Source organism: Halomonas garicola, assembly GCF_031935715.1.
Lineage (GTDB): Bacteria > Pseudomonadota > Gammaproteobacteria > Pseudomonadales > Halomonadaceae > Vreelandella > Vreelandella garicola.
Genome location: NZ_JASSZF010000008.1, coordinates 1 through 89622, shown reverse-complemented (window position 1 = coordinate 89622; position 89622 = coordinate 1). Strand labels below are relative to the sequence as shown.

The 89622-nt window shown below is 63.8% G+C and carries 82 protein-coding genes, 2 pseudogenes and 1 riboswitch; of the genes and pseudogenes, 54 read left to right on the top strand and 30 right to left on the bottom strand.

The genetic code is table 11. The features are described 5' to 3' along the window. A pseudogene (locus tag RS027_RS04975) lies at positions 1–105 on the top strand (IS5/IS1182 family transposase); the annotation flags it as partial. A gap of 41 nt (positions 106–146) precedes the next feature. Here the strand turns inward: RS027_RS04975 and waaF are convergent. Both waaF and rfaD read right to left on the bottom strand, forming a co-directional pair. Further along, complete coding sequence (waaF, locus tag RS027_RS04970; protein ID WP_311954822.1) at positions 147–1208, bottom strand: lipopolysaccharide heptosyltransferase II; 1062 nt, start codon at positions 1206–1208, stop codon at positions 147–149. Next, entirely contained in the window at positions 1201–2157 is a 957-nt protein-coding gene (rfaD, locus tag RS027_RS04965; RefSeq protein ID WP_311954821.1) for an ADP-glyceromanno-heptose 6-epimerase, read from the bottom strand. Before rfaD ends, waaF begins: the two co-directional genes overlap by 8 nt. A 292-nt stretch (positions 2158–2449) precedes the next feature. Here rfaD and glyQ point away from each other — a divergent pair, with 292 nt between their 5' ends. From glyQ to gmhB, 3 genes are all read left to right on the top strand, one after another. Continuing rightward, positions 2450–3427 carry a glycine--tRNA ligase subunit alpha gene (glyQ, locus tag RS027_RS04960; protein ID WP_311954820.1) on the top strand — a complete coding sequence of 326 codons (978 nt, stop codon included), beginning with the start codon at positions 2450–2452 and terminating at the stop codon, positions 3425–3427. Further along, on the top strand, positions 3428–5494 hold the full coding sequence (gene glyS / locus RS027_RS04955; RefSeq protein WP_311954819.1) for a glycine--tRNA ligase subunit beta: 2067 nt from the start codon (positions 3428–3430) through the stop codon (positions 5492–5494). Positions 5495–5757: 263 nt separating this feature from the next. After that, positions 5758–6330, top strand: coding sequence for a D-glycero-beta-D-manno-heptose 1,7-bisphosphate 7-phosphatase (gmhB, locus tag RS027_RS04950; RefSeq protein ID WP_311954818.1), 573 nt, complete (start codon positions 5758–5760; stop codon positions 6328–6330). A gap of 973 nt (positions 6331–7303) precedes the next feature. Here the strand turns inward: gmhB and gyrB are convergent. From gyrB to dnaA, 5 genes are all read right to left on the bottom strand, one after another. Next, positions 7304–9724 (bottom strand): DNA topoisomerase (ATP-hydrolyzing) subunit B, encoded by a 2421-nt coding sequence (gene gyrB / locus RS027_RS04945; protein WP_311954817.1) that lies wholly within the window; start codon positions 9722–9724, stop codon positions 7304–7306. 39 nt (positions 9725–9763) lie between these two features. Next, positions 9764–10918 (bottom strand): DNA replication/repair protein RecF, encoded by a 1155-nt coding sequence (gene recF / locus RS027_RS04940; RefSeq protein ID WP_311954816.1) that lies wholly within the window; start codon positions 10916–10918, stop codon positions 9764–9766. A 143-nt stretch (positions 10919–11061) separates the two neighbouring features. After that, positions 11062–12477 (bottom strand): amidase, encoded by a 1416-nt coding sequence (locus RS027_RS04935; RefSeq protein ID WP_311954815.1) that lies wholly within the window; start codon positions 12475–12477, stop codon positions 11062–11064. Between the two features lie 55 nt (positions 12478–12532). Further along, the gene (gene dnaN / locus RS027_RS04930; protein WP_311954814.1) at positions 12533–13636 is read right to left on the bottom strand and encodes a DNA polymerase III subunit beta; all 1104 of its coding nucleotides are present in this window, start codon (positions 13634–13636) and stop codon (positions 12533–12535) included. Positions 13637–13712: 76 nt separating this feature from the next. Further along, positions 13713–15179: a chromosomal replication initiator protein DnaA gene (gene dnaA, locus RS027_RS04925; RefSeq protein ID WP_311954813.1), complete on the bottom strand. Its 1467-nt coding sequence runs from the start codon at positions 15177–15179 to the stop codon at positions 13713–13715. A 521-nt stretch (positions 15180–15700) separates the two neighbouring features. Here dnaA and rpmH point away from each other — a divergent pair. The 6 genes from rpmH to RS027_RS04895 all read left to right on the top strand — a co-directional run bounded on the left by rpmH (position 15701) and on the right by RS027_RS04895 (position 22502). Beyond that, entirely contained in the window at positions 15701–15835 is a 135-nt protein-coding gene (gene rpmH, locus RS027_RS04920) for a 50S ribosomal protein L34 (protein WP_311954812.1), read from the top strand. 13 nt (positions 15836–15848) lie between these two features. Further along, positions 15849–16238 (top strand): ribonuclease P protein component, encoded by a 390-nt coding sequence (gene rnpA / locus RS027_RS04915; RefSeq protein ID WP_311954811.1) that lies wholly within the window; start codon positions 15849–15851, stop codon positions 16236–16238. A 128-nt stretch (positions 16239–16366) separates the two neighbouring features. After that, positions 16367–18046: a membrane protein insertase YidC gene (yidC, locus tag RS027_RS04910; RefSeq protein ID WP_311954810.1), complete on the top strand. Its 1680-nt coding sequence runs from the start codon at positions 16367–16369 to the stop codon at positions 18044–18046. Positions 18047–18140: 94 nt separating this feature from the next. After that, the gene (gene mnmE / locus RS027_RS04905) at positions 18141–19526 is read left to right on the top strand and encodes a tRNA uridine-5-carboxymethylaminomethyl(34) synthesis GTPase MnmE (RefSeq protein ID WP_311954809.1); all 1386 of its coding nucleotides are present in this window, start codon (positions 18141–18143) and stop codon (positions 19524–19526) included. A gap of 7 nt (positions 19527–19533) precedes the next feature. After that, positions 19534–20916, top strand: coding sequence for an amidase (locus tag RS027_RS04900; protein WP_311954808.1), 1383 nt, complete (start codon positions 19534–19536; stop codon positions 20914–20916). A gap of 35 nt (positions 20917–20951) precedes the next feature. Beyond that, positions 20952–22502, top strand: coding sequence for a Na+/H+ antiporter NhaC family protein (locus tag RS027_RS04895; protein WP_311954807.1), 1551 nt, complete (start codon positions 20952–20954; stop codon positions 22500–22502). Positions 22503–22539: 37 nt separating this feature from the next. Here the strand turns inward: RS027_RS04895 and RS027_RS04890 are convergent, their stop codons facing one another. Next, entirely contained in the window at positions 22540–23436 is an 897-nt protein-coding gene (locus RS027_RS04890; RefSeq protein ID WP_311954806.1) for a LysR family transcriptional regulator, read from the bottom strand. Positions 23437–23751: 315 nt separating this feature from the next. On the opposite strand from RS027_RS04890, the gene RS027_RS04885 reads away from it, so the two are divergent. The 4 genes from RS027_RS04885 to RS027_RS04870 are packed head-to-tail and all read left to right on the top strand — an operon-like array spanning position 23752 to position 28839. Beyond that, complete coding sequence (locus tag RS027_RS04885) at positions 23752–25218, top strand: aldehyde dehydrogenase family protein (RefSeq protein WP_311954805.1); 1467 nt, start codon at positions 23752–23754, stop codon at positions 25216–25218. Positions 25219–25255: 37 nt separating this feature from the next. After that, positions 25256–26263: a dipeptidase gene (locus RS027_RS04880; protein WP_311954804.1), complete on the top strand. Its 1008-nt coding sequence runs from the start codon at positions 25256–25258 to the stop codon at positions 26261–26263. 33 nt (positions 26264–26296) lie between these two features. Continuing rightward, positions 26297–28069, top strand: coding sequence for a hypothetical protein (locus tag RS027_RS04875; protein ID WP_311954803.1), 1773 nt, complete (start codon positions 26297–26299; stop codon positions 28067–28069). Continuing rightward, positions 28066–28839, top strand: a complete 774-nt coding sequence (locus RS027_RS04870; RefSeq protein ID WP_311954802.1) for a DUF3726 domain-containing protein — start codon at positions 28066–28068, stop codon at positions 28837–28839. The genes RS027_RS04875 and RS027_RS04870 overlap by 4 nt, the downstream gene beginning before the upstream one ends. 1 nt (position 28840) lies before the next feature. On the opposite strand, the gene RS027_RS04865 is transcribed toward RS027_RS04870, so the two are convergent. The 8 genes from RS027_RS04865 to RS027_RS04830 all read right to left on the bottom strand — a co-directional run bounded on the left by RS027_RS04865 (position 28841) and on the right by RS027_RS04830 (position 37629). Then, entirely contained in the window at positions 28841–30385 is a 1545-nt protein-coding gene (locus RS027_RS04865; RefSeq protein WP_311954801.1) for a phospholipase D family protein, read from the bottom strand. A 110-nt stretch (positions 30386–30495) separates the two neighbouring features. Continuing rightward, positions 30496–31212, bottom strand: a complete 717-nt coding sequence (locus RS027_RS04860; protein WP_311954800.1) for a YiaD family glycine zipper/OmpA-like lipoprotein — start codon at positions 31210–31212, stop codon at positions 30496–30498. 39 nt (positions 31213–31251) lie between these two features. Continuing rightward, complete coding sequence (hemW, locus tag RS027_RS04855; RefSeq protein WP_311954825.1) at positions 31252–32418, bottom strand: radical SAM family heme chaperone HemW; 1167 nt, start codon at positions 32416–32418, stop codon at positions 31252–31254. 11 nt (positions 32419–32429) lie between these two features. After that, entirely contained in the window at positions 32430–33065 is a 636-nt protein-coding gene (rdgB, locus tag RS027_RS04850) for an RdgB/HAM1 family non-canonical purine NTP pyrophosphatase (RefSeq protein WP_311954799.1), read from the bottom strand. A 160-nt stretch (positions 33066–33225) separates the two neighbouring features. After that, positions 33226–34509, bottom strand: a complete 1284-nt coding sequence (hemL, locus tag RS027_RS04845; RefSeq protein WP_311954798.1) for a glutamate-1-semialdehyde 2,1-aminomutase — start codon at positions 34507–34509, stop codon at positions 33226–33228. A 24-nt stretch (positions 34510–34533) separates the two neighbouring features. Beyond that, positions 34534–35340 carry a bifunctional hydroxymethylpyrimidine kinase/phosphomethylpyrimidine kinase gene (gene thiD, locus RS027_RS04840; RefSeq protein ID WP_311954824.1) on the bottom strand — a complete coding sequence of 269 codons (807 nt, stop codon included), beginning with the start codon at positions 35338–35340 and terminating at the stop codon, positions 34534–34536. 14 nt (positions 35341–35354) lie between these two features. Next, entirely contained in the window at positions 35355–35786 is a 432-nt protein-coding gene (gene hemJ, locus RS027_RS04835; RefSeq protein ID WP_311954797.1) for a protoporphyrinogen oxidase HemJ, read from the bottom strand. A gap of 31 nt (positions 35787–35817) precedes the next feature. After that, on the bottom strand, positions 35818–37629 hold the full coding sequence (locus tag RS027_RS04830; protein WP_311954796.1) for a chloride channel protein: 1812 nt from the start codon (positions 37627–37629) through the stop codon (positions 35818–35820). A gap of 132 nt (positions 37630–37761) precedes the next feature. Here RS027_RS04830 and argC point away from each other — a divergent pair, with 132 nt between their 5' ends. From argC to RS027_RS04805, 5 genes are all read left to right on the top strand, one after another. Further along, the gene (gene argC, locus RS027_RS04825) at positions 37762–38799 is read left to right on the top strand and encodes an N-acetyl-gamma-glutamyl-phosphate reductase (RefSeq protein ID WP_311954795.1); all 1038 of its coding nucleotides are present in this window, start codon (positions 37762–37764) and stop codon (positions 38797–38799) included. 137 nt (positions 38800–38936) lie between these two features. After that, positions 38937–39290, top strand: a complete 354-nt coding sequence (gene erpA, locus RS027_RS04820) for an iron-sulfur cluster insertion protein ErpA (protein WP_311954794.1) — start codon at positions 38937–38939, stop codon at positions 39288–39290. 267 nt (positions 39291–39557) lie between these two features. After that, complete coding sequence (locus RS027_RS04815; RefSeq protein WP_311954823.1) at positions 39558–40292, top strand: transporter substrate-binding domain-containing protein; 735 nt, start codon at positions 39558–39560, stop codon at positions 40290–40292. Between the two features lie 154 nt (positions 40293–40446). Further along, positions 40447–41118, top strand: coding sequence for an amino acid ABC transporter permease (locus RS027_RS04810; RefSeq protein WP_311954793.1), 672 nt, complete (start codon positions 40447–40449; stop codon positions 41116–41118). A gap of 9 nt (positions 41119–41127) precedes the next feature. Then, positions 41128–41922 carry an amino acid ABC transporter ATP-binding protein gene (locus RS027_RS04805; protein WP_311954792.1) on the top strand — a complete coding sequence of 265 codons (795 nt, stop codon included), beginning with the start codon at positions 41128–41130 and terminating at the stop codon, positions 41920–41922. Positions 41923–41937: 15 nt separating this feature from the next. Here the strand turns inward: RS027_RS04805 and RS027_RS04800 are convergent, their stop codons facing one another. Further along, positions 41938–42624 (bottom strand): SDR family oxidoreductase, encoded by a 687-nt coding sequence (locus RS027_RS04800; protein WP_311954791.1) that lies wholly within the window; start codon positions 42622–42624, stop codon positions 41938–41940. Between the two features lie 700 nt (positions 42625–43324). Between RS027_RS04800 and mnmG the strand changes: the two genes are divergently transcribed. From mnmG to mgtE, 14 genes are all read left to right on the top strand, one after another. Next, positions 43325–45229: a tRNA uridine-5-carboxymethylaminomethyl(34) synthesis enzyme MnmG gene (mnmG, locus tag RS027_RS04795; RefSeq protein ID WP_311954790.1), complete on the top strand. Its 1905-nt coding sequence runs from the start codon at positions 43325–43327 to the stop codon at positions 45227–45229. Continuing rightward, positions 45226–45906 (top strand): 16S rRNA (guanine(527)-N(7))-methyltransferase RsmG, encoded by a 681-nt coding sequence (gene rsmG / locus RS027_RS04790; protein ID WP_311954789.1) that lies wholly within the window; start codon positions 45226–45228, stop codon positions 45904–45906. Before mnmG ends, rsmG begins: the two co-directional genes overlap by 4 nt. Next, entirely contained in the window at positions 45907–46674 is a 768-nt protein-coding gene (locus RS027_RS04785) for a ParA family protein (protein ID WP_311954788.1), read from the top strand. Positions 46675–46737: 63 nt separating this feature from the next. Then, a complete protein-coding gene (locus tag RS027_RS04780; RefSeq protein ID WP_311954787.1) occupies positions 46738–47697 on the top strand; it encodes a ParB/RepB/Spo0J family partition protein in 960 nt (319 codons plus the stop codon). A gap of 215 nt (positions 47698–47912) precedes the next feature. Next, on the top strand, positions 47913–48320 hold the full coding sequence (locus tag RS027_RS04775; protein ID WP_311954786.1) for an ATP synthase subunit I: 408 nt from the start codon (positions 47913–47915) through the stop codon (positions 48318–48320). A gap of 4 nt (positions 48321–48324) precedes the next feature. Beyond that, on the top strand, positions 48325–49152 hold the full coding sequence (atpB, locus tag RS027_RS04770) for a F0F1 ATP synthase subunit A (protein WP_311954785.1): 828 nt from the start codon (positions 48325–48327) through the stop codon (positions 49150–49152). A gap of 51 nt (positions 49153–49203) precedes the next feature. Beyond that, positions 49204–49431, top strand: coding sequence for a F0F1 ATP synthase subunit C (gene atpE / locus RS027_RS04765; protein WP_017429150.1), 228 nt, complete (start codon positions 49204–49206; stop codon positions 49429–49431). A 75-nt stretch (positions 49432–49506) separates the two neighbouring features. Beyond that, the gene (locus RS027_RS04760; protein ID WP_311954784.1) at positions 49507–49977 is read left to right on the top strand and encodes a F0F1 ATP synthase subunit B; all 471 of its coding nucleotides are present in this window, start codon (positions 49507–49509) and stop codon (positions 49975–49977) included. Between the two features lie 11 nt (positions 49978–49988). Next, on the top strand, positions 49989–50540 hold the full coding sequence (locus RS027_RS04755; RefSeq protein WP_311954783.1) for a F0F1 ATP synthase subunit delta: 552 nt from the start codon (positions 49989–49991) through the stop codon (positions 50538–50540). A 16-nt stretch (positions 50541–50556) separates the two neighbouring features. Then, complete coding sequence (atpA, locus tag RS027_RS04750) at positions 50557–52101, top strand: F0F1 ATP synthase subunit alpha (protein ID WP_311954782.1); 1545 nt, start codon at positions 50557–50559, stop codon at positions 52099–52101. Between the two features lie 83 nt (positions 52102–52184). Further along, on the top strand, positions 52185–53069 hold the full coding sequence (gene atpG / locus RS027_RS04745) for a F0F1 ATP synthase subunit gamma (protein WP_311954781.1): 885 nt from the start codon (positions 52185–52187) through the stop codon (positions 53067–53069). A 64-nt stretch (positions 53070–53133) separates the two neighbouring features. After that, positions 53134–54513 carry a F0F1 ATP synthase subunit beta gene (gene atpD / locus RS027_RS04740; RefSeq protein ID WP_311954780.1) on the top strand — a complete coding sequence of 460 codons (1380 nt, stop codon included), beginning with the start codon at positions 53134–53136 and terminating at the stop codon, positions 54511–54513. Positions 54514–54537: 24 nt separating this feature from the next. After that, on the top strand, positions 54538–54960 hold the full coding sequence (locus tag RS027_RS04735; RefSeq protein ID WP_311954779.1) for a F0F1 ATP synthase subunit epsilon: 423 nt from the start codon (positions 54538–54540) through the stop codon (positions 54958–54960). A 334-nt stretch (positions 54961–55294) separates the two neighbouring features. Beyond that, positions 55295–56617, top strand: a complete 1323-nt coding sequence (gene mgtE, locus RS027_RS04730; protein ID WP_376717579.1) for a magnesium transporter — start codon at positions 55295–55297, stop codon at positions 56615–56617. Here the strand turns inward: mgtE and RS027_RS04725 are convergent. Further along, positions 56614–57795: a cation diffusion facilitator family transporter gene (locus RS027_RS04725; RefSeq protein ID WP_311954777.1), complete on the bottom strand. Its 1182-nt coding sequence runs from the start codon at positions 57793–57795 to the stop codon at positions 56614–56616. The two genes, mgtE and RS027_RS04725, sit on opposite strands and share 4 nt — an antisense overlap. 204 nt (positions 57796–57999) lie before the next feature. Between RS027_RS04725 and RS027_RS04720 the strand changes: the two genes are divergently transcribed. From RS027_RS04720 to glmS, 4 genes are all read left to right on the top strand, one after another. Next, positions 58000–58800 (top strand): undecaprenyl-diphosphate phosphatase, encoded by an 801-nt coding sequence (locus RS027_RS04720; protein ID WP_311954776.1) that lies wholly within the window; start codon positions 58000–58002, stop codon positions 58798–58800. Between the two features lie 64 nt (positions 58801–58864). After that, positions 58865–59968 (top strand): FAD:protein FMN transferase, encoded by a 1104-nt coding sequence (locus tag RS027_RS04715; RefSeq protein ID WP_311954775.1) that lies wholly within the window; start codon positions 58865–58867, stop codon positions 59966–59968. Positions 59969–59972: 4 nt separating this feature from the next. Next, the gene (gene glmU, locus RS027_RS04710; RefSeq protein WP_311954774.1) at positions 59973–61340 is read left to right on the top strand and encodes a bifunctional UDP-N-acetylglucosamine diphosphorylase/glucosamine-1-phosphate N-acetyltransferase GlmU; all 1368 of its coding nucleotides are present in this window, start codon (positions 59973–59975) and stop codon (positions 61338–61340) included. A 33-nt stretch (positions 61341–61373) separates the two neighbouring features. Then, positions 61374–63209 carry a glutamine--fructose-6-phosphate transaminase (isomerizing) gene (gene glmS, locus RS027_RS04705; protein WP_311954773.1) on the top strand — a complete coding sequence of 612 codons (1836 nt, stop codon included), beginning with the start codon at positions 61374–61376 and terminating at the stop codon, positions 63207–63209. A 644-nt stretch (positions 63210–63853) separates the two neighbouring features. Here glmS and RS027_RS13500 read toward each other — a convergent pair. The 6 genes from RS027_RS13500 to RS027_RS04680 all read right to left on the bottom strand — a co-directional run bounded on the left by RS027_RS13500 (position 63854) and on the right by RS027_RS04680 (position 68682). Beyond that, positions 63854–64102, bottom strand: a complete 249-nt coding sequence (locus tag RS027_RS13500; RefSeq protein WP_376717203.1) for an IS3 family transposase — start codon at positions 64100–64102, stop codon at positions 63854–63856. A 185-nt stretch (positions 64103–64287) separates the two neighbouring features. Then, a complete protein-coding gene (locus RS027_RS13495) occupies positions 64288–64545 on the bottom strand; it encodes a transposase (RefSeq protein WP_311949877.1) in 258 nt (85 codons plus the stop codon). 154 nt (positions 64546–64699) lie between these two features. After that, positions 64700–66625, bottom strand: a complete 1926-nt coding sequence (gene thiC / locus RS027_RS04695; protein ID WP_311946655.1) for a phosphomethylpyrimidine synthase ThiC — start codon at positions 66623–66625, stop codon at positions 64700–64702. Positions 66626–66711: 86 nt separating this feature from the next. Further along, positions 66712–66848, bottom strand: a riboswitch (TPP riboswitch). A gap of 214 nt (positions 66849–67062) precedes the next feature. Continuing rightward, the gene (locus RS027_RS04690) at positions 67063–67494 is read right to left on the bottom strand and encodes a transposase (protein WP_311946661.1); all 432 of its coding nucleotides are present in this window, start codon (positions 67492–67494) and stop codon (positions 67063–67065) included. An 86-nt stretch (positions 67495–67580) separates the two neighbouring features. After that, a complete protein-coding gene (gene phoU / locus RS027_RS04685) occupies positions 67581–68327 on the bottom strand; it encodes a phosphate signaling complex protein PhoU (protein ID WP_311946656.1) in 747 nt (248 codons plus the stop codon). Between the two features lie 181 nt (positions 68328–68508). Beyond that, positions 68509–68682 (bottom strand): hypothetical protein, encoded by a 174-nt coding sequence (locus RS027_RS04680; protein WP_311946657.1) that lies wholly within the window; start codon positions 68680–68682, stop codon positions 68509–68511. Here RS027_RS04680 and RS027_RS04675 point away from each other — a divergent pair. The 6 genes and pseudogenes from RS027_RS04675 to RS027_RS04650 form a co-directional block, all read left to right on the top strand. Continuing rightward, positions 68681–69709: a PstS family phosphate ABC transporter substrate-binding protein gene (locus RS027_RS04675; protein WP_311946658.1), complete on the top strand. Its 1029-nt coding sequence runs from the start codon at positions 68681–68683 to the stop codon at positions 69707–69709. The genes RS027_RS04680 and RS027_RS04675 overlap by 2 nt on opposite strands. A 123-nt stretch (positions 69710–69832) precedes the next feature. Continuing rightward, positions 69833–71089 (top strand): phosphate ABC transporter permease subunit PstC, encoded by a 1257-nt coding sequence (gene pstC / locus RS027_RS04670; RefSeq protein WP_311946659.1) that lies wholly within the window; start codon positions 69833–69835, stop codon positions 71087–71089. Between the two features lie 17 nt (positions 71090–71106). Further along, positions 71107–72273: a phosphate ABC transporter permease PstA gene (pstA, locus tag RS027_RS04665; protein WP_311946660.1), complete on the top strand. Its 1167-nt coding sequence runs from the start codon at positions 71107–71109 to the stop codon at positions 72271–72273. Positions 72274–72348: 75 nt separating this feature from the next. Next, the gene (pstB, locus tag RS027_RS04660; protein ID WP_376717204.1) at positions 72349–73158 is read left to right on the top strand and encodes a phosphate ABC transporter ATP-binding protein PstB; all 810 of its coding nucleotides are present in this window, start codon (positions 72349–72351) and stop codon (positions 73156–73158) included. Between the two features lie 61 nt (positions 73159–73219). Beyond that, positions 73220–74419 (top strand): chromate efflux transporter, encoded by a 1200-nt coding sequence (gene chrA, locus RS027_RS04655; protein WP_311954772.1) that lies wholly within the window; start codon positions 73220–73222, stop codon positions 74417–74419. A 75-nt stretch (positions 74420–74494) separates the two neighbouring features. Beyond that, positions 74495–74761: pseudogene (locus tag RS027_RS04650) on the top strand (transposase family protein); the annotation flags it as partial. 44 nt (positions 74762–74805) lie between these two features. Here RS027_RS04650 and RS027_RS04645 read toward each other — a convergent pair. Together RS027_RS04645 and RS027_RS04640 are read right to left on the bottom strand one after the other, a co-directional pair. Beyond that, positions 74806–75348 (bottom strand): phosphatase PAP2 family protein, encoded by a 543-nt coding sequence (locus tag RS027_RS04645; protein ID WP_311946549.1) that lies wholly within the window; start codon positions 75346–75348, stop codon positions 74806–74808. After that, the gene (locus tag RS027_RS04640) at positions 75320–76483 is read right to left on the bottom strand and encodes a glycosyltransferase family 4 protein (RefSeq protein ID WP_311954771.1); all 1164 of its coding nucleotides are present in this window, start codon (positions 76481–76483) and stop codon (positions 75320–75322) included. The genes RS027_RS04645 and RS027_RS04640 overlap by 29 nt, the downstream gene beginning before the upstream one ends. Before the next feature lie 232 nt (positions 76484–76715). Between RS027_RS04640 and RS027_RS04635 the strand changes: the two genes are divergently transcribed. From RS027_RS04635 to RS027_RS04600, 8 genes are all read left to right on the top strand, one after another. Next, entirely contained in the window at positions 76716–77441 is a 726-nt protein-coding gene (locus RS027_RS04635) for an HAD family hydrolase (RefSeq protein ID WP_311954770.1), read from the top strand. Between the two features lie 81 nt (positions 77442–77522). Then, positions 77523–78602 carry an ABC transporter substrate-binding protein gene (locus RS027_RS04630; RefSeq protein ID WP_311946552.1) on the top strand — a complete coding sequence of 360 codons (1080 nt, stop codon included), beginning with the start codon at positions 77523–77525 and terminating at the stop codon, positions 78600–78602. 56 nt (positions 78603–78658) lie between these two features. Further along, a complete protein-coding gene (locus RS027_RS04625) occupies positions 78659–79483 on the top strand; it encodes an alkaline phosphatase family protein (protein ID WP_311946553.1) in 825 nt (274 codons plus the stop codon). Next, positions 79480–80313 carry an ABC transporter permease gene (locus tag RS027_RS04620; protein WP_311946554.1) on the top strand — a complete coding sequence of 278 codons (834 nt, stop codon included), beginning with the start codon at positions 79480–79482 and terminating at the stop codon, positions 80311–80313. Before RS027_RS04625 ends, RS027_RS04620 begins: the two co-directional genes overlap by 4 nt. Then, on the top strand, positions 80297–81157 hold the full coding sequence (locus tag RS027_RS04615) for an ABC transporter permease (RefSeq protein ID WP_311946555.1): 861 nt from the start codon (positions 80297–80299) through the stop codon (positions 81155–81157). Before RS027_RS04620 ends, RS027_RS04615 begins: the two co-directional genes overlap by 17 nt. After that, entirely contained in the window at positions 81154–82305 is a 1152-nt protein-coding gene (locus tag RS027_RS04610; protein ID WP_311954769.1) for an ABC transporter ATP-binding protein, read from the top strand. Before RS027_RS04615 ends, RS027_RS04610 begins: the two co-directional genes overlap by 4 nt. Beyond that, positions 82302–82445: a hypothetical protein gene (locus RS027_RS04605; protein WP_311954768.1), complete on the top strand. Its 144-nt coding sequence runs from the start codon at positions 82302–82304 to the stop codon at positions 82443–82445. Before RS027_RS04610 ends, RS027_RS04605 begins: the two co-directional genes overlap by 4 nt. Then, positions 82420–82935 carry an HAD family hydrolase gene (locus RS027_RS04600; RefSeq protein WP_311946558.1) on the top strand — a complete coding sequence of 172 codons (516 nt, stop codon included), beginning with the start codon at positions 82420–82422 and terminating at the stop codon, positions 82933–82935. Before RS027_RS04605 ends, RS027_RS04600 begins: the two co-directional genes overlap by 26 nt. A 58-nt stretch (positions 82936–82993) precedes the next feature. Here the strand turns inward: RS027_RS04600 and RS027_RS04595 are convergent, their stop codons facing one another. Beyond that, positions 82994–84010 (bottom strand): PhoX family protein, encoded by a 1017-nt coding sequence (locus RS027_RS04595; protein WP_311946559.1) that lies wholly within the window; start codon positions 84008–84010, stop codon positions 82994–82996. Here RS027_RS04595 and RS027_RS04590 point away from each other — a divergent pair. From RS027_RS04590 to phnP, 3 genes are read left to right on the top strand one after another with little or no spacing between them, the layout of a single operon-like run. Further along, the gene (locus tag RS027_RS04590) at positions 84009–84827 is read left to right on the top strand and encodes an alpha-D-ribose 1-methylphosphonate 5-triphosphate diphosphatase (RefSeq protein WP_311946560.1); all 819 of its coding nucleotides are present in this window, start codon (positions 84009–84011) and stop codon (positions 84825–84827) included. The two genes, RS027_RS04595 and RS027_RS04590, sit on opposite strands and share 2 nt — an antisense overlap. Position 84828: 1 nt before the next feature. Beyond that, positions 84829–85371 carry a ribose 1,5-bisphosphokinase gene (gene phnN / locus RS027_RS04585; protein WP_311946561.1) on the top strand — a complete coding sequence of 181 codons (543 nt, stop codon included), beginning with the start codon at positions 84829–84831 and terminating at the stop codon, positions 85369–85371. Next, entirely contained in the window at positions 85368–86129 is a 762-nt protein-coding gene (gene phnP / locus RS027_RS04580; protein ID WP_311946562.1) for a phosphonate metabolism protein PhnP, read from the top strand. The genes phnN and phnP overlap by 4 nt, the downstream gene beginning before the upstream one ends. A gap of 149 nt (positions 86130–86278) precedes the next feature. Here the strand turns inward: phnP and phoR are convergent, their stop codons facing one another. From phoR to RS027_RS04565, 3 genes are all read right to left on the bottom strand, one after another. Then, complete coding sequence (phoR, locus tag RS027_RS04575) at positions 86279–87580, bottom strand: phosphate regulon sensor histidine kinase PhoR (RefSeq protein ID WP_311954767.1); 1302 nt, start codon at positions 87578–87580, stop codon at positions 86279–86281. 13 nt (positions 87581–87593) lie between these two features. Further along, entirely contained in the window at positions 87594–88283 is a 690-nt protein-coding gene (gene phoB, locus RS027_RS04570) for a phosphate regulon transcriptional regulator PhoB (protein WP_311946563.1), read from the bottom strand. Positions 88284–89163: 880 nt separating this feature from the next. Next, the coding region (locus RS027_RS04565; protein WP_311954766.1) for an integrase core domain-containing protein at positions 89164–89622 on the bottom strand (459 nt) is incomplete at its 5' end.

Sequence of the window (89622 nt, the reverse complement as noted above, 5' to 3'; positions counted from 1 at the left end):
CGATTGAAACCGTATCGCGCCATTGCGACGCGCTACGATAAGCTCAAACGAAATTACGAAAGCATGGTGGCCTTGGCATGCGGCTTTTTATGGCTACCAATGTGAAACGTCAACAGGCCCTAAGGACTGGCATTAACGACTGAGCATTAACGCCTGGGCATCGACGGCTGAGGGCGCAGCGTCTGGGGAGGCTCGGCGCTTTCGCGCACCGCCCGGTACACCGGCTCGACGTAGAGGTGGTTCAGGCAGTTGGTGTGCCCCAGCGGGCACACGCGCTTGAAGCACGGCGAGCACCAAAGCGCCAGGTAGTGGATACGGGCGTTATCGGTCAGCGGCGGCGTGTAGTCGGGCGTTGAGGAGCCGTAGATTGCCTGCACCCGGGTGCCCACCGCGGCGGCCACGTGCATCAGCCCGGAGTCGTTGGTCACTACCTGGGCGCAGTCCGCCAGCAGGTCCACGGCATCGGCAAGCGAGGTGGCCCCGCAAAGGTTGTGAGCATGCGCAAGCCCGCTAACGATGGTCTCCCCGGCCGCGTGGTCCCCGGGGCCGCCGAAGATGCGCACGGCGAAGCCGTCGTCGATTAATCTTCTCGCCAGTTCGTGAAAGTATTCAAGCGGCCACTGCTTGGCCGGCCCAAACTCGGCGCCGGGCATCATGCCGATGGCCGGGCGCGCGGGCAGCCCGTGGCGCTGGCGCAGGCTCGCCTGATTATCAGCGTCGACTTCAAGGCGCGGCGCAGGAATGGCAAAATCGCCCGGCGCCGCTTCAGCGGCGGGCAGCCCCAGGGCGACAAACCGTTTGACCGTCTGGTCGAGCACGCTTTTATCCAGCGACCGGTGCTCGGTTAATAGCCCGTAGCGCTGCTCGCCGAGAAATCCCACCCGCTCGGGGATTCGCGCCAGAAACGGCACCAGCGCTGACTTCCACGAGCGCGGCAGCACGATGGCGCGGTCAAAGTGCCCCTGCATCCGCTGCGCCATTGCGCGCCGCGCCCCCCAGCCGAATTCGCCGTGACCCACGGCGAGCGGCATCACCTCGGTGATCTCGGGCATGCGCGCAAGGATGGGCTCCGACCACGCCGGGGCTACCACGCTGATCGTGGCGTCGGGGTAGCGCTGTTTCAGCGTGATAAACAGGCTTTGCGCCATCACCATATCGCCCACCCAGGACGGCCCGACCACCAGCAGGTGCTCTACCGCTTTAGCCATTCAGCCACTCCAGATAGGCTCTGACGCCTTCAGCGACGGTGTTGAACTCGACGTCGCAGCCGGTCTCGCGCAGGTGTTCGATATCCGCCCGGGTATAGCTCTGGTAGCGGCCCTTGAGCCCGTCGGGGAAGTCGATATAGTCGATCTGCCCCCGGCCGTAAAAGTCGATCACCGCCTCGCCGATGGCCTTGAACGGCTCGGCGCGGCCGGTACCCAGGTTGAAGATGCCCGAGCGCCCGGGATTATCGAGAAACCACAGATTGACGTCGACCACATCGCCGACGTAGACAAAATCCCGGCTCTGCATGCCCGCCTCATAGCCGTCCCAGGCGCCGAACAGCTTGAGGTTGTCGCCGCCGCTGATCTGGGTGTGATGATGGAACGCCACGCTTGCCATCTTGCCCTTGTGCTGCTCGCGCGGGCCGTAGACGTTGAAGTAGCGAAAGCCCACTACCTGGGTGGTAAGCGAATCCCAGCGCGCGCGCACGTGCTGGTCAAACAGCAGTTTGGAGTAGCCGTAGACGTTGAGCGGGCGCTCGAACGCCGGGTCTTCCTTGAACACGCTGCTGCCGCCGTAGGTGGCCGCCGAGGAGGCGTAGAGAAAGGCGACGCCGTAGCGGTCGCAGTAGTCGAGCAGCGTCCGCGAGTAGGCGTAGTTGTTCTCCAGCATGAACTGGCCGTCCCACTCGGTGGTGTCCGAGCAGGCGCCCTCGTGGAAAATCGCCTCGATCCGGGGTAGATCGGTGGGCTCGCCGGCAAGGGCAGCGCGCACGTCGGCGATGAAGGCGTCCTTGTCGCGGTAGTCGGCAAGCGTCAAGTCCGCCAGGTTGACGAACTTGGTGCCGTCGCGCAGGTCGTCCACCACCATGATGTCGGTGCGGCCCCGCGCGTTCAGCGCCTTGACGATATTGGCGCCGATAAACCCGGCACCGCCTGTGACTACGATCATGTTCGCTCCTGCTTGTCTCGTATGCTATTGATGCCGCGCTCTACGCCCCCGGAGCTATCGCAGAACTATCGCAGTTAGAACCGGCAACAGGTCGCCGAGAGGGCGCTATGAATCCATCCCTGGACGCTACCTACGCCATCCTTGGCGTAGAACCCTCTCTTTGACCTGTTACCGACTCTCCTGCGCATATACAGCTGCCATTGCCCTGCGCCCGAAGCGGCACGCGCCTATAACCTGTCTGCCATGAATTGTATACTTGACGCTCTATGAATTCATGGTCAACGGTGCTTCGATGAGTGTTTCAACCAATAGCTCGACACCCGACGTGTCGACGTTCCAGGGACTGATTCTGGCCCTGCAGCAATACTGGGCCGAGCAGGGCTGCGTGGTGCTGCAGCCGCTGGACATGGAAGTGGGCGCGGGCACCTTCCACCCGGCGACGTTTCTGCGCTCCATCGGCCCGGAAAACTGGAACGCTGCCTATGTGCAGCCGTCGCGACGCCCCACCGACGGCCGCTACGGGGAAAACCCCAACCGCCTGCAGCACTACTACCAGTTCCAGGTGGTGATGAAGCCCTCTCCGGCCCACTTCCAGGACCTCTACCTGGGCTCGCTCAGACGCCTGGGGCTCGACCCGCTGGTCCACGACGTGCGCTTTGTCGAAGATAACTGGGAATCGCCCACGCTCGGCGCCTGGGGGTTGGGCTGGGAGGTCTGGCTCAACGGCATGGAAGTCACCCAGTTTACCTACTTCCAGCAGGCCGGCGGCATCGAGTGCTTCCCGGTGACCGGCGAGCTGACCTACGGCCTCGAGCGCATCGCCATGTACCTTCAGGACGTGGACAGCGTCTACGATCTGGTGTGGACGGTCGCCCCGGACGGCAGCCGGGTCACCTACGGCGACGTCTACCTGCAGAACGAGCGCGAGCAGTCCGCCTACAACTTCGAGCACGCCGACGTCGACTACCTGTTCAAGGCCTTCGACCACCAGGAAGGCGAATGCGCCCGCCTGCTCGAGGCCGGCCTGCCGCTGCCCGCCTACGAGCAGGTGCTCAAGGCATCGCACACCTTCAACCTGCTGGACGCCCGCCACGCCGTCTCGGTGACCGAACGCCAGCGCTTCATCCTGCGCGTGCGTACCCTGGCCCGGGACGTGGGTAGCGCCTACTACGCCTCGCGCAAGGCGGCGGGCTTCCCGCTCGCCGCCGAGGCCCTGCGAGACGAGCTGCTCGCTGACGACCAAAGTGTCAACGACAAGGGAGACGCCTGAATGGCCACGGATACGCTGTTACTCGAACTCGGCTGCGAGGAGCTGCCGCCGGTGGCCCTTGACGCGCTCTCCGATGCCTTTGCCGAGGGCATCAAAAACGGCCTGGACGCCGCCGACGTACCCTTTGGCGAGGTTCGCGCCCTGGCCACGCCCCGCCGCCTGGCCGTCCAGGTGAGCGCGCTTGCCGACAAGCAGCCCGACCGCGAAGTCGAGCGCCGCGGCCCCGCCCTCGCCGCCGCCTTCAAGGACGGCGCGCCGACCAAGGCCGCCGAGGGCTTTGCCCGCTCCTGCGGGGTCGGCGTCGATCAGCTCATCGAGCTTGAAACCGCCAAGGGCACCTGGCTTGGCTACCGCGAACAACAGACCGGCGAGAGCGTCGGCGCGCTTTTGCCCGGCATTCTGCACAAGGCCATCAGCGCCCTGCCGGTGCCCAAGTACATGCGCTGGGGCGACACCCGCACCGAGTTCTCCCGCCCGGTGCACTGGCTGGTGGCGCTCTACGGCAGCGAAGTCGTCGCCGCCGAGGCGCTGGGCCTGACCGCCAGCCGCACCACCTACGGCCACCGCTTCCACGCCCCGGACGCCGTTCAGCTGGCCCACGCCGACGACTACCCGAGCACCCTGGAAAACGCCTACGTGCTGGCCGACCGCGAACAGCGCCGGGAGCGCATCCGCGAGCAGGTGCTGGCCGAGGCCGAGATCAACAACGCCATCGCGGTCATCGACGAGGATCTGCTGCGCGAAGTTGCCGGCCTGGTGGAATGGCCGGTGGCGCTCACCGGCAGCTTTGACGAACGCTTCCTCGAGGTGCCGGCGGAGTGCTTGATCTCCTCGATGCAGGCCCACCAGAAGTACTTCCACCTGCTCGACGAACACGGCCGCCTCAAGCCGCTGTTCATCACCGTGGCCAACATCGAAAGCCACGACCCCGACCAGGTGATTGCCGGCAACGAAAAGGTCATCCGCCCGCGGCTGGCCGACGCGGTGTTCTTTTACGACACCGACCGCAGGCGCACCCTGGAAAGCCGCCTGCCGGCGCTTGACGACATGGTCTTCCAGCATCAGCTGGGCACGCTTGCCGACAAGGCCCGGCGCAGCGAAGCCGTCGCCGCCTTTATCGCCGAGCGGATCGGCGGCGACGAGGATCACGCCAGGCGCGCCGCCCGGCTTGCCAAGTGCGACCTGGTCACCGAGATGGTTCAGGAGTTTGCCGAGCTTCAGGGCATCATGGGCCGCTACTACGCCGCCCGGGACGGCGAAGCCGACGAGGTGGCCACCGCGCTTGAGGAGCAGTACCTGCCGCGCTTTGCAAGCGACGCCATTCCGCAAACCGCCGCGGGCAAGGCGGTCGCCCTTGCCGACCGGCTGGATACGCTGACCGGCATCTTCGGCATCGGCGCGCGCCCCACCGGCGCCAAGGACCCCTTCGCCCTGCGCCGGGCGTCCATCGCGGTGATTAATATTCTGGTCCAGGGCGAGCTCGACCTCGACCTGCGCGAGCTGTTGGCCCTGGCCGCCGAGCAGCACAGCGGCCTTCCCCGGGGCGACACGGTGGTCGACGACGTGCTGACCTACATGCTCGACCGCTTCCGCGCCTGGGGGCAGGATCACGGCATCAGCACCGAGATGTACCTCGCCGTGCGCAAGCGCCCGGTAACCCGGCCGCTGGACTTTGCCCGCCGGCTGTACGCCGTTCAGGCCTTCGCCCGGCGCGACGAAGCCGCTGCGCTGGCCGCTGCCAACAAGCGCGTGTCGAACATTCTCGCCAAGCAGGACCACGACGGCTCAACCGAGGTCAATGGCGATCTGCTCGGCGAAGGCGCCGAACAGGCGCTGTTCGAGGCGCTGGGCAACCGCCGGGAAAGCGTAGCCCCGCTGCTGGCCAAGGGCCTCTACATGGAAACCCTGGACGCCCTGGCCACCCTGCGCGAGCCGGTGGACCGCTTCTTCGACCAGGTGATGGTCATGGCCAACGACGACGCCGTGCGCCACAACCGCCTGGCCCTGCTGGCGAGCCTGCAGGCGCTGTTTCTGGAAGTGGCGGATATCGCCGAGCTGCCGCAGTAGCCTGGTGAACGCTTTGTCTCTCTCAAGCCCGGCTTTCGCCGGGCTTTTTGTTTGCTGCCCGAAACTGAAACGGCAGTCACTGGATATATAATGCCCAACGCCGCGGATAGGTCACGAGAGACGCTGTGAATCCATCCCTGGAAGCTACTTACGCCATCCCTGGCGTAAAATCCCTCTTTGACCTATCCCCGGCCGGGCATTATCCACGCTGCTGTGAAAAGTGTTTCACGTGAAACATCTCTGTTCAGGACACCGGAAATACCATGACCGTTACGCCCAATGCCACTTCGTACTCCCCTGACCGCCTGGTGATTCTCGACCGTGACGGCGTGATCAACCGCGACTCCGACGCCTACGTCAAAACCCTGGACGAGTTTGTCGTCTACCCCCAGGCCGTTGACGCTATCGCCCGGCTGACGAAGGCCGGCTACGCCGTGGCCGTGGCCACCAACCAGTCGGGCATTGCCCGAGGCTACTTTACTTCCGCCACCCTCGAGCAAATGCATGCGCGGCTGACCGAGATGGTAAAAAACGCCGGCGGCCGGCTCGACGCCATCGCCTACTGCCCCCACGGCCCGGACGACGGCTGCGACTGCCGCAAGCCGCTGCCGGGCCTTTTGTACCAGGTACGCGATACGCTTGGATTGGCAACGCTTGCCGGCAGCTGGATGGTGGGCGACAGCCTGCGCGACCTGCAGGCCGGCGACGCCGCCGGCGCCCGCCCGGCGCTGGTGCGCACCGGCAAGGGTAAAAACACCGAGGCCAAGGGACAGCACGCCGAGGATACGCCGGCGTTTGATGACCTCGCAGCCTTTGTCGACTGGCTGCTGGGGTGACAGCAGGCAGGCTATCGCCGCCTGAATTGAGTCATTGCTGCGCGACTCACGATGACAGTAGCGGGAAAAGGGCATACGCCCACTATGGGTCATGGCGAACGCAGTGAAGCAATCTCGAGGTTGGTTGCCGCTCGCGGCGTAAGAGATCGCCACGTCGCTTACGCTCCTCGCGATGACGATAGCGGGAGGCGAGCACCACACTCCCTACGTCGTAGCGAACGAAGCACGCCACCCACTACGGTCATGGCGAGCGCAGCGAAGCTATCTCGGGGTTTCTTTACCGTGCCCCCCGCAGCTGCGAGATCGCCACGTCGCTTACGCTCCTCGCGATGACGGTAGCGAGAAAAGGGCATACGCCCACTATGAGTCATTGCGAACGCAGTGAAGCAATCTCGAGGTTGGTTGCCGTTCGCAACGTAGGAGATCGCCACGTCGCTTACGCTCCTCGCGATGACAATAGCGGGTGGGCAGCGAGCGCCTTACCTACTACCGGTCATAGCGAGCGCAGCGAAGCTATCTCGGGGTTTCTTGCTACTGGCACAGCAGGAGATCGCCACGTCGCTTACGCTCCTCGCGATGACAATAGCGGGTGAGCAGCGAGCGCCTTACCTACTACCGGTCATAGCGAGCGCAGCGAAGCTATCTCGGGGTTGGTTGCCGCTCGCGGCGTAAGAGATCGCCACGTCGCTTACGCTCCTCGCGATGACGGTAGCGGGAGGCGAGTACCACACTCCCTACGTCGTAGCGAACGAAGCACGCCACCCACTACGGTCATGGCGAGCGCAGCGAAGCTATCTCGGGGTTTCTTGCTACTGGCACAGCAGGAGATCGCCACGCTTCGCTCGCGATGACTCGTAGAGGGTGTGTGCGCGATGCCATAAAAAAAGCGCCGCTGGCTATGTGCCGGCGGCGCTGCTTTTCCTTTCACCGGGTATGTTTCACGTGAAACATGCCCGTTTTTGCTTCAGCACAGTCAGATATCGATGTTGGCCGCCAGGGCGTTGGACTGGATGAAGTCTCGTCGGGGCTCGACCTCGTCGCCCATCAGGGTGTTGAACATCATGTCCGCGGCGATGGCGTCCTCGATGCTCACGCGCAGCATGCGGCGGCTGTCCGGATCCATGGTGGTTTCCCACAGCTGCTCGGGGTTCATTTCCCCCAGGCCCTTGTAGCGCTGCACCGAGAGGCCGCGCTGGCCTTCCTGCATCAGCCAGGCGAGCACCTCGGAAAAGCTCGAGACCGTTTTCTTGCGCTCGCCCCGGGTGATGTAGGCGCCCTCTTCCAGCAGCCCCGAGAGCGTCTCGCCAAGCGCCGTCATCGCTCGGTAGTCGGCGCTTTCGAAGAAGTCCAGCCCCCACATATAGCTGTTGGTCACGCCGTGGGCCACCAGGGATACCGCCGGCAGGTGAAGCCCGCGCTCCTCGTCTTCGTGAAGGTAGAAATAGTAGCGCGGCCCGCCTTCGTAGGCGGCCTTGTCGTCCATGATCTGCTGCAGCTCGTCGATCCAGTTCTGCATGGTCACGCGGTCTTTCAGGCTGGATTCGCCGGAAAGCGCCGACGTCTGCACCATCTGCTCGAGCACGGTGTACGGGTAGATCCGCGACAGGCGCTCGATGCGGCGCATCACGCCGCGGTACTGGGTGACCAGCGCTTCCAACTGCGAGCCGCCGATCCCCGGCGCGTCGGCGTTGACGTAGAGCTGGGCGCCGTCAAGCGCCGTGCTGGTCAGGTAGTCGACCATCGCCTGCTCGTCTTTCAGGTAGAGCTCCTGCTTGCCGCGCTTGACCTTGTAAAGCGGCGGCTGGGCGATGAAGACGTGACCGCGCTCGATGAGCTCGGGCATCTGGCGGAAGAAAAACGTCAGCAGCAGCGTGCGGATGTGCGAGCCGTCGACGTCGGCGTCGGTCATGATGATGATCGAGTGGTAGCGCAGCTTGTCCGGGTTGAACTCTTCGCGGCCGATGCCGCAGCCCAGGGCGGTGATCAGCGTGCCCACCTCGGCGGACGAGAGCATCTTGTCGAAGCGCGCCTTCTCCACGTTGAGTATCTTGCCCTTGAGCGGAAGGATCGCCTGGATGCGCCGGTCGCGCCCCTGCTTGGCGCTGCCGCCGGCGGAGTCGCCCTCGACCAGGTAGAGCTCGGAAAGGCTGGGGTCCTTTTCCTGGCAGTCGGCGAGCTTGCCGGGCAGCCCGGCGATATCCAGCGCGCCCTTGCGCCGGGTCATGTCCCGGGCCTTGCGCGCCGCCTCCCGGGCGCGGGCAGCGTCGAGCATCTTGTTGACGATGGCCTTGGCCTCGTTGGGCTTCTCGACCAGATAGTCGGCCAGCAGCCGCCCCATTTCCTGCTCGACGGCGGTCTTGACTTCGCTGGAAACCAGCTTTTCCTTGGTCTGGGAAGAGAACTTGGGGTCCGGCACCTTCACCGACACAATCGCCGTCAGCCCTTCCCGGGCGTCGTCGCCGGCGGTGCTGACCTTGGCTTTTTTCAGCAGCCCTTCGGCCTCGATGTAGTGGTTGAGCGTGCGCGTCAGCGAGGCGCGAAAGCCGGCCATGTGGGTGCCGCCGTCGCGCTGGGGAATGTTGTTGGTGTAGCAGTGGATGTTCTCGTTGAAGGTGTCGCTCCACTGCATGGCCACTTCTACCTCGATGCCGTCGTCGCGCGCGGAGGTAAAGTGAAACACCGGGTTCAATACCGTCTTGTTGGTGTTGAGGTGCTCGACGAACGCCCGCAGGCCGCCTTCGTAGCGGAACAGCTCTTCCTTGCCGCTGCGCTCGTCCATCAGGCGAATGGCCACACCGGAGTTGAGGAAGGACAGCTCGCGCAGGCGCTTGGCGAGAATATCGTAGTGGAACTCGATATTGGCGAAGGTATCCGTCGAGGGGCGAAAATGCACCCGGGTACCGCTTTTTTCCGTGGTGCCGACCACGCCAAGGGGCGCTCTCGGCACGCCGTGGTTGTACACCTGCTCGAACACGTCACCCTGGCGCCAAACGGTCAGCCGCAGCTCCTCAGACAGCGCGTTGACCACGGAGATACCCACGCCGTGCAGCCCGCCCGAGACCTTGTAGGAGTTGTCGTCGAACTTGCCGCCGGCGTGGAGCACCGTCATGATCACCTCGGCGGCAGAGACGCCCTCTTCCTGGTGAATCTCGGTGGGAATGCCGCGGCCGTTGTCGCTGACGGTGACCGATTCGTCCGGGTGGATGACGACGCGGATTTCGCTGCAGTAGCCCGCCAGCGCCTCATCGATGGAGTTATCCACCAGCTCGAACACCATGTGGTGCAGCCCGGTGCCGTCGTCGGTATCACCGATGTACATGCCCGGACGCTTGCGCACCGCGTCCAGCCCCTTGAGCACCTTGATGCTTGATGAATCGTAAGCCTGCTCGCTCATTGACCACTCCGTCGTGAAGTCTGTCTTGTTCCGTGTCGCCTACCCTTCCACCAGCCGGCCCGATGCCGGCTGTCCCGGCTCTTCCCGGTCGACATGTTTCACGTGAAACATCTTGATCGCCGTGTCGGGGAGCCAGCGGTTCTGCAAGGCACCCGGTTCAACGCTGGTAATAAATGCCTGGCACTGCATGGACTCCAGCAGCTCGCAGAAGCGCTGCTGGTACCTGCCGTCCAGCTCGGCAGGCAGGTCATCGATCAGATAGACGCAGTGCCTGACTGCCGTGCCAGGTGCTGAAATGCTTTCCAAAAGCCGGCCCTGGGCAAGCTTGAGCGCGCTTACCACCAGCTTTTGCTGGCCTCGGGAAAGCACTTCGATCGCCGGTTTTTTATGCATCCGGATACGCAGGTCCGCCCGCTGGGGGCCCTGCTGGGTAAAGCCCATCTGCGCGTCGGTAGCGCGCCCGGCGTGCAGCGCTTCCGCCAGCGGGCGCTTTCTATCCCACCCCCGGGCGTAGTGCAGGGTTAACCCCTCGAGGGGCATCAGCGCCTTGAGCGTCTCCTCGAAGACCGGCAAAAAGGCGCTGAACCATTCCTGGCGCAGCCGATCCACCGTTTCGCCGCGGCTAGCCAGCTCCTGCTCCCAAACGTCCAGCTGGGTGGCATCCAGCCTCCCTTCCATTCTACCACGCCTGAGAAGGGCATTCCGATGTTTCAGCGCCCGGCGGGCGCCCTTCCAGGCGGTCAAAAACTCATGTTTCACGTGAAACACTCCCCAGTCGAGAAACTCCCGCCGCCCCGATGGGGAGCCTTCCAGCAGGCGAAAGGCATCGGGGTTGATCAGCTGCAGCGGCAGCGCCTCGACCAGCTCGGCCAGGCGCGCGTGGCGCTCGCCGCGCAGGCGCAGCTCGAGTTCGCGCTCGCCCCGGATCCGGCGCACGCCCAGGGTAGTGCCGGCGGCGCCCTGCTCGCCGGCCAGGCGACCAAAGAGGGTGAATTCGCCGGCGTCGTGCTGGATGACGTTTTTCAGCTGGCGGGTGCGGAAGGAGCGCCCCATGCCCAGAATATGAATGCCTTCCAGCAGGCTGGTCTTGCCGCTGCCGTTGGCCCCGGTGATGACGTTGATCCCGGCGGCGGGCGCGAAGGACAGCGGCTGGAGGTTACGCAGCCCGTGGAAGTTCAGCTGTTCGATACTCATCCGGGCACCGCGGTGGCAGACAGAAGGAAACGGCGCACCGCGGCTGGCGATGCGCCGTTCGGGCAAGTGCCCTGTTCTCATGGAGTAAAACGTCCGGCAAGAAAGCGCTGAGCCCCTGCTCTCCCTGGTATGAAGCGGGCTTATCACCCTTGCCAGGTGGGGTCGGGCATGGCCGGGAAGCGCGGCGGGTGGGCCTCCATGTAGGCATGGCAGGCCCGCAGCACGCGGATATCGTCGTATTTACCGCCGGCCAGCTGAAAGCCCACCGGCATGCCGTTCGAGGTAAAGCCGCAGGGCACCGAGGCAGCCGGCTGCTGGCTCAGGTTGAACGGGTAGGAGAACGGCGCCCATTCTTCCCAGTCGCGCATACCGCTTCCCGGCGGCACTTCGTGATTGATCGCGAACGGCTCGATGGGCACTGACGGCGTCATCAGCAGGTGATAGGACTGGTTGAAGTGCTCGAGCTCCAGGGTCAGCCGCGCGCGGTCGGCCTGGGCGCGGAACAGGTCCACCGCGCTCCAGCCTTCGGCATGCCGGGCGTTGGCCAGCAGGCCGGGGTCCAGCTGCGCGCGCTGCTTTTCGTCGCACTGGCTCCAGAGCTCGAGCGAGGCGGTGAACCACAGCCGGCGGAAGATGTCGATCGGGGAGGCAAACCCCGGATCAATTTCAACGATCTCGGCGCCCAGCGCTTCGAGCCTTTCCGCCGCTTCGCGCACGCGCTCGGCAATCTGCGGGTCCACCTGGGCGTAGCCCAGATCCGCCGAGTAGGCGATGCGCAGGCCGCGCAGATCCGTGTTTAGATCCACGCCCCAGTCGTCGGGCTGGCCGCGCACGGCGTAGGGGTCGCTGAAGTCGTAGCGGCCGATGACGTTGAGCATGCGCGCGGCGTCGGGCACGTTGCGGGTCAGCGGGCCGATGTGGGAAAGCGTGGGTTCCTTGGCCGGCGGCCACTGGGGCGTCCAGCCGAAGGTGGGCTTGAAGCCGAAGACGCCGGTAAAGGCCGCGGGAATGCGGATGGAGCCGCCGGAATCCCCGCCCTGGTGCAGCACGCCCATGTTGAGCGCCGCCGCCGTTGCCGCCCCGCCGGAAGAGCCGCCGGGGGTCAGCCGGGTATCCCAGGGGTTGGCCGTGGCGCCGTAAACGCGGTTATCGGTGACCGCCTTCCAGCCGAACTCGGGGCTGTTGGTTTTCCCCAGCAGTACAGCACCCGCCTCGCGCAGCCTGCGCGCCGGCGGGGCGTCCTTTTCACAGAGGCTGTCCGGCACGGTCAGCGAGCCTTCCCGGGCGGGCATGCCGGCCACTTCGGTGAGATCCTTGAGCGACACCGGCACGCCGTCGACGGGGCCTGCGGGGTTGCCCTGGCCCCAGCGCCTGGCGGAGGCGTGGGCGGCGTGCCTGGCGCCTTCGTGGTCGACGTAAACGTAGGCGTTGACGCTGTCGTTGAAGCGCTCGATGCGCTCGAGCGCCGCCTCGGTGGCTTCAACGGGGGACGCCTTGCCGGCCTTGAACAGCGCGACCAGCTGGCCGGCGTCCATCATCCCCAGGTCCGTTTCGCTCATGTTGGGCCCCTCTTCGCAGGAAGATTCGTGGGAAGAAAAACATCGCTCTTTTCTATTACAGTCGCATTGGCATAATTACGTAAAGAGAATCGCCGCCGCCAGGCTCTTCCAGCAGCGCGCTGCTGTTGGGGTCGGCCAGGGTCATCTGCACGCGGTCTTCGCCGAGCACGCTCATCACGTCGATAAGGTAGCCGACGTTGAAGCCCATCTCCATGGCCGGGCCGTCGTACTCCACCGCGATGCTTTCCTCGGCCTCTTCCTGCTCGGGGTTGTTGGCCATCACCTTGAGGTTGCCGGCTTCGAGATACAGCCGCACGCCGCGGTATTTCTCGTTGGAGAGGATCGCCGTGCGCGACAGCACCTGGCGCAGCTCGGCGCGCTCGGCGAGCATCACCTTGTCGCCGCCGCGGGGTATCACCCGCTCGTAGTCGGGGAACTTGCCGTCGATTAGCTTCGAGGTGAAGGTGAAGTCGCCGGTGTGGGCGCGCACGTGGGTCGGCCCCAGGGTGAGGCTAACCGGCTCGTCGCTGTCGTCGAGCAGCCGGGAGAGCTCGAGAATGCCCTTGCGCGGCACGATCAGCTTCTGCGCCTCGTCGACGTTGACTTCAAGCTCCCGGGAGCACATGGCCAGCCGGTGGCCGTCGGTGGCCACGGCGCGCAGCAGTCCGCTCTGCATTTCCAGCAGCATGCCGTTCAAGTAGTAGCGCACGTCCTGCTGGGCCATGGCAAAGGCCGTGGCGTCCATCAGGCGCTTGAGCGTTCCCCGGGGGATGCTCAGCTCCTGGCTGGCCTCGGTGTCCTCGATGCCGGGAAACTCGGCGGCGGGCAGCGCGGCAAGCGTAAACCGCGAGCGGCCGCTGACCAGCAGCACGCGGCTGTCTTCCACGGACAGCTGAAGCTCGGCCTGCTCGGGCAGCGACTTGCAGATATCCATCAGCTTGCGCGCCGGTACGGTAATCGCCCCCGGCTGCTCCACGGCGCTGGCCACGGTGCGGCCGATGAGTTCGACCTCGAGGTCGCTACCGGTCAGGGCGACCTGGTCGCCGTCTATCTCTATCAGCACGTTGGAGAGCACCGGCAGCGTCTGGCGGCGCTCTACCACGCCTGCCACCAGCGTCAGCGGCCGCAGCAGCGCTTCTCGGGAAATGGAAAATTTCATCAAGGCTCCGGGTTTTGACTTGAGAATGTTGACTTGAGGGTGTCGGCTTGAAGGCTTGGCTTCTGGGCGCCGGGGCTCAGCTGGTCAGCAGACGCAGCAGATTTTTGTAATCCTCGCGGATATCGGCGCTTTCTTCCTGCAGCGCCTTCACCTTGCGGCAGGCGTGCAGCACCGTGGTGTGGTCGCGGCCGCCAAAGGCGTCGCCGATCTCGGGCAGGCTGTGATTGGTCAGCTCCTTGGCCAGCGCCATGGCGACCTGACGCGGGCGCGCCACCGAGCGCGAGCGCCGCTTGGAAAGCAGATCCGCCACCTTGATCTTGTAGTACTCGGCCACCGTTCGCTGGATGTTGTCCACCCCCACCTGCTTGTCCTGAAGGGCGAGCAGATCCTTGAGCGACTCGCGGATGAAGTCCTGAGTAATGGTCTTGCCCATGAAGTGCGAGTCGGCAATCACCTTTTTCAGCGCCCCTTCCAGCTCGCGGACGTTGGAGCGGATTTTCTGGGCGATGAAAAAGGCCGCATCGTGGGGCAGATCCACTTTGGCCTGATCGGCCTTCTTCATCAAGATCGCTACCCGGGTTTCCAGCTCCGGCGGCTCGATGGCTACCGTCAGCCCCCAGCCAAAGCGCGATTTCAGGCGCTCCTCGACGCCGCTGATTTCCTTGGGGTAGCGGTCCGAGGTGAGGATCATCTGCTGGCCGCCTTCCAGCAGGGCGTTGAAGGTATGGAAGAACTCTTCCTGGGAGCGCTCCTTGCCGGCGAAAAACTGGATGTCGTCGATCAGCAGGGCGTCGACGCTGCGGTAGAAACGCTTGAAGTCGTTGATGGCGTTGAGCTGCAGCGCCTTGACCATGTCGGCGACGAAGCGTTCGGAATGCAGGTACACCACCCGGGCGTTTTCCCGGCGCCCGGCCAGGGCGTTGCCCACCGCGTGCATCAGGTGGGTTTTACCCAGCCCCACTCCGCCGTACAAAAACAGCGGGTTATAGGCCCCGCCGGGGTTTTCCGATACCTGGCGCGAGGCGGCCCGGGCCAGCTGGTTGGACTTGCCCTCAACGAAGGTATCGAAGGTGAAGTTGGCGTTAAGCCCGCTGGTGTGCTTGAGGCTGCCTTCCACCTGCACCTGGCGCTCGCCCGGCGGACGCGGCGTTTCCTGGCTGAGGCCGTTGATTTCATGCCCGCCGCCCGCGCTGCTTCGGGGCGGCGAATGCGCCGCCGAGCCGGTGCTCGACGCCGGCGCGGCCGACACCGGGTTGCCCAGCTCCCGCGGCTGGGGAGCCGGGGCGGTAGCCGCGCGGCGGCTGCCCACGCTCAGGCTTACCCGGGGCGGTTTGGTCGGGGCGAGTTCGCGCATCAGCTCGCTGATCCGCTTGGCATACTTATCGCTCACCCAGTCGCGCACAAAGCGATTGGGGGCGAGCAGGAAAAGCTCGTTGGCCTCTCCCTGCTCGGCCTGCAGCGGGCGTATCCAGGTATTGAATTGCTGGGAGCTAAGCTCGTCTTGCAAATAATCCAGACACTGATGCCAAAGCGCGAGTGACACTCATCTCACCATCGTATTGAAAAAGGCCGGCCATTGTAGCGCCCAACGTCGCTGTTATCCACACGCGAAAGCGCGCCAAAATGCTTGTGGACAACTCTCTTGGCAAACGGCTGACATCTCGTCCACAGCCTGCGGGCAACCTGACCAAAACGCGAGTTATCCCTGGCGCTCCACCGCCTCCCCACAGCTTGCCGACCCCTTGCCCAGCGCTTTTCAACAGGTTTATTATTCTTCCAAAGCGCTGATTTATCTTTTAAAAAATAGCTTATCCACAAATATTATCCCCACCATTAATAACAACAGCAGTTAACTTATAATAATAGTAATTATTGCGTCGCCGGATCGTCGCGAAAAACGCCGGTACGCGCCGCTGCCCGACAGAATCCCTACGGAAAAATTGCACCCGGCTCGGGAAGGCTCTACAATTTGCGGTCTTTCTTTGGATATCCCCGTGCGGCGACTGCCGAACAGGGGCGTCCAGCATTAATGTTCCGTCCTAAAACCACGTGGGAATACGAGTTATGAAACGCACTTATCAACCCAGTGTTATCAAGCGCAAGCGCCTGCACGGCTTCCGTGCCCGCATGGCAACCAAAAGCGGCCGCGCGGTTATCGCCCGCCGTCGGGCCAAAGGCCGTAAGCGTCTGAGCGCCTGATCAAGACTTGGGTGTGTCCCCTCAAGGCTTTCCCCGGACGCTGCGTCTGCTAAGCGCCGGGGATTTCCGTTACGTTTTTGCCCAAGCCGATCTCAAGATCCACGCCAAAGGCATGCTGGTACTGGCACGCTTCAATCGCTGCGGCCATGCTCGGATCGGTTTGGTTGCGGGTAAAAAAAACGTCAAGCTTGCCGTAGAGCGCAACCGCTTCAAGCGCCTGGCGCGCGAGTCCTTTCGCCTGCGTCAGGAAAAGCTGCCCACGGTCGACGTGGTGCTACTGGCCCGGCGCGGCGTTGACGACATGGATAACGCCATGCTCCAGCGCCAGCTTCACGGGCTATGGAAGCGGCTCCAGCGCGACGCCTTGCGCCACGGCAACACAACGGCTCCGGCCAAGACATAACGTGACGCTTGATGCCACCACCTCAACGCTCGACCCCGGCCTGCCGTACGGCAGGCTTTCGTGTGTCATGGGTCGGGTAAAACAACACTGCGCCATTGCATGTTCACCACCCAGCGGGCAGAACCCTCATGGACGTTAAACGACTGATATTACTGATCCCATTGGCAGTACTGGCGTACCTGCTGGTGGTCCAATGGAATCAGGACTACGGGCAATCGGCCGAGCCTGCGCCGGCCGTTGAAAGTACCCAGCGCAGCGACGGCGCCCCGGCGGAAAAAGCCGATGAGGGCGGCCTGGACGTTCCCGACGCCTCGCCGTCAGCCGAAGGCGGCGGCGATGATCTCGCCGGCAGCGCCGATCCCGATGAGGATCAAAGCCGCAATACCATCACCGTCACCACCGACGTGCTCGACCTGCGCATCGACCCCCACGGCGGCGACATCGTCTACGCGGCCCTTCCGCAGCACAAGCGGACGCTGGACTCCGAGCGCAACTACGTGCTGCTCTCCGATAACAACGTGCGCAGCTACGTGGCGCGCTCGGGGCTGCAGCTTGACGGCGATTCCAGCCGCATCGCCTTCACCCCGGAAAAAACCGAATACCACCTGAACGACGGTCAGGACCAGCTCGACGTCGATCTCACCGCCGAGGTCAACGGCGTCGAGATCACCAAACGACTGAGCTTCGAGCGCGGCAACTACGCGGTCAACGTGCACTACCTGGTGGATAACCAGGGCGAGGCACCGGTCGACGCCCGCTTCATCGGCCAGCTGGTACGCGACGACAGCCCCGACCCCACCAGCGGCACCAAGATCGGCATGAAGTCGTTTCTGGGCGCGGCCTACTCCACGCCGGACAGCCGCTATGACAAGGTCGACTTCGACGATATTCAGGCGGGCAGCGTGGAAAACCGCGACGCCGAAGGCGGCTGGGTCGCGATGCTCCAGCACTACTTCGTCTCGGCCTGGGCGCCGCCGCAGAGCCAGCAGAATCTCTTCTACGCCACCACCGACTCCAAGGGTCGCAACGTAGCCGCCTTCGCCGGCCCCACCCAGGAAGTCGCGGCCAGCGAGCAGACCACCCTCGACGCCACGCTCTACATGGGGCCCAAGGTTCAGGACTACATGGAAGAGGTCGCGCCGAACCTGCGCCTGACCGTGGACTACGGCTGGCTGTGGTTTATCGCCAACCCGCTGTTCTGGCTGCTGGACAAGATCCACGACGTGATCGGTAACTGGGGCTGGTCCATTGTGCTGCTCACCGTGCTGGTGAAAGCCGCGCTGTTCCCGCTCTCGGCCAAGGCCTACCGCTCCATGGGGCGGATGCGCAAACTCGGGCCGGAAATGAAGCGCATCAAGGAACGCTTCGGCGACGACCGCCAGAAGATGTCCCAGGAAATGATGAAGTTCTACCAGAAGGAGAAGATCAATCCGCTGGGGGGCTGTCTGCCGATCGTGGTGCAGATGCCGGTCTTCATCGCCCTTTACTGGATGCTGCTGGAATCCGTTGAGCTGCGCCACGCGCCGTTCATGTTCTGGATCCAGGACCTGTCGATCAAGGATCCGTACTTCATCCTGCCGATTCTGATGGGCCTGTCGATGTTCGTTCAGCAGCAGCTGAACCCCACGCCGCCGGACCCCATGCAGGCGAAGATCATGAAGATGCTGCCGATCATCTTCACCTTCTTCTTCCTGTGGTTCCCCGCGGGCCTGGTGATCTACTGGGTGGTCAACAACTGCATTTCCATCACCCAGCAGTACTTCATCACGCGACAGATCGAAAACGACCCCAATATCGGCAAGGGCTAGACCTGACGTCTGATCACGCCCTTTGACGTACCGCCCAAACCCCCGCGCCCTGCGGGGGTTTGGCGTTCCGGCAGACGGCAACAGGGAGACCCCCATGGCCAACCACTTCTATACCCCGGATACCATTGCCGCCCTTGCCACCCCGCCCGGACGCGGCGGCGTGGGCATCATCCGCCTTTCCGGCCCCGCCAGTCAGGAAATGGCCGACGCCATCCTCGGCCGCTGCCCGGCCCCGCGCTACGCGCACTATGGGCCTTTCTACGGGGGCGCCTTTCACGGCGAGAGCGGCATCATCGACGAGGGCCTGGCGCTTTTCTTCCCCGGGCCGCACTCCTTCACCGGCGAAGACGTGCTCGAGCTTCACGGCCACGGCGGGCCTGTGATCATGGACCTGCTGCTTTCGCGCTGCGTGGCGCTGGGCGCGCGCCTGGCCCGGCCCGGCGAGTTTTCCGAGCGGGCGTTTCTCAACGACAAGCTCGATCTGGCCCAGGCCGAAGCCATTGCCGACTTGATCGACGCCACCTCGCGCTCGGCGGCGGAAAACGCCGTGCGCTCGCTCAAGGGCGAATTTTCCCAGCGCGTGGCCGGGCTGGTGGAGCGGCTGATCGAGCTTCGTATCTACGTCGAGGCGGCGATCGACTTTCCCGAAGAGGAGATCGACTTTCTCGGCGACGGCCGGGTCGCCGCCATGCTCAACGCCGTCATGGACGAGCTTGCCGCGGTACGCGCCGCCGCCGGCCAGGGCGCGCTGATGCGCGAGGGCATGAGCGTGGTGATCGCCGGGCGGCCCAACGCGGGCAAGTCCAGCCTGCTCAACGCGCTCACCGAGCAGGACACCGCCATCGTCACCGACATCGCCGGCACCACCCGGGACGTGCTCCGCGAGCATATCCACATCGACGGCATGCCGCTCCACGTGATCGACACCGCCGGGCTGCGCGACACCCCGGACGCCATCGAAAAAATCGGCGTGGCCCGGGCCTGGGAGGAGATCGAAACCGCCGACCGCGTGCTGCTGCTGGTCGACGCCGCCACCACCGACGCCACCGATCCGCATGACATCTGGCCCGAGTTTGTCGACCGCCTGCCGGATACCGGCCGTTTGACGCTGGTGCGCAACAAGATCGACACCAGCGAAGAAGACCCGGAAATCGACCTGTCCACCGCCCACCCCGTGGTGCGGCTGTCGGCCAAAACCGGAGCGGGTGTGGATAACCTCAAAGAGCACCTGAAGGCCATCATGGGCTTCAGCGCCACCACCGAGGGCCGCTTCTCCGCCCGCCGGCGCCACCTGGACGCACTCGACCGCGCCGCCGAGGCGTTGGACAACGGCCAGGGCCAGCTTTCCGGCTTTGGGGCCGGCGAGCTGCTCGCCGAAGACCTGCGCGACGCCCAGCAGGCGCTTGGCGAAATCACCGGCGAGTTCAGCGCCGACGACCTGCTCGGGGAGATCTTCGGCAGCTTTTGTATCGGCAAGTAGGCGAAGCATGAATTCCGCAACCCATCCTTCATCGTCTCCTCTGGCCTCAGCGCTCAAGAAGCTGCGCCGGCGGCCCGAGTCGCTCGTCGACGTGGCCGAGCAGGCGCTGGCGGCCCGGGTGCCCGCCTGGGAGGGCTACGCCGCCTGGGCGCCGGAGAAGGTCCGCGAGCACGCCAGAAGCCTGGTAGCGCAGGCCCGCTCAGGTAAGGCCTGCGGCCCCTGGTACGGGCTGCCGGTGTCAATCAAGGACAATATTGGCCTTGCCGGCTGGCCGCTGCGCGCCGGCTGCGCGGAGGCGCTACCCCCGGCCTGGCAGGGCGATGCCACGATCACTGCCCGGTGCCGGCGCCGCGGCGCGCTGTTCACCGGGCTTACCCGCAGCGTTCCGTTTGCCTTTACCAGCATCGGCGTCACCCTGGACGACGAGGGGCCGCGCAACCCCTGGGATACCGATCGCGTCTGCGGCGGCTCGTCGAGCGGCGCGGCGGTCAGCGTTGCCGAAGGCAGCGCCTGGCTGGCGCTGGGGTCGGACACCGCGGGGTCGATCCGGGTGCCGGCGGCGATGACCGGCGGGGTGGGGCTTAAGCTCACCGCCGGCCGCTGGCCGATGAAAGGCGTGGTGCCGCTCAGCCATAGCCTCGATAGCCTGGGCGTCATCACGGCAAGCGTCGCCGATCTCACGGCGGCTCTCGGCGCCTGCGGTGACCCCATGATACCGAAAGCGCCGCGGCCTCTAGCGGGGCTTAAACTGGGCGTGCTGGAAAGCGCGCCGCGAGTAAACGCCGAGGCGGGGATCGACGAAGCCCTGGCGTACGCCCTTCATGAGCTGGAGGCCGCCGGGGCCCAGTGCGTCGCGATCGACTTTCCCGAGGCGCGCGAGGCCGACGCGCTGTTTCGTTCGGGCGGGCTGGTTGCCGCCGAGCTGGAGACGTTTCTCGCGCTCAAGCTGCCGTCCTGGCGTCGGCAGATGGGGCCGCTGCTGGCCGAGTCCGTGGCCCAGGCGGGTGACCTTACGGCAGCCGACTACCGGCAGCGCCTGGCCGACTTTCAACGGCTGGGACAAAAAGCGGCGATGCGCTTTCACGAAACGGGTATCGATGCGCTAGTATTGCCGACCTCGCCGCTGCTGCCGCCGCGTCGAGACGCAGTCGCCAGGCCCTCGGCCTACGCCGAAGCCGACGCGCGAATTCTGCGCCACACGGCCTTCGTTAACTACCTGCGCTGGTGCGCCTTGAGTCTGCCGGTCGGCTTGGATAATGTGGGCTTGCCGATCGGGCTACAGCTCGCCATGCCCGGCTTTGCCGAGCCGCAGCTGCTGGCGGCGGCGGCCGCCATCGAACGCTGCCTGGGCAACCCCCGGGAGCGCCTGGGCCTGCCGCCGCGCCCCTGACAACAGCAACAACAACGCCCTGAGAGAGATCCCCGATGTCCTTTGGCCTATATTCCCTGCTGCCCCCTTTGCTGGCCATCGTGCTGGCCCTGGTGACCCGTAACGTCATTCCCGCGCTGTTCTGCGGGGTCTGGCTGGGCGCCACCATGCTCGCCGGCGGCAACCCCGCGGTCGGGCTCTACAACAGCTTCGGTGACTTCATCATTCCAAGCGTGGGCGACGAATGGAGCGCCACCGTGCTGATCTACTGCGGCCTGTTCGGGGTGCTGATCACGGTGCTGCAGCGAACCGGCGGCGCCCAGGCCATTGCCCGCTCGATCGCCTCCCGGGTGGCCTCGCCCCGGGGCGCCCAGGGCGCCACCCTGGGCTTCGGCGTACTGATCTTCTTCGAGGACTACTTCAATGCGCTGACGGTGGGTAGCGTGATGCGGCCCATTACTGACCGCATGCGTGTCTCCCGGGAAAAGCTGGCCTATATCGTCGACTCGACCTCGGCGCCGATGTGCCTGCTGGGGCCGGTCTCCACCTGGGTGGTGTTCGTCATGGGCCTGATCGGCACCCAGCTGACCCAGATGGACATGACCGGCTCGGAGTACCTGATCTATCTCTCGTCGATTCCGCTCAATTTCTACGCCTGGCTGGCGCTGCTGCTGATTCTGATCATCGTCGTGACCCAGCGGGACTTCGGCCCCATGGCCCAGGCCGAAAAGCGCGCCCGGGAAAGCGGCAAGCTGCTGGCAGACGATGCCCGGCCGCCCTCGGATCGCGAAGTCGCTGAAATGGCGGGCGTCGCCGAAGAGCACTCGCTCAAACGCAACATGCTAGTGCCCATCGCCGTTCTGGTGGGGCTCATCCCGGTGCTGTTTCTGTGGACCGGCAACGTCGCCGAAAACGGCCTGATCACCGCCATGGGCGAGGCCGACGGCGGCAAGTCGATTCTGATCGCCACCTTCCTCGCCGTCAGCGTTGCTCTGGGCATGGGCCTTTCGCAGCGGCTGTTTGATTTTCGCGAGGCGATGGAGCTGGTGGTGACCGGCATCAAGAGCATGACCCTGGTCTACATCATTCTGACGCTTGCCTGGTCAATCGGCAGCGTAACCGAGGCGCTGGGCACCGCCGACTACCTGGTCACGCTGGCCCAGGCCGGCGTCTCACCAAGCCTGATCCCCGTGCTGCTGTTTCTCATCGGCTCGCTTGTCGCCTTTACCACCGGCACCTCCTACGGCACCTTTGCCATCATGATCCCCATTGCCATGCCGGTAGCCATGGCGCTGGACATGCCGCTTTCGCTGGCCATCGCCGCGGTGCTCAGCGGCGGCATCTTCGGCGACCACTGCTCGCCGATCTCGGATACCACCATTCTCTCCTCGGCGGGGTCTTCCTGCGACCACATCGACCACGTCCGCACCCAGCTGCCCTACGCGCTAAGCGCGGGAACAGCGGGGATCGTGGCTTTCTTCGTCGCCGGGGCGACGGGTACCGCCTGGCTCGGCGGGCTCGCCGGCGTCGCTGCCCTGCTGGTCGTCATCAGCGGTCTGAGGCGCTTCTGGCGGTCAACGCCCGGCGCGTCAAAAAGCGCGGCATAAACGGCCTTTTAAGGGCAGGCATTGAAGGGCGGCGCGGCTAGGCCAGCGCCCGGGTGATGAAGTCGGCCATGGCCCGGGCGCTCGGCGACAGGCTGCGCCCGGCGAGGCGCAACAGGCCGATTTCCCGCTCGACCCGAGGCGCGCTCAGCGGCACAAACCGCAGCCGCTCGTACTCCTCGGGGAAGGCCAGCCTTGGCAGCGTGGTCACCCCGAGCCCCGCCACCAGCATCGCCGTCAGCGAGATCATGTTGGAAATGTAAAAGGTGTGGTGATCGGCAAGCGAGGCCGCGTCGGTGCCCTGAAACAGCCTTGAGGTGCCGTTGCCGATCAGACTCTCTTTCACACTCCCTTCCACGCTCCCTTCCACGAGCTCCCGCCAGTGCACGGCCTCCCGGCCGGCGAACGGATGATCATCCCGGCAGACCACGCCCAGGCTGTCGCGCATCAGCGGAGTAAAGTCGAGCGCGGCGTTTTCTTCCGCCAAACTCGTCAGCCCCAGATCCACTTCGCCGGCCAGCACCTGCTCGCGGACGAAGTCGGCGGTGCCGTCGTGCAGGCTGACCCGAACGCCCGGGTAGTCGGCGACAAAATCGGCTAGCAGCCGGGGCATCAGCCGGCTGGCCACCGACGGCACCGCGGCCATGTCCAGGTGCCCGGCCTGGCGGTCCACCTGGGCGCTGAGCTCGCGGCTCAGGCGGTCGTGCTGGGTCAAGAGCTCGCGAAAACGCGGCACGCAGTAGCGCCCGAAAGGCGTCAGCGTCGCCTGGTTGCCACGCTCAAAAAGCGCCTCGCCCAGGCGGCCTTCCAGCTCGCGGATGGCCATGGAAAGCGCCGGCTGGGTGCGGTGCACCTGGCGCGCCGCGGCGTGAAATCCGCCCTGGTCGACCACCGCCAGCACGTAGCGCAGCGGGGTTATCTTGAGTTCGGCCAGCATCGCGCACCTCCTGGAACCGTTGGTGCCGCCAATCAAGCGGCGAGCCTAGCCAGAGCTATCGCAGTTACCCCCGGTGAGCCGGCAACAGGTCTGCGAGGGGGCGCTATAAATCCATCCCTGGACGCTCCCTACGCCATCCCTGGCGTAGATCCCCCTCTTCGCCCTGTCCCCGGCTCCTCTGGATATAGCCAACGGCGATTGCCCTGCGAGCCCAACAAAGTAGTAAATAAAACTGATCAATCAGTATTTATTATTGATTATCTTTATACACGCGGCTCACCCAGACTGCCATCAGGGTCAGTTTTGGAGGAACCTATGACACAGGCACAATCCCGGTCTCATTCTCAGGTTCATGCGCTTTACCTCAACGGCCAGTGGGTCGAGGGCGAAAGCCGGATCGAGAACCGCAATCCGTCCGAGCTAAGCGACGTTATCGGCGACTACGCCCAGGCAAGCGTAGCGCAGATGAACGAAGCCGTCGCCGCGGCGAAGCAGGGGCAAAAGGAATGGGCCAAAACCGGCCTTGAGCACCGCTACGGCGTGCTGATGGCGATCGGCGACGAGCTCATTGCGCGCAAGGCCGAGCTGGGCGAGCAGCTTTCCCGGGAGGAAGGCAAACCACTGGCCGAAGGCGTGGGTGAGGTGCACCGTTCGGGGCAGTTTTTCCACTACTATGCCGCCGAGGTGCTGCGCCAGATCGACGAGCGCGTCGAGTCCGTGCGCCCGGGTGTGGAAGTGGACATCCGCCGCGAGCCGGTGGGCGTGGTGGGCATTATCAGCCCGTGGAATTTCCCCCTGGCCACCGCGGTATGGAAGATCGCCCCGGCGCTGGCCTTCGGCAACGCGGTGATTTTCAAGCCCGCCAACCTCGTGCCGGCAAGCGCCTGGGCGCTGGCCGAGATCATCAGCCGCCAGGACATGCCCGCCGGTACCTTCAACCTGGTCATGGGCCCGGGAAGCTCGGTGGGCGACGCGCTGATTTCCCATCCGGACATCCACGCGCTGAGCTTTACCGGCTCGCTGGACGTGGGCCGCCGGGTGGCCGCCGCTACCGCCGCCAACCTGGTCAAGTGCCAGCTGGAGATGGGCTCCAAGAACGCCCTGATCGTCGCCGACGACGCCGATCTCGACCTGGCCGTGGAGGCCGCCTTCGCCGGCGCCTACTCGGGCACCGGGCAGAAATGCACCGCCTCGTCCCGGCTGATCGTCACCGAGAAGGTCCACGACGCCTTCGTCGCGAAGCTGACGCATAAGCTCGAGCAGGCCAACGTCGGCCACGCTCTGGCAAACGGCGTGAACGTCGGACCCTTGGCCAGCCAGAGCCAGCTCGATTCGAACCTCGAGTGGGTCGAGCGCGCGCAGAAAGACGGCGCCAAGCTCGCCTTCGGCGGCGAGCGCCTTGAGCGCGAACACGACGGCTACTACATGGCCCCGACGCTCCTTGTCGACACCGCCAACGACATGGCCGTCAACCGCGAGGAAGTCTTCGGCCCCGTCGCCTGCGTGATCAAGGTGGCCGGCGCCGAGGAGGCCATCGAGGTGCTCAACGACACCCAGTACGGCCTGACCGCAGGCATCATCACCGATTCGCTGGCGCTTGCCACCGAGTTCAAGGCCCGGGCCGAGACCGGCTGCGTGATGGTCAACCTGGCCACCGCCGGCACCGACTACCACGTGCCCTTCGGCGGGCGCAAGAACTCGAGCTTCGGCCCCCGCGAGCAGGGGCGCTACGCCCGGGAGTTCTACACCGTGGTCAAGACCAGCTATGTCAAAGCCAACTGAGTCAAGGCTAACTGAGTCAAAGCATAAGGAGGCCGAGATGGCACAGGACATGCTGATCGTCGACGGTCTGCAGTATTCCAACTGGTCCCGCGAGATATTCAAGCAGATGCGCGAGGGCGGCGTCGACGCGGTGCACGCCACGCTTGTCTACCATGAAACCATCCGCGAGACGCTCTCGCGGATGGGCGAGTGGAACCGCCGCTTCGAAGCGCACAGTGATCTGATCATGCCGGTGCGCGAGCCGGCGGATATTCACCGCGCCCGGCAGCAGGGCCGGGTGGGTATTTTCCTCGGCGCCCAGAACTGCTCGCCCATCGAGGACGACATCGACATGGTCGAGGTCATGCGCGACCTGGGCCTTCTGATCATGCAGCTGACCTACAACAACCAGAGCCTGCTGGCCTGCGGCTGCTACGAGGCCGAGGACAGCGGCATCACCCGCTTCGGCCGCCAGGTGATCCGCGAAATGAACCGGGTAGGGATGGTCATCGACATGTCCCACAGCGCCGAGCGCTCGACCCTTGAGGCCATCGAGCTCTCCAGCCGCCCGGTGATCATTTCCCACGCCAACCCGGCGGCCTGGCAGCCGGCCAAACGCAACAAGTCGGACAAGGTGCTCGGGGCCATCGCCGAGAGCAACGGCCTGCTGGGCTTTTCGGCCTACCCCTTCCACCTGAAGAACGGCCCCGACTGCACGCTTGCCGAGTACTGCGCAATGATCGCCCGTACCGCGGACATGATCGGCGTGGAGCACCTGGGGATCGGCACCGACCTGTGCCAGAACCAGCCCACCTCGGTGCTCGAATGGATGCGCAACGGCCGCTGGTCGAAGGACATGGACTACGGCGAAGGCAGCGCGGCCAACGCCGGCTGGCCCGATCCGCTGCCCTGGCTGCGCGATAACCGCGACTTTCCCAACCTGGTCGCCGGGCTGCGCGAGGTCGGCTTCAGCGAAAGCGAGGTCGCCGGCATCATGGGGCAGAACTGGGTGGCGCTTTTGGAGCGAACCACCGCGCCGCAGCCTGCGTTAACCCGAGTGGCCTGACGGCGCGGCCCCGGACGTTTCGGGAGGTGTGAGATGATGGAACGTATTTCCCCGCGCGAAGAAAGCCTGCGCCTGCGCGCGCCGGAGCGGGTGATGGATCTGGAGCGCCTGGGAAGCCTGCACCCCGGCCGGCTGAGCTTTTCGCGCAGCCTGATACGCCAGATGGCCCGCCAGCGCTGGCAGGTCAGCGCCGCCCGCTTCGATCTCGACGACAGCGGCCACGGCACGGTTATTTACCGGCTGCAGACGCCCTGCGGGCGCTACCACGGGGTGATCTTCTCCCAGCCGCTGGACGACGACGCGCGCACCGACCGGGTGATCGCAGAGGCCTGGGACGTGACCTTCGGCGTGGTCGAGGGCGAGGTCGACGATGCCCTGCTCGAGCAGATGGCCGCCAACGTGCCGCTCCAGGAAGCCGGGCGCCAGCACCCGCGCCTGCTGGTGCTGTCCCGAGCCAACCGCAGCCTGCGCAACTTCACCGCGTTTCGCCAGGCGCTCGCCGACGGCCGCCAGCCCGACCCTGCCTGGCTGACCCAGGCGGGCTACCTTTACCGCACCACCGCGGTGTACGGCAACGGCAAGTTCGGCATCGCCGACTTCGGCCGGCTCAAGGGCAACCCCGACTTCCAGCGGCCCTTCTCGGCGCAGATGCTGGCGGTCTATCTGCTGCGTCACTTTTCCATCCAGCAGGTCGAACACATTGCCCGCCGGCAGGCGCCGGCCACCGCCGTGGATCTCGCGACCCCGATAAAGCGCTATCTGGGCATCGGCAACTCCACCGGGCTTGGCATGGCGCCGTTTCTGATCAATCACCCGCAGCTCATCGAGCGGTGGATCCAAAGCCGCGAGCAGGCGCTGGCCCAGATCCACGCCCAGACGCCGGACGAAGCCCAGCGCGAGCGGCTGCTGGCGCTTCTTGACCGCGCCCGCTGCCACCTGGGGCAGACCGTTACCGCCGATACCGAGCAGGGCAAGCGCAACGCCGCAACGGTTGCGGAGCTTCCGGAAGTGCGCGCCTGGCTTGAGCAGGTGCCGCTCGGCGGCGAACTCTGGCAGGAGCTGACCGAATGGAGCTATCGCGCCCTGTCGCTGGAAACCCAGGAGCTGATCAACACCCTGCTGATGGAGCTTTACCCGGCCATTGTCGAGCCGTTCGAAAACCGCATGGGCGTGGACGAGCACCTGGAACTGACCCCGGAAATGCCGCTGGTGCGCCTGAAGCAGCTTATCGAGACCCGCTACGACTGGGCGCTGGCCTACGACTTTGACGACCCTGACAACCGTTACTGGTTCTGGTATCGCTCGATCGAAAAGGAAGAGCCGCGCCTGGGCGTGCGCGGCCAGGAGCCCGGCGCCGACCGCGAGCTCAAGCTGGCCATCGCCCCTCGGGTCGCCGATACCCACCGCGCCGTGGCCGACTACCTGAGCCGTCATCCGCGCGCCACCGTGGTGGATTTCCTGATTGAGCACTCCCACTACAAGGACATCGTGCGCCGCATTCAGGCCATGGCGGAAACGCCTTTCGGCGAGATCCGCGCCAACCTCTGGGCGAAGGGCATGAAGCCCATGCACCTGCTGCGCACCAAGCTTTCGTTCTTCGGCGCCAGCCGTTTTGATCCCAAGTCGGACCGCTGGGTGCGCATTACGCTGTTTCAGGGCGCGCCGCTGGTCGAGGAGCTCAACGCCGAACCCGACGACCTGGGCGATTTCGACGACTGGGGCTTCCCCCTGGAGCCTGCCCTGGCCGCAGCGCCGGATAACACCGACGCCACCCGCACCGCGACCGCCACAGGAGTCGCGCCATGAAGGTCTCCTACAACGAACTGCAGGGGCTCTGCCGCAAGGCGTTTCTGGGCATGGGCTTTGCCGACGGCGACGCCAGCGACGCCGCCGACATGGTGGCGTGGATGCAGCTTCACGAGCTCGACGGGCTGGACGCGCTTAACCGGGGCCTTGACTACCTGCTGGCCGAACAGCACGAAGAAGAGCGCGCGCCGCTAATACTCTACGCCGACGATGACCTGGCGGTACTCGATAGCCAGGGCCACAGCGTCTTGCGCAGCTCAAGCCTGGCGCTTGAGCTGGGGTTCGCCAAGACCCGAGCCCGCGGGCTTGCGGTGATCAAGATCCGCCGCTGCCACAACCGCCAGCTGATCATGGGCTATCTGGCCCGGATCGCCGGGCGCGGCATGAACGTCACCGCGTTCTGGCGCAACGGCCAGCGCCCGCTCATCGAGCAGGCGGTCGGCTTTCGCGCGGGCAGCACGGTACCCGAGATCCGCGTTTACGCGGTGAACCAGGTGCCCGAAGAAAACGAGCCCAACGACGGCGTTACCCTGGTGTTTGCCAACCACGTCGAGCTTCTGCCCGCGATGCGCACGACGTACGGCTACGAGCTTTTGGCCTGCCACGAGGAGTCGGCGCTGCTCGCCAGCCGCGAACGCGCCATGCTCGACGGCATCAGCATCGACGACGCCGTATGGGCGAAGCTCAAACATCAGGCCGCGCGGATGCTGGTCGAGTCCACCGACGCCTCGCGCAGCGGCGCCGGGCCCGGCACCACCGACAACGATTGAGCTACAGCAGCGGTTCCAGCGGCAGCAGCGAGAATATCTTCACCCAGAAGCGTTTGAAGAATCCGGTCTCCGGTTCGCGGTGATGGGTGACCGGCTCGCCGTCGCGGGTTTCTTGCCAGCGCAGCTCGCCGTCTTCCAGCATGACCTGATAGGCGTTTTGGGGCACTTCGTTGTCAAAGGCGCTTTCCATGTCGGCGGCCAGTTCGGGGCTTTCGATCAAAAAGCCGATCTCGGTGTTGAGGTGGGTCGAGCGCGGGTCGAAGTTGAGCGAGCCGATGAACAGCACCTCGCCGTCCACGGCAAAGGTCTTGGCGTGCAGGCTTGAGGCGGCGCTGCTCATCACCCCGGCCCGGGGCTGCTTGCCGCCGCCGGTGGCCGCGCGCCGGGTTTCAAAGAGCGTGACGCCGGCGTCGAGCAGGGCTCGGCGGTATTTGGCGTAGCCCGAGTGCACCAGCGCCACGTCGTTGGCCGCCAGGGAGTTGGTCAGCACCGTGACGTCGACGCCCCGGGCTTCCAGCTCGGCAAAGAGGTCCACGCCCGCGTCACCGGGGATGAAATACGGCGATACCAGGGTGACCGAGGAGCGGGGATCATCCAGCGCCGCGGCGAGCTGGCGGCTCATCAGACGGTCCTTGTGGACATCGCCAAGCACTTTTTCGGGATCGTCGCTGATAACGTCCACCTGGGCCCAGGTCATTTCCAGCGACTCGTCCAGCAGCCGCTCCAGGAAGTCGGACTGTTCCAGGGCGTCGCGGTAGCGCCCGGCGTTGTCGCTGGGTTCGAGCAGCTCATCGAGAACCGCTTCGGGGTCCTGCACCTCGGGCAGCAGCTTTTTCACCGGATAGGCCGGGGCGCTGGCCCAGTAGCGGTCAAACTCCTGGTTGACCTCCCGGGCGGCAGGGCCGAGGGCGAGGACGTCAAGGTCGGCGAAGCGGCTTTGGGGGTTGGCGCCGAAATACTCATCGGCCACGTTGCGCCCGCCGATGATGGTGGCCTGGCCGTCGACGGTGAACGATTTGCTGTGCATGCGGCGGTTGAGCCGGGGAAAATCCCACAGATAGCCCAGCCACTTGGGCGTGCGTATGGGAAAGGGATTGAACAGCCTGATTTCAATATTGCGATGGGCGTCCAGCGCGGCAAGCGACTCGTCCAGCCCGGCAATGCCGTTGTCGTCCAGCAGCAGGCGCACGCGCACGCCGCGCTCGGCGGCGTCGTGCAGGGTGCGAAACAGCAGCCGGCCGATGGTGTCGTCGGCCCAGATGTAATACTGCACGTCGAGGGTCTTGTCGGCGCCTTCGGCGAGCAGCGCTCGGGCGCTGAAGGCATTCAGCGGCTCGGCCAGCGGGTAGACGCCGCTGACGCCCTCGGGGCGATCGGCCAGGCGCTGGCTCAGGGCGCGGCCAAGGCGGGTGTCCGCGGCCTGCTGGACAGAAAGCAGCTGGCTTGCCGGCCGCGGGCCCGGCGGCGGCAGCGCACAGCCGCCAAGCAACATGACCGCGGCAAGCAGGGCGCTCAGGCGAAATATAACGGGGGAAGAAAAAATCACGGCGGTATTCCGGAAACGGCGGTAAGAAGCGTCGGGCGCCCGGATAGAAAAAAGCCCGCCATCCTGAGGTATGGCGGGCTTTGGCTCACAGGCGGGCGCCGATTATAGCATTAGCGGCGCTGCCCCTGCTGGCGCTGGCCGCCACCGCGGTTGCCGGCCTGATCGGTGGGCGTGAGGGTGATTTCCACGCGGCGGTTCTGGGCGCGGCCGGCATCGCTATTGTTGCTGGCCACCGGCTGGTTTTCGCCGTAGCCCGTGGTATTGAGGCGCGAGGAAGATACCCCGCTCTGGCTCAGGTAGTTACCCACGGACTGCGCCCGGCGCTCGGACAGGCGCTGGTTATAGCTGGCTTCCCCGGTGCTGTCGGTATGCCCGGCGATGTTGACGCGGGTATCGGTGTATTCACGCAGCACGTTGGAGACTTCGTTCAGCGCGTTTTGCGCATCCGACGTCAGCTGGGAGGAGTCAAAGTCGAACGTCACGTTGCTGGGCATGTTGAGCACGATGTCGTCGCCCTGACGGTCAACTTCGATACGCGAGCCCTGCAGGCCTTCGCGCAGCTGGCTTTCCTGGCGGTCCATGTAGGCGCCCACGCCGGCACCGGCGGCGGCGCCCACGGCGGCGCCGATCAGCGCGCGGTCGCGGCGGCTGGTGCTGCCGCTACCGGACAGCGCACCGGCAGCCGCCCCCACGGCTGCGCCAATGCCCGACCCTTTGGCCGTGGTTGAGACACCGGCGCCCCTCTGGCCGTTATAGCCGCCCTGGCCGGCACAGCCGGCCAGCAGGATCGCGGCCGCCAGGGGTACCATTACTCGAGTCATGCGCATCGTTTTTCTCCTTCAGGGTCATGTCACAGAAATTACGGCTCAGTCGCTGCTGATATCAGCCAAGAGTTCGTTCAAGAATAATAAACCTTGGGGCGTAGGTTGCAGTTTTTCTGACGTTTCCTGCAAAAGTCCTTTTTTGACGCTGCCTTGCACACGTTCGTGCAGCGCGGCGGAAGGCTGGCCGGTATGGGCCTGCCAGAGCCTGGCCTCCACGCCGTCGGTCAGCCGCAGGGCGTTCATGCAGAACTCAAGCGGCAGCTCTTCCGCGGTAACCTCGCGCTTGCCTGCGACAAACCCTCGCATATCGTGGCGGCGCTGCAAATAGGCCTCGGGCTGGCGGGTTTTCCAGCGTCGCTCGACGGTCCACTGCCCGTTTTCGTCCACGTGGCTGAGCTTGCCGTGGGCGCCGGCGCCGATGCCCAAATAGTCGCCGAACCGCCAGTAGTTGAGATTGTGCCGGCTATGCTGCCCCGGGCGAGCGTAGGCGGATATTTCGTAGCGCTTAAGCCCCGCCTGGAGCAGGCGCTCGTGGCCCAGGTCCTGGATATCCCAGAGGGTTTCTTCCTCGGGCAGCGTCGGCGGCCGGGCGTGAAACGCGGTGTTGGGCTCAAGGGTCAGCTGGTACCAGGAAAGGTGCTCGGGCGCCAGCGCCAGGGCCTGTTCCAGGTCGTCAAGCGCCAGCGCCGGCGTCTGGCCCGGCAAGCCGTGCATGATGTCGATATTGAGGTTATCAAATCCGGCAGCCCGGGCCTGGGTCACGGCCCGCACCGCCTCTTCGCCGCCGTGAATACGCCCCAGCGCCTCGAGCTGGGCCTGTTGAAAGCTCTGCACGCCCAGCGACAGCCGGTTGATACCGGCATCCCGGTAGCCGCTGAAGCGCTGCTGCTCGGTGGTGCCGGGATTGGCTTCCATGGTGATTTCGATATCCGCCGCAAACCCCAGGCGCTGCCGGATTTCTGCCAGCAGGGTGCGATAAAACGCCGGCGACAGCAGGCTCGGCGTGCCGCCGCCGATGAAGATGGCGACGAGCTCGCGGCCCCGGGCAAGGGCCAGATCCTGGTCGAGATCGTCCAGCAGCGCCTGCAGGTAGGCGCTTTCCGGCAGCGCGTCGCGGCCGGATTCGTGGGAGTTGAAGTCGCAGTAGGGGCACTTGCGCACGCACCAGGGCGTGTGGATATAAAGCGACAGCGGCGGCAGTGTCGTCATGGCGCTGTGTTTCACGAGACCTCTTTGGCGGACGGCGCCTCGCCGTGCACGGCCTTGAGCTCTTCTACCAGGGTGTCGAGGGCGCGGCCACGGTGGCTGAGGCGGTTTTTTTCCTCGGCGGGCAGCTCGGCGACGCTCATGGCCGGCCCCGGCAGCCAGAACAGCGGGTCGTAGCCGAAGCCGCCTTCGCCCCGGGGGTGGGCCAGCACGTCGCCTTCCCAGCTGCGCTGGACGATGACCGGCACCGGATCAAAGGCATGGCGCAGATACACCAGCACGCACCAGTAGCGGCCGGTGCGCTGGCCTTCGGGGCAGTCGGCAAGGGCTTCGAGCAGCCGGGCGTTGTTGCGCGCGTCGCTTTTGGGCTCGCCGGCGAAGCGGGCGGAGTAGATCCCCGGCTGGCCGTTCAGGGCGTCGACTTCCAGCCCCGAATCGTCGGCCAGCGCCGGCAGGCCGCTGATCCGGCTGGCCTGGCGGGCCTTGAGCAGCGCGTTTTCCACAAAGGTCAGCCCGGTTTCCTCGACGTCGGGGACGCTGAAATCCGCCTGGGGGCGAACGTCCATCCCCAGCGGGCGAAGAATCTGGTTGAACTCCTTGAGCTTTCCGGCATTGCCGCTGGCGAGCACAAGGGTGCGTGTTGCGGTCATGGTGGTGATCTCCTTGGCAGTCGCTCAGTGTACGCCGGGCGGCACCCGGCGTACAAAGCCTATTGGCCCCATAAAAAAGCCGCCCGGAAAGGCGGCTTATCGCAGAATAGAAGGCACGGCGCCGTCATCGGGTTAATACCGAGGATAACGCCGACCGGCTTTACGCCATGCTGGCAAAGACCTTTTCCGCGGCGTCCAGGGTGTGCTGGATATCTTCGGCGGTGTGGGCGCTGGACATGAAGCCGGCTTCAAACGCCGACGGCGCCAGATAGACGCCTTCGTCGAGCATGCCGGTAAAGAAGCGGCGGAAGGCCTCAGGGTCGCAGGCGGTGGCCTGGGCAAAGTTGTCCACGCGGCTTTGAGCGGTGAAGAAGAGCCCAAACATGCCCCCGGCCGACTGCGCCACCATGGGCACACCGGCGGCGTCGGCGCGCTCCTTGAGGCCGTTGCACAGGGTTTCGACCCGCTGGGTCAGGGCATCGTGGAAGCCCGGCACCTGCACCTTGTTCAATAGCGTGGTGCCCGCGGCCATGGCCAGCGGATTCCCCGAGAGCGTCCCGGCGTGGTAGACCGGCCCCAGCGGCGAAATCTGCTCCATGATCTCGCGGCTGCCGCCGAAGGCGCCCACCGGCATGCCGCCGCCGACGATCTTGCCCAGGCAGGTCAGATCCGGAGTGACGCCGTAGTGCGCCTGGGCGCCGCCCAGGGCCACGCGGAAACCGGTCATCACTTCGTCGAAAATCAGCACGCTGCCGTATTCGTTGCACACCCGGCGCAGGGTTTCGAGAAACTCGGGCAGGGCGGGAATGCAGTTCATGTTGCCGGCCACCGGCTCGACGATGATGCCCGCGATCTGGTCGCCGATCTCTTCAAAGCAGGCTTCCACGTCGTCCGGGTCGTTGAACGACAGCGTCACGGTGTGCTCGGCAAGGGAAGCCGGCACGCCGGGCGAGTTGGGTACGCCGTGGGTCAGCGCACCGGAGCCGGCCTTGACCAGCAGCGAGTCGGAATGGCCGTGGTAGTTGCCCTCGAACTTGACGATCTTGTCGCGGCCGGTGTAGCCCCGGGCCAGGCGGATGGCCGACATGGTGGCCTCGGTGCCGGAGCTGGTCATGCGCAGCATTTCCATGCTCGGGATCATCTCGCAGATGAGGTCGGCCATGGTGGTTTCCTCCGCGGTGGGCGCGCCGAAGGAAAGGCCGTTGTCCAGCCGGGCGCGCACCGCGGCGAGCACGTCGCGGTCGGCGTGGCCGGTGATCATCGGCCCCCAGGAGCCCACGTAGTCCACGTAGCGATTGCCTTCCACGTCGAACAGGTAGGCGTCCTGGGCGCGCTCCATGAAGATTGGCGGGCGATCCATGCCCTTGAAGGCGCGTACCGGCGAGTTGACCCCGCCGGGGATCCGGCGGCTGGCAAGTTCAAACAGTTCAGCGGAAGTGGTCATGACATCCTCCTCGGGATAAATATGTCAGTGGCGGTGTGTATAAAAACGGTTGGGCAAATGCTGGCCGTGCGCCGGCCGGTAGCCGTGGGAGAGGCTTTGCCAGGCAAAATGCTGGGCCTGCTCGCACGCCGCGGCGAGCCCCTCGCCGGCGGCCAGGCGCGCAGCAATGGCGGCCGCCAGGGTACAGCCCGAGCCGTGGTACGTGGCCGGCAGCCGCGGCCACTGCCACTGGCGAGCGCTTTCCGGCGTATGCAGGGTATGGGTGACCGTGTCGCTACCGCTTCCCGGCAGCGGGTCGTCGGTGCCGGTGACCAGTACGCTCTGGCAGCCCGCGGACAGCAGCGCCACGGCCCGGGCCGTGTCATCGGCGCCCGCCATCTGCGGCGTCAGCCGGGCAAGCTCGTGGCGGTTGGGCGTGAGGATATCTGCATGCCCGATCAACTTATCCACAAAGCGTCGGCATAGATCGGGGGTGGATAACTCAGCGCCGCCGCCGGCCTTGAGCACCGGGTCGATCACCACCGGCACGCCGGGGAAGCGGCGCACAATGCGCTCGGCGGCCGCAAGCGTAGCCGCATCCGCCAGCAGCCCGATCTTGATCGCAGCCACCGGCATGTCGGTAAGCGCCTCCACCGCTTCTTCCATGAGGGCCGGGTCGGCCGGCACCACCCGGCGCACATCGGCGCAGCTCTGCACGGTCAGCGCGGTGGGCACGGTCAGCGCCCAGCCGCCGTTGGCGGCCACGGCTTCGCTGTCGGCTATTATGCCGGCGCCGCCGGTAGGGTCATGGCCGGCGAGCACCAGCACCACCGGGGGAAGCGAGTCGTTCAGCAGCGTCGTCGCCGTCAAAAGGGCTTCACCACGGCGAAAATCATGATCGCTATCAGCGCCAGCACCGGCAGCTCGTTAAACCAGCGGAAAAACACGTGGCGCTTGGTGCAGCGCTCTTCGGCAAGCTGCTTGAGGTAAATCAGGCAGACGTGGTGGTAGCCAATCAGCAGCACCACGAAAAATAGCTTGGCGTGCATCCACCCCTGGCTGAGCCACTGCGGGGAAAGCGCCAGCAAAATGAGGCCCAGCACGATGACCGCAATCATCGACGGCGTCATGATGCCGCGATACAGCTTGCGCTCCATGATCTTGAAATTTTCCACGCTCTCGCGCTCGTCGTTGTCCCGGGCAATGGCATGGTAGACATAAAGCCTCGGCAGATAGAACAGCGCGGCAAACCATGTGACCACGGCCATCAAGTGGATCGCCTTCACCCATAAATACATGCTGACTCCTTACCTTTGTGTGGCGGCTGCCTCAGAGAAGATTTCTGGTGTTGCCGCCGTCGCGGTTGGCCATCGGCCGGTCGTTATACTGATAGTAACGTTCCACCGCCCCGCGAGTGATGATACCTGAAATCCGCCGCTGCTTGAGATGGCGACCGTGCACCACGTAAAGCGCGCCCAGCGCTTCATCCTGGAGGGCGATAAACGCCTCGGACAGCGTGGCCTGAAGGCCAATGGGGGCAAGCTCCAGACGCTGACCGGGGATTTCCATCAGATCGATCCGCTGGTAGTCGCGGTGCCCCTGTTGAATAGGCGTTTCATGCTCAAGAAGCCAGCGGGCCAGGGCCGAACCGCGCAGCGCCAGCAGCGGCTTTTTCTGGCTCGAGCGCTCGATAATCAGCCAGACCGGATTGGTTTCGAGCAGCTTGTGCGCCGCGGCGGGGGTAATCATCCGCCGGGTCCGCACCAGGTTGCGCTCCATGACCGCCGGCACCGATACCCGGGACAGCGCCTGCATCAGCGGATGCTGCAGCGGATGGCGGCTGCCGCTCAGCGCGCTGTTGAAAAACCCCTTGCTGCCGGTGAGCTGGCGGCTGGTCAGGCAGGCCACCACCACGGTGAGCATGCCCGGCAGCATCATGTTGGGCGTATGGGTCAGCTCCAAAAGCGCCATCAGCGCGGCCAGCGGCGCCTGCAGAATGGCGCCCATCATCGCCGCCATGCCCAGCATGGCGTACACCGCGGGGCTCGCGGAGACGTTGGGCATCAGCTGGTTGCCGGCCAGGCCAAACAGCGCCCCGGCCGCGCCCCCGGCCACCAGGATCGGCCCTATGATGCTCACCGGGATGCCGCAGGCCACGGTAAACGCGGTCAGCAGCAGCTTGCCCACGGCCACCGCCAGCAGGACGTCGACGGTCAAGCTGCCGCTGAACGTCAGCCCCAGGGTGTCGTAGCCCATGCCCTGGACCTCGGGGTAGAACCAGGCAACCCCGCCGACCAGCACGCCGACCAGCGCAAAGCGGGCGGCCAAAGGAAACCTTTCCAGACGCCGACCCACCCGCGCCAGCTCTACAAAGCCGGCCGCCAGCAGGCCGATGCCCAGGGCGCTGACCACGATCCAGGGCAGGTTGGCAAGCGAGCCCAGCGCCACATCGCTTGCCTGGAAGGGGCTTTCGAAGCCGAACGCCAGCTGGGCCACCAGGCCGCTCACGGTGGAGGCGAGTATCACCGGCATAAACCCGGTAATGGTGTATTCCATCATCACCACTTCCATGGCGAAGATCACCCCGGCGATGGGGGTGTTGAACGACGCCGAAATGCCGGCGGCGGTACCGCAGGCCACCAGCACGCGCAGGCTGTTGTGCGGCAGGCGCAGGTACTGCCCGAGCCCGCTTGCCGCCGCCGCGCCCAGGTGAATAGCCGGCCCCTCGCGGCCGGCGGAAAGCCCGCCGAGCACCGAAACGAGCCCTACCCACCACTGGGTGAACCAGTTGCGGCGTAAAAAGCGCCCCTGATGGTAGGTCAGCCGCTCGATGACGTGGGCAATGCCGATCTTGCGCCCGGAGGGCGTCAGGCGGCCAAGCCAGAGGCCAATCAGCAGCACCGCCAGCAGCGGCAGCGCGGCGCGCACCCAGGGGGTGAGCTGTTCGAAGGCTTCGGGGCTTCCGTCGGGCATATAAAGCGACGCGCCCAGGCTCAACAGGCTGCGAAAGCCGACCATCAGCGCCCCGGTAATCACCCCGGAAACCAGCCCCAGCACGCAGAGCTGGGGCAGCGCATCGACGTTGGCGAGCTGGCGCCTGAAGCGCTTAAGGGTGAAAAACGAACGCAATATGCGTGCCACGCGGGGAATGTCCTTGTAGTGTCCTGGCCTTCGTACGTTTTACGCTGGTACTTGCCCTATTGTGTATCATAGGCGTATTTACTTCGACAGCCCGGCGACTCGGGGCGGGCATACGTCATAAAGGAGTCAAACGTGATCAAGGTTGGCATTGTAGGCGGTACCGGCTATACGGGCGTAGAGCTTCTGCGCCTTTTGGCCCAGCACCCTGGCGTCAGCGTCGAGGCGATCACCTCGCGCTCCGAGGCGGGGGTAAAGGTCACGGACATGTACCCCAATCTGCGCGGGCATTACGACGATCTCGCTTTCAGCGAGCCCGACGCCGACGCGCTTGGCCGCCTGGACGCGGTGTTTTTCGCCACGCCCCACGGCGTGGCCCACGCCCTCGCCGGCGAACTTCTCGCCCGGGGCACCCGGGTCATCGACCTCTCGGCGGACTTTCGCCTGCGCGACATCGCCGAATGGGAAGCCTGGTACGGCCAGACCCACGGCGCGCCTGAGCTTCTTGACGACGCCGTTTACGGCCTGCCGGAACTCCACCGCGAAGCGATCAAGAAGGCGCGGCTGATCGCCGTGCCGGGGTGCTACCCCACCGCCGTACAGCTCGGCTTTCTGCCGCTGCTGAAAGCCGGCATGATCGACCCCGGCCAGCTGATCGCCGACTGCAAGACCGGCGTCACCGGCGCCGGCCGGGGGGCCAAGGTCGGCTCGCTTTTGGCCGAGGCCAGCGAGTCGTTCAAGGCCTACGCCGTCAGCGGCCACCGCCACCTGCCGGAAATCCGCCAGGGGCTGGTCGCGGCGCACAACGGCGAGGTCAACCTTACCTTCGTCCCGCACCTGGCACCCATGATTCGCGGCATTCACGCCACGCTCTACGGCCAGCTTGTCGCCGAGCCGGAGGCCGATCTCCAGGCGCTGTTTGAAACCTGGTATGCCGATGAGCCCTTCGTCGACGTCATGCCCGCGGGCAACCACCCGGAAACCCGCAGCGTCAAGGGCAACAACGTCTGCCGGCTGGCCGTCCACCGCCCGGGAGGCGGCAACACCGTGGTGGTACTCTCGGTGATCGACAACCTGGTAAAAGGCGCCTCGGGCCAGGCCATCCAGAACCTCAACCTGATGTTCGGCCTTGACGAGCACCTGGGCCTTGAAGCCCCGGCGCTGATGCCCTGACGGCCCACTCGGGCAGATCCTACGAACGTTGACCCTTTTGCCGGGTCTTATCCATACTTAGCGTTGTAGATTATTACGCTAACGGATCGGCGGTGTGGCCACCGCCCGATTTCCTCTCACGCTTGCGGGAGATAGCCATGAGCACTGCAGCATCCTTTGTTCCCACCCCGCTGCTTCTTTCCGACAGCGCCCGTATACGGCTCAAGGCGCTGGTGGAAGAAGAAGGCAACCGCGCGCTCAAGCTGCGCGTCTACGTCACCGGCGGCGGCTGTTCGGGGTTTCAGTACGGCTTCGACTTTGCCGACAACGTATCCGACGACGACACCCTCATCGATTTTGACGACGCTTCGCTGGTGGTGGACCCGCTGTCCTACCAGTATCTGGTCGGCTCGACCGTTGATTACGAAGAGGGCCTGGCCGGCGCGCGCTTTCGCGTGGAAAACCCCAACGCCAGCTCGACCTGCGGCTGCGGCGCCTCTTTTATGGTCTGACGCCGGATCGTGCCCCTTTGCGCGGCGCTCACATGCCGCCAGCGCCTGCCCGCCCGCTTGACCCATCGCCGGTTTCTCGCCAAGGTTATCCTTGTCCCATAGCAGAAAAATCCAATAACTTGCCTGGCCGGCGCCGGGACCTATCCGACGCTGCGCCGCCAGGCACTATCAGACGGGGATAATCCAATGCGGAACAATAACCTGGCAACGATCACCCGGCAGGCCCTCGGCCGCACGCCTGTGGCTCATACCCTGCTGGCCGCCGCCATGGTCGCGGGCCTCGGCAGCGCCGGCGCCGCCATGGCCCAGGACAAGCCCAGCGTCAACGTGGCCACCGACCCAAGCTTTGTGCCCTTCGAGATGCTGGATTCCGAAACCGACGAAATGGTCGGCTTCGACATGGACATCATCAACGAGGTCGCCAAGCGCGCCGGCTTCGAGGTCAACCTGACCACCATGAAGTTCTCCGGCATCATTCCCGCCGTGCAAACCGGCAGTCAGGAAATCGCCATTGCCGGCACCACCATCACCGACGAACGCGCCAAGGTGGTGGACTTCTCCGACCCCTACTACGATTCCGGCCTGCGCCTGATGGTGCGCGAGGGCAACGACGACATCGAGACCCTGGAAGATCTCGAAGGCAAGTCGGTGTCCACCAAGATCGGTTCGACCAGCTACGACTTCCTCCAGGAAGAGCTCGGCGACAGCGCCGAGATCACGCCCTATCCCGGCACCTCCGACATGTACATGGCGCTTCTTGGCCGCAACGTCGACGCCGCCTTTTATGACGCCCCCAACGTCGCCTACTTCGCGCAGACCCAGGGCGAAGGCCGGGCCAAGGTAGTGGGCCCGCTGTACGAAGGCCAGCAGTACGGCATCGTCTTCCACCAGGGCAGCAAGTGGCTGGAGCCTGCCAACGAGGCGCTGGCGGCCATGAGAGAAGACGGCACCTACGAGGAGATCTACACCAAGTGGTTTGGTGAAGCCCCCGACGCCGACTAGGCCTTGGGCACCGGCCTTAAGCGTCATCCTGTTATATAGTGCCAATATATAGTACCAAGGGTTATAGGTGGTCAGGGCCGGTGGGCATCGCTCCCGGCCCTGCGTCATTTCATCACTGCGGTTTATCTATCGTCCCTGATCAGGAGATGCCCCCGTGGACGTAACCTTTAATTTTGACTGGGCAGCAGCGCTCGCCTCGATCCCCCACCTGCTGCCCGGCGTCCCCTGGACGCTTTTGATCTCGTTTGGCGGCCTCGCCATCGGCTTTATCATCGGTATCATCTTCGGGCTGATGCGCATCAGCCCGCTGCGCTGGATGCGCTGGCCGGCCATTGTCTATATCGAAGTGTTTCGCGGCACGCCGATCCTGGTTCAGGTGCTGTTTATTTTCTACGGCCTGCCCCAGCTGCTCGGCGGGCCGATCAATGCGCTGACCGCGGGGATCGCCGCCATTGCGGTCAACTCCGGCGCCTACATTTCCGAAATCGTCCGCGGCGGCGTGCAGTCCATCGAGCGCGGCCAGCGCGAAGCGGCGCTGTCGCTGGGCCTTTCCCGCCGCCAGTCGTTTCGCTACATCATCTGGCCCCAGGCGCTGCGCCGCATGGTGCCGCCGCTGGGCAACCAGGCCATCATCAGCATCAAGGATACCTCGCTGTTTTCCGTGATCGGCGTCGGCGAGCTCGTCCGCCAGGGGCAGATCTATATCGCCACGACCTTTACCGCCATGGAGGTCTATTTCATGGTGGCGCTGCTTTATCTCGCCATCACCTGGACGCTTTCCCTCTTGCTCACGCAGCTGGAGCGCAGAGGCCTTGCCGGAGAATAAGGACTGCCCATGAACGCAACGACGCAATCGACCCCCACCGCGCAGCCTGACCGGAACGCGCCGCCTATCGTGCACATGCAAAAGCTCAACAAGCACTTTGGCAGCCTGCACGTGCTCAAGGATATCGATCTGGAGATCGCCCCCGGCGAAGTCGTGGTGGTGATCGGCGCCAGCGGCTCGGGAAAATCCACTCTGATCCGCTGCATCAACGGCCTGGAAGAGTTTCAGCAGGGCTCGCTCGACGTGGCCGACAAGACGCTTCACCCCCACGGCAAGGGCGGACAGGCGCTGCAGCAGATCCGTACCGAAGTCGGCATGGTGTTTCAGCAGTTCAACCTGTTTCCCCACCTCAGCGTGCGCGACAACGTCACCCTGGCACCGATCAAGGTTCGCGGTGCCAGCCGCCGCGACGCCACCGGCAACGCCACCCGCCTGCTGGAGCGCGTGGGCATCGAGGATCAGGCCGACAAGTACCCGTCGCAGCTCTCCGGCGGCCAGCAGCAGCGCGTGGCGCTGGCCCGGGCGCTGGCCATGGAGCCGCGGCTGATGCTGTTCGACGAGCCCACCTCGGCGCTGGACCCGGAGATGATCGGCGAAGTGCTGGACGCCATGCGCGAGCTGGCCAAGGAAGGCATGACCATGGTGGTCGTCACCCACGAAATGGGCTTTGCCCGGGAAGTGGCCGACCGCGTGATTTACATCCACCAGGGAGAAATCACCGAGGAAGGCCCGCCCGAGCAGCTGTTCGATGCGCCGCAGCACGAGCGCACCCAGAACTTCCTCGCGCGGATACTCAAACACTGAGGATACGGGCGGTATTTATTCCACGGCCGGCGTCGGGCGCACCAGAATTTCGTTGACATCCACGTGGGCTGGCTGGCTGAGGGCATAGATCGCCGCGTTGGCGATGTCTTCGTCTTTCATGGCATGGGAAGGGCGCTCGTCAAAGAAGGGCGTATCCACCATACCGGGCTCGATCAGGGTGACGCGCATCCCGGTGCCGCGCAGCTCTTCGCGCAGGTTGTGGCCGATGCCGGTCACCGCCCATTTGCTGGCGCTGTACATGGAGCCGGGAATGGTCGCGCGCCCGGCGGCAGAGCCGGTCAGCAGCATATGGCCCTGGCTTTCCTTGAGGGCGGGAAGCGTCGCCTGCAGGGTCAGGCCGAGGCCGTAGACGTTGGTCAGCAGCATGTCCTTCCACTGCTCGGGGTCTGCCCCGCTGAACCCGCCGGGGGAACCGCCGCGCCCGGCGTTGGCAAAGACCGCGTCCAGCCGGCCGAAGCGCTCGAGCGCCTTTTCGACCATGGCCTGCTGATCGTCTATCGAGGTTACGTCGCAGCTCACGGTCATCACCCGATCGGTGCCAATCTCCTCGGCGAGGGCGTCGAGTTTATCGACGCTGCGCGCCGCCAGTACCAGCCGGTAGCCTTTCTCTGCGGCGGCGCGAGCCGTCGCGGCACCGATGCCGCTTGAGGCGCCGGTAATCAGCAATACGCGATCTTCCATAGGGATCTCCTGTTAACGGATTCGCGGGGCAATCAAGATCCAAGACTAACGCCGCCCGTGTTTCCTGCTCAAGGGATCGATACCGTCCCTACCCTTCTATCAGATCCCGCGCTGTGGAATCCATCCTGCACGATCATTCTGCATTCCTGGGTCTCTCTGCGCCGATTTTGCCAGACCTATTGCACCAAAACCCTGCTAAAACAGGCTTTTTTGCCTGTGGATACTATTTTTTACGTGGACGCTCCCGAACGGCTACGGGCCCCGCGCCAGGCGGGAAAAAGGCCGTTTGCTGCGCCGCGCTCAGGTTGTTCACAGGCGCGGTGACAACGCCGGTATGCGTCGGTGGAAAAGTTGTCGCTATCTGCATCGGTGGATAAGCGGCAAGGTTATCCACCGTTCATTCAACGCTTGTACGCCCGCTATCCGCTGCTTATCAGCCGATTAAATAACAATGCAAGATGCTGATAGACATAGAAAATAAATGCTTTTCCACAGAAATCATCCACACCAGTTATTACAGCAACAACAGAACTTCTTTATTTAATTGATCTGTTATTGATTAAGAGAAGCAACCGCGGAAAACCGGATGTGGAAAAACCTGACGGTTACCCACAGGAGGTTTATACTGGTCGGCTTGGAGAACCCTTGGCGCCCCGCGCCTTATTCACATCGGTGCCAAACGCACAAGACGAGGTGACCTTTGAATTACCCCGACCGCTTTGACGTCATTGTCATCGGCGGTGGCCATGCGGGAACCGAAGCCGCACTGGCCTCCGCCCGCACGGGCTGTCAGACCCTGCTGTTAACTCACAACATCGAGACCCTGGGGCAGATGTCGTGTAATCCCGCCATCGGCGGTATCGGCAAAAGCCACTTGGTCAAGGAAATCGACGCTCTGGGCGGCGCCATGGGGCTGGCCACGGACGAGGGCGGCATCCAGTTTCGCGTGTTGAACGCCCGCAAGGGGCCCGCGGTGCGCGCAACGCGAGCCCAGGCTGACCGCGTGCGCTACAAAAGCGCCATCCGCCGCACGCTGGAAAACCAGCCCAACCTGACGATTTTTCAGCAGTCGGCGGGCGATTTGATCATGGACGGCGATACCGTGCGCGGCGCCGTCACCGAAACCGGCATCCGCTTTCACGGCGACACCGTGGTGCTGTGCACCGGCACGTTTCTCGGCGGCGTTATCCACATCGGGATGGATAAAACCCTGGGCGGCCGCGCCGGAGACGCGCCGTCCAACGCCCTGGCCAAGCGCCTGCGCGCGCTGCCCTTCCGCGTTGACCGGCTAAAAACCGGCACGCCGCCGCGGATTGACGCCAAGACCGTGGATTTTTCCCGGCTCGCCGAGCAGCCCGGAGATGACCCCGCGCCGGTAATGTCGTATCTGGGCAGCCGCGAAATGCACCCGCGCCAGATGAGCTGCCATATTGCCCACACCAACGAGCGCACCCACGACATTATTCGCCAAAACCTCGACCGCTCGCCGATGTATTCCGGCAGCATCGAGGGCGTCGGCCCGCGTTACTGCCCGTCGATCGAGGACAAGGTCGACCGCTTTGCCGACAAGGCCAGCCACCAGATATTTATCGAGCCCGAAGGGTTGGATACCCACGAGCTTTACCCCAACGGTATTTCCACCTCATTGCCGTTTGACGTCCAGCTTGAGTTCGTGCGCTCCATCGAAGGGCTGGAAAACGCCCATATCACCCGCCCGGGCTACGCCATCGAGTACGATTTCTTCGACCCTCGGGATCTGCACCACTCGCTGGAAACCAAATTTGTCCACAACCTGTTTTTTGCCGGACAGATCAACGGCACCACCGGCTACGAAGAAGCCGGCGCTCAGGGCCTGCTTGCCGGGCTGAACGCCGCCCGCCGGGCTCGGGAGCTTGAGGCCTGGTGGCCTCGGCGCGACGAAGCCTATCTCGGCGTGCTGGTGGACGACTTGATCAACATGGGCACCAAAGAGCCCTACCGCATGTTCACCTCCCGGGCGGAATACCGCCTGCTGCTGCGCGAAGACAACGCCGACTTGCGCCTGACCGCGACGGCTCGCGAGCTGGGCCTGATCGACGACGCCCGCTGGCAGGCGTTTTGCGCCAAGCGCGACGCCATTGAGGAGGAAAACCGGCGTCTGGCGAGCACCTGGGTGCAGCCAAGCTCCGCGGCGGGCCAAAAGCTCGCCGAAACGCTGGGCAAGCCGCTGGCCCGGGAGTTCACCCTGGCGAATCTGCTCAAGCGCCCCGAGCTTGGCTACGCCGACATCGCCGGGCTCCCCGGCATCGAGGGAGAGCCGGTCGCCAACGACACCGTGGCCGACCAGGTGCAAATCCAGGCCAAGTACCAGGGCTACATCGACCGCCAGCAGGAAGAGATCGACAAGCTCAAGCGTCACGAAGCCACGCCCCTGCCGGACGATCTCGACTACGCCCGGGTGGACGGCCTGTCCAACGAGATTCGCCAGAAGCTCGGCGAGGCGCGCCCGGCGACCCTGGCCCAGGCGTCGCGCATTGCCGGGGTGACGCCGGCGGCGGTATCGATCCTGTTGATCCATCTGAAAAAGCATCGCCTGCTGACGACCGCCGAGGTGGCCAACGGATGAGCCAGGCAACGCAGCTCCCTGCCCCCGCGCTGACCGCCGGGCTTGCATCGGCCACCGGCCAGCGCCTGGACGACGGCCTGGCCCGGCTGGGCATTGACGCAAGCGAACACCAGCGCCGCCGGCTGCTGGGGCTTCTGGCCTTGTTGCACAAGTGGAACCGGGCTTATAACCTCACCGCCGTGCGCGACGTTGACGAGATGGTCTCCCGCCACCTGCTGGACAGCGCGGCGGTGGTGCCCTTCATTCGCCCCGGGGCGCTGCTCGACGTCGGCGCCGGGCCGGGGCTTCCCGGGCTGGTGCTGGCCATTCTGGTGCCGGATCTTGACGTCACCCTGCTCGACAGCAACGGCAAGAAAGTCCGCTTTCAGCGCCAGGCGATCATGGAGCTGGGACTGGATAACGTCACCGCGACCCAGGCCCGGGTGCAGGCGTTCGACGCCGGCGGCCTTGACCAGGTGATTTCCCGGGCCTTTGCCAGCCTGGCAGACTTTGTCTCCCTGACCCGCCGGCTGCCCAAAGCCGGCGGCGAGTGGCTGGCGATGAAGGGCCCCGGTGCCGCCGACGAGCTGAAAGACCTGCCCGCCGGCGTAGCGCTCAAGCAGCGCCGTCGGCTCGAGGTGCCCTTTGCCGACGCCGAACGCCAGCTTTTGATTCTGACCCCGGAAGGAGGGGAGTAAGTGAGCCAGATCATCGCCCTGACCAACCAGAAAGGCGGCGTGGGCAAGACCACGTCTGCCGTCAACCTTGCCGCCAGCCTGGCAGCGCTCGGGCGTCGTGTACTCCTGGTCGACCTTGACCCCCAGGGGCACGCGAGCATGGGCAGCGGCATCGACAAGCACGACCTCGAGACCAGCGTGCTCGACGTGCTGCTGGACGACACCGCCGCCAGGGACGCTATCATCGGCGAGCTGCCGGCGGGGTATGACGTTTTGCCGGGCAACGGCGACCTGACCGCCGCCGAGGTCGAGCTTCTGCAGGTCGACGAGCGCCAGGGCCGCCTGGCCCGGGCGCTGGTAGCCCTGGCCGACGACTACGAGATTATTCTCATCGACTGCCCGCCGTCGCTGAACATGCTCACGGTGAACGCGCTCACCGCCGCCGACGGCGTGCTGATTCCGCTGCAGTGCGAATTTTACGCCCTTGAGGGCCTGTCCGCGCTGCTGGGCACCATCGAGCAGATCCAGCAGAGCGTGAATCCCGAGCTCGAGATTTCGGGTATCCTGCGCACCATGTACGACAAGCGCATGAGCCTGACCCGGGAAGTCGACAGCCAGCTGCGCGGCTACTTCGGCGACCGGCTGCTCAAGGCCACCATTCCGCGCAACGTCAAGGTGGCCGAAGCGCCGAGTCACGGCCTGCCGGTGAGCCACTACGCGCGGTTTTCTCGCGGCAGCCAGGCCTACCGCGTGCTGGCCAAGGAAATGCTCAGCCGCCTGGCCCTTTAATACCCGGGCGGCCGTGGCGGGGCGTGTTTTTGTGAACGTTCGGTTGATGACGAGGAAAAGCCAATGACGCGTAAACGCGCGCTGGGACGCGGGCTGGACGCCCTGATCGGTTCCGGCACTCGCCAGGGCGGAGTGAACCCCGGGGATGACGTTGCCGTGCCGGTCGCCAAGGATGCCCCTTTGCCGGCAGGCGAGTCGGTAGAAGGACAGCCGACGGAAGGGCAGGGCCGCCAGGACGACGGGCGCCTTGAGCGGCTGCCGCTTTGGCAGCTGGCCCGGGGCAAGTATCAGCCCCGGCGCGACTTTCACCCCCAGGCGCTCGAAGAGCTTGCCGACTCCATCCGCGCCCAGGGCGTCATGCAGCCCATCGTGGTGCGCGCGGTAAGCGAGCAGCGCTACGAAATCATCGCCGGCGAACGCCGCTTTCGCGCCGCCAAGCTCGCCGAGCTTGACGTCATTCCCGCTATCGTCCGCGACGTTGACGACGACGGCGCGCTGGCGCTTGCGCTGATTGAAAACATCCAGCGCGAAAACCTCAACGCCGTGGAAGAAGCGCTGGCGCTCAAGCGCCTGAGCGACGAGTTTGCCCTGACCCAGCAGCAAATCGCCGATACCGTGGGCAAGTCGCGCACCCAGGTGGCCAACCTGCTGCGCCTGCTGACACTTGAGGCCGAAGTGCAGACGCTGCTCGAGCGCGGCGATCTGGACATGGGCCACGCCCGGGCGCTGCTGGCGCTTTCCAGCGGCCAGCAGTCGAGCGTCGCCCGGGACGTGGTCAACCGCGACCTGACCGTGCGCGCCACCGAAGCGCTGGTGAAAAGCGTGATGGCCAAGGCCGAGACGCCGGCGAAAAAGCCGCAGTCCCGACCGGTCGCGCCTGATGTGGCACGGCTGGAAACCCGGCTCAGCGAACAGCTCGGGGCGCCGGTATCGATCAAGCAGGGGAAAAAAGGCAAGGGCGCGCTGACCATTCGCTACTCGAGCCTGGAAGAGCTGGACGGTATTCTTGGCCATATTAAATAAATAGCAGGCTTATTAAATGCCCGGCAGGTAACGCCCCCTAAATCTGCCGCTTTGGTCGCAAAAAGTGCGATAACGCCGAAAAAATGCGCCCTTCGGTTGAAGGAGTGATAGCGCTTCCCTATAATCGCGCATGATTTTGCAGGCTGTGATCGCAAGCGTGGATCACGAGAGCTTGCGCCCCTGAGACGCATGCTCCTGAAGTGGCCTGAACGACTATGCAACGAAACCGATTCAAGCGTCGCCGGGGCTACGTCTACCGGCTCGCTGTCGCGCAGGTAAGCGTTAGCCTTGCCTGCCTGCTGTCAGGGCTTGCCGCGGGCGGCGGCAGCGGGGCGCTTTCCGCGCTGAAAGGCGCGCTCGTTGCCATTATTCCGCAGGGGCTGTTTGTGCTGCGGGCGGGTATCCTGAACCCGCGGCTGGGCGCGTTACAGGGCGCCAAGCGCCTGTTACGCGCCGAAATGGGCAAGTTTGGTTTGACGGTGGCGCTTTTTACCCTGCTGTTTGTCGTAGCGCCCCCCTCAAACCCCGCTTTCTTCTTTATTGCTTACGTAGCGGTTGTTCTCACGCACTGGCTGGGCCCCTGGCTTCTGCGGCGGCATCGCTCAACTTATCGAGGTAACTAGCGCCATGGCAGCAGGAAACGAAGTCGCCCCGACTGAATATATTCAGCACCACTTGCAAAACCTGACGTTCGGGCTCCACCCGGAGAACGGCTGGTCTATCGCCCAGACGGCCGAGCAGGCAAGCGACATGGGGTTCTGGGCCATCCATCTGGACACCATGGGCTGGTCCATCGCCATGGGGTTTTTGTTTATCTGGCTGTTTCGCAAGGTAGGCAACGCCGCGACCACCGGCGTGCCCGGGGTGCTGCAGAGCATCGTCGAGGTGACCTTCGAATTTATCGAAAACCTCACCCGCTCTACCTTTCATAGCGTCAATCCCATCATCGGGCCGCTGGCGCTGACGCTGTTCGTCTGGATTTTGATGATGAACACGCTGAAGATCATTCCGGTGGACTACCTGCCCGGCGTCTTTGAGAAAGTCGGCGTCGAGCAGATGAAAATCGTCCCCACTACCGATATGAACGCCACCTTCGGCATGGCGCTGGGCGTGTTTATCCTGGTGCTTTATTACAACTTCAAGATCAAGGGCCCCGGCGGGTTTGCCCGGGAGCTTTCGCTCAAGCCGTTCAATCACTGGGCGCTGATCCCGTTCAACCTGCTGCTTGAGGTTGTGGCGCTGCTGGTGCAGCCGTTCAGCCTTGCCATGCGTCTTTTCGGCAACATGTTTGCCGGCGAAGTGATCTTCATCCTGATCGCCCTGCTGCCGTTCTGGGCCATCTGGCTGTTGGATGTGCCCTGGGCGATCTTCCATCTCCTGATCATTACCCTGCAGGCCTTCATCTTTACCGTGCTGTCCGTTGTGTACCTGAACGCTGCACACGAACGCCATTAACCAAGCAACACCTTCAACCCATAACCTGACCTAACCTCTAGGAGCACTACCATGGAACTCATCTACGTTGCCGCTTCCCTCATGATCGGCCTGGGCGCTTTGGGCACCGGTATCGGCTTCGCCATCCTGGGTGGCAAGCTGATCGAATCGACCGCACGCCAGCCGGAAATGGGCGATGAGCTGCAGGTAAAAACGTTTTTGATGGCGGGTCTGCTTGACGCCGTGCCGATGATCGGCGTGGGTATCGCGATGTACCTCATCTTCGTTGTTGCCGGTTAAACAAGCGGGACCGAGCGTTCGCCGCTCGGTTTTGTTTCACCCCGGTCGCCACGAACTTGTCAGAGGTACATCCCTGTGAATATCAACATGACGCTAATCGGACAGACGATCGCCTTCGCGATCTTTGTCTGGTTTTGCATAAAGTATGTGTGGCCGCCGATCAGCAATGCGCTCCATGCGCGCCAGAAAAGAATTGCTGATGGTCTGGACGCCGCAAGCCGTGCATCCCGCGACCTTGAGGTCGCGCAGGAACAGGCCAACCAGACGCTGCGCGAAAGCAAGGAGCAGGCGTCCGCGATTCTCGAGCAGGCGAACAATCGCTCTGCCCAGATAATCGAGGAGGCGCGCGAGGAAGCACGCGCCGAGGGCGAACGCATGGTGTCCGGCGCCCGCGCCGCGATCGACCAGGACATGCAGCGCGCTCGCGAAGAGCTGCGTAGTCAGGTCGCTACTCTGGCCGTACTCGGCGCCGAGCGCGTGCTGGAAAGCGCCGTCGACGAAAAAACGCACCGCAAGCTGCTCGATGAACTGGCTGCCGAACTGTAAGGAGACTCACCATGGCGGAGCAATCCACCGTCGCTCGTCCTTACGCCAAGGCAGCGTTTGAATACGCGCGCGATAACGATGCGCTCAAGGCCTGGTCCGAGGCGCTTGCTCTGCTGGGGCAGGTGGTGCAGGACCCGGAGGCCCGCCGCCTGCTCGGCAGCCCCCAGCTTTCCAGCGCGCAGAAAGTCGCGTTTCTGAAAGCGCTGCTGGCGGACGGCAAAACGGCCAAGGCGACCAGCGATGATCTTGAGCGCTTTCTTGCCGGCCTGGCAGACATGCACCGGCTGGGCGCGCTCAACGCCATTGCCGTTCAGTTTGAGCAGCTGCGCGCAGAGTACGAGCAGCGTATCGACGTAAACGTGACGTCAGCTTTTAAGCTCGATGACAAGCAGCAGTCCACCCTGCTCAACGCGCTTAAAAAACGTCTGAATCGCGAAATCTCCATTACCACTCAGGTGGATAAATCGCTGATTGGCGGCGCCATCCTGCGCGCCGGCGATACCGTTATCGACGGCTCGGTGCGCGGTCGACTGAACCGCCTTTCCGAAGCGCTGACCACTTGAGTTTGAGGGACATGGCATGCAGCAACTGAATCCTTCCGAGATCAGCGACATCATCAAGCAGCGTATCGAGAAGCTTGACGTCGCATCCGAAGCCCGTAATCAGGGCACCATCGTCAGCGTCTCCGACGGTATCGTGAAAGTTCACGGCCTCGAAGACGCGATGTTTGGTGAAATGATTGAATTTCCCGGCAGCATTTTCGGCATGGTGCTCAACCTTGAGCGCGACTCCGTGGGCGCTGTGGTGCTGGGTGACTACCTTAAGCTGGAAGAAGGCATGGTCGCCCAGTGCACCGGCCGCATTCTGGAAGTGCCGGTAGGCCCCGAGCTTGTCGGCCGCGTGGTGGATGCCCTGGGCAACCCCATCGACGGCAAGGGCGACATCAACACCAAGATGACCGACGCGGTGGAAAAGGTCGCCCCGGGCGTTATCACCCGCGAAGGCGTTGACCAGCCGATCCAGACCGGTTTCAAGGCCATCGACGCCATGGTGCCGATCGGCCGCGGCCAGCGCGAGCTGATCATCGGCGACCGCCAGATCGGTAAGTCGGCGATTGCCATCGACGCTATCATCAACCAGAAAGGCACCGGGGTTACCTGCGTGTACGTGGCCATCGGCCAGAAGCAGTCCACCGTTGCCAACATGGTGCGCAAGCTCGAAGAGCACGGCGCGATGGAGCACACCATCATCGTTGCCGCCGGCGCTGCCGACCCGGCTCCCATGCAGTTCCTCGCGGCTTACGCGGGCTGCACCATGGGCGAATACTTCCGCGACCGCGGCGAAGACGCCCTGATCGTCTACGACGACCTGTCCAAGCAGGCCGTGGCCTACCGTCAGGTATCGCTTTTGCTGCGCCGTCCGCCGGGCCGTGAAGCCTTCCCGGGCGACGTCTTCTACCTCCACTCGCGTCTGCTCGAGCGGGCCGCGCGGGTCAACGAAGACTACGTCGAGAAGTTTACCAATGGTGAAGTGACCGGCAAGACCGGCTCGCTGACGGCGCTGCCGATCATCGAGACCCAGGGCGGCGACGTGTCGGCGTTCGTTCCCACCAACGTGATCTCGATCACCGACGGCCAGATCTTTCTGCAGACTGACCTGTTCAACTCGGGCGTTCGCCCGGCGATCGACGCCGGTCTGTCGGTTTCCCGGGTCGGTGGCTCGGCCCAGACCAAGATCATCAAGAAGCTGGGCGGCGGCGTGCGTCTGGCGCTGGCTCAGTACCGCGAGCTTGCGGCCTTTGCCCAGTTCGCCTCGGATCTGGACGAAGCCACGCGCAAGCAGCTGGAGCACGGCCAGCGCGTCACCGAGCTGATGAAGCAGAAGCAGTATATGCCGATGTCCGTGGCGCAGATGGCGCTGTCGCTGTTCGCCGCCAACGAAGGCCACCTGGACGACATCGAGGTGGACAAGGTGCTGGACTTTGAAAGCGCCCTGCACGATTACGCCAAGGCGGAACATGCAGCGCTGATGGACAAGATCAATCAGTCTGGCGACTACGACGATGAGACCAAGGACGGCCTGAAGTCGGTTCTGGAAAAGTTCAAGGCCACTCAGACCTGGTAATCGGACCTGGTAAAGCGTTTGGCTCACCGCGACAGGTGAGCCTGCCTTCTTTTCTGAGAGCCACGAACGAAGGGTAGATCGCTATGGCAGCTGCAAAAGAGATACGCTCCCAGATAGGGAGCATCAAGAACACGCAGAAGATCACCAGCGCCATGGAGATGGTCGCTGCATCGAAAATGCGTAAAGCGCAAGATCTGATGAAGGCCAGCCAGCCTTACGCCAGGCAGATCCGCAACGTGGTGGCACACCTGGCGGATGCCAGCCCCGAATACCGGCACGACTACATGATCCCGCGCAACGAGGTTAAGCGCGTGGGCTACATCGTCGTCTCGTCGGATCGCGGCCTGTGCGGCGGTTTGAACACCAACCTGTTCAAGGCCACGGTGAAAGACGCCGCCGCCTGGCGTGACCAGGGCGCAGAGCTTGATTTCTGCGCGCTGGGCAGCAAGGCCAGCCACTTTTTCAACAAGTATGGCGGCAGGCTGGTGGCAGCCAAGAGCAACCTGGGTGAAGCGCCCCGGGCTGAGGATCTGATCGGTAGCGTCAAGGTCATGCTCGAAGCGTATGACGAAGGCCAGCTCGATCGCCTGTACGTGGTGCATAACGAGTTCGTTAACACCATGACGCAAAAGCCGGTGGTGCGTCAGCTTCTTCCGCTGTCGTCCGACGTGGGCGACGACGAGCAGGATCAGGAAAACGCCCGTCCCCAAAGCTGGGACTACCTGTATGAACCGGATGCCAGGACGTTGCTCGATAGCCTGCTGGTTCGCTTTATCGAATCACAGGTATATCAGGCGGTGGTGGAGAACGGCGCCTGCGAGCAGGCGGCGCGCATGATTGCCATGAAGAGCGCCACCGACAACGCCGGCGACCTGGTCGACGATCTGGAAATGGTTTACAACAAGGCCCGTCAGGCCGCCATTACCCAGGAAATTTCCGAAATCGTCGGCGGTGCCGCTGCCGTATAACGCCTCGGAAGGCTCGGCCTTCCGGCACACAGGTTTCATTTGCAGGTTTTAAAGAGGAACCAAGATGAGCGGACGTATCGTACAAATCATCGGCGCGGTGATTGACGTAGAGTTCCCTCGGGACTCTGTGCCCAAGGTCTACGACGCGCTGAATATCACCCAGTCCGAGACCGTTCTGGAAGTTCAGCAGCAGCTGGGCGACGGCGTGGTGCGTACCATCGCCATGGGCACCACCGAAGGGCTCAAGCGCGGCACCGAGGTTACCAGCACCGGGGCGGCGATTTCCGTGCCCGTGGGCAAGGCCACGCTTGGCCGGATCATGAACGTGCTCGGTGAGCCCATCGACGAGGCGGGCGAGATCGGCGAGGAAAAGCGCATGCCGATCCACCGCAAGGCGCCGGGCTACGCCGACCAGGCCGCGTCGGAAGAGCTTTTGGAAACCGGCATCAAGGTCATCGACCTGGTATGCCCCTTCGCCAAGGGCGGTAAGGTCGGCCTGTTCGGCGGCGCCGGCGTGGGCAAGACCGTCAACATGATGGAGCTGATCCGCAACATTGCCACCGAGCACAGCGGCTACTCCGTCTTTACCGGCGTGGGCGAGCGTACCCGTGAGGGTAACGACTTCTACCACGAGATGACCGAGTCCAACGTTCTCGACAAGGTATCGCTGGTCTACGGCCAGATGAACGAGCCGCCGGGCAACCGCCTGCGCGTAGCGCTGACCGGCCTGACCATCGCCGAGAACTTCCGCGATGAAGGCCACGACGTGCTGCTGTTCGTGGACAACATCTACCGCTACACCCTGGCGGGCACCGAGGTATCGGCGCTGCTGGGCCGGATGCCATCCGCGGTGGGTTACCAGCCGACGCTGGCCGAGGAAATGGGCGTTCTTCAGGAGCGCATCACCTCGACCAAAGAGGGCTCGATCACCTCTGTCCAGGCCGTTTACGTGCCCGCGGACGACTTGACCGACCCCTCGCCGGCGACGACCTTCTCGCACCTGGACGCCACCGTGGTACTCGCGCGCTCCATCGCCGAGCTGGGTATCTACCCGGCAATCGACCCGCTGGACTCCACTTCGCGCCAGCTGGCGCCCGAGGTGGTCGGCGACGAGCACTACCGCGTGGCCCGGGGCGTGCAGGGCGTGCTGCAGCGCTACAAGGAGCTCAAGGATATCATCGCGATTCTGGGCATGGACGAGCTGTCTGACGAAGACAAGCTGTCCGTGTCCCGGGCGCGTAAAATCCAGCGCTTCCTGTCGCAGCCGTTCTTCGTCGCCGAGGTGTTTACCGGCTCGCCGGGCACCTACGTGTCGCTGAAAGACACCATTGCCAGTTTCCAGGGCATCCTCAACGGTGACTACGACGAGCTGCCGGAGCAGGCTTTCTACATGGTCGGCACCATTGACGAAGCCGTCGAGAAAGCCAACAAGATGCAGCAGTAATCCTGTTCACCAGGGGGGTTCGCCATGGCGAATAGCGTGAATTGCAACATCGTCAGCGCCGAAGCGTCTATCTACTCGGGAAGCGTTGAGCAGGTGATCGCGTCCGGCACGGCGGGCGATCTCGGCATTCTGCCGGGACACGCCCCGCTGCTGACATCGTTGAAACCGGGACCGGTACGCGTAAAGCTTGAAGGCGGCAGCGAAGAAAGCTTCTTCGTTTCCGGCGGCTTCATGGAAGTGCAGCCCGACGTGGTCACGATCCTTGCCGATTCGGCCACTCGGGCGCGCGACCTCGACGAGGCCGCCGCCGAAGAGGCGCGTCGCGAAGCACTCAGGTCGCTGAACGAAAAATCCGCCGAGCTTGACTACACTCGGGCCGCGGCGGAGCTTGCCGAGGCGGTTGCCAAGCTGCGCACCATCCAGCAGCTGCGTAACCAGAGCCGCTAGGTCCGTTCATAGCGGCGCTGCCCGGATCGCGCCCCCTGGTTCCTTGCGGAGCCGGGGGGCGTTTTTTTGTCTGTTAAGATAGCGCTAAATCCAGTGGCAGTGCTTAGCGTGTAAAAACACGTCGCCAACGCCGCATTGCCCACGACCTATTGCCCTAACCACATCGCGAACAATATCTCGTGACGCAGACGTCACGCCGCCGTATCGCGAAGACGACTGCCGCGCGGAGGACACTTTTATGGCGCTTTACGACCCGACGCTGGAAGCGTTGAAAGACGATTTGCTGAGGCTGCATGCCGCCGCCGCGCAGGCCAGAACCCCGACACCGGCGGATATGCCGGGCTACGACGGCGTGATCGAGCGGCTGGGGGAAATCCGCTCGCCGGATATCAGCGAGATACTCGAAGCGCTGATCGAGGAAGACAACGCGCTTGACGCGGCCGTGGCCACGCTTGCGCTATTGGAGAATGACCGGGCGGCCAACGTGCTGGGCTACCTTCCCAGCGGCTCTCAGCTGTCGCTGGTTGGCGCGCTGGACGATACCCAGGTGCTCAAGCTGCTGGAAGAGATGGGCTCGGACGAGCGCGCCGACCTGTTCAACCTGCTGGATGAGGACCGCCGCGAAACGCTGCTGCGGCGCATGGCGCACAAGAAACGCGAAGAGCTGAAGCGTCTGGCAAGCTACGAGGAAGGCTATGCCGGCGCCATCATGACCTCTGACTATGTCGCCATAGACAGCGGCATGACGGTGTCCCAGGCGCTGATGCGCGTGCGCCAGACCGCGCCGGATGCAGAAACGGTGTATCAGCTTTACGTGCTTGCCAAGGACGGCGAGCTGATCGGCACCATGTCGCTGCGCATGCTGATGGTGGCGCGCCCCGGCGCCGTCGTGGATGACATCATGATCCGCGATGTCATTCATTCCCGAGTCGACGAGCTGCAGGAAGAAGTGGCGCGCATCGTGGCGCGCTACGACCTGATCGCGCTGCCGGTGACCGACGGTGACAACCGCATGGTGGGGATCGTTACCCACGACGACGCCATGGACGTGGCCCAGTTCGAGGCCACCGAGGATATCCACAAGGGGATGTCCATCGGCCAGCTGGAAGACGGCATCAGCCGCGTGCCGCTGTGGACGCTTTATCGAAAGCGGGTCATGTGGCTGGTTCTGCTGGTGTTTGCCAACCTGTTTTCCGGCGCGGGCATTGCCTACTTCGAGGATACTATTGCCGCCAAGGTGGCGCTGGTGTTCTTTTTGCCGCTGCTGATCGGCAGCGGGGGTAACGCCGGCGCCCAGGCGGCCACGCTGATGGTGCGCGGTATGGCAACCGGCGACGTGGGCGTCAAGGACTGGGGCAAGATGCTCGGCCGCGAGCTGCTGGTGGCCGGGTCGCTTGGCCTGACCATGGCCCTGGCCGTCGCGCCCATCGGCGTTATGCGCGGGGGTAACGCCGTGGCCTTTGTGGTGGCGACCAGCATGATCACCATTGTGCTGTTCGGTAGCCTTCTGGGGATGTGCCTGCCGTTTGTGCTCGAGCGCTTCAAGCTCGACCCGGCCACCGCCTCGGCCCCTCTGGTGACCACGCTGATCGACGCCTCGGGCGTGGTGATCTATTTCAGCATTGCCACCGCGGTGCTGTCCGGCGTGTCGGTCTAGCCAGCGGGCAGGCTGGTGGCTCGGGTGACCAGCAGTACCTCGACGTGGCCCAGCCAGTCGACGTCGTCGGCCAGCGCCTTGAGCTGGCTGGCCAGGCACTGGGGCGGCTGGTGGATGTCGTCGCCGACAATCAGCGAGACAGAGACCTTGCCGCCGAGGTAATGCAGCTGCAGCTCTGCCCGGGTGCGCCATACCGGGTTGGCGTACCAGCGGGCGTCCAGCGTGGCCTCGACTTCGGGGCGCAGCGGCAGGCCGGGAAAGCGGCTAGGGTCGCCTTCGCCGGCGTCGTCTTCGGGGTCGATGTGGAAGGTGACGTCGGTCAGCGCGGGGAAGGCGTGGCGCAGCTGGCGGCTGACCTCGTTGCCGATTTCGTGGGCTTCGGAAACGCTGACGCGCTTGGCCACCACGATATGCAGGTCGACCATGGCCCAGCCGGCGGACTGGCGGGTGCGCAGGTCGTGCACGCTTTCCACCCCCGGAACGTCTTCGGCGACCCTGTGCATCTGGCGCTGGGCCTCGTCGGGAAGGGCGGTGTCCACCAGCTCCCGGGCGGAGTCCCAGAGCAGATCCCAGCCCACTTTTCCCACCATCAGCCCGACGATGATGGCCGCGACGCCGTCTACCCAGCCCATGCCGAACTGGGCGGCGATCATGGCGATCAGCACCACCACCGTGGATAGCGCGTCGCTTCGGGCGTGCCAGGCGTTGGCCTCCAGCAGTTTGGACTGCACGCGCTTGGCCACGCGCATGGTGTAGCGGAAAATCCACTCCTTGGTCAGCAGCGCAACGCCGGCGAGTAAAATCGCCCAGAGGCCGGGCGCGGTCACGGTTCGGCCGCTGAACAAGCGCTCCAGGCTCGACCAGGCGATGCCGCCGGCGACAAAGATCAGCACGCTGCCGAGCAGCAGGGTGGTCAGCGTCTCGATGCGGCCGTGGCCGTACTGGTGGTCGTGATCCGGCCCCTGGCGGCCGTAGTGAATCGCTGCCAGCACAAAGCCGTTGGTGATCAGGTCGGAAAGCGAGTGGATGCCGTCGGCAATCAGCGCCGTCGAGCCGACCAGAAAACCCGCGATCATCTTGGCCAGGCTCAAAACGCCGTCAAGCCAGGCGCCGACGTGGGTGACGTGCTTGGCTTCGCGGCTTTGAAGGTCTTCCTGGGATTCAGCGTGAGAGGTCATGATGGCTCTTTGGCGGCTACCGTTGACAGCGTGCGGCGACGATTGTAGCGCATCGGCGCCGGCGTAGCAGCCGGGGGGCGGACAACGCCGCGGCAGACGTGTATTCTTTAGCGCCGGTAGCAGCACCGCCGCTGGCGGTTAGCGCCCGGCACCGGTTTTTACTCACCCGGGCATATCGCCCACTGATTGGTTGCAGGTTTCCCGATGGATTGGCTACAGGTCATCGTGCTTGCCGTCGTGCAGGGATTCACCGAGTTTTTGCCCGTTTCAAGCTCGGCTCACCTGATTCTTATACCGGCGCTGACGCCCTGGGGCGATCAGGGGCTGGCCTTTGACGTCGCCCTGCACCTGGGCAGCCTGCTGGCGGTAATGGCCTACTTTCGCCGCGAGATTTTTGCCATGCTGCAAAGCAGCCTGGCTGCCCTTGCCGGGCGCGGCGTTGACCGCGATGCCCGGCTGGCGCTGGCCGTGACGCTTGCCACCTTGCCGGTGTGCGTTTTCGGCCTTTTGCTGCACGATATCATCCAGGTTCACCTGCGCTCGACGCTGGTGATCGCCGCGACGATGATCGGCTTTGGCCTGCTGCTGGGCTACGCTGACCGCAGGGGCCGCGGCCAGCGGGACGAATACCAGCTGCGCGGGCGCGATATCGCCGTAATCGGCCTGGCCCAGGCGCTGGCGCTGATTCCCGGGACCTCGCGTTCGGGGATCACCATGACCGCGGCGCTGCTGCTGGGCATGGGCCGGGAAGCCGCGGCGCGGTTTTCGTTTCTGCTCTCGATCCCGGTGATTATTCTGGCCGGGGGCATGGAAATCGTTACCCTGAGCCAGCAGGCCGCGCCCGTCGACTGGCCCACTCTTTTAGGCGGCACGGCGCTGGCGGGCATCAGCGCCTATCTCTGCATTCGCCTGTTTCTCGCGTTCATTACGCGCCTGGGCATGCAGCCCTTTGTGATCTATCGCCTGGTGCTGGGCGTGTGGCTTCTGTGGCTGTTCTATGGTTAGCAAAATGGCTAGCAAACCCGGGCCGACGGGCAACGATACAGAAAAATCAAGGTAAACCATCATCATGCAACAGGCACCATTGAAAGCGCTGTGCGCCGGGCTGGGGCTTCTGGCGCTGGGGCTCCTTGCCGGCTGCGACGGCGGTCAGGAGACCACGACGCCGGCGCGCTTCGAGGGCAGCGTATTCGGCACGTTTTACCAGATCACCGTGGCAGATACCCTGGACCAGAGCGCTCAGGACGCCCTGGAAGACGGGTTTCTTGACGAGCTCGAGCGGGTGGACGAGGCCATGTCCACCTACCGCGACGATAGCGACCTGGTCGCGTTCAACCAGGCGCCCCTTGACGAGTGGCAGTCGCTGCCGCCGCCGCTGGTCAAGGTCATGTCGATCAGCCAGCAGATTTCCCGGCAGAGCGACGGGGCGTTCGACGTGACCATCGGCGGGCTGGTGAACCTCTGGAGCTTCGGCCCCGAGGCCCGCCCGGAAAGCGTGCCCGAGGACGACGAGCTCAACGCGCGTCTTGAGCAGGTGGGCTTTGACGCCCTGGAGGTTGACGCCGAAGGCAGCCGGGCCCGGCGTCGCCGCGACGTCTTTGTCGATCTCTCCGCCGTGGCCAAGGGCTACGCCACCGACCGGGTGGCGGCGTATCTCGATGAGCAGGGTATCGACAACTACCTGGTCAATCTGGGCGGTGACTTGACCACCAGCGGTTATCGTGACCCCGGCGAGCAGACGCCGTGGCGGGTCGGTATTGAAAAGCCTCAGAGCAGCGGCCACAGCGCCCAGTACGTGATTCCGCTAGCGGGCATGTCGGTAGCCACCTCGGGGGACTACCGCAACTACTTCGAGCAGGACGGCCAGCGCTTTTCGCACACCATTGATCCGCGCACCGGCCGGCCCATCAACCATTCGCTTGCCTCGGTTACCGTGGTGCATCCCTCCAACGCCCGGGCAGACGCCTGGGCTACGGCAATGACGGTGCTGGGCGGCGAGGAAGGTATGGCATTGGCGCAGGCGCTTGATCTCAAGGTGCTGATGCTGGTGCGCGACGAAGACAGCTGGCAGAGCCTGGCCAGCCCCGCCTTTGCCGAGTTTATCGGCGAGGCGTTCATGGCCGACCACAAGATCAAGGTAGCCAGGGCTACCTCCGCCGAGACACAAGGATAATCTTATGCACGACGAGCTGGACATAGTCGTTCTCGCCGCCGGCAAGGGCACGCGCATGCGCTCCCGGCTTCCCAAGGTGCTGCATCCGCTGGCCGGCAAGCCCATGGTGCGCCACGTGCTGGATACGGCAGCGGGCCTGAACCCCCAGCGCACTCACGTGGTGATCGGCCACGGCGCCGAAGCCATGCGCGAGGCGCTGGCCGATCAGCCGATACGCTTTTGCGTTCAGACCGAGCAGAAGGGCACCGGGCACGCCGTGGCGCAGCCCCTCGACCAGCTGGGGCACGGCAAAGTACTGGTGCTCTACGGCGACGTCCCGCTGATTCGCCGGGATACCCTGGTGGCGCTGCTTGAGCGCGTGGACGAGAAGCACATGGGGCTTTTGACCGTCACTATGGACAACCCCGACGGCTACGGGCGCATAGTGCGCGACGAGGCGGGTAACGCCGTGGCGATCGTTGAGCAGAAGGATGCCGGCGCCGAGGAGCTGGCGCTGACCGAGTGCAACACCGGCATCATGGCGATGACCGCCGCCCAGCTCAAGCGCTGGATGCCAAGGCTCTCCGCCGATAACGCCCAGGGCGAATACTATCTCACCGACGTGATCGCCATGGCCGCCGAGGACGGCGTGGGCGTGGCCACGGCCCAGCCGGCGACGCCGATGGAAGTTCAGGGCGTCAATAACCGCGCCCAGATGGCCGGGCTGGAACGCGCCTTGCAGCACGCCCGGGCCGAGCAGCTGATGGCCGACGGCGTGGCCCTGGCCGATCCGGCGCGGATTGACGTGCGCGGCACCTTAACCTGCGGCCACGACGTTTTCATCGACGTCGGCTGCGTGTTCGAAGGCGAGGTCAGCCTGGGCGAGGGCGTGCATATCGGCCCCTACTGCCTGATCAAAAATGCCACCGTCGGCGCCGACAGCGTGGTCGAAAGCCACAGCGTGCTGGAGCAGTGCGTGGCCGCCGGGCGCAACGCCATCGGCCCCTACGCGCGGCTGCGCCCGGGCACCCGGCTGGCGGTAGCCGCCCGGGTAGGCAACTTTGTTGAAACCAAAAACGCCGACGTGGGTGAGGGCAGCAAGATCAACCACCTGAGCTACGTCGGCGACGCCACCCTGGGGCGCGGCGTGAACATCGGCGCGGGGACGATTACCTGCAACTACGACGGCGTTAACAAGCACCGCACCCGAGTCGACGACGACGCCTTTATCGGCTCCAATACCGCGCTGGTAGCGCCGGTTAACGTGGGCCAGGGCGCCACCGTGGGCGCCGGTTCGACCATCGCCCGGGACGTGGCCGACCATGCCTTGGGCATTACCCGGGCACCCCAGCGCGAAAAAGCCGACTGGCCGCGCCCGAAAAAGCGCGATTAACCACAAGATCCAGGCTAAACAAGGAGAAAAACTATGTGTGGCATTGTCGCCGCCGTTGCCCAGCGCAACGTCCAGGGCATATTGCTGGAAGGCCTTAAACGGCTGGAATACCGCGGCTACGACTCTGCCGGCATGACGGTGATGCACGGCGATACGCTGACGCGCCACCGCGCCGTGGGCAAGGTCGCGGCGCTGGATGAGTGTCTGGCGGACTCGCCGCTGCCGGGCAAGGCCGGCATTGCCCACACCCGCTGGGCGACCCACGGCAAGCCCATCGAAGCCAACGCGCACCCGCACCACAGCGCTGACCGAGTGGCCGTGGTGCACAACGGCATCATCGAAAATTTCGAGGCGCTCAAGCAGGAGCTTGAGGCTGACGGCTACGCTTTTACCTCCCAGACCGACACCGAAGTCATCGCCCATCGCCTGGCGGCCACCCTTGACGGCGGCGCCACGCTGTTCGAGGCGGTTCAGCAGACCGTGCGTACTCTGGGCGGCGCCTACGCGCTGGGAGTCATGAGCCCCAGCGAGCCCGGCGTGGTCATCGGCGCCCGCCAGGGCAGCCCGCTGGTGGTGGGCGTGGGCATCGATGAGGCCTTTTTGGCCTCGGATCCGCTGGCGCTTCTTCAGGTGACCGACCGCTTTATCTACCTGGAAGAGGGAGATCTGGTCGAGCTCAAGAACGGCGGCCGTGTCCATATCGTCGACCGCGACGGCCAGGCCGTCGAGCGCCCGGTGCAGGTTTATGAATACGCCGACGGGGCGGCGAGCAAGGGCGACTACCGCCACTTCATGCTCAAGGAAATCTTCGAGCAGCCCACCGTCATCAACGCCGCGCTGGAAGGCCGTCTGGGCGAGACAAGCGTGCTCGCGGAAAGCTTTGGCCCCGAAGCGCCGCCGCTGTTCGCGGCAACCCGCCAGATCCACATCATCGCCTGCGGCACCAGCTACCACGCGGGGCTGGTGGCGCGCTACTGGCTTGAGCGCTACGCCGGCGTGCCGGTACAGGTGGAGGTGGCCTCGGAGTTTCGCTACCGCCACCCGGTAGTGGCCGACGGCACGCTGTTCGTCACGCTATCCCAGTCCGGGGAAACCGCCGATACCCTGGCCGCGCTGCGCTTTGCCAAGGAGCTTGGCTATCTGGGCACGCTTGCCATCTGCAACGTGCCGGGAAGCTCTTTGGTGCGCGAGTCCGACCTGGCGCTGATGACCCGGGCCGGCCCCGAGATCGGCGTTGCCTCGACCAAGGCCTTCACGACTCAGCTGGTGGCGCTGATGCTTTTGACGCTGGCGCTGGACAAGAGCAAAGAGGCCCCGGGCAGCGAGCAGGCCGGCATCGTCGCCGCGCTGAAGGCGCTGCCCGATATCTGCCATCGGGTGCTTTCGCTGGACGCCGAGATCGAAGTGCTTTCCCAGGCCTTTGCCGAAAAGCATCACGCGCTGTTTCTCGGGCGCGGCGCGCACTTTCCCATCGCCCTGGAAGGCGCGCTCAAGCTCAAGGAAATCTCCTACATTCACGCCGAAGGCTACCCCGCCGGCGAGCTCAAGCACGGCCCGCTGGCGCTGGTGGACAGCGAAATGCCGGTGATCTCGGTGGCGCCCAACGACGCCCTGCTGGAAAAGCTGAAATCCAACCTTCAGGAAGTTCGCGCCCGGGGCGGGGAGCTGTTCGTGTTCGCCGACGAAAACGTCGGCATCGACGACAGCGAAGACGACGTTTCCGTGCTTCACCTACCCCACGTCCACGAAGCTCTGGCACCGCTGCTCTACACCCTGCCGCTGCAGCTTCTGAGCTACCACGTCGCAGTGCTCAAGGGCACCGACGTTGACCAGCCGCGCAACCTGGCCAAGAGCGTCACGGTGGAGTAGGCGCAGGTAGGTTTGGCTGAAGAAATGTAGGATGGTAATAAAGTTGGTAACCGGGTAAATTAGTTGGTAACTTTGAAATAGAGTTGGTAACAGGAAGCTGATGTGGCAAAGTCAGGCTATTCTCCTCAAGGGGTATAGGGAATGGCCAGCTGCAAACTAGATAAAAAAACGGAAAAATGGATTAAAGAAGAGCGCGGCAAAGGTAGCGGTAGTGATTACCGTCCTTGGCTGACGGTCAGAGACCTATCCTCCAGGGGGCGCTCGCACCGGGTGATGGGGCACCTTACCGGGCGAACCCATCATTTTTTTCTGATACAGAACTGGCAGCCTTCCTGTTGCTTGAATGGAACCCCGCTGTTACCGACATCTGCGAGCAATTTCCTCTCCGAATAGAAGACACTCTATCAATCGCTGACGAAGCCAATATTCGCCACCCCGAGGTAGGCGGATACCATCAGGTCATGTCTAGCGATTTTGTCGTCGACCGCTCCACTCATACTGGGCCAGCAAGGCGCGATGAGCATCGCTAGCATACTGGCTACCCCTGTCCGAATGAACGATCAGGCCTGGCGGAGGCTGCCGTTGGGCCAGGGCCATCTGCAAGGCGTACGCGAAAAGAGGTCCATCACAGCGGCCAGGTACAGCTAACCGCTGCGCGTGCGGATGTAGGTGATGTCAGCGACCCAGGCACGATTCATCGCAGCGGGCTCGAACTGGCGGTTCAGCACGTTCTCGGCGATCGGCAGCGTATGGTGGCTATTCGTCGTGTGGATGAACTTGCGCTTCCAGACCGGACGAATGCCATTGTTGCGCATAAGAGTTCGGAGACGGTGCCGCCCCACCATGACGCCCCGACTATGCAGGGCGGCGCGCAGACGTCGGTCGGCAACCATAGGTCTGATTGGATGCCGTAAAGGCGGCTTTCAGGTGAGTTGTGGCCGGGCATGCCTTAGCGGGCGCGCGAGCCCGTTGGCGAGCGGCATAGTAACCTGATCGACTCACGCCCAGTAGCCGGCACAAGGGGCTACTGGATGGGCCTTCTGTTGCAGCTGATCCGTTGAGCGTAAGGACGCTTTTTTTACAGATCATTATCCTGTCGAAGTTGCCGGTTTTCCATTTCCAGCTGACGAATACGCCGTTGCTCGGTTGTGAGAGGCTTGCCGATCCCCGTTTGGCCTGACAGCTCGGCACTGAACTGTTTAAGCCATCGGCGCACCGCCGTCTCGCCAAGATTCATGTCCCGGCAAACCTGAGTGATACTCAGGCCATGCTCGGTGATCATCTGTACAACTTGCAGTTTGAAGGCTGGGTCGAACGATCTGCGTTTTTGAGTCATTTAGGGCTCTCCTCAATCGGTGAATGATCCACCTATCGAGGTGTCCGAGGCAATTAGACCACTACACCTGTCGATGCTACGCGCCATGCTTGGCGCATAACAAAACGCACCGCCAGATGCTCGGCGGTGCGTTTTGACGATGATACTTAGCGATCTAGACTTCCTGATACAGCTCAGCGCCCTCCTCACGGAATCTCTTCGCCTGTTCTTCCATGCCCGCCATCACGGCTTCCTGATCGCCGGAGAGCCCGTTGGCCGCGGCGTATTCGCGAACCTCGTGGCTGATCTTCATCGAGCAGAACTTGGGGCCGCACATGGAGCAGAAGTGCGCCACCTTGGCCGAGTCCTTGGGCAGGGTTTCGTCGTGGAACTCCCGCGCGGTGTCCGGATCCAGCCCCAGGTTGAACTGGTCTTCCCAGCGGAACTCGAAGCGTGCCTTGGATAGCGCGTTATCGCGACGCTGTGAGGCCGGATGCCCCTTGGCCAGATCTGCCGCGTGGGCGGCAATCTTGTAGGTGATGATGCCGGTTTTGACGTCATCCTTGTTGGGCAGGCCCAGGTGCTCCTTGGGCGTGACGTAGCAGAGCATGGCGCAGCCGTACCAGCCGATCATCGCCGCGCCTATCCCTGAGGTAATGTGGTCGTAGCCCGGGGCAATATCGGTGGTTAGCGGCCCCAGAGTATAGAACGGCGCTTCGTCGCACTCTTCGAGCTGCTTGTCCATGTTCTCCTTGATCAGGTGCATGGGCACGTGGCCGGGGCCTTCGATCATCACCTGAACATCATGTTTCCAGGCAATGCGGGTCAGCTCGCCCAGGGTCTCCAGCTCGGCAAACTGAGCCTCGTCGTTGGCATCGGCCACCGAGCCCGGGCGCAGGCCGTCGCCCAGCGAGAACGCTACGTCATACTGCTTGCAGATTTCGCAGATCTCTTCGAAGTGGGTATAGAGGAAGCTTTCCTGATGGTGGTAAAGGCACCACTTGGCCATGATCGAGCCGCCCCGGGAGACGATCCCCGTGACCCGCTTGGCGGTCAGCGGCACATAGCGCAGGCGCACGCCGGCGTGGATGGTGAAGTAGTCCACGCCCTGCTCGGCCTGCTCGATCAGGGTATCGCGGAATACTTCCCAGGTGAGGTCTTCTGCCACGCCCTTGACCTTCTCCAGCGCCTGATAGATCGGCACCGTGCCGATGGGCACCGGCGCGTTGCGGATGATCCATTCGCGGGTTTCGTGGATGTTCTGACCGGTAGACAGGTCCATGACGGTATCCGAGCCCCAGCGGATGCCCCAGGTCATCTTGTCGACCTCTTCCTCGATGGATGACGTCACCGCCGAGTTGCCCAGGTTGCCGTTGATCTTGACCAGAAAGTTACGCCCGATAATCATCGGCTCGGTTTCCGGATGGTTGATATTGCATGGGATGATCGCGCGGCCGGCGGCGACTTCAGCGCGGACAAACTCCGGGGTGATTTCCTCGGGCAGATTGGCGCCAAAACTTTGCCCCGCATGCTGGTGACCTAAAATCGCCTCGACCTCTTCGCTGCCGGCGTACTCGGCAGAAAAGGCCTGACGCCGCTGGTTTTCGCGGATGGCGATAAACTCCATCTCCGGGGTAATAATTCCCTGGTGGGCGTAGTGCAGCTGGGTGACGTTTTTGCCCGGCTTGGCCCGGCGCGGCGTGCGCGTCAGCTCAAAGCGCAGCGGCGCGAGCATGGGGTCGTTGGCCCGACGGCGGCCGTAATCCGAGGTTGGGCCGTCGAGAAACTCGGTATCGTCGCGCTCTTCAATCCAGGAACGGCGAAGCTCGGCAAGCCCCCGGCGCAAATCCGGCTGCACTTCGGGGTCGCTGTACGGGCCGGAGGTGTCGTACACCAGCAGCGGCGGATTTTCCTCGGGCACGTCGGTGGTTTGAGTGGGCGAGAGAGAGATTTCACGAAACGGCACGCGAATATCCGAGCGCGAGCCTTCGACGTAGACCTTGCGCGAGCCGGGCAGCGGCTGAATCGCCGCATCGTCGACCATGGCGGTTTCGGCGAGAAAATGCGACGTCGAAGACGATGTGGAAATCACTGAAGACATGCAAAAAAGCTCCCTTGGTAGTGGCCAGGGAGGCGTGGGAGACTGGTTGGGTAGTAAAGACGCGCCGAAGACCATCAGCGGCCGGAAGTGCACCAGTGCTTGATCCCTACGCCGGTACCCTTCTCCGTCGGCATGACGGAAAAATTAGCCGGATCAGGTTCAACGGGTCAGCGCTACCATTGCGCTGTCTCAGCCGGAATTACCGACACCCCGTCAAGCGAGAGACACTACTCTAAGCCACGGTAAAGCGGGTTAGCAACCGTCGTTACCCCATAAGAGCTTGCCGGTGGCCTAGGTGGTATACGTCGAGGATCGCCTGCTCTTCGGCCGGCGTCAGGGCGTTAGCCGGCACCGGCCGCTCGACCAAAGGCCGCTGGTCCTCGCGGATATCACCGTCACGGGGCCATCGCTGGTGCGTGCGGGCGGTGATGCCCAGCTCACGGCAGGCCGCTGTCAATAGCCATCAGAAGTGACCCACTTTCGGTCAATAAAACTGTCCCACCCGTGATCGTCAGCTGAGCACCTTCTGCTTCAGCCGGTAGTTCTCCCCGTCCCCCAGATCGCCTGCGCTTTTTTCGCAGTGTCAGCAGCGCCGCCGTTTCAGCCAGGACCGCGTTCTTGCGGGCCAGCTCCTTCTTCAGTGTCTTGATACGCTTGCGCTGCTGCTTGGCCTCATCAGCCTCACGCTGGCGTTCCGTATATGACAGGCTGGCGGTCTGCTCGCAATCGTGACGCCAGCGCTCCAGCTGCTCTGGATAGAGGCCGCGTCGCCGGCAGTACTCCGCGGTCTCTTGGGCGTTCATCGAGGCGGTCTCGACCACGGCGCTGAACTTGTCCCGGGAAGACCAGCCATTGGCGCCCTTGCCCAGCGAGTCAGGTAGGCAACGCGCCTCGGCGCGGGCCTCTTTTCGCCCCCTAACGTTTTATAGAAACAGGGTCTCAGAGGGTGCGACACTCATCCCGACACTGGGGGGGAACCATCCTCGGCCCTGATACTACAGGCTACCTCGTCAGGATTCTGATGGCGCACGTCCATCCCCTTGACCAGGTAGATCACATATTCAGCCAGATTGCTGGCATGATCGCCAATGCGCTCCAGCGAGCGCAGCATCCACATGATGCTCAGCACCGGCGAGATCGCCCGCGCATCTTCCATCATGAGCGTCATGAGTGAGCGCATGGCGGTCTTGTATTCGCTGTCGACATGATCGTCTTCACGCACCACCTTTAGTGCCAGCTCGGTATCGAAGTGGGCGAAGGAGCTCAGTGAATCGCTGACCATCCTGCGCACGTGCTCGCTGATGAGCCGCACCTCGACGAAACCGCGGTTTCCCGAATTGCTCTCGACCAGCTCCAGCGCGTTGCGGGCGATCTTGCCGGCCTCGTCGCCGATGCGCTCGAGATCCGACGTAGCGCGAGTCACCGCTAGCACAAGACGCAGATCCGAGGCCGCCGGCTGGCGACGTACCAGCAGCAGGGTGCACTCGTCGTCGATCTTGACCTGCATGTCATTGACGCGACGGTCGTTGGCTACCACCCGCTGAGCCAGTGCCGTGTCCGCCTCGAGCAGCGAGCGGGTTGCATCCTGTACTTGCTTTTCGACCAGACCGCCCATGGTCATCAGGTGCGTTTTCAATGCCTCCAGCTCTTGGTTGAACTGGCGGGAAATATGCTGGCGGTGGGATTCGCTTGTTGTGCTCATCGGTGGTCCTCCACGGGCGCAGGTAACAAATCATATGCCCGACCATGTCATCGTCGATACGCCTCAGGCGCGGATGGGTAAAGCAGCAGAGGTGCGCAACGGGGCATGTCTCCAGCAGTGCTTTACGGCGACATAAGCAGGTCATGGCGCAACCTCAAAGGTTAGCGAAACAATATTGCAGTTAGATGAAGCGCCACGCTGAATGGATACGATACGACAGTTCTTCAAGGAGGTTTGCAACAGAGCATGGCAGCGGATCGATTTTTTTCCTGGCTGTCATGCGGCTGTCATCTTTGTAGGTCATCTTCGGCATCACGAAAAGACGAATACTTCTCGCACCAGGAGCACTTTTCATGAACCGTACCTTCAAGAACCGCGCTTTCAAGACTACCGTCCTCGCTGCCGCCGTCATCGGCGCTGTCGGTGTTGCCCAGGCCCGTGATCAGGTTCGCATCGTGGGCTCCAGCACGGTGTATCCCTTCGCAAGCTACGTGGCCGAGGAGTTCGGGGCGATCACCGACTACCCGACGCCGGTCATTGAATCCACCGGCTCCGGCGGCGGCCTGCGGCTGTTCTGCAACGGCGTCGGCGAAGGCACCCCAGACATCAGCAACGCCTCCCGCCGCATCAAGCCCTCCGAGTTCGAGCGCTGCGCCGAGAATGGCGTCACCGATATTACCGAAGCCTTCATTGGCTACGACGGCATCGCCTTTGCCCAGTCCGGCGCGAACCCGGCGATGGATGTGACCCGCGAACAGCTGTTCCTGGCCCTGGCCGCCAAGGTGCCGGTGGATGGTAAGTTGGTCGACAACCCTTACAGCCGCTGGAGCGAGATCGACGCCGCCCTGCCGGACCGCGAAATCGCTGTCTATGGGCCGCCGACCACGTCCGGGACTCGGGACGCCTTCGAGGAGCTGGTGATGGAGGCAGCATCCGAGGCAATGGATGCCTATGGCGATGACGGTTTCACCGATATTCGTACCGACGGCGCCTATATCGATGCCGGTGAGAACGATAACCTGATCGTCAGGCGTCTTGTCGAGAATACCAGCGCCTTCGGCATCTTTGGCTACTCCTTCCTCGAGGAGAACGCCGACAGCCTGCAGGGCTCGAGCATCGATGGTGTGGCACCGACCCCCGAGGCCATCGGTAGCGGCGAGTATCCGGTATCGCGCTCGCTGTTTTTCTATATCAAGAATCAGCACGCTGACGAGGTGTCGGCCCTGTATGCCTACGCCGAGCTGTTCATGAGCGAGCAGATGATTGGTGAGCTGGGCTATCTCAAGGGAATCGGTCTGATCCCGGCAGAACAGGACCTGCGCGACGCGGCGCGTGACGAGGTTGAGAGTCGCGTTGCACTCGAGCTGAGCGAGCTGAACTGAGGCGCTGTCATAGGCCCTGCGACGCAATACAGCGGGCCGGCAGCCCGATGGGTTGCCGGCCAGTGGCGGCGTGGCGAACCAGGTATCAGCGTTATCCGTGGATGATCATTTCAAGAGACAGTTATGCACACCGATCAACTCCTTGCCCTGTTCTGCGTTGCCCTGGCGGTGCTGGGGCTGATCGCCTTCTTCGCGGCGCGTGCCAAGGCGGCCAGGGTGCGCGCCAACGGCACTTCGATGCACGCCCAGCCCGATCAGTACGGCTGGTTTGGCGTGCTCTCTACCGCCGCGCCGGCGCTGGCAGTGAGCCTGGTCGGTAGCGTAACCATGCTGCTGGTCGGGGCGAAGATTTCCACCGCCATGCTGCTGGTGGTCAGTATCGCCGTGGCCTGCCTGGGCCTGATGGGCAGCATCGCCATGGTCAGACCCGGGTTTCATGCACGGCGCGCCGTCGAGGCGTTTGTTCGCTTTATGCTGGCCGGGGCCACGCTGATCTCCATTCTCACCACCCTGGGCATTCTGGTCTCGATCATCAATGAGGCAGTGCGCTTCTTCCAAATGCAGAGCTTCTGGGGCTTTATCACCGGAACCGTCTGGAACCCCGGTGCCAGCTTTCTGACGGCCGCCGGTCGCGCCGAGGAGGGCGCCAGCGCCGCCCAATTCGGCTCGCTGCCGCTGTTTGCCGGCACCTTCATGATCACCGCGATCGCCATGCTGGTGGCCATTCCGATCGGCCTGCTGTCGGCCATCTACATGGCGGAGTTCGCCGGCTCGCGCGTGCGCGGCATCGCCAAGCCTGTGCTTGAGGTGCTGGCGGGTATTCCCACGGTGGTCTACGGCTTCTTCGCGGCGATTACCGTGGCGCCGCTGATCGTTGCAACAGCGCAGCTGTTCGGCCTCAAGGCCGACTTCAACAACGCCCTGGCGCCCGGCATCGTCATGGGCATCATGATCATTCCGTTCATCTCTTCACTGTCCGATGACGTGATCCATTCGGTGCCTGACAGCATGCGCCAGGGCGCGCTGGCGCTCGGTCTGACCCATGGCGAGACGATTCGCGACGTGGTGGTGCCGGCGGCGCTGCCCGGCATTGTCTCGGCCTCGCTGCTGGCGGTGTCCCGGGCGCTGGGTGAAACCATGATCGTGGTGATGGCGGCGGGCATGCTGCCCAACCTGACCGCCAATCCGCTGGAAAACATGACCACCGTGACGGTGCGTATCGTTGCCGCCCTGACCGGGGATCAGGAGTTTGCCAGCGCCGAGACGCTGTCAGCCTTTGCCCTGGGACTGGTGCTGTTCGCGGTGACCCTGATGCTGAATCTGGTGTCGGTGATCATGATTCGCCGCTTTCGTGACAAGTACCGGGTCAACAATCTCTAAGCCGAGGAGTCACTGGGATGACACAAGCGTTGGATCATATCGAGGCCCAGCTTCGGCGGCGGCATCGCAAGACCCGGCGTCTGAAAGCGCTGTCCATGGGGGCGCTTGGCCTTGCCGGCCTCTTTCTGGTGCTGTTTTTCACCGACATGCTGATCAAGGGGCTGCCGGCCTTCAAGCAGGCGCAGATTCAGGTCGAGGTCGACTACAGCGAGCAGGCCAGCCAGCTGCCGCTGGCGGCCGTGTCTGAAGCGGTGCGCCCGCTGGTCAGCCGCGGCTATCTGCGCCTGATTCCATCGCGCATGCGAGACGACCCGGCGCTTCAAGGTACCACGCGCAGCGAGTGGGTGCTGGCCGATGGCCAGGTCGACCAGTACCTGAAGGGCCATCACAGCAAGCTGAGCGAGCGCGACAAGGCGACGGTGAATCGGCTGCAGGACGAGGGCCGGGCCGAGCTGCGTTTCAATACGCGGTTTTTCACCAGCGGCGACTCCAAGATGCCCGAGCTTGCCGGCATCGCCTCGGCCGCCGTGGGGACCGTGCTGACCCTGATGGTTACCCTGGCGGTGGCGTTTCCGATTGGCGTGATGACGGCGATCTATCTGGAGGAGTTTGCGCCGGACAACCGCATCACCCAGCTGGTCGAGATCAACATCAACAACCTGGCGGCGATCCCGTCGATTCTGTATGGCCTGTTGGGGCTGGCGATCTTCATCAACTTCTTCGGCGTGCCGCGCTCTTCGCCGCTGGTCGGCGGACTGACGCTGGCACTGATGACGCTGCCGGTGATCATCATCTCGACCCGCACGGCGCTGCGCAGCGTGCCGGACTCCATTCGTCATGCCGGCTTCGGCGTTGGCTGCTCGCGCTGGCAGGTGGTACGCGACCATGTGCTGCCGCTGGCGATGCCCGGCATCATGACCGGCGCGATTATTGGTCTGGCTCAGGCCATGGGCGAAACTGCGCCGCTGATCATTATCGGTATGGTGGCCTTTATTCCCGATATCGGCGGCTCATTCACCGAGGCCGCCACGGTGATGCCGGCGCAGATATTCACCTGGGCGGGCGAGCCCGATCGCGCCTTTATCGAGAAAACCTCGGGCGGCATCCTGGTGCTGCTGGCGGTGCTGATCACCATGAATGCCACCGCCGTGGTGTTGCGCAGGCGCTTCGAGCGCCGCTGGTAGCGCAGGCGCCATAGAGGACAAACCAATATGAGTATGAGCATGAATAGCCACGTTTCACCCACGAGTATCTCGTCCATGAACCGATCTTCGCGCGGTGAGCCGGTGAGCCGCAACGACAGCGCCAATCATGCGCTCAGCGTGCGAGTGCGCGATCTCGATCTCTGGTACGGGCAGTTTCAGGCGCTCAAATCCATCAGCCTGGATATCTACCAGAACAACATTACCGCGCTGATTGGCCCTTCCGGCTGTGGCAAATCGACCTTCCTGCGCTGCCTGAACCGCATGAACGACCTGATTCCCAGGGTGCGCATCGAAGGCCTGGTGGAGATGGGCGGGCGAGACGTGAATGCCGCCAAGGTGGACGAAGTGGCGCTGCGCCGCCGAGTGGGCATGGTGTTCCAGAAGCCCAACCCCTTTCCCAAGTCGATCCATGCCAACGTGGCCTATGCCCCGCGCATGCACGATATCGTCAGCCGCAAGGCCGACGTGGAGGCGCTGGTGGAAAGTTCGCTGCGCGATGCGGGCCTGTGGGAGGAGGTCAAGGACAAGCTGCACCAGCCCGGCACCTCGCTCTCTGGCGGTCAGCAGCAGCGCCTGTGCATCGCCCGCGCCATTGCCGTGCAGCCGGAGGTTATCCTGATGGACGAGCCGACCTCGGCGCTGGATCCGATTTCCACGGCGACCATCGAGGATCTAATGGACCGGCTCAAGCGTCGCTACACCATCATCACGGTCACCCACAACATGCAGCAGGCCGCGCGAATCGCCGATTACACGGCCTTTTTCCATCTGGGGGAAATGATCGAATACAACAACACCAGGACGATGTTCTCGACACCGCATACCAGGAAGGCCGAGGACTATATTACCGGCCGCTACGGCTGAAGGGCTAGGCCATGAGTAACGAAACCTGGACATTGCAGAACGATGACAAGGAATCCGATCGATGAGCCATACGCCACGCCCCTCAGGGCGTGTTAGAGAAGTCTTCAGCGCCTTCCTGCTGCTGGGCCTGACTTCCTTTGGCGGCCCAATAGCCCACCTTGGCTACTTTCGCACCGAGTTTGTGGAACGGCGTCGTTGGCTCTCCGAACAAGCCTATGCCGATCTGGTAGCGCTATGCCAGTTTCTGCCGGGACCAGCCAGCAGCCAAGTGGGTTTCGCCTTGGGGCTGGTGCGTGCCGGTCCTTGGGGTGCGGCAGCGGCCTGGACGGCATTCACCCTACCCTCGGCTGTTGTTCTGGTGCTATTCGCCTTGGGCTCTTCCGTGCTTGATGGCCCTGTCAGCCAGGGCATCATCCACGGCCTAAAGGTGACGGCAGTGGCTATCATCGCTCATGCCGTATGGGGCATGGCCCGCAGTCTCTGTCCCGATCCTGGGCGCGCCGGTATTGCGTTGGCCGCGGTGTTCACTGTGGTGCTGGTTAGCGGCCCGCTGGGCCAGGTAGCCGCCATCGTGATCGGTGCTATGGCCGGCATAGTGCTGTGTCGGGCCTACGTCGCAGTAGACGTTCACGACTTGCCACTGCCTGTTTCGGCTCGTGTTGGCCACCTGGTGGGGCTGACCTTCGTTGCTCTGTTATTCGGCCTGCCGTTGCTGGCCTGGATCAGCCCCACCGCAATCCTGGCGGTCATGAATGCCTTCTATCGCGCCGGCGCTCTAGTGTTCGGCGGCGGGCATGTGGTGCTGCCGTTGCTGGAGGCCGAAGTGGTGCAATCCGGCTGGGTCAGTGCGGATGAATTTCTGACAGGTTATGGTGCCGCCCAGGCTGTGCCGGGGCCGCTGTTTACCTTTGCTTCGTATTTGGGCGCGGTGATGGTACCGCTCAGCGGCAGCCTGTTCGGTGCTGCCCTGGCGCTGGTGATGATCTTCCTGCCCGGAATGCTGTTGCTGGTGGCAGTGCTGCCCCATTGGAGCCGATTTCGCCGCTGGGGCAGCGCTCAGGCGCTGATGCGCGGCGCCAATGCGGCAGTCGTGGGTATTCTGGGTGCTGCCCTTTATCAACCGGTCTGGACCAGCGCCATTCTTGGTCTCAACGAGTTCGCCTTAGCGTTGGCAGGCTTTCTCTTGCTCAGCGTCTGGAAGCTGCCCGCTTGGGCAGTGGTGGTTATCCTGGCCAGTAGCGGCATTCTCATCACTATGTAGCTGGGCATCGCCATCCATGCCAATCAGACAGGCACTATCCCGATAATCGATATTTTCCACGAAAACGCTCAAGACATGATGCACCTTGCTGACAACGTTCTCCATCTGGCGGAGTACCACATCTTGGGCACCAAGATAGAAGAGCATGATCTCCACTACCAAGTCGAAGCTTCTGAGCCTCTAGCCTGCGAGGAGTGCGACGTAGAGGGTGAGCTTGCCAGGTTCAGCAAGCGCGATGTGGACTATCGCGATCTATCCATCCACGCAAAGCGGATCACCCTCTGGGTGGTCCGTCGCCGCTACATCTGTCGAGCCTGCGGCAAGACATTCTGCCCAGCACTGGTCCCTATCCAATCCTGGTCGCTGGACTTGCAGTCTGGGCTGTATCAGCCCGCCAGAGCCAGGCTCGTCACGGCGAAGGCGTAACCGATGGCACCGCCGGCGATCACGTCGCTGACATAGTGCAGGCCGAGCCCGACCCGTGCCACCGCAATCAGCAGCGTCAGCGGTACCAGCCAGGGAAGCAGAGCGGGAGCATGGGCGCCAGTAAGCACGCAGAACATCACCGCGTGCATGGTGTGACCGCTGGGGAAGCTATAGCGGTCGCGTGCGGACTCCAGGCAGGTGATGCGTGCGCGGAAAGTAATGAAGGGTCGCTCACGGCATAACCGGGTCTTGACCAGTCGATACACGGCGATCGCCAGCAGGGCGGTGAGGCTGTACTGCAGCAGGTAGGTAAGCCCACCTTCCTCTTGTAGCCATGGCTGGGCGGCGATCAACGCCACCCACACCGGCCAGTCGCCGAGCTTGCTGGCCAAGCGTAGCGTGCCTAGCCAGGGGCGGTAGAGGCTGAAGCGGGCAATGCGCTGGCAGAGCCGCCACTCCAGCAGGTCGAGGCGGTCAAACGCCGCAGGGATGCGCGATTTCATGGGGACTTTCCCGGGCCCGTTGGAGAACGGTGAGAAAGGTATCGGCGATGGCCGACCAGCGGTACTCGAGGGCGCGCTGGCGCGCCGCGTGCCCCACCCGGGCATAGCAGTCCGGATGCTGACAGAGCCTAACGGCCGCGTCGCGAAAGCCTGCGTCGTCGTTCGGGGCAATGGCCAGGCCATTGCGCTCGTGGTCGATCAGCTCGGCGGCCGCGGCCTGGCGGAAGGCCACCACCGCCAGGCCGCTGGCCATGGCCTCCAGCACCACGTTGCCCCAGGTCTCGGAGAGCGAGGGAAAAAGAAAGAGGTCGGCGCTCGCGTAGTAGCGGGCCAGCGACTCGCGCGGTACGAAGCCGGTGAAGTGCGCATCGGGTAACGCGCGCTGAAGCCGCTGTCGTGCCGGACCATCGCCGACGATGACCAGGGCCATGTCAGGGCGGGCTTCGAGCAGAGCGCGAAAGCTCTCCTCGAGCAGTACGAGGTTTTTCTCCGAGGCGAGCCGGCCCACGTGGAGCGCCACGGGCTGGTGCTCGCCGACACCCCACTGCTCGCGCAGCAGCGAATCATGATGGAGAGGCGAGAAGCGCTCACCATCGATGCCGCGACCCATTACCTCCAGGTTTTGAAAGCCCTGTTCCGCTAGTCTCGCCGCCAGGGCGTGGGTAGGTACCAGCGTGGCCGCGCAGCCGTTGTGAAAGCGGCGCAGGGCGCTGAGTACGGCCGGGGCTACCCAGGGAAGATGGTAATCGTGGCAGTAGTGGTCGAAGTTGGTGTGCCAGCCCGCCACCACCGGGATGCCCAGGCGCCGGGCGACACTGCGCGCCGACCAGCCAAGCGGTCCCTGGGTGGCCAGATAGACGACGTCGGGGCGCTGATCCTGCCATAGGCGCTTGAGGCGACGCGGGGCAGGCAGGCCAAGGCGGACTTCCCGGTAGCCGGGAAGCGCCAGACCGCGCACCAGCAACTCCGCCCGTATCCCAGGGTGTCGCTCCTGGTGCCAGCCCTGGCGGGGCTGGGGCCGGACCAGCTGCAGGGCGCTGCCACGATCGTGCAGCTGGTCCGCGAGGTGGCTGAGCGTGTGGGCAACGCCATTGATGTCGGGTGGCCAGGTCTCGCTGACTAGACAAATACGCATGGGGCTTTCCTCGTCGTCGGTCGGCCAGGCAGGTCTTGTCCCAGAGTATGCCGGGCCACCATGACGAGACGGCGACAGTGTCATGAACAAACGGTGACCCTACCCACAGCTAAAGCTGGGGGAGCTCTCGCGTATGATTGATTGCGGTTCCATGGCAGACGGATGGCAGGGGGATGACGTCTGCTCGATGTCATGCCTCCGTCACGGGGAGGCGGCAGGATATGGATCGCTGATGCTCGACCAATTGGAGACTGTCATGCGCCTTGCCCTTTTCGATCTCGACGACACCTTGCTGGATGGCGACTGCAGCGCGCTATGGAACAACTGGATGGTGGAGCGTGGCTGGATTGCTTCCCCCGGAGAGTACCTGGCACGCACCCAGGCCATGAATGCGGCCTATCATGCGGGCCGGCTTCGGCTGGAGCAATATCTGGCCTTCACCCTCTCGCCGCTGGTGGGCCGTCACGCGGAGGAGGTCGCCATCGAGGTGGCAGCCTTCGTCACCATACGCATCGTACCGAGAGTGTTTCCCCAGGGACATAAACTGATGGCCCACCACCGCCGCCAGGGAGACCGACTGCTGTTGATCTCTTCCTCGTCGCAACACTTGGTAGCGCCAGTGGCCAAGCAATTGGGCATCGAGCAGGTGATCGCCGTGGAGCCGGCCCTCGACGAGGGTGTGTTTACCGGCGATACCACTGGTGTGCTCTCCTACCGGGGCGGCAAAGTCACCCGGCTGGAGGCCTGGCTGACCGAGCATAATGCCACCGCCAGTCACCTGAGTTTTTACTCCGACTCCAAGAACGATTTGCCGCTGCTCAATCGAGTGAATCGCCCGGTGGTGGTCAACCCCGACCCGGTGTTGGCCGAGATAGCCCGAGTCGAGGGGTGGGAGCGTCTTGACTGGCGCCAGGAGCCCCGGCCAACCATTCAATTGACACGCCTTTGTCATGTTTGACCTCTATTGTGCCTCCTGTCGGCCGCTTCTGAATTAGACCAGATGGCGGCTTCATCCTGATCATCTGCATGGAGCCACACCGTGAACCCGACACGCTCGACGCTGCTTCGACTCACCCTGACCGCCGCTCTGGGGACAACGCTTCTCGCCGGCCAGGCACATGCGACTTCCGACCTGTCAGAACTGATCGCCGCCGCCCAGGAGGAGGGCCGTGTCGACAGCGTCGGCATGCCGGATACCTGGGCCAATTGGAAAGACACCTGGGCCGACCTAAAGGAGAACTATGGTCTGGAGCACATGGACACCGACATGAGCTCCGCCGAGGAGATCGCCAAGTTCAAGGCCGAGGGCGAGAACGCGACTGCCGATATTGGTGACGTGGGGATCAGCTTTGGCCCGATTGCCGTGGCGGAAGACGTGACCCAGCCCTACAAGCCGACGACCTGGGAGGAGATTCCCGACTGGGCTAAAGATGAAGACGGCCACTGGATGCTCGGCTATACCGGCACCATTGCCCTTATGAGCAACAAGCAGCTGGTTGCGGAAGGAGAGCGTCCGCGCACCTTCGCTGATCTGACCGAAGGTGACTACACCGTGGCGGTGGGCGCCGTGGGTCAGGCCGCTCAGGCCAACAGCGCTGTGCTGGCGGCCGCCTATGCCAACGGTGGCGATGAAAGCAACCTGACGCCAGGACTGGAGCTGTTTGCCGAGCTGGCACGTCAGGGACGCCTGTCACTGGCGAATCCCAGCATTGCCAACCTGGAGAAAGGGGAGGTCGAAGTTGCGTTGCTGTGGGACTTCAATGCCCTGAACTATCGTGACCAGATCGACCGCGAGGCCTTCGACGTGGTGATTCCTTCCGACGCCTCGGTCACCTCGGGCTACGCCACCATCATCAACAAGCATGCGCCGCACCCCAACGCCGCCAAGCTGGCTCGCGAGTACATCCTCTCCGATGAGGGCCAGTTCAACCTGGCCGAGGGCTATGCGCGGCCGATCCGCGCCCAGCACCTGACGCTCCCCGAGGATATCGCCGCCAAGCTGCTGCCCAATGCGCAGTATGCCAACGCTCGGCCGGTAGAAGACTTCGATGCCTGGGAAAAGAGCGCCCGTCAGCTGCCGCGCCAGTGGCAGTCCCAGGTGCTGATCCATCAGCAGTAACGCCCCCTCATTCTCAGCCAATTGCCGCCTCCACAGGAGGCGGCAAGGAGTTCTGTATGTCTCACCGCGTCATCCTCGTGGTGCTCGACGGGCTCAACCATGCCGTGGGCCAGCATGCCATGGGCCATCTTCACGCCCTCTGTGAAGCCGGCCGCGGTAGCTACCACACACTCGATTGCGAGCTGCCGGCCATGTCGCGTCCGCTGTATGAGTGCCTGCTGACCGGCGATCGTCCGGTAGACTCCGGGGTGGTGCATAACCAGGTGGTGCGTCGTTCCACCGGTACCAGCCTGTTCGATCTGGCCGTTCGCCAGGGGCGGCGTACCGCGGCGGCGGCCTATCACTGGGTCAGCGAGCTGTATCTGGAGGCCCCCTTCGTGCCTGCTCGCCATCGCTTCCACCAGGATCCGGAGAGCGCGATCCAGGCCGGCCTGTTCTACTGGCAGGATCACTACCCTGACGATCACCTGTTCGGCGACGCCGAGGCATTGCGCCGACTCAACGACCCCGATTTCCTGCTGGTGCACAGCATGAACATCGATGATGCCGGCCACCGGCATGGCGGGGAATCGCCCCAGTACCGCAATACCGCGCGGCGGGCCGATATTGCCCTAGCGGATTATCTGCCGCGCTGGTTGGCCGATGGTTATCAGGTGATGGTGACCGCCGACCACGGCATGAACGCCGACGGTTCTCACTCGGGCCTGTTGGAAGAGGAGCGTCGGGTACCACTGTGGCTGTTTGGCGAGGCGTTTGCTCACGACTCGGTAGCAACGCTGCTCCAACCTCGGCTGTGCGGCACCCTGGTCACCCTGCTGGGCTTGGAGCACGACAAGCCTCATCACCCCGAGTTGCTGGCCGAGGGGAGGGTGACACCGTGAAGCGTCTGCTGCCCGCCTGGCTGTGGCTGATGCCCTTTGCGCTCGTCTTCGTCGCCTTCCAGCTGGCCCCTCTGGGCTGGATCGCCATCAGCGCCTTTCAGGTCGAGGGGAGCTGGGGACTTGGCCATTTCCGGGAAATCTCCGGCTCGCCCTTCTTTCGCCAGGCCATCTGGCGCAGCCTGGAGGTCTCGCTGGTCTCGAGCCTGCTGGGGCTGATCATCGCCACCCTGGCGTGCCACAGCCTGACCCGCACCAGCGGCCCACTGCGGCGCTGGATGATCGCCTTCACCAACATGACCAGCAATTTTGCCGGGGTGCCGCTGGCCTTCGCGTTCATCATTTTAATGGGCGCCAACGGGGTGCTGACCCTGGCCCTCCAGCGTGTGGGACTGATTGAGGATTTCTCGCTCTATTCGCGTACCGGTCTGATCGTCATCTACACCTGGTTCCAGATCCCGCTGGGCATGCTGTTGCTGTTTCCCGCCTTCGAGGGGCTGCGTGCCGACTGGCGCGACGCCGCCAACCTGCTGGGCGCCGGGCGAGTCGCCTACTGGCGCCATATCGGTCTGCCGGTACTGCGGCCGGCGCTGGCGGGCACGCTGACGATCCTGATCGCCAACGCCATGGGCGCTTACGCCACCGTCTACGCCCTGGTCAACACCAGCTACAACCTCATGACCATTCGTATCGCCAACCTGGTGTCGGGGGACCTGTTCCTGCAGCCCAATCTGGCCAGCGCCCTGGCGCTGGTGCTGGTGGGGCTGTTGGCACTGGTCACCCTGATCCAGCAATGGATAGTGCGCAGGAGCCATCATGTTGCAGAACGCTGATCTCACCCTGTCTCGGCCAAGGGGCTTTGCACTGCCGGTGCTGCGTCTTTCACGGCCGTCCCCCTATGCGCTGGTGGTGTGGGGTGTCTTCACCCTGCTGGCACTGCCGCTGGTCGCCACGCTGGGGTATGCACTGGCATCCAGCTGGGGGGCCACGCTGCTGCCGGATGGGCTGACTCTCAAGTGGTTCCTGGAACTGTGGAGTACGCCGCGCTTCCAGTGGGCCTTCGCCCGCTCGATGCTGGTAACGGTGGGGGCTCTGGCGCTGAGCCTGGTACTGGTGGTGCCGGTCGCCTTCCTGGCGCATACCCGCTACCCGCGATTGGATGCCTGGATGAATGGACTGATCCTGGTGCCCTTTGCCGTGCCGCCGGTGGTCTCCTCGGTCGGGCTGCTGCAGCTCTACGCCGGCGGACCGCTGCCGCTGGTGGGCACGCCCTGGATTCTGATGTTCACCTACGTGACGATCGCACTGCCCTTCGTCTACCGGGCCATCGCCAACAGCCTGCGCACCATTGAGGTGACGTCGCTGATGGAGGCGGCGCAGCTGCTCGGCGCAACGCCCTTCAAGACCTTCTTCCTGGTCATATTGCCCAATATCCGCGTTGGGGTGCAGGTCGCCGTCTTTCTCTCCTTCTCCTTCCTGGTGGGCGAATTCGTCTTCGCCAATATGCTGGTGGGGACGCGTTTCGAGACCCTGCAGGTGTATCTCAACAATATGCGCGGTGCCAGCGGCCACTTCACCAGCGCGCTGGTGATCACGCTCTTCCTGTTCACGCTGCTGCTGACCTGGCTGGGGAATCGCCAGGCCGGCCACACCATTACCAAGGAGGCCCGCTCATGACGACCTTGACTGCCGATACGCTTTCCAACGATGCGACGCTACTGCCTGATACTCCTGATACAGCCTGTGATGACGCGGGGCCAGTGGCTAGCCCCGCATCGGCAGCGGCCCCGGAATATCTGCGTCTGGAAGGCCTGGCCAAGCGCTTCGGCGAAACCCAGGTGCTTTCACAGATCGACGCCGAGATCGCCAAGGGAGAGTTCGTGACGCTGCTGGGTCCCTCGGGCTGCGGCAAGTCGACTCTGCTGCGGGCCATCGCCGGCCTGAATCAGCTCGACGACGGCCGTATCGTAGTGGATGACGAGGAGATCACGGCGCTTCCTCCGCAGCAACGCGGCGTCGGCATGGTCTTCCAGCACTATGCGCTGTTTCCCAACATGCGGGTGACCGATAACGTCGCTTTCGGCCTGCGCATGCAGAAGGTGCCTCAGGAAGAGCGGCGTCGCCGCGTCGATGAGGTGCTGCGCCTGGTTGAACTCCAGGCCCATGCCGACAAGTTTCCCCACCAGCTCTCCGGTGGCCAGTGCCAGCGCGTGGCCCTGGCGCGGGCGCTGGTGGTCGAGCCGCGCATCCTGCTGATGGATGAGCCGCTCTCGGCACTCGATGCGCGTATCCGCGGTCATCTACGCGAGCAGCTGCGTGATATCCAGCAGACGCTGGGTCTGACGACGCTATTTGTCACCCACGACCAGGAAGAGGCATTGATGATGTCCGATCGCATCTTTCTGATGCATGACGGGCGCATCCTGCAGCAAGGGGCTGCCGAAGAGCTGTATACCCGGCCCAGCGGCCGTCATGCGGCGGGCTTCATGGGGCACTACAATGTGCTGCTCGGCGATCAAGCGCGTCCGTTGCTGGGAGACAGTGTCGATTCGGCACGCGTGGCGCTGCGGCCTGAGACCCTCTACCTCCAGCCTCTGACAGAAGGGGCGATGAGTGTGGCGTTACCGGTTCGCCCGGGCCCGGGGTGCCGGGGAGTGATCCGCCGTCGCCAGCTGCTGGGCAATATCGTGCGCTATGCGGTGGCGTGTGCCGGGGTCGTGCTCTCGGTCGATGCGCTTAACCGCGGTAGCCGCCATCTGCTGGCGAAAGAGAGCGAAGTGCTGGTGGTGGTGGATCTCGATGAGGTTCAGGAGTTCGAGGAGTGAGTATGTCCCGTTCGGCGATGCGCCTGGCGCTTTTCGATCTGGATGACACCCTGCTCGATGGGGACATCACCGGGTTTTGGGACGAATGGTTGATCGAGCAGGGCTGGATCGCCGATGCCATCGGGTACCACCATACTTGATATGGAGGCGCATCTGCAGTTCCTTCTCGCCTCTCTGGCGGGACGCTCTGTGCAGGAAGTGGCCGAGCAGGTCGACGTCTTTCTCGAACGCCGCATCATGCCGCGGCTGTTTCCGGGAGGGCTGGCACAGGTGGCCTGGCACCGGCAGCAGGCGCACACCACCGTGATCATCTCGGCCTCGACCGCCCAGCTGGTAGTGCCACTAGCCAAGCGTCTGGGCTGTGATGCCGCCCTGGCGACGGCCCTTGAGCAAGAGGCGGGGCGCTATACGGGCCAGGCCAGAGGCACCCGCACGTTCCGGGAGGGGAAGCTTCAGGCCCTGCGGGAATGGTTGGGTGATACGCCATTGGCAGAAACCTGGGGCTACTCGGACTCACGTAACGACTTGCCGCTGCTCGAGGCCGTGGAAAAGCCCCACGCCATCAATCCGGATCCGGTGCTCGCCGGCATTGCGCGTCAACGAGGCTGGGCGATGCCCTCGTGGCGGTAAAGACACCGCCGATGCCGTATTGGCTCCTGAAGCTGACTGAGTCATAGGTGTCATCAGGTCAGCCGATGGCGCCACCGCCCTGACGAGTGATGACCACCAGCGACGGGCGCGGCGGCATGTCGTCCTGGAAGTCCGGCCAGCGGGTCGCCGGGTCCTCGAAGGTGGAGGGGCGCCCCTTGCGGCCTGCATAGGCCTCGGTACCGTCGGCGGCCGGGTGCTGCACGGCGACGAACAGGGCGCCGTCGTCCGGGCTGAAGCAGGGGCCGCACATCTCGGCGCCCAGCGGTACGCGGAAGAACATCTTGCCGGTGCCGCGCCGCTCGCCCTGAGTCTCCAGGGCCCAGACGCCGTCGGCGGTGCCGGACTTCGCCCAGTTGCTGCCCTGATCGGTGGCCACCCACAATCGACCGCGATGATCGACGGCACAGTTGTCCGGCGCGGCGAACCAGCCGTTCTCGCTGGTGGCCGGGTTCCACAGGGCGCCCACCTCGGCGCGGGATGGATCGCCGCATTTGACCAGGATCTCCCAGCGGTCGCGGCTGGCGGCGTGATCGCCGTTCTCAGTGACAATCTCGATGATATGCCCGAAGGTATTGTCGGCGCGGGGGTTGGCGGCATCCACCTGGCCCGCGGTGCGCTCGGTGTTGTTGGTCAGCATCACGTAGACGCGGCCGGTCTCGGGGTTGGCCTCGACGTCTTCCGGGCGATCCATCGGCGTGGCGCCCAGGGCGTCGCCGGCGAGCCGCGTCTTGATCAGCACCTCGGCCTGGCTGGCGAAGCCGTTCTCCGCGGTCAGCGGCCCCTGGCCGTGGACCAGCGGCAGCCAGGCGACGCTGCCGTCGGCATCGAAGCGCGCCACGTAGAGGGTGCCGTTATCCAGGAGATCACGGTTGTTGGCGGGGCTGGCCGTATCCACCGGGTCGCGGGTGACGAACTTGTAGAGGTAGTCGAAGCGCTGGTCGTCGCCCATGTAGACCACCAGGCGACCGTCCTGGGAGACCACGCTGGCCGCGCCCTCGTGCTTGAAGCGGCCCAGGGCGGTGCGCTTGATCGGCGATGTAGATGAGCAGAGCATGCGTCACGACTCCTTGAAGGCCATGCATGACGCCATCGTCGGGATTCAGCAGGAAGGCTTGGCCCGGGTGGATCATCGTATTCACCTGCGCTGTGAGGTCAGCCATCCGGATACCCTGAGCAACTTCCGCGCCCTGGCGGATTCGCCGCTGCTCGGCTTGGTATCGTTAATGGATCACGCCCCGGGGCAGCGCCAGTTCGTTAGTCTCGAGGCGTATCGCGTCTATTATCAGGGCAAGCATGAGCTGAGCGACGCGGATATGGAAATCTATCTAGAACGCCAACTGGCCAACAGTGCGCGCTACAGCAACGAGTATCGCCGCACTATTTCGGCGGAGGCCAGGACTCTCGGCCTGGCCCTGGCCAGCCACGACGACGCCACCCTCGAGCATGTCGCCGAAAGTCACGAGTACGGCATGCGCATCGCTGAATTCCCGACTACTCGGGAGGCCGCCGAAGCCTCGCATCGTAACGGCATGGCGGTGATGATGGGCGCTCCCAACGTGGTGCGCGGCGGCTCGCACTCCGGCAACATCGCCGCCACCGAGATGATTGGACTCGGGGTGTTGGATATTCTCTCGTCGGATTATTATCCCGCCGCGCTTCTCGATGCCGTGTTTAAGTCCGCGCAGATCGAACAGGGATATTCGCTGCCCAGGGCGGTGGCCAGCGCCGCGCGACACCCGGCACAGGCGGTGGGCTTGACCGATCGCGGGCGTCTCGCCCAAGGACTGCGCGCGGATCTCTTGCGCGTACGGACGGTCGACGACCATCCGATCCTGAAACGGGCGTGGTGCGCCGGAAGGCAGGTGCACTGATATGGCCCGTCTCGTCTACCTCATGGGCGCCAGCGGTGTGGGCAAGGACAGCCTGCTGAGCGCCATTCGTCAACGCCACCCTGAACTGCTGGTGGCGCACCGCTATATTACGCGCTGGAGCGGACATCATGAAAACTGCGTGAGCCTATCCGCGCAAGAGTTCACCGAACGCCGTCACGCCGGCCTGTTCTGTCTCGACTGGCAGGCACACGGCCTCGAGTACGGCATCGGCATCGAGGTGGAGCACTGGCTAAAGCGTGATTATACGGTCATCGTCAATGGTAGTCGACGCGCCTTCGCTCGCGCGCGTGAGCGTTTCGGTGAGCAGTTGCTTCCGATATTGGTGTGTGCGGAACCGCAGGTATTGCGTCAGCGTTTGATTCAGCGTGGCCGTGAGACGCGCTTCGAGATCGAACGGCGCCTAGCGCAGCATCAGCGTCTGGAAGCGGAGCTAGTGGGTGTCGAGCGCCTCAACAATAACAAGGCGCTGCACCACAGCGTGGCGGCACTGCAGAGATTGCTCAGTGCCGAGTGCATCTCATGAAATTTCGCTTTACCGGTACCGGTGACAGTGCCCAGGTGCCGCGTTTCGGCTGCCATTGCCCGGCCTGCGAACGCGCCCGGCTGATGAGCCGTTATCGACGCGGCCCTTGCAGTGCCGAGATCTATAGCGGCGGTGAGCGCTATCTGCTCGACGCCGGGCGCATGGACCTGGCCGCTAGCTGCGAGCGCGAACGCCCCGCCGGCGTGCTGCTCACGCACTATCATGCGGATCATGTGCAGGGGCTGTTGCATCTGCGCTGGGGAGTGGGCGAATCGATACCGGTCTACGGTCCCAGAGATGCCGAGGGCTGTGCCGATCTGTATAAACACCCGGGCATTCTCGATTTCAGACCCGGGCTCGAGCCGTTCCAGCCGTTGAGGCTGGGCGCGATGGAGGTCATACCGGTACCGCTCAATCACAGCAAGCCCACGCTGGGTTACTGTATTACCGACTCGATGACCAGGCTCGCCTATCTGACCGATACTGTTGGGCTGCCCGATGTCACCGAGCGGTTTTTACGCCAGTGGCAGCCGGATGTCGTCATCCTTGACGCCACCCATCCGGCCAGCCATATGGCGCCGCGTAACCATAACAACGTCACCATGGCGCTCGACATTCTCGAGCGTCTGAACCCTTCCCAAGGCTGGTTGACGCACCTGAGCCACGACGTCGATGCCGAGGCGCTGACTACCTGTTTATCATTGCCAGCGAACATGTCACTGGCTTGGGATGGACTCGAAATTGAGTTACCCGATTAGCAATAATCGTCTGCTCGGCTCCAGCCGCTTTTCGCCGGGGAAGCCGGCCTGGCGGCGCCGGTAGAGGTCTGGCGCGGCGACATGGCGCGCGATACGCCATTACCGGCCGTTATGACTAAAGAGGGGTTAGCCGTTCGCGTGGTGAAACATCAGGAAGGCGATGCCACTACCAGCTGGCGGGGAAACACACAGCGAAAGGTCGCCCCCTGGCCCAGCTGGGAGTCGATCTCCAGCCGTGCTTCGTGACGCAACAGCACGTGTTTGACGATGGCAAGCCCGAGCCCGGTGCCGCCGGTAGCGGTGCTGCGGCCTTTATCAACGCGATAAAAACGCTCGGTAAGGCGTGGTATATGGGTCGCCGCGATTCCTTCGCCGTCGTCCTGCACCTCGACGCAAGCGCCGTCACCCAGCGTCCGCCAGCGCAAGACGATCTGGCTGCCCGGTCCTGAATAGCGCACGGCATTGAACGCCAGGTTGGATATTGCGCTCTGCAGTTCTTGTTCGCAGCCCATCAGGCCAAGGGTGCTGTGTAGCTCCAGGGTGATACGTTGCCCGCTGTCAGACAGTGCCTCAGCGTCACGGCGTATGGTCTCCAGCATGCTGGCAAGGTTGAGGCGGCGGGCATCCTCGCCGCTTCGATCATTGCTTTCGAGCCGCGAAAGCAGCAGCAGGTCATCGACCAGGTTTTGCATGCGAGCGGTCTGCTTTTGCATCTGCGACAGGCTGCACTCAAGCCTTGACGGTAGAGCCTCGGCCATATCCTGATAGATTTCCAGATACCCGGTCAGCACGGTCAGCGGCGTGCGAAGCTCGTGGGAAACGTTGGCCACGAAATCGCGGCGTATTTGCTCCAGTCGATGCAAACGCGTGATATCGCGCGCCATCAGCAGGCGTTCACCGTTATCGTTAAGGGTGATCTGGCACTGCAGAACCAATTGCTCATCGATAGGTGAGGTCAGGGTCAAGGGCTCACGATAGTCCAGCGCATGAAAGTAGTCGACGAAGTGCGGGTTGCGCAGCAGGAAAATTATGTGCTGACGCCGATCCTGACTACTTTTGAGACCAAGCATACGTTCAGCGGCACTATTCCACCATTCTATGTAACCGTGGCGATCGAGCATGACCACGCTGTCGCGCATGGCCTCTGAAGAATCCTTGATACGCGACAGGGTATCGCGCAGCCGCCGCTGGGTGGTCTGTTGAGCCTTATGATAGCGATAGAGGCGATTGAACAAATCATCCCATACGCCGCCACTAACGAGGGGTTGGTTGGAGGAGAGGCGGGTCAGCCATTGGTGCAGCGCGTGGAGCTGGCGCAGCTGGTAAAAAAGATACGCGCCCAAGGCAGCCGCAAGGCCGACACCTACGGCAGAAAGCAGCCAGCCAAGCAGCACGCCAAGACCGCACAGCATACCCAGGCGCCACAGCTCCCGCTGCCAAAGTCGCGTCATATCAGTGCCTGGCTCAGTATTTGGTGGAGAAACGATAGCCCATGCCACGCACGGTCTGGATGAGCTGTTGGTGGGATTCGCCAAGCGCCTTGCGCAGCCGGCGAATATGCACGTCCACGGTGCGCTCATCGATATAGACGTTGCCACCCCACACCTGGTCAAGCAGCTGATCTCGGGTGTAGACACGTTCCTGATGCGTCATGAAGAATTGCAGCAGACGATATTCGGTAGGGCCAAGCTCCAGCGTCTTGCCATTGCTGCTGACGCGATGACCGACGGGGTCGAGCATCAAGCCGTTCACCTCCACCGCCTCATCGACGCCGTGGGGTGTCGTACGTCGCAATACCGCTCTTAAGCGAGCCATCAGTTCACGAGGCGAAAAGGGTTTGGCAATGTAGTCGTCTGCACCGGTTTCCAGTCCTTGAATCTTATTGTCCTCTTCGCCTTTTGCGGTCAGCATGATGATCGGCAGCTCGGCAGTCACCGGATCACGCTTGAGGCGGCGCGCCAGTTCGAGGCCGCTGGTGCCGGGCATCATCCAGTCGAGCAATACCAGATCGGGTTGATGATCGACGATCAACGAATGAGCCGCTTGGGCGCTGCCCGCTTCCAGTACGCGGTAATCGGCCATCTCCAGCGACAAAGCGATCATTTCTCGAATTGGCGCTTCATCATCGACAATCAGTACGGTCTTTGCGGTCATCCTGGGCTCCAGGTCAAGGATACTGATAATGACGGGTCGGTGACGATGACAGCATCTTCTTGTGACAATAGTGTGACAAGACAGCGTGCCGGAGATCGTGGCTTATTCGCAATCTGCTGGGCAAGGTCAGCAATCAACAGGGCCTCTTTTCTTGTCTTTGTGATGAGGCCAACGCGGGGAGGCTGCCGGTCTATCGGTCCAGAGGTTACTAAAAAGTCAAGAACACATGAATCATCTCTGATACGATCATTTTATGTACTTTACAACTCTTTGCTAATATTTTTTTACCGATATCGCCGGTACTAGGAGTAGAACTCAGTATTTACTGAGGATGCCTGGAAACCGGTGGGGTGCGCCACTCATTCTCGCAGCTCCAGGCGTTGGAAGGCAGGCCACAGGCGATGCATGCAATCGTGCAGCTCGGCAGTCGTCGGGACAGTAGTCACCGGCCGGGCATAGGTCTCTTCCTGGCATTGCCCCGTGCGCGCTACCTGGATGGCATAACGCTTGACGCCTTGTGCGGCAAGGTCTAGCGCCAGGTATCGCAGGTTCTCCAAGTTGAAGTTGCGCCAGTGAACCGTGGTACGGCACTCGAACGCAACATCGCTGGCCAGCAGCTGGGCCAGGCTCTCCCGAGGGGCGTCGGCTATACCGGGTCTCGGTGAACAACCTGGTGGGTTTACACAGCTAGCACTTCCCCTTGCCGGGCGTGCAGGGAGACTGTCACCCCCAAGTCATCCCGAGGCATCATCCTCGGAAACAGCACCATAAAATACTGGCCATGAAAATGGTGCGTGACCCATTTCATTGAATCACTACAAATCCGGCCGGGTGATCGGAGTCTGTCAACATAGTTGCCATATAAAATGACTTCGGCTCTTTAAAATCCTGCGGCCTGTGGTACTGGGTCCCGTTCGGGATTCAGGTGCACTACATCCGGCAGGCTGAGTTTCCGGATCTCACCTGACCACCGCTCCGGGTGGCGCTGCTTCGCGGCTTCAAAAACCTCTCGGCGCTGCGTCAGAATGCCTTTGGCCTCGCCGTTGTGACGCTGGCTCGGCGTGACGTAGCGCAGGGCGCTGTGCCGGTGCTCATGGTTGTACCACTCGGTGAATTGCTGGACCCAGTCTTGTGCCTCGGCCAGCGTGGCGAAGCCGTCGGCGGGGAATCCCGGCCGGTACTTCAGTGTCTTGAAGGCCGACTCGGCGAAGGCGTTGTCGTTGCTAACCCTTGGCCGGCTGTACGACGGGGTGATGCCCAGATCGTAGAGCTTCTCCAGGAAGGTCGCCGCCTTCATCGGACTGCCGTTATCGGAATGCAAAATCAAGGGTTTATGAGG

What these genes read in the sequence shown, in the direction of transcription:
- RS027_RS04890 (WP_311954806.1), bottom strand. Translation starts at nt 23,436, where the DNA reads ATGCTGGCCGAACTCAAGATAACCCCGCTGCGCTACGTGCTGGCGGTG.
- rpmH (WP_311954812.1), top strand. Translation starts at nt 15,701, where the DNA reads ATGAAACGCACTTATCAACCCAGTGTTATCAAGCGCAAGCGCCTGCAC.
- RS027_RS04715 (WP_311954775.1), top strand. Translation starts at nt 58,865, where the DNA reads ATGCAACAGGCACCATTGAAAGCGCTGTGCGCCGGGCTGGGGCTTCTG.
- dnaN (WP_311954814.1), bottom strand. Translation starts at nt 13,636, where the DNA reads ATGAAATTTTCCATTTCCCGAGAAGCGCTGCTGCGGCCGCTGACGCTG.
- RS027_RS13495 (WP_311949877.1), bottom strand. Translation starts at nt 64,545, where the DNA reads ATGACTCAAAAACGCAGATCGTTCGACCCAGCCTTCAAACTGCAAGTT.
- RS027_RS04615 (WP_311946555.1), top strand. Translation starts at nt 80,297, where the DNA reads ATGTTGCAGAACGCTGATCTCACCCTGTCTCGGCCAAGGGGCTTTGCA.
- thiC (WP_311946655.1), bottom strand. Translation starts at nt 66,625, where the DNA reads ATGTCTTCAGTGATTTCCACATCGTCTTCGACGTCGCATTTTCTCGCC.
- phnP (WP_311946562.1), top strand. Translation starts at nt 85,368, where the DNA reads ATGAAATTTCGCTTTACCGGTACCGGTGACAGTGCCCAGGTGCCGCGT.
- RS027_RS04590 (WP_311946560.1), top strand. Translation starts at nt 84,009, where the DNA reads ATGCGTCACGACTCCTTGAAGGCCATGCATGACGCCATCGTCGGGATT.
- RS027_RS04815 (WP_311954823.1), top strand. Translation starts at nt 39,558, where the DNA reads ATGGTCGCGGGCCTCGGCAGCGCCGGCGCCGCCATGGCCCAGGACAAG.
- RS027_RS04880 (WP_311954804.1), top strand. Translation starts at nt 25,256, where the DNA reads ATGGCACAGGACATGCTGATCGTCGACGGTCTGCAGTATTCCAACTGG.
- phoB (WP_311946563.1), bottom strand. Translation starts at nt 88,283, where the DNA reads ATGACCGCAAAGACCGTACTGATTGTCGATGATGAAGCGCCAATTCGA.
- glmS (WP_311954773.1), top strand. Translation starts at nt 61,374, where the DNA reads ATGTGTGGCATTGTCGCCGCCGTTGCCCAGCGCAACGTCCAGGGCATA.
- atpB (WP_311954785.1), top strand. Translation starts at nt 48,325, where the DNA reads ATGGCAGCAGGAAACGAAGTCGCCCCGACTGAATATATTCAGCACCAC.
- glyS (WP_311954819.1), top strand. Translation starts at nt 3,428, where the DNA reads ATGGCCACGGATACGCTGTTACTCGAACTCGGCTGCGAGGAGCTGCCG.
- RS027_RS04870 (WP_311954802.1), top strand. Translation starts at nt 28,066, where the DNA reads ATGAAGGTCTCCTACAACGAACTGCAGGGGCTCTGCCGCAAGGCGTTT.
- RS027_RS04935 (WP_311954815.1), bottom strand. Translation starts at nt 12,477, where the DNA reads ATGAGCGAAACGGACCTGGGGATGATGGACGCCGGCCAGCTGGTCGCG.
- RS027_RS04675 (WP_311946658.1), top strand. Translation starts at nt 68,681, where the DNA reads ATGAACCGTACCTTCAAGAACCGCGCTTTCAAGACTACCGTCCTCGCT.
- phoR (WP_311954767.1), bottom strand. Translation starts at nt 87,580, where the DNA reads ATGACGCGACTTTGGCAGCGGGAGCTGTGGCGCCTGGGTATGCTGTGC.
- RS027_RS04875 (WP_311954803.1), top strand. Translation starts at nt 26,297, where the DNA reads ATGATGGAACGTATTTCCCCGCGCGAAGAAAGCCTGCGCCTGCGCGCG.
- RS027_RS04735 (WP_311954779.1), top strand. Translation starts at nt 54,538, where the DNA reads ATGGCGAATAGCGTGAATTGCAACATCGTCAGCGCCGAAGCGTCTATC.
- glyQ (WP_311954820.1), top strand. Translation starts at nt 2,450, where the DNA reads ATGAGTGTTTCAACCAATAGCTCGACACCCGACGTGTCGACGTTCCAG.
- RS027_RS04635 (WP_311954770.1), top strand. Translation starts at nt 76,716, where the DNA reads ATGCTCGACCAATTGGAGACTGTCATGCGCCTTGCCCTTTTCGATCTC.
- RS027_RS04610 (WP_311954769.1), top strand. Translation starts at nt 81,154, where the DNA reads ATGACGACCTTGACTGCCGATACGCTTTCCAACGATGCGACGCTACTG.
- RS027_RS04625 (WP_311946553.1), top strand. Translation starts at nt 78,659, where the DNA reads ATGTCTCACCGCGTCATCCTCGTGGTGCTCGACGGGCTCAACCATGCC.
- RS027_RS04860 (WP_311954800.1), bottom strand. Translation starts at nt 31,212, where the DNA reads ATGCGCATGACTCGAGTAATGGTACCCCTGGCGGCCGCGATCCTGCTG.
- RS027_RS04640 (WP_311954771.1), bottom strand. Translation starts at nt 76,483, where the DNA reads ATGCGTATTTGTCTAGTCAGCGAGACCTGGCCACCCGACATCAATGGC.
- phnN (WP_311946561.1), top strand. Translation starts at nt 84,829, where the DNA reads ATGGCCCGTCTCGTCTACCTCATGGGCGCCAGCGGTGTGGGCAAGGAC.
- RS027_RS04900 (WP_311954808.1), top strand. Translation starts at nt 19,534, where the DNA reads ATGAATTCCGCAACCCATCCTTCATCGTCTCCTCTGGCCTCAGCGCTC.
- gyrB (WP_311954817.1), bottom strand. Translation starts at nt 9,724, where the DNA reads ATGAGCGAGCAGGCTTACGATTCATCAAGCATCAAGGTGCTCAAGGGG.
- chrA (WP_311954772.1), top strand. Translation starts at nt 73,220, where the DNA reads ATGAGCCATACGCCACGCCCCTCAGGGCGTGTTAGAGAAGTCTTCAGC.
- hemW (WP_311954825.1), bottom strand. Translation starts at nt 32,418, where the DNA reads ATGACGACACTGCCGCCGCTGTCGCTTTATATCCACACGCCCTGGTGC.
- waaF (WP_311954822.1), bottom strand. Translation starts at nt 1,208, where the DNA reads ATGGCTAAAGCGGTAGAGCACCTGCTGGTGGTCGGGCCGTCCTGGGTG.
- RS027_RS13500 (WP_376717203.1), bottom strand. Translation starts at nt 64,102, where the DNA reads ATGGTTGCCGACCGACGTCTGCGCGCCGCCCTGCATAGTCGGGGCGTC.
- erpA (WP_311954794.1), top strand. Translation starts at nt 38,937, where the DNA reads ATGAGCACTGCAGCATCCTTTGTTCCCACCCCGCTGCTTCTTTCCGAC.
- recF (WP_311954816.1), bottom strand. Translation starts at nt 10,918, where the DNA reads ATGAGTATCGAACAGCTGAACTTCCACGGGCTGCGTAACCTCCAGCCG.
- glmU (WP_311954774.1), top strand. Translation starts at nt 59,973, where the DNA reads ATGCACGACGAGCTGGACATAGTCGTTCTCGCCGCCGGCAAGGGCACG.
- rfaD (WP_311954821.1), bottom strand. Translation starts at nt 2,157, where the DNA reads ATGATCGTAGTCACAGGCGGTGCCGGGTTTATCGGCGCCAATATCGTC.
- hemJ (WP_311954797.1), bottom strand. Translation starts at nt 35,786, where the DNA reads ATGTATTTATGGGTGAAGGCGATCCACTTGATGGCCGTGGTCACATGG.
- RS027_RS04775 (WP_311954786.1), top strand. Translation starts at nt 47,913, where the DNA reads ATGCAACGAAACCGATTCAAGCGTCGCCGGGGCTACGTCTACCGGCTC.
- RS027_RS04780 (WP_311954787.1), top strand. Translation starts at nt 46,738, where the DNA reads ATGACGCGTAAACGCGCGCTGGGACGCGGGCTGGACGCCCTGATCGGT.
- RS027_RS04885 (WP_311954805.1), top strand. Translation starts at nt 23,752, where the DNA reads ATGACACAGGCACAATCCCGGTCTCATTCTCAGGTTCATGCGCTTTAC.
- RS027_RS04895 (WP_311954807.1), top strand. Translation starts at nt 20,952, where the DNA reads ATGTCCTTTGGCCTATATTCCCTGCTGCCCCCTTTGCTGGCCATCGTG.
- atpA (WP_311954782.1), top strand. Translation starts at nt 50,557, where the DNA reads ATGCAGCAACTGAATCCTTCCGAGATCAGCGACATCATCAAGCAGCGT.
- pstA (WP_311946660.1), top strand. Translation starts at nt 71,107, where the DNA reads ATGACACAAGCGTTGGATCATATCGAGGCCCAGCTTCGGCGGCGGCAT.
- rsmG (WP_311954789.1), top strand. Translation starts at nt 45,226, where the DNA reads ATGAGCCAGGCAACGCAGCTCCCTGCCCCCGCGCTGACCGCCGGGCTT.
- pstB (WP_376717204.1), top strand. Translation starts at nt 72,349, where the DNA reads ATGAACCGATCTTCGCGCGGTGAGCCGGTGAGCCGCAACGACAGCGCC.
- phoU (WP_311946656.1), bottom strand. Translation starts at nt 68,327, where the DNA reads ATGAGCACAACAAGCGAATCCCACCGCCAGCATATTTCCCGCCAGTTC.
- RS027_RS04720 (WP_311954776.1), top strand. Translation starts at nt 58,000, where the DNA reads ATGGATTGGCTACAGGTCATCGTGCTTGCCGTCGTGCAGGGATTCACC.
- RS027_RS04725 (WP_311954777.1), bottom strand. Translation starts at nt 57,795, where the DNA reads ATGACCTCTCACGCTGAATCCCAGGAAGACCTTCAAAGCCGCGAAGCC.
- yidC (WP_311954810.1), top strand. Translation starts at nt 16,367, where the DNA reads ATGGACGTTAAACGACTGATATTACTGATCCCATTGGCAGTACTGGCG.
- atpE (WP_017429150.1), top strand. Translation starts at nt 49,204, where the DNA reads ATGGAACTCATCTACGTTGCCGCTTCCCTCATGATCGGCCTGGGCGCT.
- rdgB (WP_311954799.1), bottom strand. Translation starts at nt 33,065, where the DNA reads ATGACCGCAACACGCACCCTTGTGCTCGCCAGCGGCAATGCCGGAAAG.
- mgtE (WP_376717579.1), top strand. Translation starts at nt 55,295, where the DNA reads ATGCCGGGCTACGACGGCGTGATCGAGCGGCTGGGGGAAATCCGCTCG.
- RS027_RS04600 (WP_311946558.1), top strand. Translation starts at nt 82,420, where the DNA reads ATGCCATCGGGTACCACCATACTTGATATGGAGGCGCATCTGCAGTTC.
- RS027_RS04800 (WP_311954791.1), bottom strand. Translation starts at nt 42,624, where the DNA reads ATGGAAGATCGCGTATTGCTGATTACCGGCGCCTCAAGCGGCATCGGT.
- RS027_RS04595 (WP_311946559.1), bottom strand. Translation starts at nt 84,010, where the DNA reads ATGCTCTGCTCATCTACATCGCCGATCAAGCGCACCGCCCTGGGCCGC.
- RS027_RS04645 (WP_311946549.1), bottom strand. Translation starts at nt 75,348, where the DNA reads ATGAAATCGCGCATCCCTGCGGCGTTTGACCGCCTCGACCTGCTGGAG.
- RS027_RS04755 (WP_311954783.1), top strand. Translation starts at nt 49,989, where the DNA reads ATGGCGGAGCAATCCACCGTCGCTCGTCCTTACGCCAAGGCAGCGTTT.
- atpD (WP_311954780.1), top strand. Translation starts at nt 53,134, where the DNA reads ATGAGCGGACGTATCGTACAAATCATCGGCGCGGTGATTGACGTAGAG.
- hemL (WP_311954798.1), bottom strand. Translation starts at nt 34,509, where the DNA reads ATGACCACTTCCGCTGAACTGTTTGAACTTGCCAGCCGCCGGATCCCC.
- pstC (WP_311946659.1), top strand. Translation starts at nt 69,833, where the DNA reads ATGCACACCGATCAACTCCTTGCCCTGTTCTGCGTTGCCCTGGCGGTG.
- mnmE (WP_311954809.1), top strand. Translation starts at nt 18,141, where the DNA reads ATGGCCAACCACTTCTATACCCCGGATACCATTGCCGCCCTTGCCACC.
- RS027_RS04680 (WP_311946657.1), bottom strand. Translation starts at nt 68,682, where the DNA reads ATGAAAAGTGCTCCTGGTGCGAGAAGTATTCGTCTTTTCGTGATGCCG.
- gmhB (WP_311954818.1), top strand. Translation starts at nt 5,758, where the DNA reads ATGACCGTTACGCCCAATGCCACTTCGTACTCCCCTGACCGCCTGGTG.
- RS027_RS04805 (WP_311954792.1), top strand. Translation starts at nt 41,128, where the DNA reads ATGAACGCAACGACGCAATCGACCCCCACCGCGCAGCCTGACCGGAAC.
- atpG (WP_311954781.1), top strand. Translation starts at nt 52,185, where the DNA reads ATGGCAGCTGCAAAAGAGATACGCTCCCAGATAGGGAGCATCAAGAAC.